The organism is Bacillus sp. FSL L8-0358, from assembly GCF_038593095.1.
In the GTDB taxonomy this organism is placed as follows: Bacteria; Bacillota; Bacilli; order Bacillales; family Bacillaceae; genus Bacillus; species Bacillus subtilis.
The window spans coordinates 1320350-1434040 of record NZ_CP151962.1; the positions used below are offsets into that span (position 1 = coordinate 1320350).

The window sequence follows — 113691 nt, forward strand, 5'->3', positions numbered from 1 at the left end:
ATACGGTGTACCCCGCTGGATCGGCAATATTGTCAATTTATACGGAGCCCGAAAAGCAGAAGAGCTCAATTTTATGTATTTTAAGCAGGGGCGTCACGTCCCCGCTGCGATTACAGTGGAAAACGGGATGCTGTCTGAAGCTTCTTACCGGGAGCTGCAGGAATACATGAATGATCTTGAAGGCGTGGAAAACGCCCATAAATTTCTCCTGATCGAAGCGGAAGGAATCGCAAAAGAAAAGGATCTCCACGGAGGCGAGGATATTACGCCGGTTTCCGTGGAAATCAAATCCTTGGCGGAAATTCTCCAAAACGACGCCTTGTTTCTTGAATACGATGAAAAAAGCAGAAATAAGCTGCGTTCAGCGTTCCGTCTCCCGCCGCTGTATACAGGCGAGGCCCAGGAATACAACCGGGCGACAGCTGATACTGCTAGAAAAATTACGGAGGAGCAGGTCTTTCAGCCGGAGCGAAAAACGCTCGTGAATAAACTGAACACACTGCTTTTGCCGGAGCTGAATATCCATGACGTCAGGCTGACATTAAAAGGACCGGACTTTCGTGATCCGCTTGAGATTGCGAAGGTGCTCGGTCCTTTTATTACAGCAGGAGCGGTCTCGCCGAATGATTTACGCGACCTTGCCGGACGGGTGCTTGGCAAAACACTGGAGGAGTGGCCGGAGGACATTTATAAACGGCCTGCAGGACAGGATGCGGAAAAGACAAACCTGACTGCGCTCATGCAGGAGTTGAAAGAAAGCATCGAAGACATCAAAACGTCCTGAAGGGAGGTGAATCAAGCAGGTGGCGCGAGAATTAAGAAATGCCAAAATCAGCTTTGTCAGTTATGTGGACAAGGCGGCTAACCAGACAGAATTTTTCTTTACGAAGTCAGCCGAACCTCCGTCATTTGAAAAAAAGGTTCGGCTGTTTACAAAAAGTGAGCAGGATGAACAAAAGCTCGTGTACGGAATCGTGTATGAGCCTGATGTTCCTGATGCCCACGGCGATTTTATGACCGCCGATGAAATTGAAAAAGCGGCGCACGGTTTTCTCGCGGAGGCACGGGAGATTGATATCAATCACAGCTTTGAGGGTGGAACCGGCGTCGTGGTCGAGTCCTATGTGGCGCCCGATGATTTTATGATCGGGTCAAAGCGGATTACAAAGGGCTCATGGGTGCTCGTAACAAGAGCGTCTGACGAGGTATGGGAACAGATTAAGGCTGGAATTATCACCGGCTACAGCATGGCGGGCACTGCAGATGTGTATGAAGAAGAACCGGTCGAAAAAGCAGGGTTCTTCAGTGTATTCAAGCAAATGCTTGCTGACAAAACAGGGAAGGAGACTGAAGAAATGAGAAAAGAAGACATGAGAGAATCATTCGAGCATGCGCTTTACCCTCTGCTCAAACGGCTTGAGCGGATTGAAAAAAACACAGACACGGAGGAAAAGCCGGAGCAGACGGGGGATGACGAGCGTCTGAAAAAGCTCGTTGAAGACATGCTTGCCCCGCTGATCGAACGCATCGAGGCTTTGGAAAAAGCGCGAGGCGCGTCTAAGCAGACATCGGACGATACGGGCGGCAATACAGAGCAAGTCAAAAAATCAATCTGGAGCGGACTGCTGTAAAACCAGTCAAGGAGGAGGAAATCAATTGAGAAATCAAGAGATCATTCGGAAAGCGGAAATGTCGCTTTCTGCTTTAAAAAGCGGCGGGCTTATGAACCCTGCGCAAGCATCGGCTTTTATCCGCATGGTGCAAAACACGCCGACCATTTTCAGTGAATCCCGCGTCATTCAAATGGAAAATGACTCGCAAAAATTTGAGAAAATCGGCTTCGGCCAGCGTATTCTGCGGGCTGCGCAAGAAGGAAAAGCACTGTCAAACGACGAGCTGACAGTTCCAACGACAAGCACGGTCCAGCTGAACACGAAGGAAGTCATTGCGGAAATTAACATTACGTATGACACACTTGAAAACAATATTGAAAAAGACGGCCTGCAGCAGACAATCATGCAAATTTTAGCAGAGCGCGCAGCCGTTGATATTGAAGAGCTGATCGTTAACGGCGATACAGCATCAGCTGATCCGTATCTGGCACAGCTGGACGGCATCCGTAAACAGGCAGTTTCCCATATCGTTGACATGAACGGTGAAGAACTGTCCAGAGCGACATTCAAGAAAGGCTTAAAGGCAGTTCCGCCGAAATATTTGCGCATCCCTCAGGAATTCAGATTCTATACGTCTCACGGCTTAGAAGTTGAATGGAAGGACCGCGTGGCAGACCGCCAGACAAACCTTGGGGACCAGGCTGTTCAGGGCGGCTTGTCAACAGCATTCGGCGTACCGGTCAAAGGGGTATCCAATATTCAGCCGTACACAGTCGGTGAGGGAGACGCGCAATATGACGCTTCTGATATCATTCTCACACATCCGAAAAATATCATTCTCGGCTTCTCCCGCAATATCCGAATTGAAGTCGACAAAGACATCCGCTCCCGTAAATTCATTATTGTCTTAACGGCCAAGCTGGACAGCAAGTTCGAGGAAGAGGATGCCTGCGCGAAATTAATTAACGTAAAAGAATAATAGAAACGAGGTGGTCAGCTCATGCTCATTGAACCGACTGACGTAGCCTCCTATTCGGTCTATGATCGGGTGAAAAACAGGCCGGAAGAGCTGCTGGCGCAGGATATCATCGAGGCGGAAGCAGAAGCGGCTCTCATCACGGGCCACCGCTTTGAAGACAGCTTGTATGATCCGCTGCCCGGTAAGGTGAAGTTGGCTTTAGTAAAGCTTGCCCAGTATTTTGCGCTTGTCAACAGCGATGAATCTGCCTCATCAAGCTATCAGTCTGAGAAAATGGGGGATTATTCCTACACGGTTTCCGGAGAAGGCGGGATTCAGCGGCCTGAGGTGTATCATTTGCTCGAAGAGTTTATCAAGCCGGGCTACGTCCCTGAATCCTCCAGACTGAAGGTGAGATCTTTATGAGCTACAAGCAGATGCTCATTCACCGTTGCGATATTTATCATGAAGCAGCGCAAGCGCCGTCTGCAGGCCGATTTGGGATTCCGGCAGACAGGCTGCAGCCGGTGATTTCATATCCGGATACACCCGATGAACAAGATGTCCCTTGTTATTTTACCGAAAAAACGCAGCAGCTGATTCAGGAGAAGCCGGATCAAACTGTATATCATAGCTTTCTTGTCCATTTTCCGTTGTCAGCGGACATCCGCGTGAACGATAAAATCATTTGGGAGAATCATAAATATATACTAAAGCTGCCGAAAAGGATCAGACATCATCATTGGGAGGTCGTCGCAGTCAGGGATGAAAGCCTATGAAAATAGCGGGATTGAAACAGCTGAACACGGCATTAAAAGAAGCGGCTTCAGGCGGTTTTTCCAGACAGGCGTCCCGGTGGCTTGAGGAGTGCGGCCAAGATTTTCTGGAGATCGTCCAATCTGAATTCATCAGCACACAAACGATTGATACAGAAAAACTGCTCAGTTCCTTTGAGAAAGGCGCAGAGGACAATCTCTGGATTGTGCAAAGCGGCGGGCTTTCGCTTGAGGTGGGGACACAGCTTGATTACGCCTCATTTCTTAATGACGGCCATTGGACGTCAAAACAAGATGTGAGATGGGTGCCGGGGCGTTTTCAAGGCTCACGGTTTATTTATGATCCAGCGGCTTCAACGGGAATGGCGCTCAAGAGAAAATGGATACCGGGCACGGGCTACTGGGATCATGCACTGCTTTTATATGAACAGCTGTTTGAAAAATCGCTGGAAAGCAAACTGCGCCAGTGGCTGAAGAAGCTGTAAAGGAGGAGCAGGATGAACAGTGAAACAGGATCGATCATGGCGTTTTTGTACAGCCGGTGGTCTGTTCCCATTTATGAACGCGAGCTTCCTGATCGCTTTCAGGTGCCGTCGTTATACGTCCCGCCACCATCTGTTTTCGAGGAAACAGATACGGTTTCCACATTTAAAAAAACCTACAGTCTCAATGTAAAACTGTTTCATCTGGACTCCGTTCAGGCGCTGGATGAAGCGGACAGGCTCGCGGATGCCATCAGAGAAGCGAGAAATATGATTCCGCTGCTGAGTGAATCCGGCGAGAAGACGGGGGATATGGTTCGCATCTCCCAAATCGAGACAAGGGTAGGAGACAGAGGCGAGGCGGCCATGGTGATCAGGTGGAGCAGCCGATATTATTATCACAAAACAGAACAGCCTGTCTTACAGGATATCGACATGAACAGCGGGGTGAAATAAACGGTGAAGGACAAACAACAGAAGAAGGCTGTACATACAAAGAGCCGGGAAGCTCTATTTGATACAGCGGATTTGATTAAGCACGCGAAGGAACTGTTCGGCGTTAAGCCGGATATTCTTCAGGGGGCTTTATTTGGCGTGGATCAACCACGTATGACGAAATCAGAAGCCAACCAATTGATTCAAACATTTCTAACCAAGGAGGTCATGTCATCATGAATGGCGGAACATTTACAACAGGCAAAGAAAAAGAACGTGCAGGCATTTATTTTAACTTTAAAACGACGGCACAGGAGCGGGTATCACTCAGTGAACGGGGAACAGTCGCACTTCCGGTCGCATCAAGCTGGGGCGAAGCGAAAACGTTCGTCTCCATTTCCAGCGTTGAAGACCTAAACAAAAAAGTGGGCCTCAGCATTGATGACCCGTCTTTATTGCTGCTGCGTGAAGCGAAGAAAAATGCGAAAACGGTATTGATGTACCGACTAACCGAAGGTGTCCGAGCGTCTGCTGATATTGCTGAAGGCGTCAAAGCAACTGCAGTATATGGCGGAACAAAAGGAAATGACATTATCATCCGCATCAATCAAAATGTGCTGGATGCTAATTCTTTCGATGTGACAACATATATGGACGAATCAGAGGTTGATAAACAGACTGTCAAAAAGGCTGAAGAATTAACAGCTAACGGCTATGTCACTTTTACCGGAACAGGCGATCTTTCTTCAACGATTCCTCTCACTGGATCAGAAGGAGACACTGCAGCTGAGACGCTGAATGCATCCGCGGGCATCCGTTTATCCGGCGGTACGGATAAAGCCCCTGTCAACTCCGACTATACAGATTTCTTAGCCGCGGCTGAAACGGAGAGCTTTGATGTGATTGCGCTGCCTGTTGCAGAAGGTGACCAGTTGAAGGCGACGTTTGCTGCTTTCATTAAACGCCTGCGCGACGGCCAAGGACAAAAAGTGCAAGGCGTCACAGCCAATTATGCCGGTGATTATGAAGGCATCATCAACGTAACTGAGGGTGTGCTGCTTGAAGATGGCACGGAAGTTACACCGGACAAAGCAACAGCTTGGGTAGCCGGAGCGAGTGCAGGAGCAACCTTTAACCAATCACTTACATTTGTAGAGTACGAAGGCGCAGTTGATGTGTTACACCGCCTTGACCACGATACGATTGTTGAACGTTTGGGTAAAGGTGAATTTTTATTTACATTCGACGCCCGCGATAAATCCGTCAGCGTAGAAAAGGACATTAACTCACTCGTGACGTTCACAGCTGAGAAAAACAAGAAATTTGCAAAGAACAAAATCGTTCGTGTCCTGGATGCTGTGAATAATGATTTAACACGCGAGCTGAAAGCCTTAATTAAATCAAGAAAAGGCACCGGAAGCGATATCCCGGCATCTGAAGACGGACTGCAGTATGTAAAAACGATGATCACGCAATACATGACAACGCTTCAGGATGCAGGCGGCATCACTGGCTTTGATTCCGATGAAGATATCACAATTTCAATGAATGAAGATCGTGACGGCTTCTTGATTGACCTGGCTGTTCAGCCTGTCGACGCAGCAGAAAAATTCTACTTTAATGTGGAGGTAAACTAATATGGCATTAAAAGCACAAAACACAATCTCAGGAAAAGAAGGCCGCTTATTTCTCGATGGTGAGGAAATGGCGCACATCAAAACATTCGAAGCAAACGTTGAGAAAAACAAATCTGAAGTCAACATTATGGGCCGCCGCATGACAGGCCATAAGACAACAGGGGCAAATGGAACAGGGACCGCAACGTTCTATAAAGTTACATCAAAATTCGTGCTATTGATGATGGACTATGTCAAAAAAGGCAGCGACCCTTATTTCACGCTCCAAGCTGTGCTGGATGATCAATCCTCCGGCCGGGGCACAGAGCGAGTCACGCTGTACGACGTCAACTTTGACTCTGCCAAAATTGCAAGCCTTGATGTCGATTCAGAAGCGTTAGAGGAAGAAGTTCCATTTACATTCGAAGACTTCGACGTCCCTGAAAAGCTATCTGACACGTTTTAATCAAAGCTGAATCAGCCCATACGCAGACCTTTCTCAGAAAGGTCTGTTTTTTAAAGATGAAACCAAACAATAGACAAGGGAGTTTTTTACATGAGCGAGAAGAACGAAAACGTATATGATCTTTCCTTTTTTATGCCGGGAAAAACAATTGAAGCTGAGGAAATCAAAGTGCCGATCTCAAAGCGTTTTGTTGATAAAAAAGGGAATGTCATTCCGTTTATTTTAAAACCAATTACTACTGAACGTATTGATGAATTAGAGAAAGAAAACACCACATTTAAAAATGTGAAAGGCCGCGGCCGTGTCAAAGATTTAGACTCTCAGCGCTTTTATGCGAGAATTGCCATCGAATCTACTATTTATCCTGATTTTCGTTCAAAAGATTTAAGGGAAGCATACAAAACTGCGGATCCGGTAGAAGTTGCCAAACGTGTATTATCTGTTGGGGGAGAGTATGCGAACTGGCTGAATAAAGCAATTGAAATCAATGGTTTTGAAGATGATCTTGAAGATCTAGAAGAAGAAGCAAAAAACTAGTAAAGGATGGCGATAAGGAAGCTGTGTATTTGTACTATGCAATGCATGAGCTTCATTACTCGCCATCCCAACTTCTTGAATTATATGAAGCACCAAAACATTTTAAAGCTCTTTTATTTGGGTTGATAGGTTATAAGCTAGATCTATTAGAAAAAGAATCAAGGAGAGGAGGGAACTAATATCGCAAAATTAACAGCCCGTTTTGATCTCGAAGACAAGGTATCTAATAAACTAAAACGGATACATAAAGGATTCCAAGAGGTCGAAAAAAAAGTCAAAACCATTAATCGGCAAATCAAAATCAGTATCAGAGCGGAAGATCAGGCATTTTACCGGCTGAGAAAAATAAACGACTATATCATTTTGAAATTCGCGAAATCGCTTGAAATTAAAGTTGTACTTGATGACCAAGTCACTTCAAAGCTTGATGCAATTGAAAGAAAACTTAAACGGCTGCCGAAAGAAACGAAGCTGACTGTCTCTTTGGTAGACCGGACAGCAGCTGCGTATAAAAAAATAAAGAAGATGCTTTCTAATCAAAAGCTATCATTCCTTTTGATTCCAGATGACAAGGTTACTTCTACAGTTAAAAGGATTATCGGTTATATTAAGAAAAATTTGAAAAACGGATACACAGTAAAACTAAAGGTCATCGATGAAATCACCAAAACAGTTAATCGATTAACAGCCCTTCTAAGGAAATTTGAAAAAACCTATTATGTAAAAGTGGTTGTTAAGACAAAAATATCAGACAAAATCAATAAAAAAGAAAGCCCGATTAACAAAGAAACTTCTAAGAAAGAATCAGACAAATCCTCAGATAAAGGCTCTGATAAAAACTCAGATCAAAAACCTGGATGGGTCGGAAAAATAAAAGGCTGGCTGAAGGATTGGTGGACAAAATCAGCTTGGCCTTGGATTAAAGATACACTCAATGAAATAGGCAAAGCTTTTTTGGATCGTTTCAAAGAGAGATTGATAGAAAAGCTGAAAAATGACGTGTTTGATAAGATCATTGATAAAATTCTAGGACCACAAAAAAAGGACGATTCTGGTGAAAATTCTGACACGGATAAAAAAGTCCTTAACCGTAATACAGGAGGAAATTGTTGCTGCGACTGCTGTGAAGGCGGCGATGTCAGTCCAGGCACTAAAAATAAAAAAACCTATAGAAAAAAGAAAAGTCCCACAAAGGTTCCAAACAGAACACTCAAGGTTCCTGGAGAGGTGATAAGAAGACGCCAGAGCGGCATACCTGCTGAAAGTGCACCTAGGACCTCGGGTTCCAAGTTAAAGAACTGGCTTGGAGGGTTAAAATCGCTAGGGAAAGATTCATCCAAACTAGGTAAAGCGTTCAGAGGAATGGGAAAGGCTGTTCCATACGTAGGATCTGCTTTAGCAGTGTTTGATTTAGCTGGAATCAATAAAGATAATGCTGGCGAAAAGGTTGGTTCAATTGGAGGACGTATTGCCGGAGCGGAAGCTGGTGCAACAGCCGGAGCGGAAGCTGGTGCAACGATTGGATCTTTCGTTGGTCCGGAAGGTACAGCAATCGGCGGGGCAATCGGCGGAATTGGCGGCGGATTAGTAGGCGGAATCGGCGGCGAAGAAGCAGGTAAGAACATTGGTAAGATGTTTGATACTTCTAAGTTAAAGGAGAGCATAAGCAATTCACTATTTAACAAAGAGTGGTGGAGTGGAAAATGGAACTCCATTTCTGATACTGCCAATGGGGCTATTACTTGGATTGAAGATACATGGAGTAAAGTTTCAACTTGGTTTGACCAGTATGTGTTTACACCTATTTATAATGTTGCTGTACCTGTAATTAATTTTATAGTAGGATTGTTTGCCTATGCATGGGATGGCATATTGGCAGTATGGAACATTGTCTACCCGTGGTTTAAGGATAACGTGTGGGATCCAATAAGCGGAGCAGTTACTAATGTTGCTACAACGATATGGACTGGGTTGTGCAACGCCTGGACGGTTATTTCAGGCATATGGTCTACTGTTTCAACATGGTTTATGGACAATGTGTGGAATCCTGTAAGTGAAGCCGTAACCACTGCGGCAACATGGATTTGGAGTAAGATCAATGATGCATGGACAATTATTTCCAATATTTGGACAGGGGTATCGAATTGGTTTTATGATAATGTATGGAACCCAATCGTCAAAAAAGTAGAAGATATTAAAACTTCAATAAAAGAAAAATTCGATGATGCAAGGAAATTTTTTGAGGATGCATGGGATGGAATTGAAACTTGGTTTAATGAACATGTGAAAGATCCATTGGTTAAAGTATCAGAGAAAATTGCTGAGAAATTTCAATGGCTATTCGATTTAAAAGATTCAGTTGGTGGTTTCGTTGCAAAAGTAATACACAGGGGGGAAGAAGTTACTCACCTCAAGAAAAAACCAAGCAAAAAGGATTCGAAAGAGAAAAAAACTAGTTCCAAACCAACTACTAATAACATTTTTGCTCAATCTCCATCAAATAATAATATGACTGTTTTTCAACAAGCACTAGATCAGAACGCCACAGGCGGCTACATCACCAAACCAACCATCTCTTGGATCGGTGAAGCCGGCAAGGAATTCGTTATCCCGGTTGATAACAACCGAGGCCGGGGGAAGATGCTTCTTTCACAAGCGGCGTCTAAGCTGGGTATGCAAGTTGTAGACGACATGGGCGCAGCTTCGTCTTCTGGCGGAAGTCCAGGATCTGTTTCAGGAGGAGCAGCTGTCAGTCCTCTATCAGGCTCAGCCTCCCCAGTAATGAACACTGCAAATCTTACAGGCCAAGCGTCCACACTCGGACAGCAATTTTCAGAAGGCTTTGGTAAAGGCATCAGCGATCAGTCGGTCAAAATGGAAGACTGGAAAAAGAAAAACATCAATACGCCATTTACACAAATGATTTCTGCTTCACCAAATTACGGTAAACAAATGGTAAGCGGGTATGCCAAGGGCCAAAACGGTACAGCAACCGGAACGGACGGCTTTTTGCAATCAAAAGTTAAAACGCCGTATCAAGCCACTGTGAACAAATCGTCTTCATGGGGCACAGGAACGGTCAAAGGCTTTGCGCAAGGACAAAGCTCAACCCAAACAGGGACTGCACAGTATGTGAGTACACATGTTGACAAACCGTTCCTGCGTTCAAAAGACACATCGAACAGCTGGGGCTCCGGTTTGATCGGAAACTTTGTGACAGGCATGAATTCTAAATCCAGTGAAGTAAAACAAGCAGCAAAGGATATGGCCAAGAGAGTGGAGCAGGCTTTCCGTGAGGAGCTAGATATTCATTCACCTTCCCGTGTCATGATGAGCTTGGGGCGTTTTGCTTCTATTGGTGTTGTCAAAGGCCTTGGCTCAGTAGATGTAAAGAAATTTGCTGAAAAACAAGCCGGATCACTGGCGGCTGCCTATTCCGGAATGGGAGCCATGGGCGGGAACGTAAAACAATGGATTATGGCTGCTCTCATGGCCACCAAGACACCGGTGAGCTGGCTTCCGGGACTCATGACGATTGCGCAGCATGAATCCGGAGGCAATCCGAATGCAATTAACTTGTGGGACAGCAACGCAAAAGCGGGGCATCCGTCACAAGGGCTGATGCAGACCATCCCAAGCACCTTTAATGACCATAAAGCACCGGGGATGGGTAACATTAAAAATCCGATTCACAACGCAGCTGCTGCGATCGGCTACATTAAAAGCAGATATGGATCAATCAACAATGTGCCGGGTATTAAAAGCTTGAATCATGGCGGACCGTATGTTGGTTACGCAAACGGCGGGCTGATTACAAAAGAACAAATTGCCCGTGTCGGAGAAGGAAACAAGCGGGAATGGATCATTCCGGAGGAGCGAGGCATCCGCGGCCGCTACCTCCTTCAGAGAGCCGCGCAAGCTCTTGGTATGGAAGTGACAGATCCGTCTCAATCCCAGCAGTCTGAGCTTTCTTCAGGACAAGTTTCCGCTGTTACTTCAGCTAGCCAGCCAACCGCAACGGTTTCCGGATCAAAAGAGATTTATATTCAATTTAACGGAGACCAGCACTTCCATAATGGACAGGACGCTGAAACCCTTGCAGCGAAAATCAAGCAGGCACTTATAGACGAACTGCAAAAGGATATCAATATTGGAACGAAGGGAGTCGTTGCATTTGACTAAATCCGTATATGAATTTTGGATTTCACAAGGGAAGGACAAGCTGCGGCTCCCCGTTCTTCCCGACCAGCTGAATATTTCAAATACGGTTCAGAATGAGACGGTTAAAGTAGCCAAGTTCGGTGACCTTACATTTATTGACGAACAAGGAGCGAAAGAAATTTCGTTCTCTTCGTTTTTCCCGAAGAAATACAGCCCAATAGCTGAATATCAAACCTTCCCGTCGCCGGAAAATGCGATATCAAAAATTGAGAAATGGATGAATGCCAAAAAACCGGTCCAGTTTTTGATTACGGGAACTAAAGTGAATTTAACATGCAGCATTGAAGGTTTTTCCTATAGCGAAGGCCAGCAGGATATAGGTGATCGCACCTTTGATATTCAATTAAAAGAATACAAAACCGCTTCCCCGCGGAAAATCAAGCAGAAGAAAAAAACAAAGGCAAAACGTCCGTCGAAGGCTGCGCCGAAGACGTACACAGTGAAAAAGGGAGACACGCTATGGGACATTGCAGGCAGATTTTACGGGAACAGCACTCAATGGCGCAAAATTTGGAACGCCAATAAAACAGCAATGATCAAACGAAGCAAACGGAACATCAGGCAGCCGGGCCACTGGATTTTTCCCGGCCAAAAATTAAAGATACCGCAATGAAACAGGTGATGTATGATGATAGAACTGTTCGTCATTAAAGACACAGAGTGGCTTGAGCTGGTTGCAGAAAGCGTATCGCTTGAGGGCCATCGTTATCAGGCGCCGCGCTCCATTGAAGCGACCATCGTCACCAAACAGGGCGACCAGACGTATTACAGTGTCTCAGAAGGAGATACGGTCTTGTTTAAATGGAAGGGGAAAGAGCTTTTTCGGGGCATTGTTTTTGCAAGAACCCCGGACGAGCATACGCTTGCCTTCAGCGCTTATGACATGCTTCAGTACCTGGTCAAAAACCAGGATATGTACGTGTTTTTCAATCAGCGGGCCGACCAGATCATCAGAAGGATTGCTAGTGACTTCCAGATACCGACAACCTCGATCGCAAACACAGGCCATACGATCAAAAGTCTTGTCATTAAAAATGATACGACATTGTATGACATCATATTAAAAGCGCTGAAACAGACGAAAAGCCAGACAGGACGACATTACCAGCTGTATTCGGAAAAAGGAAAGCTCGGTCTGCGCGCTTGGCCAGATCCGTCAGAAGTATGGGTGCTTGAAACGGGCGTCAATATCACGGGCTACCAATACAGCACTTCTATAAACGACACTGCTACTCGGGTGGTGCTTCGCCGGCAGAAGGACAATAAGACATATAAAGCCTCTGCCAAGGACAGTTCAGGCTTAAATAAATACGGTGTGCTTCAATATACGGAAACGGTCACAGATGACATCAACCAGGCACAGCTTCAGCAGCGGGCAGATGTACGCCTTGCTGAAAAAAAGGGCGTGAAAAAAGAACTGAAAAATATTCAGGCAGTGGGCATCCCGGAAGTGCAGAGCGGCTTGCCCGTCTATATTTCGATTCCGGAGGCCGGCATCAAGAAAACCTATTGGGTAGATACGGACCGGCATGAATTTAAAGGAACGAAACATACGATGACGATCGATGTTGTGGAAAAGAATACGATGCCGGAAGGAGTTTCCTGATGAGATTAAGTGAGGCTATAAAACATTTGGCAGTCGGCGCAGTTGACGCTGAGTCTCCGGTAGAACTGCTCCCGGCTGAAGTCGTTTCGGTTTCTCCTGTGGAAATCAAATTAAAAGAAAACAGCAAACTGATCATACCGGCTGACGCCATCATTATCCCAAAACGGATGCAGTCCGGAGGAGACGATGCACTCGAACCGGGGGATCGCCTCATGACCGCGGCTCTGACTGGCGGGCAATCGTTTTTTATTTTAGATAAGGTATAGACAAAACCGCTTCAATACGAAGGGGTTTTTATTTAGCATGTAAAAAGGAGTGGGCATCATGGCCCTGACACCAGAAGTGGAGTTTGAGGATTTTGAAGATGAGAGCGAAGTCATTGAAACCTCGCAAACGTACAAAATAGATTTTGAAAACGGAAGAATTACGAATGAGCTGATTACAGGGCTTGAAGCGATCAGGCAGTTCGTGTATATCGCCTTACAGACAGAACGCTATGCGTATTCCATATACAGCCATAATGTCGGAAACGAGCTTCAGGACGTGCTGACAGATCATGAGACGACTGATGCCTATAAAAAGATGGAGATCCCGAGACTGATAGAAGAGGCGCTGGTTTATGATGACCGGATATCGGCTGTAACAGATTTTGAGATTGAAAAACAAGGCGACGCGTTTCATGTGTCCTTCGTGGTGGAGACGGATGAAGGAACGCTTGAGATTGAGGAGGTGATTGGCGAAGATGTTTGAAGATCAGACTTTTGAAGCGATTATGGAGCGTATGCTGAACAGCATTTCCGCAGATATTGACACAAGAGAAGGCAGCGTCATTTATAATGCGTTAGCCCCGGCGGCGGCCGAGCTTGCGAAGTCTTATATATGGATGGATACTGTGCTTGAGCTAGTTTTTTCTGATACCGCACAAGGCGAATTTTTAGACAGGCGTGCAGCGGAAGCGGGAATTGAAAGAACTGCCGCGACAAAGGCTGTCAGAGCGGGAGAGTTTACGTCTGGAGTAACCATTCCTGTCGGCTCCCGTTTCTACGTGGATAATCTTTATTTTCAATATACGGCAGACGGGACGCTCATCTGTGAAACACCTGGTGAAGCGGGAAATGCCAATCTGACCGGACGCAATTTACTATCATTGGATACCATTCCCGGTTTAGAAACGGCCATTGTCAAAGAAATCCTGATTCCGGGACGCGAGGAAGAAGGAGATGACAGCTTGCGGGAACGGTATTTTACAAGGGTTCGGCGTGAGGCCGTCAGTGCCAATAAAATGCATTATAAGGAGTGGGCTGAAGAAGTGGACGGTGTGGGGAAGGCAAAGATCTTCCCGCTTTGGAACGGTGAAGGCACGGTCAAAATTGTCGTCACGAATGCAAATCTTGAGCCCGCTTCTCAAATTTTAATTCAAAAAGTGAAAGATTATATCGACCCTGAACCAGGACAGGGAGAGGGACAGGCGCCAATCGGAGCCGTTGTCACAGTGGAAAGCGCGGTCTGGAAAGAAGTTGAGATTTCTGCCGAAGTGCTGCCTGAGATCAATCACTCAATTGATGAAGTGAAGTCAGAAATTGAGGAAGGCGTTTTAAATCTCTTTAAGAAAATGGCGTTTGAAGATAACGTCATCCGCCTTTCTCAAATTAACAATATCGTCTATAATTCACCATCAGTCAGTGACTACTCCAATATTCAAATCAACGGCACGTCTGAAAATCTGGTGCTGAGCGACGTGGAAATTCCTAAGCTTGGGCAGGTGAAGATCATTGAGCAAACAAGATGACATGACAGCGTATCTGCCTCCGTTTCTCACCAGCCTTAAAGAAATGGCCGAGCTGCTGAAAGCGGAAGCGCCTGAGTTTGATAAACAAAATGACAGCATATTTGATCTGACGGATCAGTTATTCGTACCGACGGCGACATGGGGGCTCAGCCGCTGGGAAAAGATTTTAAACGTACCGCGGGAATCAGGCGACACTGATGAGATCAGACGATTGCGGCTCATTTCCAAAATGTCGAACATCCCGCCCATCACATACAGGGCCATTGAGCAGGCGGTAAACCGTTTCTTGAAAAACCCGTCTGCACAGGTCCGCCTGCTTCCCGGCGAATACCGATTTAACGTCGATATCAATGTTGATGACCTCCAGCACATGAATGAGCTGATCGAAGCGATAGAAAACATGAAACCCGCTCATTTGGCGTATACGCTCAGAGGAGGATTGAATGAGACGCTGCAAATCAAAGATACAGTCATCCTGAATCACCGCAGATACCGAACAGCCAGTGAGCTCAAGGTCGGTTATTCTGTCACTCTTAACAACAATGAGGTGGTCTTAACTTGATTTCAACCATATACAGAGAACGCACAGCGGCTGATCTAAAAAGCAGAATCGATCACGTGCTGCTCAACGGCCAAAAAACAGAAATAGTAGAGCTCGCCATTGACGGTGCGACCGTCACCGTTCTGACAAAACGTGAGGAAGACATCAAGCATATCGAAATGGTACAAATTTTTGACGAGCTGGGCAATGTGATCACAGAGAGAAAGACTGACCTGGACGTTAGCGAAAACAGAACACTCGATTTCAGATTTACTTTTGAGGTGGTGTAAACATGGCATACGAAGAAAAAACAGACTGGCTTCCGGACGACCCCATCAACGAAGATGACGTCAATCGCTGGGAAAAAGGCATAAAAGACGCCCACACCGACCTGGCCGCCCACAAAAACGACATGAACAACCCCCACAACACAACAAAGGCGCAAATCGGGCTGGGGAATGTGGATAATGTGCAGCAGGCGGCGAAGAAGGATTTTGACAAGCATGAGCAAGATCAGGTGCGGCATGTTACATCGACAGAGCGTGAAAACTGGAACGCAAAAGAAACTCCAGGTGAAGCTCAAAATAAGGCAGATCAAGCCGAAGCCAACGCAAAAGCCTATACAGATAGTTTTGCTGCACGAAGAGATAATCCTAACCAAGTAACAAAAGCACAAGTTGGACTTGGGAATGTCGAAAATGTGAAACAAGCCTCACAAGCAGATTTTGATGCTCATTTAAGCAATACTAAAGTTCATGTATCTGAAGGTGAGAGAAACAAATGGAATGCCGCACAACTAATTAAACTTACTGGAGATGACGGTAAAAGAATACAACTCCAAGACGGTACCGATATTCTCACACTATCCTCTGGATTTTATTATGCAGTTGGTAAATCAGTTGTAAACAATCCGGTGGAAGGAGATTCAGCTTGGTATAACTACGATATTATAGAAGGCGGTTCAGGAAGGAAAACAATAGTAGCTTACCAAAGTTGGGGAAGCATGATGTGGATTGGAATGGTTCACACTGATGGAGAATTTAGAGGATGGAAACAAATTGCAACAACAGATTTTATAGATAGAGTTCAATCAGAATTAGATATTCATAAAAATGATAAAACTAATCCACATTCAGTTACTAAACAACAAGTGGGTCTCGGAAATGTTGAGAATGTTAAGCAGGAGACACCTGATGGTGCGCAAAAAAAAGCTGATACTGCTTTGAACCAATCAAAAGATTATACTAACAGCACGGCCTTTATTACTAGACCATTAAATTCAATAACCGATGCAAATGATTTAAATCTTCCGCCTGGCACTTATCGTTTAGACACTAATTACATGAATGCAAATCCAGTATTGCAAAATCAATTTCCGCTAAATGATAACAGAACAGGTTTATTAATTATCTACCCTTCTGCAAATAAATGGGCTACACGTCAAGATTGGTTTAGCATCTCTACGAAAACACTTTATACAAGGGTAGCTGTTAATGGTACTGATTATACTAATTGGTATATATTAGAAACATCGGAAGGTTCACAAAGTAAAGCAGATAAAGCTTTAGCTGATGCTAAAAACTATGTTGACTCTAATTATACGAATAATAAATTAACAGTTCTTACAGGATCCAATGCAATTCAAGACGCTAGAACAAGCGGCAATGAGTATCCAGCTGGGCTGACTTTTATGGATATAGGAGCAAATAATACAACAGGATACCCGCTTACCTATGGAATTGTAAAAAATGAAAAACACAGTAATTATAGATTTTCTCAATACTTTTATGGAACTGGAAATGAATCTAGCTCCTATTTTACTAACACAGGTTCTTGGATCCGCCATTGGTGGGCAGATTCAGGATGGACGGCTTGGCAGAAAATTTCAGGATTTGCTCACGCAAATATTGGTACTACTGGAAAACAGTTGTTAATAAAAGGCGAGTCTCAAAAAGTTAATTACAATAGGAAAATAAAAGACAGCCATAATTGCTTCGACCCTACAAACAACCGTTTTATTGTACCAAATGACGGAATGTATTTAGTCAATGCTGGTATATATATAGAAAATTATCTAGAATATGCAAACTATGAAACATCTATATATGTAAATGGGAGTAGATATAAAAACATTGCGCATTATAGAATAAGCCCTTCGAATCCCGAAGATAATACGAACATTAATATAGGTATATATGGTGCAGCAACAGTATCTGTCAACAAGGGAGACTATATTGAGATTTATTTATATGTCGGATATAACGGGCAGACACAACGCTATATCACAGATAGTTTAGGCTGGTATAACTATTTTGATATAACAGAAATTGGCGGCCGAAATTATCCTGCACGGTAGGAGGTGCAATAATGATATTATACGACGCAATCATGTACAAATACCCTGACGCTGTGCCAAGAAAGGATTTTGAACTGAGGAATGACGGCAATGGTTCTTACATTGAAAAATGGAACCTGCGCTCGCCCATCCCAACACAAAAAGAACTCGAAACCTGGTGGGAGGAGCTGCAAAAAAATCCGCCGTATGAGCCGCCTGATCAAGTAGAGCTTCTCGCTCAGGAGTTGTCGCAGGAAAAGCTAGCACGCAAGCAGCTTGAAGAGCTGAACAAAACTTTGGGAAGCGAGCTGGCAGATATAAAGCTTTCAATACTTTCTTTGAAAGGGGATTATGCCGAATGAATTATTGGGTGCTTGCCCTCTATTATGAGTGGGCGACAACGGATATGGTGAAGCAGGCCTTAGCATATCAAGACTGTTCAATTGAGGATCTGGCAGAGGGTGTGAACAAAAAGCTGATCACAGCTGACCAGTATAAAGAAATTACCGGTAAAGCCATGTAAGGCTTTTTTATTTTGCCTGTTTTTAGATCAAAGGAGGATGAAGATGGTGAAGTATCAATATGAATTTCCTCTCGATAGGACTGGAAAAGCCGGCGCTGTAAAGCCCTATCGAGGAGGAAAAAATGATTTTGTGACACCTGTTTCGAATTTGTCAGGCGTAGCGGAGATTTTAACAAATGCTGCCTTAAAGGCGACTGAGGCATACAGTCAGCTCGGGCAGGACAGGCTTGGCGCAGTTCTGATTTCGAAAGTGAAGGGCTGGGCGTATGCAGATCGTGAAGGGACGCTCTTTATAGAAGAAAGCGACAACAACAATGTTTGGACAACGACAGCAGCAGTTAATGTCGCAGCAGGTGTCCTGACAGCGACGGACTGGGTATACCTTTCTAAACGCTATTACCGCTTCCGTTATGTGAACGGGAATCTTCAGCAATCTGAGTTTGTATTATACCAATCAGTCGGTGCGGGTGAGATGGATGTGCGTGTCAATGGAAAAACGCCTTTACAGATTGACTTTGCGGATAATCAAACACACGATGGACGGCTGAAAGTCGAGGCTCGCAAAACATTTGACTTTGTCTTTCATGAAAATGCAGAGTCCGCCGGCGAGGGTGCTTCTTTACCTGTTGACGGCGCCGCGCATTTACTCGTTGAAGTATATGGCACAGCGGAAATGAGCGAAGTCAAATTTTGGGGCAAATCGGTGTCAGGACAGAAACTGCCGATCAGAGGCGTGAAAACTGATGATGCCACCTCTGCTTTGAGTACATTAGGAAAAGCTGAGGCATGGGCCTTTGATATTAAAGGGTTTAAGGAGATCATCATGGAGATTATCAGTATCACCGGCGGTACTCTTTCGGTAAAAGGGACCGCGGTTTCATAACAGTCTCGGCCCTCGGAAGGGAGGTGATCTGCATGTGAAGGAGGAGTGAGAGATGCAGCAAGAGGCAGATGTGAATGTGTTTCAGCAGGATTTAGCAGACATGAAAGGCGAGCACAAAGCACTTGAGCAGAGGGTTTCCGCATTAGAACGCGTGTCTGACCGGCAAGACCAGCAAATCATGACGCTGAACGAAAAATTAAACAAAATTGAAGAAAACACCACGTGGATTAAACGCACCATCACAGGTGCCATCATTACAGCAGTGTCTACAGGCATCATTGGCGGAGCCATCGCCATTATGTACAGCCTTCTGCAGCATTAAAGGGGGATTTTATGAACACGTTTGACAAGGGCACGGTCATCAGGACGGTGCTTCTTTTAATTGCTTTAATCAACCAGACCATGCTGATACTCGGCAAATCACCATTGGACATTCAGGAGGAGCAGGTCAATCAGCTCGCTGACGCTCTTTATTCAGCCGGTTCCATCGCATTTACAATTGGAACGACACTTGCCGCTTGGTTTAAAAACAACTACGTAACAGAAAAAGGGAAAAAACAGCGCGACTTGTTAAGGGACAATAATCTGACGAAATAAGGAGAGATGAAAATGGTTAACATTATTCAAGACTTTATTCCGGTTGGCGCAAATAACCGTCCAGGCTACGCAATGACGCCGCTTTACATTACGGTGCACAATACAGCGAATACCGCAGTAGGAGCAGATGCTGCAGCGCATGCCCGCTATTTGAAAAATCCTGATACGACGACAAGCTGGCATTTTACAGTTGATGATACAGAAATTTATCAGCATCTGCCTTTAAATGAAAACGGCTGGCATGCGGGAGACGGAAATGGCAGCGGCAACCGGGCTTCTATCGGAATTGAAATTTGCGAAAATGCCGACGGCGATTTTGCAAAAGCAACAGCAAATGCCCAGTGGCTCATCAAAACATTAATGGCTGAACAAAATATCAGTCTCGCCAATGTCGTCCCTCATAAGTATTGGTCAGGAAAGGAATGTCCGCGAAAATTGTTAGATACGTGGGATTCGTTCAAAGCAGGAATTGGGGGAGGCGGCAGCCAAACTTACGTCGTGAAACAGGGCGACACACTTACATCCATAGCGAGAGCATTTGGTGTTACGGTTGCTCAGCTGCAAGAGTGGAACAATATCGAAGACCCGAATCTTATTCGCGTTGGTCAAGTATTAATTGTAAGTGCTCCATCGTCCGCTGAAGAACCCGAGCTCTATCCGCTCCCTGATGGTATCATTCAATTGACAACACCTTATACCTCAGGAGAACACGTCTTTCAGGTGCAACGAGCACTTGCGGCTCTGTATTTTTACCCTGATAAAGGCGCTGTTAACAACGGAATTGACGGCGTTTACGGACCGAAAACAGCTGACGCAGTTGCCCGTTTTCAGTCTGTTAACGGTCTAACTGCTGACGGTATCTACGGTCCTCCGACTAGGGAGAAAATCCGTGCCTTATTAGTTAAGTAGAAAGAAAACATTGACATCTTCAGCTAGTAAAACCATACTGAATATGACGAATTTTGTATTTATGGGTGGTCTTACTGTGCAAAAAGATATTAAATTAAATAATGTCAAAGGTGTATTGATATTTCTGGTTGTATTTGCCCATTTGCTGGGTGTTAGTAAAAGCGGGCTGGAAAATATGATTGAATTCATTTATTCATTCCATATGCCTGCTTTTATTTTTTTAAATGGTTATTTTTCCAAAAGGCCATCAATCAAAAAAGTTATTAATCTCATTCTGTTATATGTTATTTTTCAAACCTTTTACTGTGTGTACCGTTACTACGCAGGTAACTTTTCTGTGATTCAATTTACTTACGGAAGACCGCATACTCATTTGTGGTATATTGTCAGTCTCTGCAGCTGGTATGCATTAGCTATCTTTCTCAAGAAAATAAACGGCAGAAATGTCATAAAATCGACATTGTTGATTATATTACTGGTTGCAAGCTTTTTTTCCAGGTTTTACGCAGATGAGATAATAGAATTTATCAAAATATACTATAGTAATATGCATACACAAACGCTTTCTATATTAAGGACTTTTGTTTTTCTTCCATTTTTCTTGGCTGGTTTTTATTGTTCAAGAGATCTGATGAGTAAAATATATTGTTCATTAGACAAATTTAAGTTTAAATTGTTTTCCACTTTAGCTGTCTCTGCATTGATATTCATCATATTAGACTTTCATCATGATAAATTTGATCAGCTGTTTTTTGGTTTTCTTGGCTATCAAAAATTCCATATAGAGAATCACAGTTATACTGCTATTGTATTCTTTCATTATTCCTTAGCTGTGTTAGGCATTTTCTTATTATTAAATGCAGTTGGTGCTGAAAAAAACAAATTAACCCAATGGGGAGAACACTCACTAGCGATCTTTTTATTTCATATGATCTTTGTCTTCCCGTTATTTACGCATAACAGCTGGTTAAATGAGCAAAACCCTGATACTCGATTAGTATTATGTTTTACGATGGCATTAGGTGTAACGTCTATTTTGGGATCGCGAGCATTTAACCGAATTGTGAAATATATAATCCAGCCAATGAAGTATTTAGAAATCATGTACGCAAGGCTTTTTAATGAAACAGATAAAAATGATGAATATAAAAAGCGACATATTGTTTAATTGTCGCTTTTTTTTGTTCGTTTTTTTAGCTGTTTCATTACCATGGCACTGCGCTCCCTCACCCGAAGCGAGTACCCGGAAAGCCCAAACCTTCCGTAATCAACAAACTTCACACGCCTCACCAATTTTTTCACTGTATCACCTGACATTATCCTCTGTTTGTATTTATTATATGTAACCCTTTAAGAAAAGGAATAAGGACAAGAGCTGTTTTCCCTTGTCCTTTTAGTGTGATCATGCTTTTTTTCGTTTATACTCGTCAATCAGCCGTTCGTTTTCTTTGAAGATTCTTGCTGTATGCGGACTGACTTGATAGCTTGCGACACTGGTGGTTGAACGTTTTTTCAGGATTTTAAACGGCTTCGCCGCTCTGGGCTCGCATCTGTTTTGAAACGCACGTTCCATTATCCTTCACCTTCCTCCTCAATTGGCAGCACCAAATCATATATGCTCGTTAATGACGTAAATAGCAAATAATCAAATTCCGTGACAATGCTGTCAGACGTCAGCTTGATGACATAGTTCTGTGTCTCGATGGTAAAAGGGATGAGAACCACTTTTCCGTATTGGTCGTAATAAACATCCTTTCGATCGAGCCGTGTTTGTACATCTGCCGGATCATCCATATGCTCGGTTAACCGGTCTTTATCAGCCTGTGTCGAATAGTGGCAAAGAGAAGCCGTTAAGTTCATTTTATCAGCATAGGTTTTCAGCAGCTTATCAATACCTTCAGCATAAGCATCTATACTTCCATAATAAACATGGATCGGTTCGTTTTTCAATAGGTATTGGTATGTTTTCAGCCGATTGAGATACATGTGGAGCATTTCGTTGTTTTCTTCAAGAATTTCTCTTGTGTCTGTTTCAAGCTCGCTGCCGGCCAGTTTTTTGACGTATGCACTTAAGAAGATAAAAGCATCGATCAAAGCAAAACTGACTGCGACAATGAGATACCGTTCCCAGTGGGTAAATAGGGAAGTGGGCTCATATGTCCAGTATACCATAGCGCCCAGAACAAACAGCAAATACCAAGTTTTCCGGATGGCGGAGATTTTTTCTTTGACCTTCGCTTCGAAACGCCACGTGGCATACACGTATAACCCCAGTCCGGCCACGATGCACCAGACCATGATCTGAAAGAATAAAACCATATTCGAATCCCTCACATCTGAAATAGGTTCTGCTTATTGTATTCGAGAGATCCGGATGGTTTTCCTGTTCCATCAAAAAAACCGCTCCTTTGACAGAAGCGGTGTGACATTAAAATATCATATTTAAAATAAAGTAGGCGATGGCACCAAGTGTCGCTGAAATCGGAAGCGTGATGACCCATGTAATGAGCATTCGCTTGGCCGTACCCCAGTTTACGCCTTTTACCCGGTGTGATGCACCGACGCCAAGAATTGATGAAGAAATGACGTGGGTTGTACTGACCGGCAAATGAATAAACGTGGCGCCGAAAATAATGGCTGCTCCGGTTAAGTCAGCGGAAACACCGTTTACCGGGCGGATTTTCATGATCTTTCCGCCAACGGTTTTGATGATTTTCCAGCCGCCGATTGATGTTCCGAGACCCATGGCTGTCGCGCAGGCGAATTGCACCCAGGTAGGAATATCATTAGCAGAAGTATGTAAATTCGCTGTGATGAGAGCCATTGTGATAATTCCCATTGCTTTTTGCGCATCGTTTGTTCCGTGTGTATACGATTGCAGGGCAGCTGTTACAATCTGCACTCTGCGGAATTGCTTATTCGTTTTCGCCAAGTTGCTGTCTTTGAAAATCAGCTTAACGATGCTATATAGAATAAAACCAAGGACAAAGGCAATAATTGGTGATAGGATCAGTGCTTCAATGATTTTAATGAAGCCCTTATAGTTTAACGCTGCAAATCCGGCTGCCGCAATGGCTGCACCGGCAATAGCCCCGATGATGGCATGGGATGAGCTGCTTGGGATACCGTAGTACCATGTGATAAGGTTCCAGGCAATTGCAGCGAGTAGCGCAGCCAAAATGACAACAGAGCCATTTTCCAGCGTATAAGGATCTACGATGTCTTTCGTAATGGTTTTGGCAACACCTGTAAACGTCATTGCTCCGACAAAGTTCATCACAGCCGCCAATATAATGGCATGGCGCGGTTTCAACGCTTTTGTTGATACCGAAGTCGCAATTGCGTTTGCCGTATCATGAAACCCGTTGATGAAGTCAAACGCCAGAGCACAAATGACTATTAGTATCGTTAATATTAATAGAATATCCATTTTTACCCCTCGTTACGCGTTTTTCATAATGATGGTTTCAAGATTATTGGCAACACTTTGACAAGAGTCGGCGATTTCTTCAAGCGTTTCGTAAATTTCACGATATTGAATGACTTTGATTGGGTCTGTTTCATTTCCGAAAAGATTCTTTAATGATTTTCTGTGCAAGTTGTCACAGCTGTGCTCATACTCTTTAATTTTGATTGCGTGAGGCTGAATATCCTTTAAGCGATTTTCTGCCAGCAGCTCGATCGTAATCAAAATCTCTTTCGCACATTCTCTGATGTATCCGCTGAATTTATCGATATGCTCGTCTGATGAAGTAATTGAGAAAATCTCCATCATGGCAGAGAAATGTTCGATTCCGTCAAGCACATCATCCAAGCTGTTTGTCAGCTGAAGGATATCTTCGCGCTCAATAGGAGTGATGAACGCTTTGTTAAGCTCTTTAATCATGACATGAACATGATTGTCACCTTTTGTTTCATATTCCTTTAACGTATCTGCAAATTCTTTAAGCGTCGTTTGGTTAGTGACCTTAAAATTCACAAAATATTCTGCAGTTTCGTCTATGTTCTTTGCAATTTCTGTTAAAAGGAGTGAGAACTTATCTTTTTTTCTTCTTATCATTAAAAACCCTCCATAGTTTGAATGAACAATGCACACATCAAATTATTATATAGCCTTTTGTCGAAAAAAAACAGGTAAAGTCGAAAAAAACGTATCTTGACTTTTTTGATAAATCGTGTCTCCTTATTTTGACCTACTTCGCTTTAAAAAAACGACCCAAGTTTGCAAAAACTTTCTGCTTAACGTAAAAAGTATATCAAAAGTTGTGTTTTTCCTGTCAACTTTTATCTTCTGTTTCACCAAAAAACGGTTCCCTAAACAAGGGAACCGTTTTATCAGCTTGCTTTTCGTTTTTTCATCCCGTAATAAACAGGCAGTCCGGCAAGGCCGATGAGAATGGATAATCCGCAGCTCATTGTATCTGTAATGAGTGTGCTGCCTAACACAAAGAAGGAGCCCGCGATTGCCAGAATTGGCATAAATGGATAAAGCGGAACACTGTAGGCGCGCTTTTCTCCCTTTGCTCGCTTGCGGAGAATAAACACTGCAAAAAAGGCCATCACATAAAAAATGTAGATCATGAAAATAGAGATTTCTGAGAGCTTATCAGGGTTGCTGATCAGCATCATAATCAAAGCCAAAGCAATTTGAAAAGAAATCGCAATCCATGGTGTACGGAACGACGGGTGTACATGTGACAGTTTTTCAGCAAATGGAAGCTGTTTGCGTTCCGCCATCGCAAATGAAACACGCGGGAAAGAAAGCACCTTTCCATTTAAGCACCCAAAGATGCTGACGATAATCCCGACACTGATCAGCTTTCCGCCAATTGAACCGAACAGCATGGTTGCAGCGGTGCTTGTCGCATTTTCACCAAGCGTGACAATTTCGTTCGCTGACAGGATGTGAAGCAATGCAAAATTAATGAAAATATAGATCGCCGTTACAATTAATAATCCGCCCGTCATAGCGCGTGGCAGCAGCTTTTCGGGATTTTTCATTTCTCCGCCGAGAGCGGCAAGGAGAATCCAACCGTCATAAGCAAACAATGTAGCTAAAATAGCCGCCCCGAAGTTCATATCGGAAATGCTTTCGTTTACTGCTGTGAAGATGTGCTGATCGCCTTTCCAAAGGCCAAAGATGATGATGCAGGCAATCGGAATCAGTTTTCCAATCGTTGTCAGCGTTTGGACAAAACCGCCGTATTTTGTACCGATAATATTAATGACGCATAAAAAGAGAACTGCTATAATTCCAATGACTTTTGATAGTCCAGATCCCCAGCCGAAAAGATTCGCCATTAAAGATCCAAAATATAAACCCAGCGCGCCAATAATCGCCGGGCCGTAAATAATAATCTGCACCCAGCCGCACAAAAATCCCCAAAACTCGCCGTACACTTCTTCAAGGTACGTATAAAGACCGCCGGTTTTTGGAATCTGCGTTCCGATTTCCGCGATTGTCAAACCGCCCGCCAGTGTTAAAATACCGCCTAACAGCCAGGCGAAAAGCGCCGTTTTTGAATCACCTGAATAAGCAAGCACAGCGCCGGGCTTCATAAAAACACCAGAACCGATAATGGTTCCGATGACAAGAGTAAGGGCAAACAAGAGGCCTATCTCTTTTTTTAAACCGTTGTCTTCAGTATGCATGTCCTTAACCTCCTATGATGTTGAAGCTTCATGTTGAAGAATCTATTTTTTCATATTGTAAACCCTATTTTAGAAAAGTGAAATAAAATAAATTTTCTGATTTTCGAAATTTGCTTTGTGTACAGCAGATAAAACTGTGGAAATACCTGTTTTAACGATCTATAAACGAATAAACTTCATGATTTTTATTTGTAAAGTTCGTGTTTTCTGCGTTGGGATTTTAGCCGGTACGGAGGGGAGGTGAGAATTCAGAGAATGAACGAACCTTCGGTGAAGCTGATATGTTGACTTTCTCATGCGAATAAAATACTTTGTTATTAGAACAATAAATATACAACTATGATATAATATCTCGAAATCGAGATAAAATAACCTGGAGGGACAGCATATGAAAGTCAACGGCATACACCACGTGTCGGCATTAACAGCCGACGCACAAAAAAACTTAGATTTCTATAAAAAAGTATTAGGATTAAAGCTCGTCAAAAAATCCGTCAACCAGGATGAACCGACAATGTATCATCTGTTCTACGGAGATGAAGTGGCAAATCCGGGAACTGAGCTGACGTTTTTCGAGATTCCGCGCATTGCGCCGTTTCATGCGGGAACAAACAGCATTTCTTCTATTGGTTTGCGCGTTCCAAGCACAGAAGCTCTGCATTACTGGAAAGAACGTTTTGAAGAGCATCAGGTGGCGCACAGCGGCATTGCCAAAAGAGCCGGACGTGACATATTGGCATTCCAAGATCATGAAGGACAGCGCCTTGTGCTGACTGCTGATGAGAAAGGCAAAGGATATGGTCTGCCTGTTAAACAAAGCGGCATTCCGGAAGAGTTTTCGTTTCGCGGGTTAGGGCCGGTTGAACTGACTGTGCCATACGCTGAATCAACCTTACACGTATTGACGAATATTCTTGGATTTACAGAAATCAGCCGTGAAGCAGTCGAAGGGCAAGGAACCGCCGTTATTTTGGAATCTGGAGAAGGCGGTGCGGCAACGGAAATCCATTTAATAGAAAGAAACGATCTTCCGCGAGAGCGCCAAGGCAAAGGAAGTGTTCACCATGTCGCGTTTCGGGTAAGAGATGAAGAAGAACTTGCCGGGTGGCACCAGATCATCAGCCGGGAAGGCTATAGCAATTCCGGCATCGTTGAACGCTACTACTTCAAGGCGCTGTATTTCAGAGAGCCGAACGGCATCTTGTTCGAGTTATCAACAGACGGACCAGGCTTTATGGTTGATGAAAACCTTGATGAGCTTGGCCAAACGATTGCTCTTCCGCCGTACCTTGAGCATCGAAGAGCTGAAATTGAAGCGAAACTAAAACCGATTCAATAAATTTGAATTCATTTGCCTTCCGGCGCCGCCGGAAGGCTTTTTTTATTACCATAATTAATTTTGACCTAAACAGCATGCCTTATTAGGGAGGAAATATCAGATGCTGATTGGGAGAAATGGCTTAAAACCCTTTGCGTATATGGACGATTGGTATGAAATGGACTCGGCAAAAATATTGTCTTTGTTTATTAATAGTTTATTCATATTTGCTTGTTACACTATTTCAAAGTTAGACAAAAAGGAGTGAAAAACACGTGGAAAAGAAAAAACGCGAGCTGGATATTTTCCTCATCCTCATTTTGCTCGCATCTGCATTCTTAAATATCTATAACATTTGGAAGGACGACACGGTGAATCCTTATTACACCGCGGCAGTTACAAGTATGATGCAAAGCTTTCATAATTTCTTTTATGCTTCGTTCGATGCTGCCGGCTTTATAACAGTTGATAAACCGCCTGTTACATACCAAATCCAAACGATCAGTGCACTGATATTCGGTATGCACGGGTGGAGTGTCATTCTCCCTCAAGCATTGGCAGGTGTAGGTTCAGTACTTCTTATGTACTTGCTGATTAAGCCGACATTCGGAAAAACGGCGGCGCGCATTGCCTCATTTATTATGGCATGTACGCCGATTGCTGTAGCTGTAGCACGTACAAACAATGTTGATGCATTACTGGTATTTTTCTTATTGCTGGCTACTTGGCTTCTCTTTAAAGCCATCAAAAAAGGAAAGCTGATCTGGCTGTTAGCAGCGTTTTTCGTTGTTGGAGTAGGTTTCAATACAAAAATGCTACAGGCTTACATGATTTTACCGGCCTTCCTATTGTTCTATTTGATTGCGGCAAATGCCGCGATGAAGAAAAAAATCATTTCGCTGGTAAGTGCTTTAGCTGTATTGGCAGCCGTTTCGTTATCATGGCCGCTCATTGTTGACAATATCCCTGCAAGCAAGCGGCCTTATATCGGAAGCAGCCAGACCAACTCTGTTTTGGAATTGGCTTTCGGATATAACGGGATTCAGCGGCTGACAGGCCAAAATTCCGGCGGCCAGGGCGGATCAAACGGAGACGCTTCAAAAGAAATGTCTTCTTCCGATAACAGTTCATCGCAAACTCAAGCACCGCCTAATCAGTCATCAGCATCAGGCAGCAGCTCATCAAGCGATGATAAATCATCAAATGGCAATATGGCGGCGCCTCCATCCAATGGTCAAATGCCTAGCGGCGGTCAAGAAGGCCCTCCAAGCGGAGGAGATGGCGGCCAAGGCGGACCTGGCAGAGACGGAGGGAAAGGCGGTACAGGAACCGGTTCAAAAATGCAATCAGGTTCAGGAATGTTCGGGACGGGAACACCTGGTCCGCTGCGGCTTTTCCAACAAGAGTTATCTGATCAAATCAGCTGGCTTCTGCCATTTGCGATTTTTGGAATTGCAGGCTTACTGATCGCTGGCGCGAGAGAAAGAAGAAGATTATCTATAGAGCAGAAGGAAACGGTGTTCTGGGTTGCGTGGCTTGTACCGATTGCCGGATTCTTCAGTGTCGCAGAATTTTTCCATCATTATTATCTCATTATGCTGGCACCGCCGATTGCGGCTCTTGTCGGTGCGGGATGGGTTGCCCTTGTTCATCTGTATCGCAATCAGACAGGCTGGAAATCATGGCTTCTGCCGGCAGCGATTATTGCGACAACTGGATTTGAATTGTTCATTCTCAGAAACTACAACGATCAAATCGGAGCAGGATGGAGCATCGGTGTAGGGGTTATCGGCGCGTTATCTGCAATTGCTCTGCTTCTGTTCAAACAGCGCCAACAACCGATCAGTTATTATGTATCACTTGCAGCTCTTCTTGCATTGCTGGTGATGCCGATTTATTGGGCAAGCACACCGCTTCTGTACGGAGGCAACAGCTCACAGCCTGAAACAGGGCCTCAGCTCGCATCAATGAGCGGAAAAGGCATGGGAATGTCTGATGCGACTGTAAATGAAAAACTGATCAAATATCTAGAGGAAAATAACTCCGGAACTGAATACCTATTCGCCACAACCGACTCGAACACAGCGGCGCCATATATTATTAAAACGAAAAAAGCTGTTATGACAATTGGCGGATTCAGCGGTTCTGACCCGGCGATTACGCTGACTCAATTTAAAAAGCTTGTAAAAGAAGGAAAAGTGAAATACTTCTTAGCTTCTGGAATGAGAAGAGGCGGAAACAATGACATTATTGAATGGGTTCAGAAAAACGGGAAAGAAGTGTCTTCAGATAAATGGCAATCAAGCTCTGATCAACAATCATCATCTGATCAGAAAACAGAAAATACTGATTCAGCTGATACATCAAGCAACAGCAAGTCTTCAGGCGAAAACGGCCAAATGGGCGTCGGACCTGGCGGAATGAATCAGTCAGCTACATTATACGAACTAAATGCTGATGAATAGGAGGAAAAAACATGAGCAGACATATTCAATATTCAATTGTTGTACCTGTGTATAACGAAGAGCTTGTCATTCATGAAACCTATCAGCGCTTAAAAGAGGTCATGGATCAAACGAAGGAAAACTACGAGCTGCTTTTTGTCAACGATGGGAGCAAAGATCACAGTATTGAGATTTTAAGAGAGCACAGCCTAATCGATCCGAGAGTGAAAATCATTGATTTTTCAAGGAACTTTGGGCACCAGATCGCCATTACAGCGGGAATGGATTATGCGCAGGGGAATGCAATCGTCGTCATTGACGCCGATTTGCAGGACCCTCCTGAATTGATTTTAGAGATGATTGAAAAGTGGAAGGAAGGCTATGAGGTCGTGTACGCCGTGCGAACAAAACGAAAAGGGGAAACCTTTTTCAAGAAACAAACTGCGGCTATGTTTTACCGGCTCCTCAGCAGCATGACAGATATTGATATCCCGATTGATACGGGGGATTTCCGCCTCATGGACAGAAAAGTCTGTGATGAAATGAAGAGATTAAAAGAAAAAAATCCTTTTGTCAGAGGGCTCGTCAGCTGGGTGGGCTTCAAACAGACAGCGGTCGAGTACGTACGTGATGAAAGGCTCGCCGGAGAAACAAAGTACCCGCTGAAGAAAATGCTGAAGCTGTCAATGGATGGCATCACGACATTTTCACACAAACCGCTGAAGCTGGCAAGCTATGCGGGGATGTTAATGTCAGGTGCAGGATTTCTGTATATGTTTATCGTGCTGTATCTAAAGCTATTCACAGACAGCACCATTACCGGCTGGTCATCACTTATTGTGATCCAGCTCCTGTTCAGCGGCATCGTCCTTCTGATTCTAGGGATGATCGGCGAATATATCGGCAGAATCTACGATGAAGCTAAAGACAGGCCGCTTTACATCGTTCAGAAATCATATGGAATTGAAAATAAAAGACTCTATAGAGACCAGCATATGTCATAACCTGAAACCCCTGTCCGTTAGAGACAGGGGTTTTTATTCTCCAGTAATCAAAGTAAAAGAAGCTGATAGATTTATGGGAAGAAGGGATTGAGAACTTGCACTGCGGTTCAGGCATGCTGAAATAAAAACGGCAAAGCCTAAAAGCTTTCGTCTTAGGCTTTGCTGCATGTCAGCTGTTATATTGAGGGGCTTTTAAGAAACGCATGATCACAGCCGTACCAGTGATGTTTAATAAAATACTGGCACCCAGTGTAATTTCCCATGCCAATGTCGATTCAGAAAGGAGCAAGCTTAGCACAGAAAAGCTAATCCTGCCCAGATCATGCTCAAGCCTACGGTTTTCATGTTTATATCTCTTTCTCAAACATGCATCTGATTAGAATGATGTCAGTCTGAATGATATACAGATGTCTCAGTAGAAAGTTTCATAGAGCAACAGGTCTTTTGTCTAATAAAAAGCCTCAGGCCTTTTGCGGCCTGAGGCGATATTTCTTAAGAAGTGGTTTCTTCTTTTTGATCGAGTTTGATTTTTTTTGTCATTTCTTTGCCGTTTCTGAGAATTTTTACTTCAACGGTATCACCGATGTTTGCGTCTTTATATAAGATATTGCGCAATTCACTGCCTGTATCGATTTCTTTGCCCTTCAGGCTGATGATAATATCCTCCGCTTTCAACCCAGCCTTTTCAGCAGGAGAGCCTGAAGCGACCTCGCGGATGTACACGCCCTTATTCAGCTGGCTGCCGAACAGGCCGAGTGTGCCTTCTTGGTAGTTTTGCGGCACTTGTTCTAAATCAAGCATGCTGACACCGATATACGGACGTTCAATTTGTCCTTTAGACAGCAATTCTTCTGCAATCGGTTTTACGTCATTGCTTGGAATGGCAAATCCGATGCCCTCTACATCATCCTCACTGATTTTCATACTGTTAATGCCGACAATTTTGCCGTCTGTATTTAACAACGGACCGCCGCTGTTACCTGGGTTAATCGCGGCGTCAGTTTGAATCACGTTAATGCTTGTTTGACCGGCTGATGTTGACATCGAAACCGTTCTGTCCACGCCGCTTACAATCCCCTGTGTTACTGTGCGGGACAGGTCTTTTCCGAGCGGATCTCCAATCGCAATGACGGTCTCGCCAGTTCTGAGATCAGATGAATCGCCGAAGCTTGCCACTTTTGTTACGTGGTCATCACTGATTTGGAGAACCGCTAAATCTGTTAACGAATCACTGCCTACGAGCTTTGCTGTCACCGCAGTGCCGTCATATAAAGATACCTTCAGTGAAGATGCTCCTTCTACAACGTGGTTATTTGTAATGATATAAGCCTTGCCGTTCTCTTTTTTGAAAATGACACCCGATCCTGAACCGCTTTCTGTATCTTCGCTGGAATCAGAGCTGGAACCGGATGAGTCAGAGCCGAACAAAGAGCTGTTTGACTGAGCCTGAAGATTTGTGATGCCGACAATTGCCGGTGAAAGGTCTTCCACCATATCTGAGATTTTAGAAGAATCTTCATTTTTGAATGCAGATGAGCTGCTTGAGCTTGATGAGCTTTTGCTAGATTCAGAGGACGTGCTTTTAGCTGTAACAGATTGCGTTTGCTGTTGGCTGGATGACTGTTTTACAGTGTCCTGAGAATCATGGTCGCCAAGCGGTGTAAACGTGTAAATCCCAAGGGCGATACTGCCGCCGATCACTCCGCCAAGCAGCGGTCTGAACCATCCGAACCCTCGTTTTTTCTTCTCCTGATCATGCATGACATTGCGGGCTGAGTAGGAGGTGCTCTGATCGTTCTCTTTCGCTAGAAAGACCTCATTCTCATTTCCTTCCGTTCTGTTTTCGTCACGATTGTTATCCATCATGTTCACTCCGTTTCTCTATTCTCACTAATTTCTATTTGATTATGATAGTTTTATGACTTGAGTTTATCATAAACAAAAACTGTGGGATAAAAATGAAAAGATTATGGGAAATTGTGAAAAAGGGCGGAAAACGGTACACTCTTTATTGTATATGAAAGGACTGAGTCGATGGAACAGATTGGATTGATTGGATATGGCAGCATGGCGGATATGATCGCCAGACAGCTGTTGAAACATGAACAAATAAAAGAGAATGAGCTATTTATTGAGACGAGAACGAAGGGGGAGCGGCTGCGGGCACTCATGTCAGATTATCCAAACGTATCGGCTGATCCGTTGGAGAATTGGGCAAATACGTGCCAATTGATTTTGATATGCGTCCCGCCGCTCCATGTCATCGAAACAATGCGCCGTCTGCACCCGTATGTGAACAGAAATACTCACATCGTATCCATAGCTGCCGGTGTGCCGCTGCGTCTTTTGGAGGCAGAAACAGAAGCGGGTATCTCACGTGTTATTCCTGCCATTACGTCCGAAGCAGAAGCTGGCATCTCACTTGTCGTTCACAGTGAAGCACTGGCTGCGGAGAAGAAAGAGCATCTGAATGAATTGTTATCGGTTTTCAGCCGTGTACGAGAAATCAAAGAATCGAATTTAGATGCGGCCAGCAATTTAACGAGCTCGGCACCGGGATTCATAGCGGCAATCTTTGAAGAGCTGGCACTGTCTGCCGTCAGAAACAGCAGCCTGTCCAAAGAAGAAGCCTTTGATTTTCTGATTCATTCGCTATACGGAACTGGCAAGCTGCTGATCGAAAAAAATATGTCTTTCGAGGAGACGCTGGAACGTGTCGCAACCAAAGGCGGAATAACGGGAGAGGGAGCTGAGGTGATACGTGCCTCTGTGCCGGACGTTTTTGATGAGGTGTTTGAAAGAACCCTGAAAAAATATGAACTGCTTACAGAACTGGTTGGTAAACAGACATGAATCCTTGAAAAAGGATTCTTTTTTTATCACTGAGTGGTTGAGATTTTCCCCAGTTATATTGCATTTTTCCTCTTTTTTTAATATAATCTGTTAGAATATTCATAATTTAGTAAAAAAGGAGGAGCGTTATGAAATTGTACATGTCAGTAGATATGGAAGGTATTTCGGGTCTTCCGGACGATACCTTTGTGGATTCCGGCAAGCGGAATTATGAACGCGGACGGCTTATCATGACTGAAGAAGCCAACTACTGTATTGCTGAAGCATTTAACAGCGGGTGTACCGAGGTGCTGGTCAATGACAGTCATTCGAAGATGAATAATCTGATGGTTGAAAAGCTTCACCCTGAAGCAGACTTGATTTCTGGTGACGTCAAACCATTTTCAATGGTGGAGGGACTGGATGATACGTTTACAGGCGCTTTGTTTCTCGGTTATCATGCGAGAGCCTCGACTCCCGGTGTCATGTCACACAGCATGATTTTCGGCGTCCGTCATTTTTACATAAACGATCGGCCTGTCGGTGAGCTTGGATTAAATGCATACGTTGCCGGATATTATGATGTCCCGGTATTAATGGTAGCCGGGGATGACCGGGCGGCGAAGGAAGCAGAAGAGCTTATCCCGAACGTGACGACAGCCGCAGTCAAACAAACCATTTCAAGATCCGCAGTGAAGTGCTTGTCCCCTGCGAAAGCCGGACGGCTGTTGACAGAAAAAACCGCGTTTGCCCTGCAAAACAAGGACAAAGTCAAGCCGCTCACACCGCCTGACAGGCCAGTTCTGAGCATTGAATTCGCCAATTATGGCCAAGCAGAATGGGCGAATCTGATGCCGGGAACGGAAATCAAGACGGGAACTACAACCGTTCAATTTCAGGCGAAGGACATGCTTGAAGCCTATCAGGCGATGCTTGTCATGACTGAGCTTGCGATGCGGACATCATTCTGCTAAAGGGGTGTTTTAGGCTTTGGCGCGATACATGATAAAGCGTTTTTGGGCAATGGCAGCTACGATTTTGGTGATTACCACCCTGACTTTTGTTCTCATGAAGGTCATTCCTGGATCTCCTTTTAACGAGGAGAGAGGCACAAATGAAGCCGTTCAAAAAAATCTCGAAGCCTACTATCACTTAGACGATCCTCTCATTTTCCAATACATTTTCTACTTAAAATCCATCATTACATTCGATTTAGGACCTTCAATTAAAAAACCGTCGGACAGTGTAAATGATATGCTGGAACGCGGATTTCCCGTTTCCTTTGAGCTTGGGATGACAGCGATTGTCATTGCTGTGATTTCTGGGCTGGTGCTGGGCGTAATCGCTGCACTCCGCCGCAATGGCTTTTTGGACTACGCCGCGATGAGTCTTGCAGTACTCGGCATCTCCATCCCGAATTTTATTCTGGCAACATTGCTCATTCAGCAATTTGCTGTCAATCTCAAACTATTTCCTGCTGCCACATGGACGAGCCCGATTCATATGGTGCTTCCGACCGCAGCGCTTGCTGTAGGGCCAATGGCGATCATTGCCAGGCTGACACGGTCGAGCATGGTCGAAGTTCTGACACAGGATTATATCCGCACAGCAAAAGCAAAAGGGCTTTCTCCGTTCAAAATTATTGTAAAACACGCACTCAGAAATGCACTCATGCCCGTCATTACCGTCCTGGGCACACTCGTCGCCAGCATCTTAACAGGAAGTTTTGTCATTGAAAAAATCTTTGCCATTCCGGGAATGGGAAAATATTTTGTTGAAAGCATTAATCAGCGGGACTATCCCGTGATTATGGGAACGACCGTTTTTTACAGCGTCATTCTGATTATCATGCTGTTTTTGGTCGATTTGGCCTACGGTCTCTTAGACCCGCGCATTAAACTGCATAAGAAAGGGTGAAGCGTGTGAATCTCCCTGTACAAACGGATGAACGCCAGCCAGAACAGCACAATCAGGTGCCTGATGAGTGGTTTGTCTCGAATCAGGAAAAAAATCGGGAAGCCGATTCGGTCAAGCGGCCGAGTTTGTCATACACGCAGGATGCCTGGAGGAGGCTGAAGAAAAATAAATTAGCGATGGCCGGACTCTTTATTCTTTTATTTCTTTTTGTCATGGCAGTTATCGGGCCCTTTTTATCGCCCCATAGTGTCGTACGCCAATCGCTGACAGAACAAAATCTTCCGCCCTCAGCCGATCATTGGTTCGGCACCGATGAACTCGGCCGGGATGTGTTTACCCGAACATGGTATGGCGCGAGAATTTCGTTGTTTGTCGGCGTGATGGCAGCACTGATTGATTTTTTGATCGGTGTCATTTACGGAGGCGTTGCCGGCTATAAAGGCGGCAGGATTGACAGCATTATGATGCGGATTATCGAAGTGCTGTACGGACTGCCGTACCTGCTTGTTGTCATTTTGCTGATGGTGCTCATGGGACCGGGACTGGGCACTATTATTGTGGCGCTGACTGTGACCGGGTGGGTCGGCATGGCGAGAATTGTAAGAGGCCAGGTGCTTCAGATTAAAAATTATGAATATGTACTCGCCTCGAAAACCTTTGGCGCGAAAACCTTTCGCATCATCCGGAAGAATTTGCTGCCGAATACTATGGGAGCGATCATCGTACAAATGACATTAACCGTACCTGCCGCTATATTCGCAGAATCATTTTTAAGCTTTCTCGGCCTCGGCATACAGGCTCCGTTTGCAAGTTGGGGCGTGATGGCGAATGACGGCCTGCCTACGATTTTGTCTGGGCATTGGTGGCGCCTGTTTTTTCCGGCCTTTTTCATATCTCTGACGATGTACGCGTTTAATGTGCTGGGGGACGGATTGCAGGATGCGCTTGACCCTAAGCTGAGGAGGTAGCTGTATGGAAAAAGTTCTGTCAGTCAAAAATCTGCACGTGTCTTTTACGACTTACGGCGGGACGGTTCAGGCGGTCAGAGGGGTGAGCTTTGATTTGCATAAAGGAGAAACCTTTGCGATCGTCGGCGAATCCGGCTGCGGCAAAAGCGTTACCTCCCAAAGCATCATGGGCCTGCTTCCGCCTTATTCGGCGAAGGTGACAGAAGGAAGCATTCTATTTAAAAACAAAGACCTTTGCCGTCTCTCTGACAAAGAAATGAGAAGTATAAGGGGAGCCGACATTTCTATGATTTTTCAAGACCCGATGACGGCGTTAAACCCTACGCTGACTGTCGGCGACCAGCTGGGGGAAGCGCTATTGCGCCACAAAAAAATGAGCAAAAAAGCGGCACGGAAAGAGGTGCTTTCCATGCTGTCATTGGTTGGTATTCCAGATCCCGAAGAGCGCCTAAAGCAATATCCCCACCAATTCAGCGGCGGCATGAGACAGCGGATTGTCATTGCGATGGCGCTGATTTGCGAGCCTGACATCTTAATTGCGGATGAACCGACCACCGCCCTGGATGTAACCATTCAGGCCCAGATTTTAGAGCTGTTTAAAGAGATTCAGAGAAAAACGAATGTGTCTGTCATTCTGATTACACATGATTTAGGGGTCGTTGCCCAGGTAGCTGACAGAGTCGCAGTCATGTATGCCGGGAAAATGGCGGAAATCGGCAAGAGAAAAGATATTTTTTATCAGCCGCAGCACCCTTATACAAAAGGACTGCTGGGTTCTGTCCCGCGGCTGGATTTAGATGGCGCGGAGCTGATCCCGATCGACGGAACGCCGCCGGATTTATTTTCGCCTCCGCCGGGCTGCCCGTTTGCCGCCCGCTGTCCGAACAGGATGGTTGTGTGTGACAGGGTGTACCCGGGCCAGACGATCAGATCTGACTCGCACACCGTCAACTGCTGGCTGCAGGATCAACGAGCAGAGCATGCGGTGCTGTCAGGAGATGCGAAGGATTGAACATGAAAAGGGGGAAGAGGATGAAACGAGTGAAAAAGCTATGGGGCATGGGTCTTGCATTAGGACTTTCGTTTGCGCTGATGGGGTGCACAGCAAATGAACAGGCCGGAAAAGAAGGCAGTCATGATAAGGCAAAAACCAGTGGAGAAAAGGTGCTGTATGTAAATAATGAAAATGAACCGACTTCATTCGATCCGCCGATCGGCTTTAATAATGTGTCATGGCAGCCGTTAAATAACATCATGGAGGGGCTGACGCGTCTTGGCAAAGATCATGAGCCCGAGCCGGCAATGGCGGAGAAGTGGTCTGTTTCGAAAGATAATAAAACCTACACATTTACGATTCGGGAAAATGCGAAATGGACAAACGGAGATCCTGTAACAGCCGGAGACTTCGAATACGCGTGGAAGCGGATGCTTGATCCGAAAAAAGGCGCTTCATCGGCATTCCTAGGTTATTTTATTGAAGGCGGCGAAGCATATAACAGCGGGAAAGGGAAAAAAGACGATGTGAAGGTGACAGCAAAGGATGATCGAACCCTTGAAGTTACACTGGAAGCACCGCAAAAATATTTTCTGAGCGTTGTGTCCAATCCTGCGTATTTTCCGGTAAATGAAAAGGTCGATAAAGACAATCCGAAGTGGTTTGCTGAGGCGGATACATTTGTCGGAAACGGCCCGTTTAAGCTGACGGAATGGAAGCATGATGACAGCATCACAATGGAGAAAAGCGACACGTATTGGGATAAAGATACAGTGAAGCTTGATAAGGTGAAATGGGCGATGGTCAGTGACAGAAATACAGATTACCAGATGTTTCAATCAGGGGAACTTGATACCGCTTATGTCCCTGCTGAGCTGAGTGATCAGCTGCTTGATCAGGATAACGTCAATATTGTTGACCAGGCGGGTCTCTATTTCTATCGATTTAATGTCAACATGGAGCCGTTTCAAAATGAAAACATCAGAAAAGCCTTTGCGATGGCTGTGGATCAAGAGGAAATTGTAAAGTATGTCACGAAAAATAATGAAAAACCGGCGCGTGCCTTTGTATCGCCTGGGTTTACGCAGCCTGACGGCAAAGATTTCCGTGAAGCAGGCGGAGACCTGATCAAGCCTAACGAAAGCAAAGCGAAGCAGCTGCTCGAAAAGGGCATGAAGGAAGAAAACTATAATAAGCTTCCTGCGATCACGCTTACTTACAGCACAAAGCCGGAGCATAAAAAGATTGCCGAAGCTATTCAGCAAAAATTGAAAAATAGCCTTGGAGTCGATGTAAAGCTGGCCAATATGGAATGGAACGTATTTTTAGAGGATCAAAAAGCGCTGAAATTCCAATTCTCTCAAAGCTCATTTTTGCCTGATTACGCGGACCCTATCAGTTTTCTGGAAGCCTTTCAAACGGGAAATTCGATGAACCGCACAGGCTGGGCCAATAAAGAATACGATCAGCTGATCAAACAGGCGAAAAATGAAGCCGATGAAAAAACACGGTTCTCTCTTATGCATCAAGCTGAAAAGCTGCTCATCAATGAAGCGCCGATCATTCCGGTTTATTTTTATAATCAGGTTCACCTGCAAAATGAACAAGTAAAGGGAATTGTCCGTCACCCTGTCGGCTATATCGATTTAAAATGGGCAGATAAAAACTGATGGCGGTGATTGAGGAAATACTGCTTCTTTATGCGAAGGAGCGGTATTTTTTCTCTTTCTTGCACGTATACGTAGGGTGCAGAGCAAATGAAAGGAGTGTTTTCGTTGAATTACAAGCCGAAAGCGCTGAAAAAGGGTGATACAGTCGGAGTGATCGCGCCCGCAAGTCCGCCGGATCCAAAAAAGCTTGACACCGCGCTTTTATTTTTAGAAGAGCTCGGTCTTCAGGTAAAGCTGGGCAAGGCGCTGAAAAACCAGCACGGCTATTTAGCGGGACAGGATGATGAGCGGCTGGCGGATCTCCATGAGATGTTCAGAGACGAGGAGGTAAAAGCGGTGTTGTGCGCATGCGGGGGTTTTGGGACAGGACGTATCGCCGCCGGCATTGATTTCAGCTTGATCCGCAAACACCCTAAAATTTTTTGGGGATACAGCGATATTACGTTTTTACATACTGCCATTCATCAAAACACAGGTCTTGTCACCTTCCATGGCCCGATGCTCAGCTCGGATATTGGCCTTGATGACGTTCACCCGCTGACAAAAGCGTCATATAAGCAGCTCTTCCAGGAGACGGAATTCACCTATACAGAAGAGCTTTCTCCGCTGACCGCGCTTGTTCCCGGCAAAGCGGAAGGCGAGCTTGTCGGGGGAAATCTGTCTTTGCTGACGTCTACACTCGGCACACCATTTGAAATTGATACGAGAGGAAAGCTTCTGTTTATTGAAGATATTGATGAGGAGCCTTATCAAATCGACCGGATGCTGAATCAGCTGAAAATGGCGGGGAAGCTGACGGACGCGGCGGGAATTCTAGTTTGTGATTTTCACAATTGTGTCCCGGTGAAGCGAGAGAAGTCTCTCTCGCTTGAGCAGGTGCTGGAAGACTATATTATTTCTGCGGGCAGGCCTGCTCTGAGAGGATTTAAAATCGGCCACTGCTCGCCAAGTATCGCCGTTCCGATCGGTGCGAAAGCTGCTATGAATACAGCAGAAAAAACAGTCGTAATAGAGGCGGGCGTTTCAGAAGGGGCGCTGAAGACATGAAAATCATTCGAATCGAAACAAGCCGAATCGCCGTTCCACTGACAAAGCCGTTTAAAACCGCGCTTCGCACTGTGTATACGGCTGAATCAGTCATAGTAAGGATTACTTATGACAGCGGTGCAGTCGGATGGGGAGAAGCGCCGCCGACGGTCGTGATTACAGGAGACAGCATGGATAGCATTGAAAGTGCCATTCACCATGTGTTGAAACCGGCATTGCTTGGAAAAAGCCTGTCCGGCTGTGAGGCCATTCTGCACGACATCCAGCATCTTCTTACAGGAAATATGAGCGCGAAGGCTGCTGTAGAGATGGCGCTATACGACGGCTGGGCGCAGATGTGCGGGCTGCCGCTTTATCAAATGCTTGGCGGATACCGAGATACGCTGGAAACAGACTATACCGTCAGTGTCAACTCACCTGAAGAGATGGCAGCTGATGCCGAAAATTATCTCAAACAAGGCTTTCAAACGCTCAAAATAAAGGTCGGAAAAGATGATATTGCAACAGATATCGCCCGTATCCAGGAAATCAGAAAACGTGTCGGATCAGCTGTGAAACTGCGTTTAGACGCTAATCAGGGGTGGACGCCGAAGGAAGCGGTAACTGCCATTCGGAAAATGGAGGATGCGGGTCTAGGCATTGAGCTTGTCGAGCAGCCTGTCCATAAAGATGATCTCGCTGGGCTTAAAAAGGTGACAGATGCAACAGATACGCCGATTATGGCTGATGAAAGTGTTTTTACACCGCGCCAGGCGTTCGAAGTTCTGCAAACCCGGAGCGCAGACTTGATCAATATTAAATTGATGAAAGCGGGCGGCATCAGCGGAGCAGAGAAAATTAATGCCATGGCGGAGGCCTGCGGGGTGGAGTGTATGGTCGGCAGCATGATCGAAACGAAGCTGGGCATTACGGCCGCGGCGCATTTTGCGGCAAGCAAGAGAAACATCACACGCTTTGATTTTGACGCGCCGCTGATGCTGAAAACAGATGTATTCAAAGGCGGCATAACATATAGCGGCAGCACGATTTCGATGCCTGGCAAACCGGGTCTCGGAATCACCGGGGCTGCGCTTTTGAAAGGGGAAAAAGAGCAATGATGCACACTGTCATATCAGCAGTGGCCAACATCTGGACAGCGCCTGATTCACCGCGTCCGTCTGATCAATTCATGCTTCAACCGACTGTAATGATCAGAGACTGGCTGAAGCGCATGACGTATGATGAACGGCTTAGATTATGTACAGACAATGTAATCCAAACTCAGGTTCTCTTTGGCGAAAAGGTACTTGTGACAGCGGAACAGGGGGAATGGGTTTCTGTGATCGTGCCTAGCCAGCCATCCCGAAAGGATCCACGCGGATACCCAGGCTGGATGAAAAAGAACCAGCTGGAAAAAACAAAGCCCATCCATACACAACACGATGTGATGATCAGCAAACCTGCTGCCTTTTTGTACAGAAGCAATGGGGAAAAGGAGATCGAATTAAGCTTTTTGACGGTTCTCCCCTTCATTGCAAAAGAAAACGGATATTTTAAGGTTTCGACTGTTTTGGGAGAAAGGTTTGTGAAGCAAAGTGATGCAGTGCCTGTCAGCGAACAGAAAGGGACTGCTGAAGACATCATTCAAACGGGAGCTTTTTTTCTCGGACTTCCCTACCTATGGGGAGGAATCAGCGGGTTTGGGTTTGATTGCTCCGGTTTTATGTACAGTATATTTAAGGCGAATGGATACAGCATCCCCCGTGATGCGGGAGATCAGGCTAAGGCGGGGGAGGATGTCCCGCTTGATGATATGAAGGCTGGTGATCTGCTGTTTTTTGCTTATGAGGAAGGAAAAGGAGCGATTCATCACGTCGGTCTCTCCGTTGGCGGCGGGAAAATGCTGCATTCTCCAAAGACAGGGAAGTCAATCGAAATCCTCACATTAAAAGAGACAATCTATGAAAAAGAATTATGTGCGGTGCGCCGCTGTTTTTCAGAATAAGGAGGGAGACAAATGAGGCGACTGCCTTTGTTAGAGGTCAGCCAGCTGAAAATGCATTTTGACGCAGGGAAAAAGCGGACAGTCAAAGCCGTCGACGGGGTCACCTTTCAGATTCATGAAGGAGAAACGTTCGGGCTAGTCGGGGAATCAGGGTGCGGGAAATCAACCTTGGGGAGAGTGCTGATGCGCCTTTATCAGCCGACAGAAGGAAGCGTGACATACCGCGGCACAAATCTTCATGCACTGAGTGAAAAAGAGCAGTTTGCCTTCAACCGCAAACTGCAGATGATTTTTCAGGATCCTTATGCTTCATTGAACCCGCGCATGACCGTTCGAGAAATCATTTTGGAGCCGATGGAGATTCACAATCTCTACAATACCCATAAAGCGCGGCTTCTCGTCGTAGACGAGCTGCTTGAGGCAGTTGGGCTTCATCCCGATTTTGGCAGCCGTTATCCGCATGAATTCAGCGGCGGGCAAAGGCAAAGAATCGGGATTGCGAGAGCACTGTCGCTGAATCCTGAATTTATCGTGGCGGACGAACCGATTTCTGCTCTTGATGTCTCAGTTCAAGCGCAGGTGGTCAACCTGCTGAAGCGGCTTCAAAAAGAGAAAGGGCTTACGTTTTTATTCATTGCCCATGATCTTTCGATGGTGAAGCATATCAGTGACAGGATCGGTGTTATGTACTTAGGACACATGATGGAAATTACAGAGAGCGGCACCTTGTATCGTGAACCGCTCCATCCCTATACAAAGGCGCTTTTGTCCTCGATTCCGATTCCAGATCCTGAATTGGAGGACAAGCGTGAGCGTATTCTCTTGAAAGGAGAGCTGCCGAGCCCGGTCAATCCGCCAAGCGGCTGCGTGTTTCGGACCCGCTGTCCGGAGGCGATGCCTGAATGTGGGGAATCTCGTCCCCAGCTTCAAGAAATCGAACCCGGCCGTTTTGTCGCTTGCCATTTGTATCGAAATGCTGAAACGAAGGAAAAAGTGAGATAAATAAAAAGAGTGGCTCCTTTTTACTAGAGCCACTCCATTTGTTTATAGTTGATGTAAAAACTTTACACAAACCGGGTAAGGGACAGAAACCGTTGATGGGAGGAGTGTCAATCGGCCGGTTTCTTTGTCTCTTTCAAACAAGACGAGGTTGCCTGTTTCTTCATTTGAAGCAACGAGGAACCCTTCCGTTGGGTCAAATACAAAGTCACGAGGCCAGTTGCCTTCAGTCGACACTCTTTCTACGAAAGCCAGCTCTCCTGAATATTGATTCACTTCAAATACGGCGATACTGTCATGGCCGCGGTTTGCGACATAAACAAAACGTCCGTCCTCTGTGACATGAATTGCGCTTCCCTGGCTGTTATCTGTAAAATCATCAGGGATGGCAGAAACGACTTGGATTTCTCTAAATTCGCCGGCTGTCGGGTTGTATTCAAGCGCAATCACTTCATTGCTTAATTCTGTCATGACATAAGCGTATTTTTCTTTCGGATGAAAAGCGATATGGCGAGGTCCTGCACCGGGGGCGAAGGAATGGCTTCCGGATTCAGTCAATACGCCGTCTTTCAGCTTATAGGTGTAGAGCTTATCTATACCTAAATCAACCGCTACCACATAATTGTGTTCAGGTGTGAACCCCGCGTAGTGTGTATGCGGTTTTTCTTGTCTTTCGTGCGGCCCTTTTCCTGTGTGAGCGGCCTCTGAAACAGGTGATTGCAAGCTGCCGTCTTCCTGAACCGGAAAAACGTGTACCTTCCCGCTGTGATAATTGGCAGTCAGGACGAATTGATTTTGATCATCAACGCTTACGTGGCATGGCGAAGGGCCATCAATTAACTGATGATTCAGAAATGTCAATTCGCCGCTGTTTTTATCGATTTGATAGGCAGCAACTCCGCCTTGGCCGTCTGCTTTTTCGATGGAATAAAGGATGGTGTTGTTTTTATTCGGCGCCACATATGTCGGGTTGCCCAGCTTAGCGGCCAGCTTTGGCTCGCTGAGTGCTTTTTTCTCAGTATCAAGCTCAAATGAATAAATTCCTTCGCTTCCGCCTTTTGTATATGTTCCCACATATCCTATGTATTTTGTCATGCGATTTCCCCCTTAAAAATGATGTCACCTCTATATTAACGTATCTTGATAAAATAAGCTGTTCAAAACATGAAAAAGGGGAAGTTTCTTCAATCGCCTCGAATCAGCGGCATTGTGCAGCACCTGAAGGAGCCGCCTGATTTAATAATTTCTGACAGGTCAATTTCGATAATGTGATAGCCTCTTTTCGATAGCTGTTGATTGACATGGCGGTTGCCAGGGAGACTGATGATCGTTTTTTTTCCGATTGAAAGGACGTTGGTGCCAAGCGTAAATTGTTCGTCCTCGGGCACCTCAATAAGATCATAACGTTTCGCCAGCATATCGGCTGCCGTTGGCTCAATGGCCTGTGGATAAATTAACGCTTCGCTTTCAGATACAATGTTAAATACGCAGTCCAAATGCAAAAATTTTTCATGAAGCTTCACTGGAACGATCGTATATTCAGAAAGTGCCTCTTCCAGCTGGCCGATAGCTGAAATGTCGGTGCGCTGGCTGATTCCGACATAGACAATGTCATCATCGATAATGACGTCTCCGCCTTCAATACTCGTATCAAGCATACGGGTGTAAGAGATACCTTGGCTGTGAAAAAAATCTTTTATAACGGCTTCTTCTCCTTGGCGAATCGGTTCAGTCATGCTCGACAGGAAGGCTTTCTCTCCGATGACAAATCCTATGTCCCTAGTAAAAACCTGTTCCGGGAGTCCGTCGCGAACGGGCAAAAGGACGACCTCAACGTTATGTGACCTAAGTGCCTCCACTAAGCGGCTGTGCTGGTCGTTGGCGGTTTTTACATGAATATTGTCATCTTCAAAATGTTTTTGTGTTTCGTTTATAACATCTTTTATGGTCATGTGCTCAGGTTTGCATAAGATCACTTTCTGAAGTGTGCCGTATTCCGTTCGGCATACTGTTTTGTGCTGAGATTTCGGGATGGATACGTCCATTTGTTTTTCCTCCTAAAGTGTGAAGAATACATTTATTATTCCCTCATCATGAAAATCATTAAACCATTTTAAATTTTAGACAAATGGAAGAGAATATTGTTTAATAGGAGAATATAAGTGCATTTAGCTAAAAGATCAGACATCAAAGGGGAGAAAGGTATGGAAACACCGGAAACAAGATTTTGTAAAGAGTCAAAGGTTGTAAAAACCAGCAGGGTGTTCCCGCTTGACACGAACAACCATAATACGCTGTTTGGCGGAAAATTAATGAGCTACATCGATGACATTGCCTCTATTTCCGCGGCGCGCCATTGCAGACGTGAAACCGTAACGGCTTCAATGGATTCTGTAGATTTTTTAAAGCCGATCGGGCAAAAGGATTCTGTCTGCCTGGAGTCCTATGTGACATGGGTCGGCACATCTTCTATGGAAGTATTTGTGAAAGTTATTAAGGAGCATTTGATGACTGGCGAACGGGAACTCGCTGCCACATCCTTTTTGACATTTGTCGCATTAGATTCAAATGGCAAGCCGGTGCCTGTACCGAGAGTTGTACCGGAAACAGAAGAAGAAATCATGCTGCATAATACAGCAGTACAGCGCGCTAATGAACGAAAGAACCGCAAGAAACACAGCCAGGCGCTTGCAAATGCGCTCGGAACTGATAAGCCTTGGTGAACGCTAAACCCAAAACATAAGTTGTTTTGGGGTTTTTTTGTACTTTTCAATGGTGATTATTACAATGGTTAGTCCGTTTTTGCTAGGGGATTCTATAAAAAAGCAACAAATGTCATGTTAAATTGATAATTTTGTGACAACTTTATTAAAGATTCATTTTAGATATATCTTTTATTCGTAAGATCATGTATTTTAAAGATATATTCTGAATACATCTTTTCGAAAGGATTGTTTATAAAATGTTAGATAACAAAACAATCGAAATTATTAAAAGCACTGTACCCGTATTGCAACAGCATGGAGAAACAATCACTGGCCATTTTTACGATCGGATGTTTCAAGACCATCCAGAGCTTTTGAACATTTTTAATCAAACAAACCAAAAGAAAAAAACACAGCGAACTGCACTGGCAAATGCCGTTATTGCAGCTGCGGCAAACATTGACCAATTAGGAAACATCATTCCGGTTGTCAAACAAATCGGCCACAAGCACCGCAGTATCGGAATTAAGCCTGAGCACTACCCAATCGTCGGTAAATATTTGCTGATTGCCATTAAAGATGTATTGGGAGACGTTGCAACCCCTGACATTATGCAGGCATGGGAAAAAGCGTACGGAGTCATTGCTGACGCGTTCATCGGAATTGAAAAAGACATGTATGAACAGGCGGAAGAGCAAGCCGGCGGCTGGAAGGAGTATAAGCCATTCGTTATCGCAAAAAAAGAACGGGAAAGCAAAGAAATTACATCCTTCTATTTGAAACCGGAAGACGGCAAGCCGTTACCTGAATTCCAAGCAGGGCAATATATCAGCATCAAAGTGCGGATTCCTGATTCTGAATATACGCATATCCGCCAGTACAGCCTGTCTGATATGCCGGGAAAAGACTATTATCGAATCTCAGTGAAGAAAGACGGTGTCGTGTCTTCCTACTTACACGATGGGCTGCAGGAGGGAGATTCAATAGAGATCAGCGCACCGGCAGGGGACTTTGTTTTAGATCCTGCATCACAAAAAGATCTCGTTTTGATCAGTGCCGGAGTTGGTATTACACCAATGATCAGCATGCTGAAAACATCTGTTTCCAAACAGCCTGAACGGCAAATTCTGTTCATTCATGCGGCGAAAAACAGTGAATATCATGCATTGCGCCATGAAGTAGAAGAAGCAGCAAAACATTCTGCTGTTAAAACAGCATTTGTGTATCGCGAGCCGACAGAGGAAGACCATGCAGGTGATCTTCAATTTCATGAAGGGCAGATTGATCAGCAATTTCTCAAAGAACTGATTGCCAACACAGATGCGGATTACTATATTTGCGGTTCACCGTCGTTTATTACGGCAATGCATAAGCTTGTATCAGAGCTCGGATCAGCGCCGGAGTCTATCCATTACGAGCTATTCGGCCCGCAATTAAGTTTGGCGCAGTCCGTTTGAACACATACATGAAACTCTTCTCCTTTTTAGAGAAGAGTTTTTTATTGAGATATAAGAAGGTAGACAAGCGCCGGTTTCTACATCCGGACAATCACAGACCCGCCGCCATTTGTGCATACACGGTTTTGCTGTTCTTGCATTGTTCTCAGCAATTCATTGTTTACCTCAATCGCTCTAATTAGTTGCTCCATCCTTAGCTCCAAATCGGCCAGCCTGTCGATTGTTTGCTGCTGGTAGCCCTCGGGTTGGGGAGCCAATGGCAGATCAAAGGGCCAAAGGGTATTCGACTTCTGATTTTTCATATTGCGTATTGCACCTCCAATCGGTGTCACTTTCTATTATGTTATGTTCAGGCGATGTGCACGTTCGCCTATTTAGACCCTGATGCATAGAGGGCCTGCCACGGGGCACAATAGGCTCAATATAACCAGCGGATGGAGGTAAGATCGGTGTTATGGATGATATGGGTATTTTTACTGAAGCCAGTTATCGTATTTTCGATTGCGTATATTTTGTTTCGGCTTGCCGGTAAAAAAGCTGTGTCACAAATGAACAATTTTGATCTGCTTTTGACCTTCGCAATCGGAACCATTATCAGTGAGCCGATCCTTACATCCAAGCTGCCGATGTCTATTTATTATGCGGGTGCTTTTTTGGTGCTTTATCTTATCATGAGCAAGCTCTCTTTATCTAATAAATGGCGATGGCTCCTGGTCGTGAGCCCGACTGTCCTAATCCGAAACGGGGATATTGATGAACGCGGCCTTCGTAAAGAAAGGCTGACTGTTAATGAACTGCTCGGAAAGCTGAGGGAAAAGGGCTATGCCGACCCGGCTGACATTGATCTTGCTATCATTGAAGAAACGGGAGAAGTAAGCGTCATCCCGAAAGAGGAAGCGAGAGCGGTGCAGGTGCGGGATTTGAATATGGAAGCTGAACGGAACTTTATCCCGATTCCGCTCATACTGGATGGCGAAATCCTTGATCATAATTTGAAATATCTCCAAAAAAACCGATCCTGGCTGTTTGAGAAGCTTGAGGAAAAAGGGTACAGCCCTAAATTGCTGTCTTCGATCACCCTAGGCACGATGAATGCGCGAGGTGATATATCCCTTGATTTAAATACCTCTAATGATCCGCAGCATGATCCTTACTTATATAAACCGGGAAATAACAATTAAGATGGCTCTCTCTTGTAATGAGGGCTTTTTTCTTTTTTAAAGGAAATTTTTGTTTGGTGTCAAATGTACCTAGTTAGGAGGGGAACTGAACATGAAGGACTTATCCATACGAAACGACATGGCGCCAACGGTCAGTCTGCTGTATTCCGCAGTGGAAGAAAACAGTCTCCGTCTGGCTTCTATCGTAAGCCATATGACACACAGTGAACTTTACTATAAGGGGCGCTGCCAAACAAAAAACAGCACGGCTCAGCTTTTGCACCATATCACAAATGTTGATATCAGATGGGTCTGGCGTATCAAGGAAAATCGGATACCGGACCATATTGAACAGGCATACGGCCCGATGACAGATAAAAGCGGACGGCTGCCTGAACCGTTGAATCAGCCAGACTTAGATGAACTCCTGAAAAGACATCAGCATGTAGTAGACGAGCTGAAATCGGTATGCTTCACTTTAACTGAACATGCTTTGAACCAGCCGCTTTCCTTCGAAGGTGACACCGCGACGATACGATGGGGAATTTGGCATATGGCAGATCATAACCGCTATCATCAGGCACATATTGAAGCTCTCAAAAAAGAATGGAAGCAGGATGTGGCGAAGTATGAACGCTAAAACGAAGCTTGTGACCGATCGAATTCGTTTGCGCTGTATGGAAGATCGGGATCAAGCCACTTTGTTTGGGCTGCTTTTTAATGATCCTGACGTCATGAGATATTATTCCGGTTTAAAAGATAAGAGGCAAACCTGCGAGTGGGTCAATTGGAACCAACGAAATGAAAAAGGGTACGGCGTTAGTCTGTGGATCGCCGAAGATAAGCGGACAGGGGCGTTTTTGGGGCAATGCGGCATCGTTCCCCAGCAGATCGAAAATCAAACCGTAATGGAAATTGGCTATATGTTTGCCCGCCGCCATTGGGGGAACGGCTATGCGCAAGAAGCGGCTCGGGCCTGTCTGGACTATGGTTTTAACGAGCGGCAGTTCGGCAAAATGGCGGCTTTGATTGACCCGGGTAATAAAGCGTCCATACGGGTAGCGGAGAAAATCGGCATGCATTACAGCAAAACGATCAGAAAATGGAATAAACCGATCGCGGTATATGAAAGAAAATCTTACAATTGAAAGATAGAGCTGAGTTTAGTATGATGATATCATGTAAAGTTTTCTAGGGTTCCGCATGTCAATTGACATGGACTGGTCCGAGAGAAAACACATACGCGTAAATAGAAGCGCGTATGCACACGGAGGGAAAAAAGCCCGGGAGAGTCAATCTCATGTGAGACGACTGTCCGGGGTTTTTTTGTTTTCGGAGAATCTTATAAGATAGAAAGGAATGACTCAAAATGAAATGGGGATTGGTCGTGCTTGCCGCTGTTTTCGAGGTTGTTTGGGTGATAGGCTTAAAGCACGCTGACTCAGCCTTAACATGGAGCGGCACTGCCATCGGCATCATATTCAGCTTTTATCTTCTAATAAAAGCAACTCACAGTCTGCCTGTTGGTACCGTATATGCCGTCTTTACCGGACTCGGCACAGCGGGAACAATACTTAGTGAAATTGTTCTGTTTCATGAACCGGTTGGATGGCCGAAGCTATTGTTAATTGGCGTGCTCTTAATCGGTGTAATCGGATTGAAGCTTGTGACACAGGATGAGACAGAGGAAAAAGGAGGCGAGGCATAATGCTGCACTGGATCAGTTTATTGTGCGCGGGCTGTTTAGAAATGGCCGGCGTGGCCCTTATGAATCAATATGCGAAAGAAAAAAGCGTGAAATGGGTGCTGTTGATCATTGTTGGTTTTGCCGCTTCGTTTTCCTTGCTGTCGTACGCAATGGAAACCATTCCGATGGGAACGGCTTACGCGGTCTGGACAGGGATTGGCACCGCCGGCGGGGCGCTTGTCGGCATCCTCTTTTACAAGGAGCAGAAAGACGCCAAACGGATCTTCTTTATCGCGTTGATTTTATGCTCAGCGGTTGGTTTAAAAATTCTGTCATAAATTGATTTTTATCAAATCTTCAGTATAATGGATAAATAGTTTAGACTTACAAAGATAAGAGGGATTATTCATGAAATCATATATGACTCAGCGGTTGGACGAATACCGTGACGGAAATGAGGATAAAGGGCGGCTCTTGGTCAGCTGCCCCGATCAGCCGGGTATCGTCTCTGCCGTTTCCGCGTTTTTATTTGAACACGGTGCCAATATTATAGAATCAAATCAATATACGACAGACCCTGAAGGCGGCCGGTTTTTCCTGAGAATCGAATTCGACTGCGCGGGCATTCGTGAGAAAAAAGCATCTCTTCAGGCGGCGTTTGCCTCTGTTGCGGAAAAATTCGACATGACATGGAGCTTAACTTTGGCAAGCGAACTGAAGCGTGTCGCTATTTTCGTTTCAAAGGAGCTCCACTGCCTGCATGAGCTGATTTGGGAATGGCAAACCGGCAACCTGATGGCGGAGATCGCTGTTGTCATCAGTAACCATGAGGAAGCGAGAGAGCTGGTTGAGCGCCTGAACATTCCATTCCACTATATGAAAGCGAACAAAGACATCAGAGCGGAAGTCGAAAAGAAGCAGCTTGAACTGCTGGAGCAGTACGATGTTGATGTCATCGTGCTCGCACGCTATATGCAGATTCTAACTCCTGATTTTGTTTCGGCTCATCCGAATCGCATCATCAATATCCACCATTCATTCCTGCCTGCTTTTATCGGTGCGAATCCGTACAAACGGGCTTACGAGCGCGGCGTGAAACTGATCGGTGCGACATCTCACTATGTGACAAACGATCTTGATGAAGGGCCGATCATTGAACAGGATATTGAGCGCGTGGACCACCGTGATAATACGGAAGCGCTGAAAAACATCGGAAGAACAATTGAACGCAGCGTGCTTGCCCGTGCTGTGAAATGGCATTTGGAAGACCGTGTCATCGTTCATGAAAATAAAACAATCGTCTTTAACTAGACTGCAAGAGGCCCGCGCAATGCGGGCTATTTTTGATGACAAAAAACCTTGACAAGTGTCTTTTTTCTTTGCATAATATAAAAAAATCATTGAGCGTTGAAGAGGATTAGTAAGCAGACCTTTCTGTGACAGAGAGCAAAATGAATCGCTGAAACATTTTGCCGCATGAAACCTGCCGAACCTGCCTTGGAGTCCTAGGGGGAAAACCTAGGCGCATAACCTGGCGTTACAGGAGAGCGGAGCGTGCACAAGCGCGTTCAATCAAGGTGGTACCACGGAAACCCATTTCGTCCTTATGAATCAGGATGAAATGGGTTTTTTTATTGTAGAAGAGCCGCGGAGGAGAATAAATGAAAAAACAAAGAATAGTAGTGAAAATAGGAAGCAGTTCGCTCACGAATAGCAAAGGAAGCATTGATGAGGCAAAAATCAGAGAGCATGTTCAGGCGATTTCCGTGTTAAAAAAAGCGGGGCATGAAATGATTCTGATTACCTCGGGTGCCGTAGCAGCGGGGTTTTCCAGCCTCGGTTATCCGTCCCGTCCCGTTACCATCAAAGGAAAACAGGCGGCGGCCGCGGTCGGACAAACACTGTTAATGCAGCAATATATGAATCAATTTAAACAATACTCACTGACTCCGGGACAAATCCTTTTAACGAGAAATGATTTTTCGAAAAGAGAACGGTACCGAAACGCGTATGCTACGATAATGGAATTATTGGAACGCGGCGTCATTCCGATTATCAACGAGAACGATTCTACATCTGTTGAAGAATTGACATTCGGAGATAATGATATGCTTTCTGCGTTAGTCAGCGGATTAATTCACGCGGACCAGCTCATGATTCTCACCGACATCAACGGACTATATGATGCCAATCCGAATGAAAATCCTGAGGCGAAACGATTTGATTATTTGCCGGAGATCACGCCTGAATTGCTTGGATATGCAGGTTCAGCCGGATCAAAGGTCGGCACCGGCGGAATGAAATCAAAGCTGTTAGCCGCACAAACCGCGCTGTCTCTGGGAGTGAAAGTATTCATTGGAACAGGCAGCGGAGAGCAAAAACTTGCGGATATTTTGGACGGCAGGGGAGACGGCACTTATATCGGAGACAAAGAACTATCTTCGGTTAACAACACAAGGCAGTGGATTCAGTTCCACTCGCCGATATCGGGAGAAATTATCATTGATGCGGGTGCCGAAGAGGCGATGATCCATAATGGAAGCAGTCTTTTGCCCGCTGGCGTTGTGGGTGTGAACGGGAGCTTTCCGAAAGGGGCGGTTGTGGAAGTCAGGGGACCGGGCGGCGTGATCGGCAAAGGCCAAACTCATTACTCCTCTGAGGAGATTATGGAGGCCAAAGGCAAACGCAGTGACGAACTTGATTTTGAGAAAACGTTTGAGGTTATTCATAGGAATGACTGGGTCAATGTAAAAGACTAGGAGGCGGAAAAATGAGTGAAGTTTCTGTAAAAGCGAAGCTGGCGAAAGAAGCAGCAGCCGAAATGATCATGAAAACAACAGCCGAGAAGGATGAGGCGCTCAGCCTCATTGCAAACGGACTCCGTAAAGAACTGGATTTTCTCTTGGCGGAGAATGCAAAAGACATTGAGAACGGAAAAGAGAATGGTTTAACACCGGACATCATTGACCGTCTCACACTGGATGAGAAACGGATACGCGATATCGCGGACGCGGTGGAGCTCTTAATCGACTTAGCGGACCCAATCGGCGATTCTCTTGAAACGATTGAAAAAGAAAACGGCCTGTTTATTGAAAAAGTCCGTGTGCCGCTCGGTGTCGTAGGAATGATTTATGAGGCGAGGCCAAACGTCACAGTTGATGCGGCTACCCTTTGCCTGAAGACAGGGAACGCGGTTGTGCTGCGGGGGAGCTCCTCAGCCATCCACAGCAACAAAGCGCTCGTCAGTGTCATTCACAGAGCACTTGAGCAATCAGAGCTTCCGATTCACGCTGTGCAGCTGATTGAGGATACGAGCAGAGAGACAGCAAAAGAGCTCTTTACGTTAAATGATGGCTTAGACGTATTGATTCCGCGCGGAGGCAAGAAACTGATTGATCTCGTTGTGAGAGAATCAACAGTTCCTGTATTAGAAACGGGAGCAGGAAACTGCCACATATTCATTGACGAAACAGCCAAACCGCAAATGGCAGAAAAGGTTGTCGTAAATGCCAAAACGCAGCGCCCTTCCGTATGCAACGCGATTGAATCATTGCTGATTCACAAGGCTTGGGCAAGACAGCACGGGAAAGAATTGCTGAACCAGCTGGAAAACGCGGGAGTTGAAATTCGCGGTGATGAATTGGTATGTGAACTTCATCCTTCAAGCAAACAAGCATCAAAAGAAGATTGGGAAACCGAATTTTTAGCGCCTGTCCTCAGCGTAAAGACGGTTGAAAACGTCCAAGAAGCTGTGAAGCATATCCAACAATACGGCACCAATCATTCTGAAGCGATTTTAACTGAAAATGACAAAAACGCGGCATATTTTCAAACGGCTGTCGATGCTGCCGCTGTCTATCATAACGCGTCAACCCGCTTTACCGACGGCTTTGAATTCGGCTACGGAGCCGAAATCGGCATCAGCACGCAAAAGCTTCATGCAAGAGGACCGATGGGGCTTCCTGCACTGACTTCTACAAAATACATCATTAAAGGAACTGGGCAAATCCGTGAATAGCGGGGCAATGTTCAATGAAAAAGCTAATCTCGTAACGAGATTAGCTTTTTTTTATACGAGAAAAATTGACATACCAAATTTAATTGTGTACAATTTAATTGTATAAAATATATTGGGGGAATGAAAAATGAGTCAGCCATTATTTACAGCAACTGTTTCAGCGGTAGGAGGAAGAGAAGGAAAGGTCATTTCATCAGACCGCGTTCTTGAGCTTGATGTCGCAATGCCGGGGACACCGAGAGCCAAGAAATTAGAAAAAGCGACAAATCCAGAGCAGCTGTTTGCAGCAGGTTATGCAGCTTGCTTTGACAGCGCCCTGCAGCTTGTCGCAAGAACAGAACGGGTAAAAGTAGAGACAGAGGTTACGGCGAATGTAAGCCTGTTAAAGGATGAAGCAGACCAGGGCTATAAGCTGGGTGTGACGCTGCAAGTAAAAGGAGAAGGAGTCAGTGCATCAGAATTGGAGGCGCTTGTGAAAAAAGCGCACGGCGTCTGCCCGTATTCAAAAGCAACCTCCGGAAATATTGATGTGACACTTGAAGTTGCTGAATAAATAAAAAGAGGATGCCTGTACAAGGCATCCTCAATTTTTTTGATGAAGTGTTTCCAGCAATGTATATAGAGCGGATTTTAACTGTTTGAGATCCTCCCCAGACTGCTTTGAGAGCCCCAGAATTGTCTCTGGAATATCAACCGCTTTTTCTTTTAATAACGCTCCGTCCTCTGTCAGGCTGATCAACACAGACCGCTCATCCTCTTCAGATCTTTTTCTCGTAATCAAACCCTGTTGTTCCATTCGTTTAAGCATCGGAGTGAGCGTCCCTGAATCTAAATACAGCTGTTCGCCCATTTTTTTGACAGTAAGCGTTTCATGTTCCCATAACAATAGCAAAGCCAAATATTGAGGGTATGTTATATTCAGCTTATCAAGCAGCGGCTTGTATTGCTTTGTCATTTCCCGCGAACTCGCATATAGCAAAAAACAAAGCTGATTCTCCAATTTCATATGATCAAATTTATTTTCCATTTTGTTCACCAACTCTTTTTTGTCATTCGATTCTATTGTATCTGAAAAACCTCACTTTTCCTATTCTCGGCAAACTTAGCATGTTTAAAAAGATCAGAAAGGGAAATATAACAACTAGATACAAATAAGGAGGTTGGGAAATATGTCACTATTTACAGCAAAAGTAACCGCGCGAGGCGGACGGGCAGGACATATTACATCAGATGACGGTGTTCTTGATTTTGATATTGTCATGCCAAATGCCAAAAAAGAAGGACAAACCGGCACAAATCCGGAACAGCTCTTTGCGGCAGGGTATGCTGCATGCTTCGGCGGCGCGCTCGAACACGTAGCCAAAGAGCAGAATATCGAAATTGATTCGGAGATTGAAGGGCAGGTCAGCCTCATGAAGGATGAGAGCGACGGCGGGTTTAAAATTGGTGTCACACTTGTTGTGAACACGAAAGATTTAGATCGGGAAAAGGCACAAGAGCTTGTCAACGCCGCTCATGAATTCTGTCCTTACTCAAAGGCAACCAGAGGAAATGTTGATGTAAAACTAGAATTAAAATAATGACCGGCATCCTGAGGGTTCTCAGGATGTTTTTTTGTGTCGGAGCGGGTGTGATCTTTTCGAGGTCTGAGACATTTCTTATAAATGGATTCAGACTTATATCCATTATGAATTGACGCGGAACGGGGTAGGAGTGGGCACAGATTATTGATAAAACGTCAGATAAGCGATCACAGCGTTTAAAGCCTGCAAAAGTTACAGATGAAGGGGGCGGCTGGCTCGGTGTCTGCCAAGCTGAATTCCGGCTCGTATGATTGCTGTTTTGTATTTGCACAGGGCATAGCGCTACTTGGAGAAATAACTAGGACCAGGCCGCACATGCCTGATCCTTTTAATATTCTTTCTTATTGGCGAAGTTTCGCCATGCTTGAAACGGGGATAAATGCTCTGTTAGTGTCACTTGATAAAAGGGGATCGTTCTTTCTTCGGCAGGTTTATCAATTTCTTTATAAATGAATGAATCATCAAACCCGGCTTTGGCAGCGTCTGTGTGCTCAGCTGCATAGAAAACGGCTTTAGGCCGGGCCCAGTAGATGGCGCCCAAGCACATTGGGCATGGTTCACAGCTCGTATACAAAATGCAGTCATCAAGCTGGTATGCTCCTAGCACCTTACAGGCTTTTCGAATAGCTGTGACTTCCGCGTGGGCAGTCGGATCATTGCTTGTTGTGACGTTGTTCTGTCCCTCTGCAATAATGGCTCCGTCTTTCACGATAACGGCTCCAAAAGGCCCGCCGATTCCTGCATTCACTCCTTCACATGCGAGAGTGACAGCCCGTTTTAAGAACGTTTCATGATTCATCCCAATCCCTCCTGTCAATAGAGTGTTATTAGTATAGCCGAAAAAAGGGCAAAGAACATTCTCAAAAAAGTGTAAAATAAACAAAGTTTTTGGGGGATTTGCTAAGATAAGAGGAGAAAAGAGGAGGGGTAATCATGCTGCATTTATATATTGCCAGACACGGACAGACCCAATGGAACGTAGAAAAACGGATGCAGGGCTGGATGGATTCTGATTTAACAGAACTTGGGCTGTACAATGCCCGTGCTCTTGGGGAGCGTCTGAAGGATATTGAATTGAATCAGGTATACATCAGCCCGAGCAAGCGGACAGAAGAGACAGCAAAAACCGCACTAGGGTCTCGCAGGCTCCCGCTGGTGATAGATCATATGTTCAGAGAAATGTCACTGGGCTCATGGGAAGGGAAAAAACAAGAGGATATTGAAAGGGACGAACCAGATCTTTTTCATGCTTATTTTCATTATCCCGAAGCTTATCGCCAGCAGGGATGTGAAACGTTTTTCGACTTTGAAAACCGGGTAAGGCTAGCTCTCCAAACGATTTTAGACAGCCATTCTTCCGGTAATGTTCTCTTGGTTACCCATTCTGTCTTTATATTAATGCTGTTAAATATCATAAAGGGAAGACGCGTTAATGACATATGGAATTCTGCTTACATACATGATACATCATTGAGCCTTGTGGAATTTGATGAAAATGGAACAGCCGAAATAATAATAGAAGGGGACGGGAAGCATCGGAAACCGATTTCCGCTTTCTAATAGAAAAAACCATCTGCCAAATGCAGATGGTTTTTTCAAATTATACTAGCTGTGTCTGCTGTGCTCTTGCCTGTTTTGCAGCTTCAACCATGTTTTTCAATGCTGCAACCGTTTCTTCCTGCTGTCTTGTTTTCAATCCGCAGTCTGGATTTACCCAGAAGCGGTCAGTCGGACAGACGGCAAGCGCATCAACGATAATATTGTACATTTCTTCAGTTGACGGCACACGAGGGCTGTGAATGTCATATACACCAAGGCCAAGCCCTTTCAAATACGGGTGGTTTTTTAAGTAATCTAAAAATCCTCCGTGGCTTCTGCTATGTTCGATTGTAATCACATCGGCATCAAGATCATTGATTGTATCAACGATATCTTCGAAGTTGCTGTAACACATATGTGTATGAATTTGTGTCTCGTTTTTCACGGAAGAAGTGGTTAATCTGAATGCTTCTGCCGCCCAAGTCAAATACTCATCCCAATCGCGGGTTTTCAATGGAAGGCCTTCACGCAGTGCTGGTTCATCGACTTGAATGATTTGAATGCCTGCGTCTTCAAGCGCTTTAACTTCTTTGCGAAGGGCAAGCCCGATTTGGAAGGCGATTTCTTTCCGCGAGATGTCGTTTCGAGGGAAAGACCAGTTTAAGATTGTAACCGGGCCCGTCAACATTCCTTTCACATGCTTGGAAGTCAATGACTGTGCATAGACTGTGTCTTTCACTGTCATCGGTTCAATAAATTCAACATCTCCGTAAATGACTGGCGGGCGGACACAGCGTGAGCCGTATGATTGAACCCAGGCATATTTAGTGAAGGCGAAACCGGCCAGCTTTTCACCGAAGTATTCGACCATGTCTGTCCGTTCAAATTCGCCGTGAACAAGGACATCAAGCTCCAATTCTTCCTGAATATCAATCCATCTTTTTGTTTCCGCATTGATAAAGTTTTGATATTGTTCATCGGACCACTCAGCTTTCCGCCATTTTTGGCGCGCGCTCCGCACTTCAGCAGACTGCGGGAAGCTTCCGATCGTTGTCGTCGGCAAAAGCGGAAGGCTGAGAGATTCATTTTGCAGGGCTAAACGTTCTTCAAACGGAATCGGGCGCTTGAAGTCTTTATCAGTTAATTGCTCAAGCTCTTTCTTTTGTTCAGAATTGGCGCCTGTTGCAAACTGTTTAAGCGCCTGGATATCAGCCTTAGCCTGCTGAATCTCTTCGCTGATCGCCGCTTTTCCTGATACTAAACCTTCTTTCAAAGCTGTCAGCTCGGCCAGCTTTTCTTTTGCGTAGGATAATCCGTTCAATAGGTCTTTTTCCAAATGCTCATCAGGGTGTTTCGCTACTGGAACATGCAACAGGCTGCTGGAAGGCTGAATCCACAGTTCATCAACTTTTGCAATGCTGAGAATATCAAGAACGGCATCGAGACGCTCTTCAAGGTCCGCTTTCCAAATGTTGCGTCCGTCGATAACGCCGGCTGCCAGCACTTTGTCTGTCGGAAAGCCATGTGTTTTAAGCTGTTCCAGGTTTCTGCCTTTGTCGTGAACGAAATCAAGGCCAATTCCCTGAACCGGGTAAGAGATCAGCTCTTCATAAGCATCAACAGAATCAAAATACGTCTGCAAAAGCACATTCAAGGATGAAAGCTCACTTGTAATGCTTTCAAATAATTCTTTTGCACCGCGGACATCTTCACTAGAGGCGGTAACGAGCGCCGGCTCATCGATTTGAACCCATTTTACGCCTTCTTCTTCAAGCTCTTTCAAAAGCTGTACATATAATGGCACAAGGCGTTTTTGGATCGCTTTTGCTTCAGACGGTTCATAGCCTTTAGCAAGCGTAACGAACGTATAAGGGCCGACAATCACAGGCTTTGTTTCCACACCGTATTCCTGTTTGATCCGGCGATAATCTTCGAGTTGTTTGTTTCTTATCAGACGGAACTCAATGCTCTCGTCATATTCCGGAACGATGTAATGGTAATTTGTATTAAACCATTTTGTCATTTCACTAGATACGGCGTCTTTGATTCCGCGGGCGATAGCGAAGTATGTATCGGTAGCGTCAGTCAAATGTCTGAAACGTTTCGGGATCCAGTTGAAGCTGACTGCTGTGTCGAGTACATGGTCATACTGTGTGAAATCAGAAACAGGCACAACATCAATCTGCTGGTCAATTTGTGTTTTTACTGCGGATAAAAATAGTTCGTCGATTTGCTTCAAAAACGTATCTTTATCAGTACTGCCTTTCCAATACGCTTCAAGTGCTTTTTTCCATTCCCGGTTCAGTCCGATTCTCGGAAATCCTAAATTCGATGTTTTGATGGTTGTCATTGTTTCTCCTCCTTTATATGTAAAACACTCTCTTTCACCCGCGGATACAGGCTGCTAAGAGGTTTTCTCACAACAAAAAGCCTCTTTCCCATGAGAGAAAGAGGCTTTTCTGCGTAAAACACTGCCTCTCTCATCTCTCAGACACAATCTGATGGAATTAGCACCGTGCCTTATGAGACATCAGTCTCGGCGCGAAAAGCAGTGCGCCCCATTTCACAATGGTATTACGGTCGGTTGCTGTTGGGGTCAAAAGGCCAATCCCTCGCCCAACTCTCGATAAGAGAAAATGTTATTAATTTTTTGAAAAGTTGAATCATTTGTTGGTAATCTTAACAGTAATTCAAATTCATTGTCAACATAGAATTTGAAATTTTTATTTACATGATGTGGTGTATATTATATAAGAAAAATAATCTTATAGGGTCAACAAATGTGATTGCTCTGCTTTTTCTGCGAGCTCATCAGGAGCTGTTAAATACAGGAATCCATTTCCTGCCAGCGTTTTTGCAATATCAAGAGGAAGTGTCCTGCGGATTAGCTGTGCGAAAACCTCAGATTCAGAAAGCTTTCTTTGAAATGATTCTTCTTCATAGCTTTTGATTAAAGCAAGCGCACCGCTGACATGAGGGGCAGCCATTGAAGTGCCGGTCAGCTTACCGTACTTCTTGTTGGGAAGGGTGGATAAGATGTTTTCTCCTGGTGCCACAAGGTCAATCTCTTTATTCGCGTTAGAAAATTCTGATAATTCTCGCGCTACAGAAACAGATCCAACTGCAATCACTTCATTATAAGCTGCGGGGTAGGAAAGCTCTTCTGTGCGTTCGTCGCCGTCACCTTCATTTCCCGCTGCACAAACGACAAGCACTCCGTTTTTCACTGCGTTTTTCACTGCTTCTTTTAGCTCTGGCACATCGCTTGGCCCTCCAAGGGACATTGAGATGATGTCGACTTTCTGTTCCACCGCGTAGTTGATGCCGTTAATTATCCATTCGTATTGTCCGCTGCCGTTCTCGCCGCCAAGAACCTTCACAATCAATAGGCTTGCCTCAGGCGCGACTCCGGCAATGCCTCCGTTTGAATCATTAGCTGCAATTGTTCCGGCGACGTGTGTGCCGTGTCCGTTGTAGTCGGAAATCGCATCTTCCTTGCCGCCGTCGTCATCCGTGAAGTTCTTTCCGCCGATGATTTGATTTTTTAAATCAGGGTGGCTTGTGTCGCAGCCCGTGTCTAATACAGCAACTTTAATATTTTTGCCTTTTACCCCTTTTGCCCACATTTCTGGCGCCTTAATCACTTTAATGCCCTCAGGAAGCTCGTTTACATCCATGATCTGCTCATTCGTCACATACGGGATCAAGCGGATTTCACCATTCATAAAAAAGCCCTCCTTTTTTATGCTTGCAAGTGGATTCAAGGGTGTTGCCTCATATTATATGAAAAAAGCAAGCGCTCGGACAGAGCCATTTGAAGCATTTTGAAAAAAAAGGATACACACCAAAGAATTAGTAATCTTCAAAATATTGGATGGCTTCGGCATGTATGACTGGGATTCAACTGTAAGTCAAGTTATAATAGTGTTGGGGAAAGGAGCAGTGTCATGAAACTGAATGAAAAATTATATGCATTTTTTTCAGAGCATGTGGAACAAATGGCCGAGGAATGGATTGAAACGATGGAGGAAAGTGATCCGAATTCGCTTTACGCCCTACATAATGCAACAGTAACTGAAGAATTGAAAGAGCAGGACAGAGAATTTTACCGGCATCTGAATTACATGTATGTTTTACCGGAAAAACAATTTCTCGAAGAGTTTCAAGAGTGGGTCATTGAGCTGACCAACGATCAAAAACATCTCGACACACCGGTTCAGTATGTCATTCGGGAGTTTATGAGAAACAGGAGATTATATACGAAGTATTTTGAGAAGTTTGCAGAAGAAAATGAGTCAGCGTTTGAACAGGGAGAGAAGCAAAAATGGGCAGATTTGATTGTAAAAGTATTTGATTTCACCATTTATACATTCGTTGATCACGCTGAAATGAATGCCAAGCAGCAATTAAACGCCCAAAGAGAAATGATATTGGAATTAAGCTCACCTGTCATTACCCTGAGCAAATCAACAGCTCTGCTGCCGCTTGTCGGTGACATTGATACCGAACGGGCGAAGTTTATTCTGGAAAACACGCTTCAAGCTTGTGCGAAAAGACGCGTGGAGCATCTGTTAATCGATCTGTCAGGTGTTGTGGTAGTGGATACGATGGTGGCGCACCAGATTTTTAAATTGATTGAGGCGCTCAATCTGATCGGTGTCCGGTCAACCCTGTCAGGAATCAGGCCTGAAATTGCGCAAACCGCTGTACAGCTGGGAATTGACTTTTCGAATATTACCATTAAAACCAACCTTGCCCAAGCATTAAATTATCATCAATAAGAAAAAATCCGCTATCGTCGATAGCGGATTTTTTATGAGGCAAAACAGAAAGATACGAGAAAAGATCCTGCGAATAACAAGAGAACGAGGCAAAAGAACAGCCAGTCGCGCCGGTTCACGCTCAATGTCCTGTAATATGTCCGGTTTCTGCTTCCTGTAAAACCTTTCGATTCCATCGCAAGCGCTGTCCGTTCCGCTTTTCTGATGGCGCTTGCCAATAGCGGTATGGTATATCGTTTTAACGCACTGATTTTATTAATGATGCCGCTCTCCGCCGCTCCTCCTCTGATTTTATGAGCCTGCTGAATCAGCTGGACCTCATCCTTTAACAGCGGAAGAAAGCGAAAGCCTGCAATGACACCGTACGCGAGCTTTGGTGAGAGCCTGCACTGCTGGACAAGGCTCAGCATAAATAAAATCGGATCGGTTGTAAAAACAAACATCATCGATAAGGCGGAAAAGCATAAAATACGAAACCCGAGAGAGATGCCGACAGACACATTATCGCTGTTAATGGAGATAGGGCCTGCTTGAAACAAAAAATTATCCGGTGTTGTCGGCACCTTTCCAAAAACTGCGGCTGTCCACACGCACCCGAATGCTAAAATCAAAAACGGAATCGTAAACAACAACCATTTTTTCAATGGGATTCTGGCCGCCAGTAAAACGCCCGCAACGATGATGATATAAAAACATGCCGGAGTGTAAGGGTTGTAAATAAACGACAGCATGACGACACAACAAAAAACCGCCGCCGCTTTCACAGTCGGATTAATGAGATGTAACGGCTGCTTCATCACGCACCTCCTCTTGATATGCCATCCATTCATATAGAAGGGGAAGGGTGAGCTTTGCTTTTTGGACAAGCCCTGTTTCTTGAGAAAACAACTGCTCTGGAGATCCGTCAAAGGCCAGGCCCGTATCGTGAAGCACAAGCACGCTGTCAGCATACGAAGAGACTAGCTCCATATCGTGTGTAATCATAAGGACAGCAGTTCCCTCTGCCTTGATACGTTGAATCATTTCCATGCATTCAGCCGCCGTGCGGGCATCCTGGCCAAAGGTTGGTTCGTCTAATAATAGAACCTTTACGTCATGCATGAGCATAGTAGCAACGCTCAGTCGCCGTTTTTGCCCTTGGCTGATCGCAAACGGATGATGATCAGCCAAATGCGCAAGACCAAAACGCTGCAGCAGGTGTTGCGCTTTTTTCTCAGTTTCAGCATTTGCTTTCTGGCCGAACAGAAGCTCGTCATACACCGTATCGGTGACGAATTGATGCTCAGGGTTTTGAAAAACAAATCCCATCCGTTTACGCAATTCTTTTTCTTTATATTTCTGCAGCGGCTGGTCATTAAGAAGGATTTTGCCGCTTTGCGGTTTCATGAGACGGGCCAAAACTGATAGGAGCGTCGATTTTCCAGTTCCGTTCGGACCGACAAGCGCCGTTAAAGAACCTTCGCGCAACGAAAAGCTGATGTCTTTGAAAATCGCCTGCGGTCCTCTCGCGAACGAAAGGCTGCTGACTTCAAGCACACTCTCCCCAGAAGGGGCTTTCTTCTTTTTGGCATGCCCGGCAGGAATAGGCTCTTTGAACAGCATCTCTTTTGATAAAGTAAACGGCATACTCAGCTTTTCCTGCAGATGACAGACCTTTGGAATGGCGATGCCCAATTTCTTTAGTGTCTCCGCTTCATGCTGAAATAGATTTTTCGTCAGGCCATCCAGCGCCTTTTTGCCTGATTTGTCGAGCACGATCGTTCTCTCAATCCAAGGCGCCCATTCATCAAGCTGGTGCTCAATGACGAGGAGGCTGAAACCTTTTTCCCGCTGAAGATCTTTCATCAGATGAACGAACTCCCGCGCTGAGAAAGGGTCTAAAAGAGAGGTCGGCTCATCTAAAATAATAAGCTCAGGCTCCATCGCCAAAATACAGGCGAGAGCCACTTTCTGCTTTTGTCCTCCTGAAAGGGTTGAGATCGTTTTTTCTTTTAAATGGGTAATGCGTAATTTTTCTAATACGGCGTTGATTTTCTCTGTCATTTCTTCTTTTGGAATTTGCAGATTTTCCAGTCCGAACGCAATTTCGTCCTCCACCGTCAGCATACAGAACTGCTGATCAGGATCCTGAAAAACGACCCCGGCATGCTGAGCAATCGTTTCGGAGGTTTCAGCATCTGTGACCGGCTTTTGAAATAGAAAGACATGTCCGGACTGAATGCCGTCGCAAGCCTCCGGATATAGACCGTTTAAACAAAGGGCGAGCGAGCTTTTACCGCATCCGCTCGGTCCTAATAATAAAACACATTCTCCTTTTTGAAGCTCAAACGAAATGTCTTGAAAAACCGGTTTCTCGTCTTCTTCATAAGAGAAGCTGAGCTGCTCAACCGTCAGAAGCTCATCAAAGGCTTGCATGTTCTGACGCCCGCTTCCGTTTCTTTTTCAGTTCCTTTCCGAGTGCCATTCCGTTTAACACACCTGTAAAAGCGAGAGAGTCGCTGACAGCTTTTCCGAGAAGTCCCGCCAAAAGCGCGCCGGAAATGAGGCGGATCACAAGCATAATGAGCAGATAACCTGGTGAATAGGCTGCATAGCCAGAAACAAAGAGATCATAGATAAAGCTGGCTACTGAAGACCCCATACCGGCCAGCATAAGGACAGGGAGAGAGTATGCTTTCCAGCGTGTTGCAAGAAATACAGCCTCAGCCCCGAGCCCTTGAACAATGCCAATGACGATGACCATCGGGCCAGACGGATTTCCCAGCAGGCACTCAACGAGAGCAGCAATGATTTCAGAAACGAGCGCCGCACCCGGTTTTCGAATCATGTACGCGGCGATCACCGAAACGATAAACCAAATGCCGTAAATCGGTTCATAGGCGATTGGCCCAAACATACCTGCAAGCACGTTTCCGAAATGTGTAAATAATAAATAAACAACGGCAAATACGATACTGATAACGGACATGATGACAATTTCTTTTACTTTCCAGCTTTTCATGTTATCCCTGCTTTCTGTTTTTTCTTGATGGACTGTTAGCCGAAAGATTCACAGTCATGGTGATGTGGTTTGTTTGCTGCTCAGCCAAGCGGAAAACGGCTTCCAATGTGCTGAATACGTCATGCGCATCCCCGTCAAGCTCGCTCGCGTAATGGACACCCTGTACGAAAGTGCCTTGGGCTTTTGCAATGTCGACAGCCTTCATAATCAATCCCATATAATCCGGCTCGTTCATTGGATAAAGGGCAAATTGGCACGGCGCTTCCGCCTTCAAGCCTTGGACAGCATCTTCGTTGACACGCTTATCACCTTTGGAAAGATATGTATCCCCCTGTGTGTCACCCGGGCATCCAATGGAAAACGTGCCGTTCATGACGATGTGTTGTTCGCTGTTTGCTGCATGAAGGTAAATGGCTTTTGCAGCATCGAATACATGATCAATCGATCCGCGTAACACCGTGCTGATATGGTCGGTTTTCGTCCATACCTTGGATGTATCTGTTTTTTTCAGCGCAGACTTGATCACACTGATAAAATCATCCGTCATCGGATATAAAGAGAAGCGAAAACCGGCGATTCTGCTTGTACCGCAAATATGCTCCATTTCTCCGACCTCCTTTTTTTTGATAAAATAAAAAACTGCATATCCTAAGGGAATATGCAGTCATAGATCGATTAAGCGCACAAAAAAATACACCATTCGGTCAACCTGCACTTCCCCACGCTGGTATTATCCAGATCGGGTCATAAGGGATCAAAGCGCGTTTCTTCCGCGCTTTATCTCAGCCAAAACAGCACCCCTAGTGCTTTCCGTATACAATTTTTTATTTTGACATCATAATAGATGATAAGAATCATTTTGTAAACAACGAAATCATTTTTTTCATATAGGGACGGGAGAGGATGATCAAATTTGGAAAAAGGACACATATTAATTGTGGAAGATGAAGAAAAAATCGCCAGGGTTCTTCAGCTTGAATTGGAATATGAAGGATACAGTGTCACCATCAAACACAATGGCACAGAAGGTCTGGATGCGGCATTGGAAGGCGGGTATTCCTTGGTGCTTCTTGATGTCATGCTTCCGGGGCTTAGCGGACTGGAAGTGCTGCGCCGCTTGAGAAAAACGGATCCGCAGACACCGGTCATATTATTAACGGCGCGAGACAGTATTCCTGATAAGGTAACAGGTCTGGATATCGGTGCGAATGACTATGTCACCAAGCCGTTTGAAATCGAGGAATTGCTTGCGAGAATCAGGGCGGCGCTGCGACAAAATGGAACAAAAACGGAAGATATCGGCACCTTTCTTACATATGACGATTTGCGGGTGAACGAAAAAACCCGTGAAGTGAGACGCGGAGACAAAGAGGTGGAATTAACGCCGCGGGAATTTGATTTACTCGTCTATATGCTAAAGCATCCGCAGCAAGTGCTGACACGGGAGCAAATTCTAAGCTCGGTATGGGGATTTGATTATATCGGTGATACAAATGTCGTGGACGTCTACATAAGATACATCAGAAAAAAACTGGACTATCCTTACGAAAAACAGCTGATCCATACGATTCGCGGGGTCGGCTATGCCATTAAGGGGTAAACGATGAAGCTGAAGACCAAGATTCATCTATACACATCAATATCACTGTTGATTTTATTAATTTTGGTTCATACCGCAGTATATCTCATTTTTTCGTCTGCGCTGACATCAAAGGATGCGGCCCGGCTTGCTGATGAGACGGATAACATTGCCGAAGCGCTGCGTGCCGCTGAAACAGAAGGAGTGGCTTTGCAGGATATGCTGCAGGCCTATCTTCCGGCAAATGGCATGGTGCGTGTAGTGAATGGTGATCAAAAAGCCGTTATGACGATCACAAAAGAAAAAGCCTATAAAGATTTTCCTCTCTCTTTTCATAGCGGAGAAACGGCAGATGTGAGGAAACATGACGGCAAGCTGTTTGCCGAGGCTGCTGTTCCGGTGATTTGGACCGATGGACAAGTGGTTTCTCTTCAGCTGGTTGAAAGACTGGAGAACACAGAAGAGAGTCTGTTTCTGTTGAAAATCATCTTAATCGCTGCAAGTGCTGCTGTATGCATTGCTTCTTTTTTTGCCGGCAGCTTGCTAGCCCGCCGAATCATCAATCCGATCAGACGATTAATGATCACAATGAAAGACATACAGCGAGACAAAGAATTTAAAACGATTTCTTTAGAAGGACAGTCCAACGATGAATTGTATCAAATGGGGCTGACATTTAATGAAATGGCAATGATGCTGAAGGAGCACTATGATAAACAGCAGCAATTTGTTCAAGATGCTTCACACGAATTGAAAACCCCGCTCACCATTATAGAAAGCTACAGCAGCCTGATGAAGCGGTGGGGGGCAAAAAAGCCGGAGGTGCTTGAGGAGTCGATAGAAGCCATTCACTCAGAAGCGGTGCATATGAAAAAACTGACCAATCAGCTTTTGGCGCTGGCCAAAAGCCATCAAGGACTCGAGCTTGATCTGAAAACAATCGATCTGATTGAAGCGACGCGCGCGGTTATGCAAACGCTCCAGTCCGTTTATCAGCGTGACATATTGCTTGAAACAGATAAAGAGAGCCTGCTTGTAAAGGCTGATGAAGAACGCATCAAGCAGCTGTTGACCATTTTGCTTGATAATGCAATCAAGTATAGTGAAAAGCCTATTGAGATGTCAGCCGGAACGAGGAATGGACGGCCGTTTCTATCAGTGAGGGATGAAGGCATCGGAATACCTGATGAGCATATCCCGCATTTGTTCGAACGGTTCTACCGGGCAGATGAGGCACGAAACAGAAAAACAGGCGGAACGGGTTTAGGCCTTTCCATTGCCAAGCAAATCGCTGATGAGCATGGCATTGAGCTGTCTGTCAAAAGCAAGCCGGGACAAGGAACAGCTGTCACCATGCAATTCAGCGAACAGAATGGGGGAGGCCGATGACGAAAACAATAAAAACAGTATTTTTTGCTGCAGCAGCCATTTTAGTTGTCATCATCTGTACGTTTCTCATCATTCGGCAAACCCATGAGAACATACTGTCAAAGGAGACTGTCGTAAAAAAAGTCGAAGCCTCCTATGAAGGCAAGGTCACGAAAGCAAAACAATCAAAGGATAAAAAAACATATGATATAACCCTTGAAAATCCAAAGGGAACTTACTTTGTAAAAGCAGATGCAATATCGGCTGACATTCTTTCAATGAATAGAGTAAAAGCAGTGAATCCATCTGCCATGACAGAAAAAGAAGCTGAGCATCTTGCGCTTGAGCGGGTGCCGGGAACGATCAAAAAACAAACACGGCAAAGTCAAGTTGCCACTTATACCATACAAAAAGAAGACGGGAAAACATACGAAGTAAAGGTAGACATGCAGGCAAAAACAGTCTTGTCTGCCGATCAAATCAGCAGCAAAGATCAACAAAAAACGCCGATTACGAAAAAAGAAGCCAAAACAATTGCAGAGCGAAAAACGGGCGGAACAGCGGATGACGTAGATCTCGAAGAAAGTGAGGGCACTCTCATCTTTGAAGTGGACGTTGATCTTCCTGATGATAAGGAAGCGACAGTGAAAATCAATGCCTACACAGGAAAGGTAGCTAACATTGTGTATGAAGACTGACGTTTTCTCATCAAATTCTCATCTTGCTCTCGTTTTCCTTTCATGTTGAGTGTGTAAACTGTACTCATACAAAACAAAGGAGGACTCACAAATGCTCAAGAAAAAATGGATGGTTGGTCTTTTAGCAGGGTGCCTAGCGGCCGGAGGATTCAGCTACAACGCGTTTGCCACAGAAAACAATGAAAACAGACAGGCTTCTTCTAAGACGGATGCACTCACTGAACAAGAAGCAGAAGCAATTGCTAAAACAGTTGTTGACGGCACAGTAGAAGACATTGACAGAGACCTTTACAACGGCAAAGAAGTCTATGAAGTGGAGATTGAAAAAGAAGGTGAAGACTACGACGTATATGTAGATATTCATACAAAACAAGCGCTTAATGACCCGTTAAAGGAGAAAGCAGAACAAGTCGCCATAACCAAAGAAGAAGCTGAAGAAATTGCTTTAAAGCAAACAGGTGGAACCGTAACAGAAAGTAAGCTTGACGAAGATGACGGTGCTTACATCTATGAAATGGAAATCCAAACGAAACAAGGAACTGAGACAGAATTTGAAATTTCCGCAAAAGATGGACGCATTATCAAACAGGAGATAGATGACTAATCAAAACCCCCGCTGCAGCGGGGGTTTTTCATGATAAGAAACCTTCTTTTGGACAATCTAAGTAGAAAAGGAGGCGAAACGCATGGAAAAGAAAGAGGAGCAATACATCAATCAGGCTGAATATGTCCCTCATCCGACGAAGGAAGGAGAGTACGCCTTATTTCTTCATGAAACGTATCATTTGCTTTCTGAAGATGACGAGACACAAACAACAGAATAAGGGCTTAGGCCCTTGTTTTGTTCCGTAATTGTGATGTAAGCGCATTTATTACTTTTTTGAGTTGACACAGCTTGTTTTTTTCTGTAATCTCAGTGTGTCAATTCAATTAGGAACTTCGTTAGGTGAGGCTCCTGTATGGAGATACGCTGCTGCCCAAAAATGTCCAAAGACGCCAATGGGTCAACAGAAATCATCGACATAAGGTGATTTTTAATGCAGCTGGATGCTTGTCCTATGCCATACAGTGCTAAAGCTCTACGATTGAAGGCGCCCGCACGCTTTTTTTGCCGTGCTTCTTTCACCTTCAATCCCGAAGGCTTTTTTTATGCCTTTAAAACGAAACCAATCAAAGGAGGTGCGGAGTATGGATTCTCCCCATTCGAGTCAATCTGAAGAAGTACCCATATACTATGACAGCAAGACAATTGATTACACGATGAGGAGACGAACAGCCGCACCTTCTGGCGAGGCCGGCACGTCTCCGTAGAGGAGGTACGAGTCCCGATGGTTCAAAACATGACCTATGACGAACTCATTTTACGCATCATTATTTTACTGCGAGACGGGAAAATCAGGGATTTCAGAAGTGTTATTGATGAGCTTCAGCCCTATGACATGGCATTTATTTTTAAAGAAATGCCGGAAAAACACCGCGCCCGCTATTTATCTTATTTAACTGTAGACGATATCACTGATATGATCGGGGAGCTGGAACGCGAATTTCAGCTTGTCGTCTTAAATAAAGTCGGAAAAACAAAAGCAACACTAGCGATGAACAAAATGGACAACGATGACCTCGCTCAATTGCTTGAAGAAATGGATGAAGAACTGAAGGAACAGCTTTTGTCCAGCATGGAAGCGTCAGAGTCAAAAGCTGTACAGCTCTTGATGAATTATCCAGCTGATTCAGCGGGACGCATGATGACAAACCGGTATGTGTGGATTCCTCAGCATTACACGGTAAAAGACGCGGTCGTCAAACTGAAAAGCTTCGCTGAAATAGCTGAATCGATCAACTACTTATATGTTATTAATGAAAGCAAACAGCTGGTTGGGGTTCTTTCCTACCGCGATTTGATTCTGGGTGAACCTGAAGAAAAGGTGCAAGATTTAATGTTTACCCGCGTCATATCAGCAGATGCTCTTCAGGACCAGGAAGAAGTTGCCCGCCTGATTGAACGTTACGATTTTTTGGCAATACCGGTTGTAGAAGAAAACAACGTGCTTGTCGGCATTGTGACGGTCGATGATATTATCGACGTCGTTATTCGGGAAGCTGATGAGGATTACGAAAAATTTGCAGCTTCCGGTAAAGACATCACCTTTGACACAAAAGCTTACGTGGCGGCATACCGGCGCCTGCCATGGCTGATTTTACTCTTGTTTATCGGACTGATTTCAGGAAGCATTATCAGCTATTTTGAAGACGCGCTGAAGCAGGTTGTCGCGCTTGCGTTTTTCATGCCGATGGTGTCAGGGATGACAGGAAATACGGGAACACAATCTCTCGCGGTTGTCATCAGAGGTTTGTCTAAAGAAGAAATGAACAAAAAAACGATTGTGCGCCTGATCTTCCGGGAGTTCAGAACAAGTATTTTTATCGGAGCGGTTTGTTCTGTGCTGATTGCGATTGTCTCCATCATATGGCAGGGGAATGCGCTTTTGGGATTTGTTGTCGCCTCTTCACTGTTCTTAACCTTAATCATCGGCACGATGTCAGGAACGATTATCCCTATTATTTTGCACAAACTGAAAGTAGACCCGGCGATTGCTTCTGGACCGCTGATTACAACGTTAAACGATATTTTATCTTTATTAATCTACTTTGGCATTGCCACTGCATTCATTCACTCATTATAAACGTAAAAAGTCCGTCTCAACTGCGAGCCGGACTTTTATTATTTAACGATTTTTGTACCGAAAGTGAGCATTAAGCTGCCCCTCCAGCATTTTTTTCCGCACTTGCGGATCGTTTTTTAACATCTGTTCTTTTTTGCGCATATCCTTTAAAATCTCTGCCGTCTGTACGCCGTCTTCACGCTTATTGGCGATATCCATCAGCCGCTCCACATCGGCAAAGGAGTATTTTCTTGTCCCCCTTGAAGAACGCTGCGGGTAAATGAGCTTTCGTTCCTCATAATACCTGATCTGTCTTACGGACAATCCTGTCAATTCACTCACAATTCCGATTGAAATCACTTTTTTGTCTTTATAAGAATGATCTTCTGTGGTCATTTTTCCACCCCTGGATGTCTTTTGATAATAGTATATAAAAAACAAAGAGAAAAAACCTGACGCTTGTCATATTTTCTAACATCAAATAGAAGATTTTTGAAAAAATACGGAAGAAAAATTAACAAGAATAATGCGTAACACCCAAGCGCGTTTTATCCTTTATGTAACAAACAAACGAGGAGGAAGGATAATCATGGAGGAAGAAAAAGCGGTCTCACTGGCAAAAGAAATTATAGAGTTGGATATCAAGCGTGATGAAATGCTGGAGACGTTTATGCAGCTTGCCGGAGAACAGGCTTTTCAATTATTAAGATCGGTTCAAAACGGACAATACCGAAAATCTTCGTAAACATAAATTCTTTACATTAGATTCATACCACGTTCATTTAAAAAGAGTATCTTTTGTATAGGATACCTCAAAATGAAGGAGGACGCTATGAGTAATTTATTGAAATCCGCTTTAGAAAAAGAACGAAGCCATTATTCTGAAAAACTCTATCAGATAGGGGTTTATAATAAAGAGGTCATGAACAAAATGACGATTTCTGAGCTTCGGAAAGAATACGCTTATTTCTTTCGAAGCATTACAAATCATAAAAATTATCCTTATACAAGATAATGTATAAGGATTTTTTTGCTTTTAGAAGGAATTTCTCGAATTATAGCGAATACGTATAGTAAGGGACTGAACTCTTATTATATGTAAGGGTTTTCATTATTTTTTTATAAAAATCCTATATACGAGGTAGATATGATGAGATTATCGTTTAACGAAGAAGAAGTTGAGCGTGCGATGAATTTGTACAGAGTTTTTGCAAGGGCTTTCAAAAGTGTGTCCGAACATAGTATCCGTGATAGCAAAGAGCACGGTTTTAATCCCACTGAATTTGCTGTACTGGAGCTCCTGTACACAAGAGGCCCGCAAAAATTACAGCAAATTGGGTCGAGACTTCTGCTTGTAAGCGGAAACGTCACATATGTTATTGACAAACTAGAAAGAAACGGGTTTTTAGTAAGGGAGCAGGACCCGAAAGATAAACGCTCTGTTTACGCACATTTAACTGACAAGGGAAATGAGTATTTGGATAAAATTTATCCGATTCATGCACTGCGTATTGCGAGAGCGTTTTCAGGCCTTTCGCCTGATGAACAGGACCAGCTGATCGTCCTGCTCAAGAAAGCAGGCATACACAGCCAGCATTTGCTGTTTCGTTAACTATTCTACACTCTCTATTTCAGGAGAGTGTTTTTTTGTTTCCATATGATTCTTTTTAAAACATCTTCAATCTTCCTATCAGACATTTCGCCAAGGTATCCATTGACGTGCTTTTTATACTCCTTCATCTGTTCGTTCGATTGAAAAAATGCCGCGATATACTCTTCTGCTTTCTTCATGTCCCAGTTTCTCATATCTGTGACGAGCTTCCTTCCATGTAGAAGGTTTAAATTCATTTCCTCCTGTCCCGGCAGTGCATGATAAATAAATACCGGAAGCCGTTTCTGTAAGCATTCACTGATGGTCACGCCTCCGGGTTTAGTCATGATGCCTGTCGCCTGTTCGTACAAACGGTTCATCTCAGCTTTGCTGTGAAGGTAAGGAATCGCCTCAATCAAGGGGTGGTGTAAACTTTTGACATAGGAGTAGAGCTTTTCGTTTCTGCCGCATAATATTTTGTATAAGATCTTTCCGCCTGGCGACAGTTTCTGCACCCATTTTAAAACTCCACCGACCCCCATACTGCCCCCAGTGATGATGATGGTATATGGCGGGTGGTGCTGCAAGGTATCTGCTGATTCCATTTCAAAATTTCGGTGAACTGGAATACCGGTCAAGTATATGTTGTTCTGATCGATCCCCTCTGATATTAGCTGCTTCTTTACTTCCGTGCTCGGAACAAAATGGTAATCAATGTTCTTCCGTCCCCATAATTGATTCACGAAAAAATCAGTGTATACATTCACAACCGTCAGATTCGGATATTCAGGCTTTAGTCGGTTCAGCAGATAAGAAGGCAGCGCATGTGTGCAGAAGGCGATATCAGGCTGTTTTTCTTGGAGAATGTGCCTCATTTGCTGTGTGAACAGCCATTCGTACATGAAATAGCGTTTGTCATGCTGAAATTCTCCGCAGGCGAGGAGCCTGTAAATGCCGCTGTACGTTTTCGGGAAATATTGAATCCATTTTAAATAAGCCACGGAGGACAATTTTTCTAACCGGCTATACGCATGTGAAAAGATATCAATCTTTTCAGCTGCCAGCCCTTGAGACTCTAATTCAGCCTGCAATGCATCAGCCACATGATGATGGCCGGTGGAAATGCTTAAAAAAGGAAAAATGAGAATGTTTTTCATGACAGTCCTCCTAAAAAAATATGGCAACTATATTTTGAGGAGAACGTTCACAAAATATAAGGGTGTTTTTGATCATAAGGAAGGTGAAAAGATGAAAACCTGTTTCCTTTCCATTTGGAGAATGGTTGATCCGATTTATTTCTTTTTTTCAAGGCTAAGCTTGATTGACAACGATCAAAAAAGCGTTTTTCGAGTCAGGCTGACGAAGTATAAAGGACATCATGTCGTGCTGAGCGATGGAACGCATATTAGAAAAAATGATGTGCTCGTTAAAATTCATCTGCACAATATTAAGCTGATAAGAGAACTGCAAAGCATTGAGAGCGCAGTCAGAAAAGGAATCATTATTTATCAGAAAGTATATCAATCGATGCCGCTTCTTCTTGACTATATCAACAATCATAAAAAAAGCGAGAAAATCAAAGGAATCATTGGGATTACAATGCTTGACAAAGGTGTGGAAAGGCTCGGCTTTGATGTGATCACCCCGGTGAATCCTTGTTACAGATTCTTTAAAAAAATGTCCCATGTGCCGATTTTATATTTGACTTCAAAGCCTGTGAGCTTGCGGCATTTACCGAATTCATCCTATTTGTTTATCTCAAAAGAAAAGCTGCAGAAAACCTATCAAAAAAAAGACTGATGCCTCGGTCAGCACAGTCTTTTTTGATTAAATCTGATGAAATGTTACTTCAGGGCGGCTTCCGACACGGATATTTACGCCGGTTTGTCCCAAGCCCTCGCTGATATAAAATGGTTTATCGTGATGATAATGAAGGCCTTTAATCATGTTCATTCGCACGAGCTTTCCCATTTTCACCAAATGATACGGTTTTGGCCAGTGGATTTGCCCGCCGTGAAAATGCCCTGACAGCAGGTAATCATAGTGAACATCTTTCATATCCAGAATAATATTTGGGTCATGTGTTAAGACAAGATGATAGCCATTTTCCAGACCTTGATAAGAGCCGGTGATATTACTTCGATTCGTACTGTAATCATCAATGCCGATAATATTGACTGGCCCTGCAGCCGTCTCGATTCGAACATGTTCATTTTGCAGCGTGATACAGCCGTTTTCCTCTAAAACTCGCTTCAATCTCCGAAAGTCTTCTTCTTTCAATACATAATCGTGGTTACCGAACACCGCGTACATTCCATATGCAGGCTTTAGCTTTTGCAAGGCGTTCAAGTAACCTGCCAGCTTCGGAATATTACGTTTCCGATCAAGAAAATCCCCGGTAAGAGCAATGATGTCCACAGGCTGATCTTTTGTTAAATGATACAGCTCCTCAGGTGAGACTGAAATGTTTTCCAAGTGAAGATCTGATAAATGAAGGATATTTAATTTTTTTCTGGCTGGAAGGCCGTCTTTTTGGTCGATTGAAATGGTGTTGACTTTCACATCTTTTGTATTGCGGTTCGCTTTATATAGAAATGGCACAAATACGAGTATGGCCAATGAAAGTAAGATTGTAAACAAAATATATCCCCTCCCTCCTATCAGTATAGTAAGTGATCAAGCCCTATGGATAGCGGGAATTAATGGGTAGAGACAGGTTGAAAAACGGATTGTCATATGATGAATGATTTGGAAGGGAAAAGGGATAATAAATTTTGACACATGAGGCAGAACATGCCGACGGAGTCAGAATAACAAATGGATGTGTAAGCAATGTTACGGTTGATGAGACAACAAAAAAAAGAAACATATTATCTCTGGATCGCATTATTTCTTCTTTTATTGTATGTATCCCCGCTTTTTATTTTAAAGGAAGATGCCCATATCCGGGTCCACGATAATTTAGATTCCAACATCGCTTGGTACAAGGTTCTGGCCGATAGCGGCGAAATCGTCGGCAAGGTTGACGCTGCCATTCCGCAAATCATTAACGGGCTGCCCCGGGATGCCTTTGGCACCGAGTGGAGCGGAATTGTTTGGCTCCATGCTTTCTTTTCTTCCATGACCGCCTATGCAATAAGCCAGACGGTTACAAGAGTTGTCGCTTTTTTTGGAATGTATGTGCTGCTGAAGAAACATATAATCCCGGAACCAAAAGCGGCTTTCATCCGAATTGGCGTATCGCTTGCATTTGCCTTAACACCTTTCTGGCCTTCGGGAATGCTGAGTACGCTTGGGTATCCTTTGGCACTGTGGGCTTTTTTAAATATCCGAAAAGGGGATAGCTCATGGAGAGAGTGGCTGACGCTGGGCTTGCTTCCTCTATACTCAAGCTTTGTTCTAGGCTTCTTCTTTTTCCTGGCAGGGATGGCGTGTTTTTGGCTGTATGATGCCATTACAAAAAGAAGATGGAATTTGATGTTCTTAGGCAGTATTGCATTTATGACGAGTATCTATCTTTTCGTTGAATATCGGCTTGTCTATTCGATGCTCTTTGAACACGCACCGATGCATCGTATCGAATTTATCTCATCCAGGCATGATGTTTGGCATTCTCTTCGGCTATCCGTAAAAAACTTTGTCTATGGCCATAATCATGTGATGACCGTTCATACCGTTGTCATCCTCCCGATCCTGCTGGTCGTATTTGCTGCTCTGCTGTTCAAACGAAATCGGACAAAGCCAGAAAATGTTTATCTGTTTTTATGTGTGCTTAATTATGGATTGTCATTATGGTATGCGTTTTGGTTCAACAAAATTTGGGCTGTTCCAAAGCAGAAATTTGCCTTTTTAGCAGAATTTAATTTTGCCCGTTTTCATTTTCTTCGGCCGCTTGTTATATACGTGAGCTTTGCGCTTGCTTTATATCTCATTTGGCGGATGGGGAAAGGATGGCAATGGCTTGTGTACGCCGCAGTCGCTGCACAGCTAATGGTGTTGGCGCCTTTTAATGAAGAATATACGTATGGCGTTCATTACAACGCGCCGACATTCAAGGAGTTTTATGCATCGGAGCAATTCAAAGAGATTAAGGAATATATCGGACGTCCGCAAGATTCGTACAGGGTGGCGAGCATCGGACTGCATCCGTCTATCGCCCAATATAACGGGTTTTATACGTTAGATACGTATAACAATCTGTATCCGCTCTCATATAAATATGAATTTAGGAAAATCATCGAAAAAGAGCTGGAAAAAAATTCTCGGCTGAAACAATACTTTGATGAATGGGGCAGCCGCTGCTACCTTTTTGTCGATGAACTCGGTAAACGATATGATTTCAAAAAGAACTCGAAGAAAACGATCAACAACCTTCAATTAAATACAGATGTATTTAAAAAAATGGGCGGCCGGTACATTTTTTCTTCAGTTCCGATCATGAATGCTGAACAAAACCATCTCGCGCTCGTAAAGACGTTTGACCATAAAGATTCCGCCTGGCGCATTTATTTATATGAAACAAGATAAGGAGGATATCGATTGAAACAGTCACAGCCAGTATTAACCATCGTCGTCCCGTGTTTCAATGAAGAGGAAGTGTTTCAAGAAACAAGCCGTCAGCTGACAGAGGTTGTAGATGATTTAATTGAAGAAAAATTAATTGCTGAAGACAGTAAAATTCTGTTTGTCGATGATGGCAGCAAAGACCGCACTTGGGCTTTGATTGCTATGGAGAGCATAAGAAACAAGAAGGTTACCGGCTTAAAATTAGCCTGCAATGTCGGCCACCAAAAAGCGCTTTTAGCCGGACTCCATAAAGCGAAGAATAGGTCAGACTGCGTCATTTCGATCGATGCTGATCTTCAGGACGACATCTCTGTGATCCGGGATTTTATGCTGAAATATCATGAGGGCTGCGAGATCGTTTACGGTGTACGCCAGAGCAGAAAAACCGATACCTTTTTCAAGCGCACGACCGCGTTAGGGTTTTATCGTCTCATGAATAAGCTTGGGATTAAATTAATTTATAATCATGCTGATTTTCGTTTAATGAATAAAAGGTCCCTTGAAGAGCTTGAGCGTTATCCGGAAGCGAATCTGTTTTTAAGAGGTATTGTCCCTATGATCGGCTTTAAATCGGCCGAAGTTTTGTATGACCGCAAGGAACGCTTTGCCGGCAAAACGAAATATCCGCTGAAAAAGATGCTATCCTTCGCTTTTAACGGGATTACTTCATTCAGTGTCGCACCAATTCGATTCTTTACGCTTTTAGGGTTTGTTTTGTTTTTCCTCAGCGCTGTGGCAGGGGTTGGCGCGTTTATTCAAAAGATGCTCGGACATACGAATGCAGGCTGGGCGTCTCTCATCATATCCATTTGGTTTTTGGGCGGGCTGCAATTGATGGGAATTGGAATCATCGGAGAGTATATTGGAACGATTTTTTCTGAAGTGAAAAGACGGCCGAAATACGCGATTGATATTGATTTGTATAATGAGCAGCTGAGCCCGCTTCAGCGCCAGGAAAAAGAGCGGTTAGATAAAAAGTACAGTTAAACACGGAAAGAGCTGACTCCATTAGTCAGCTCTTTTTCTTCAACTGATGTAAAATAGCGCTAAGCGGTTCGTCTTGCGGGTTGCGGTAAAAATCAAAAAATGGGCAGCCCTGCTTCTTAATTCGATCGATGACCGTATCAATTGTAAACACAGCGGGTGTTAAAGATGATTGCACCTCATGCCAGTAGAGCGGGGCTGCGACAGTCCCAAGCTCATTTCCTCTCGTCGAATAGGGACAGATAATCGTTTTTCCTTCTGCATGCTGCAAATAATCAAGATACAATTTGCCGTGTCTGTTTTTAATCAAGCGTTCAGTGGTAAATAGCTCGGGAAATGCATTGGTGCAGTACTCTGCGATCAGCTGCGTAAATTGGCGTGTTTCTTCATACGTAAATGCCTCGGGAGACAAGGGAATATAAAGCTGGATGCCTTTGTTGCCGGACAGCTTCGGATACGATGTGATGCCAAAGGAATCCAACAGCCGCTTCAGTTCATTTGCGGCCTGCACGGCCATAAGAAAGTCATCTCGCGAAGGCGGGTCTAAATCAATGACAATCTCAGCCGGACGCCTGCTTTTAATGGTTTGAAAAGGAACGTGAAACTCCAAAGCAAGCTGGTTGCAAAGCCATAGCAATGTAGACATATCCTCACAGACAATATGTTCATGGCTTCCATCATAGAAAGATTGAACAAAATCCGGCGCATAGTCCGGCTTGTTTTTTTGGAAAAATGATTCGCTCCTAGATCCATGCGGATAGCGGATGACGGTGACAGCCCGGTTTTTCAGAAAAGGGAGCAGGTAGTCACTGACTTCAATCATATACTGAATAAAATCTTCTTTTGTTTTTTTATTCTTTTCAAATATGATTTTATCCAGGCTTGTGAACTGCAGCTTTGGGTGAACCGGTTTGGAGTGTCGTATGACTTGCGCATACGTGCATTCGGTCCAGTCCATTTGGAATTCGAAACCGACAAACGATACCTCTCTTAATGTGCCTTGGAGAATTGTTAAGTATTGAACAGCTGCACAAATCGAAGGTTCAAGCGTAAATCCGCCTGAGGGTGTTTGATGTCCGTGCTGTTCCATAATCTCGCGTATAGCGCTTTTTTCCTCATCGCGCATTCCGTGCGAAACAGAGGCAATCGGTGTCATTATTCCGTTTTTTAATACTGATACCGTCAGAAACCCGTTGTTAGGGTTGAACCCTGTTATGCAAACATAAGCTTGTTTAAAGTTTTTATATTTGAGCCAATCGGACGACCGCTTCTTTTCAAGCCATTTGCTGTTTGTTTTCTTCGCTACAATTCCTTCTCCGTCATATTTTATTACCATCTCCCAGAGTTGATCAAAATGATCATAACAGGGAATGGATTGAATGGTTTCTTTTGCGTAAGGATCTGGAGATGCAGAAAGCTTTGCTGCGGATATGAGTTCACGCAGCGATTTTTTGCGGTCCAAATACGAAAGAAGCGTTACATCTTCTCCGCTTCGCTCTAACAAATCAAAGGCGAGAAAGCAGCACGGCCGCGCGTTTGCCGATTCCTGAATCTTGTCTGGCCTTTTCAAACGCCCCCGCACTTGAAGGTGTTCAAAATCTGCACGACAAGGATTCACCAAACATACGATTTCACCATCAAGTGTCAGCGGAAGCTCTTTTTCCATGTGCTGAAAGGCAGTTTTGGCGAATTGTGTGATTTCAGGGAAGGTGCTGCTGAGCTCCACACCATTTCTGCTGGTTAAGGTCACACCTGAAGAATGGATGCGGAGAATACAGCGGTACCCATCATATTTTACTTCGTAACGCCATTCTGCTCCGATTGGCGGTGACGAAGTTAGGACCGGCTGCATGGTAAACGCCATGGGCTATGACGTGCCGGAGGCTTTTTTTCTAGTTGTTTTTTGTTTTTTATCTCCGGCTCCTTTCGGTTCAGCGGCTTGTGCAGGTGTGGCAGCCGGTGTCTCCCGGTTCGGCCTTCTGGTTCTGTCAATGCTGGCTTGCAGAGCGCTTACCAGGTCAATGACATCTTCACGAGGTGGCGCTTTATCAGGAGTGACGGCCGTTTCTTTATTTTCTAGCTTGTCGTTGACTCTTTGCAGCAGCGCCTGTCGGTACGTGTCTTCATATTTCTCAGGCTCAAACTCAGCAGTCAGTTGATCTATTAATGTGATAGCGGTTTGCAGTTCCTTATCGTTTACATTCGATTGATCAGGTACACCTGGGACATGAGCGGCGCTTCTGACCTCATCGGGATAATGGATAGACTCCATGACGATACAATTTTCATACACACGGAGAATCGCCAGCTGCTGCTTTGACCTGATTGTCATATTGGCGATACCGATCTTTCCGGTTGAGCGCAGCGCCTCACGCAGCAGGGTATAGGCCTTCGTCCCATTATCCCCGGGGCCGACAAAGTAGGAGCGGTTAAAATAAATCGGATCAATTTCCTGGAGCTGAACAAAGTCAACAATCTCAACCGCTTTCTCCTCATGCTCCTGTTTTAAGCTTTTTAAATCTTCGTCCGTCAGCACTACATATTTCCCTTTTACATATTCATATCCCTTCACAATTTCATCAGGACTAAGAGTTTTTTCGCAATTTGTGCAAACTTTCTCGTATTTGATTGGTGCGTGATCCTCTTTATGGAGGCTGCGCAGTTTAATATCTTTATCTTCTGTGGCCGCATATAGCTTGATGGGGATGTTTACTAATCCAAAGCTGATCGATCCCTTCCACATTGTATGCATATCGATAAACCCCTTTTTTTCTTTAGTGTGAAGAGAAGGAGTACGATTCATGTGTAGTAACTTATGGGTGAAAAAAAGCCGGCGCACTTATTGCGACGGCTGTTCAGTAATGAATTGTTCGAGCTGTTCCGGAGGTATTGGCCTGCTGAAAAAGAAGCCCTGCAAATGGTCGCAGCCTTTTTCAAAAAGAAGCTGCTTTTGAGCTGCATTTTCCACACCTTCGGCAATCACCTGCAAAGACAGCTGATGCCCCATGGCAATAATAGCTCCGGTAATTTGCTCTGATTTAGGATGGGTCTGAATATCGTCAATAAATGATTTGTCAATCTTCAGCCTGTGAATCGGGAAGTCCTTCAAATAGCTAAGAGAGCTGTGACCAGTACCGAAATCGTCAATACTGATTCTGATTCCTAATTCTGTTAGGGATGACAAAACCTTTTTGGAGTGATCGAGATTGTCCATTGTCATGCTTTCCGTCACCTCCACTTCAAGAAGCTGCGGAGGAAGCTGGTATTTATTAAGCGTATCCTTGATGAGGGGAATCAGATCTTTAGATTGGAACTGTCTGGCGGAAATATTAATGGCGACAGAAAGATCATAGCCTTTGTCATGCCAAATCCTTGCCTGCTTGCATGCTTCATCTATAATCCACTTTCCGATATCAATAATAAGTCCCGTTTCTTCTGCAACACCGATGAATTCTCCGGGCGGACGCAGCTGCCCGTCTGGTGTCACAAGGCGTATCAGTGCTTCTGCTCCTGTCATTTTTTGTTTTTTCACACTGAATTGCGGCTGATAATGCAAGACAAATCTATCGTTTTCGATTGCTTCTCTGAGTACCATCTCTTGGTTAAGCTTGACGGTTTCTTTGTTGCCGATTGAAAAAGAATAGTATCTGTATTTGCTTTTGTTTCGTTCTTTAGCCGCATACATCGCCATATCAGCCTTTTTCATCAATTCAAGGCCATCCGTCCCGTCTTTTGGAGATATCGCAATCCCGATACTGACAGATGTGACAAGGGTATGATCTTGAATTTTGAAAGGTTTTTTGAATTTTTGGATAATTTTTCTTGCTAAAACATCTGCTTCGCCTGTTCCTGTATTGGCGTCTGTTAATATAATAATAAATTCATCACCGCCAAGACGGGCAATAAATCCGTTATCAGGGACTACAGATGACAGGCGTTTAGCTGCAAACTGAAGCAGTTGATCACCGACATTATGCCCTAATGCATCGTTAATCACTTTAAACCGGTTTAAGTCGAGAAAGAATACAACGGTGTTATAATGCAAGGAATGCTCGCGATTCAGCACCTTTGTTAGATGAGAGATGGCATGCCTTCTGTTAGGTAAGTCTGTAAGCGAATCATAATGAGCCATTCTATGGATTTCTTTTTCTGCTTTGTACTGCTTCGTCATGTCTTTGCAAATGACATAAATGCTGTCTAGTTCCTGATTGACCTCAACAGGTATAAGCGTAATATTTAAGTGAAACTGGCCTTTTTCAGTGATAAGATCGCTATCGCTGTTCATCGCTTGTTTATCTTTTTTAACTTGCTCAAAAAGGCGCTTAATCTTCTGTGATGTGTAATTCCTCCAGTCATGCATGCTGAAGCCAAATTTGCTGATCATTTCCTCACCAGCGTGATTGGAAGATATTATGTCTCCTTCTAATGATAAAATAAAGATTGCATCAATATTGTGGACGATTAAAGACTGAAATCGCTGTTCGTTATCCTTTATGCGTTCGCTCTGTTTAATAAACTTTCGATCTGCATGGGAACTGAATAACAATAACGTTTGTATACAAAAAATAATTAAAGTAACAAAAATTGACCAATGAAACGTTTGTACCTCCATAGGGCTTCCGGGCGGAGCCATGTCCTTATGGAAAGTTGCCGCAAGCATCCCTGTGTAGTGCATGCCCGAAATCCCAATACCCATTACAATTGAACTGATGACTTTATAGAATATAAGATGCTCAGAATGTTTTTTCACGGCCAAGTCAAAGAATATTTTTAACGAGACGAAAGAGGCTGCAATCGCAATGATAATTGAAACTGTAAATAAAATCGGTTCGTAAATAATCATTACCCGGGAAATGGCAGACATTCCGATATAGTGCATAGAAGCAATAGATGCGCCAAGCACAACTGATCCGGTAAGCAGTCTGTAATATGTAAGAATGTGCCGGCTGACAAAATATAATGACACAAATGATCCCGAAACAGATGCGCCAATGGCTGCCATTAAAGGCATGAATTCATATTCCATCGGCATTTCCATATGGACGGCCATCATCCCTACAAAATGCATTGACCAAATACCGAATCCCATAATAAGTGAGCCGCCGATCAGCCAAATTTTACTTTTTAAGCCTGTATTGATGGTGACTTTCCTGGAAAGTTCAAGGGAAATATACGAGGCGGTACAGGCAATTAGAATAGATAAACATATGAGCGTCGTATTATATGTAGCGTGTATTTCCAAATGGAGATTCCCCCCGTATCGTGTGTTCCAGTCTTGTTGACTCTCTTTATTATCGGCTGCTTAACCGCAGAGTTTCAGCCTTCAAAACGATAGAAATACGAGGGAGATCTATTTTTAGTTCAACTGACCGTGAAAAATGTGTTAAAATCATCTTGACGTTTTCCGAAAAAACAAAAATGTATGATACATAAACATGAAACAAGGGAGTTGGCGGCTATCGAAGAGCTGGTTATGTCATGGATAGAAGCATTTAAAAGCTTATCTTATTTTGGAATATTTCTAGCGCTCAGTATTGAGTTTATCCCGGCCGAAGTCGTTTTGCCGCTTGCGGGCTATTGGGTATCTAAAGGCGATATGACACTTGCCGGCGTTGTTTTGGCAGGATCGCTTGGGGGAGTGGCCGGTCCGCTTACGCTGTATTGGATAGGCCGGTACGGAGGAAGGCCGTTTCTTGAACGTTTTGGAAAGTATCTCTTTATTAAACCTGAAGCGCTTGATAAATCAGATAAATTTTTCAAAAAACATGGGGGCTTTGTCGCGTTCAGCGGGCGTTTCTTGCCTGGCATCAGGACATTGATTTCCATACCGTGCGGAATTGCAAAAATGAATGTTTGGGTGTTTTCGCTTTATACATTCATTGCTATGCTTCCGATTACATTTGTATATGTTTATCTCGGTGTGAAGCTCGGTGAAAATTGGAAGGAAGTCGGCTCTATTCTTGATCAATACATGCTTCCGATCGGGATAGCGATTTTGGCACTGTTCCTGCTCTACTTACTGTTGAAAAAGAGGAAGAAACGCACGCATTCCGAACAATTATCTGTATTTTTAAAAAATAAACGTTGACAAATCATTGCGCTGCGCATATCATTGACGTATAAAATCATATTTCTTGAAATCCCAAAGGGGAGTAGCGTCCGGAATGTATTCCGGAAACAAAGTCGTCATTTCATGGATTGTATCCATCGGCTTTGTTGGCATGCCTGAATTCATGTCTAGCAAGACCTTTGCCTTATGTCGGCAAAGGTCTTTTTTGCATGGTCCGGCCGGCATAAGATCGGATGAAGAGAAAGAAAACAACTTTTTTGGGAGGGTATCATTTATGGATGCAGCATTATTATTAGAGTATGGTTGGGTTCTTCTCGTCTTGATCGGGCTGGAAGGGATTTTAGCCGCCGATAACGCGCTGGTTATGGCGGTAATGGTAAAACATTTGCCGGAGGAAAAAAGAAAAAAAGCGTTATTTTATGGATTAGCAGGGGCTTTTGTTCTGCGATTTGGCTCTTTATTCGCCATTTCATTTTTGGTCAACGTATGGCAGGTTCAAGCGATTGGCGCGATCTATTTGCTGTATATCTCAGCAAGCCACTTATTGAAAAGATATGTATTTAAGAAAGAAGACACACATAAAGAGACAAAGCAAAGCGGTTTTTGGCCGACTGTTTTAAAAGTTGAACTGGCAGATATCGCGTTTGCTGTTGATTCCATCTTAGCAGCAGTAGCGCTGGCGGTTACGCTTCCTGGGACATCACTCCCGAAGATCGGCGGACTTGACGGAGGACAATTTCTCGTCATTTTGGCCGGCGGTATCATCGGACTGGTGATTATGCGGTTTGCGGCTTCCATGTTTGTGAAGTTATTAAAGGAACGTCCAAGCCTAGAAACAGCAGCCTTTGTGATTGTCGGCTGGGTCGGAGTGAAGCTTGCTTTATATACGCTTGCCCATCGCGACATAGCGGTTGTTTCTGAGCACTTTATTCATTCTGGAATATGGAAGCTGATATTCTGGGGTGTCTTAGCAGCAATCGCGGTTTGCGGCTGGTTTATGTCAGGTGGGAAAAAACAGCCGGAGGGCGCACAAAACGAACAAAAAAACAGCACCCGTGAACGGGCGTAATCTGAAAGACTCTGCTTAAAAGCAGAGTCTTTTTGTGTTTGAAGCGTTTTCATAAGCGAAATAAAATAACATTTTTATAACATCTTTGTTACAAAAAACACGCATAAAACCCCCTTAATTCTTTAGAAAGGCACGAAATCATGTATAGGACGTCAGAATGGTTTGTCATAATTGAGACATTGGAAATCAATATTTCTTTTTCTCCTTTGCGAATCCCTATCAAATTAGCTATCATTAATGAGTAGTTATAGGGAGGAACTGAGGTGAAACCAGTGCTTAGCCTTTTGTTTAAATTGGGAAAAAAGAAGCAAACACTTGAAAAAGCTGTTGAGAGTATACAAAAAGGCAATAAAGATCTGCAAAATGAATTAATACAGCAATATAAGCCATTTATCGCAAAGACGGTTTCATCCGTTTGTAAACGATATATAGATGAAAAAGACGATGAGTTCAGTATTGGACTGATCGCGTTTAATGAAGCTATAGAAAAATATTCACCTGAAAAAGGAAATTCTCTGCTCGCATTTGCTGAGCTTATTATAAAAAGAAAAGTCATTGATTACATTAGAAAAGAAGCCAGAAGCGCACAAAATATAAATATTGATTTACAGGAAGGAGACGATCAGGAGTCATCACAAAGCCTGATTGAAGCCGAGCTTTCCATAGATGAATACCGCCGTCAGATTGAACAGGAGCAGAGGCGGGAGGAAATCCTCTATTTTCAAAAGCAGCTCAAGGATTATGGTTTATCGTTTAAAGAACTGCTTGAAAATTCTCCAAAGCACACGGATGCAAGACAAAACGCCATAAAGGTGGCAATGACGCTTGTTGAACATGAAGAATTGGCCGCTATCCTGTATACAAAGAAGCAGCTTCCAGTCAAACAGCTTGAACAGCTTGTCTCTGTAAGCCGAAAAACGATTGAGAGAAACAGAAAATATATTATTGCGATGTGTATTATCATTACGGGTGATTATATTTATTTAAAAGATTATCTTAAAGGGGTGCTGCACTCATGAGAAGAGGGATTATAGTAGAGAAAAATAAAAAATTCGTCACGTTGCTGACCCCTGACGGACAATTTTTAAAAGCCAAAAATGATCGACACAGCTATGAAATCGGAGAAGAAATCATGCTTCCGAGTGAAACACGCATGGGCAGAAGGGCCAGCTTTTTTGATTTTTTTAAACTGCGCCCTTTCAAAATGGGGATTTTTACGATGACTGCTATTATGCTTTTTATATTTATAGTTCTCCCCGTTTTTTCTAATAATAAGGCCTATGCGTATATGACAATCGATATCAATCCAAGCGTCGAAATGGCGTTAAACAGCGATTATGAAGTGATTGAACTGACGCCTCTAAACGATGAGGGACAGAAAGTCGTGAATGATATAGATGATTGGGAGAAGACTGATTTTAAAAAGGTGATTGACGATATTATAACCGACTGCAGTGAACACGGGTATGTAAAGAAATCGAAAGAAATATTGATTTCCACTGTTTATGAAAACACAGAAGACAATACATATAAAAAGGCTGTGAAAAAACAGCTGAATGATGTGACTGAAAAATATAAAACGACATACCGCATGGAATCTCTCGAGTCAGATATGCAAACGAGGGAAAAAGCGAAGAAAGAAGGCGTCTCAACAGGCAGCTACATCAAATCAAATGAAAAGAATGACAATAAAGATTTAAAAGATGACTCCAGCAAACCATCCGGGGAAGAGAATCAAAAGAATGATGAAAATGTGGATGAAAACACCGATCAAACTGACACCCAGGACAGCAAGCAAGGAGATAATGAACAGCTGAATGATGCGGATTCCGGAGACCAGAAAGAAGATAAAGCGGATGACCAGATTGATGATAGTGACAAAGATAAAAAAATAAAGGAATCAGATGAAAACACAGATACCGAAAAAGATGGGGACCATGAGCAAACCCCAATACAAGATCCTCAAGATAAAGGAAATGAAAATAACGGCGCTGACAAGGGCCAAAGCCAATATCACAGGGACTGGAACAATGGTGAACAAGGCAAGAACCGTTCTTCGTTCAGAAGGGATAACGCTTCAGACCGACGTAATCCAAACAGCTACAGCAGTGATAATAATTCAGCTCAAAATGAAGATTCGCCGAGTGCCCCCGGCGAATAAAGACCTGAATTTAATTAGTTGTGCCATTTAATTGTGATTGTGCTTGCTGTACCAGCCGCTTTGTCATTTCTCCGCCTACAGAGCCGTTAGCGCGTGCGACTGTATCAGAACCAAGGTTCACACCGAATTCTTGAGCCACTTCGAGTTTAAATTGGTCTAGTGCCTGCTCCACCCCTGGAACAACGAGTTTATTTCTGCTCGCCATCTTTTTCATCTCCTTTTTCGATAAAGAAATTCTTAACGCATATTTAGTTTGAAATATACGGGGTTTATTTATGCTGGCAATTGTTGTGGAGAAAAATAAAACCCCGGCCTCTGAGCCGGGGTGACGCAGACTATAGAATGTCTGCTGTCATTTTATGTGCGGTTGCCTGAATATGGAATGTCAAAATGGAGAGGACTGTAATGGCGATAATCTGTCTGATTTTAAGCCATTGGCCGTCATTCAGTTCTTCAAAACGGTGACGGAGACGCTCTGTCTCCTGTTCGGCGATCTCCTGCAGATTTGATTCTTTCATAGAAGGAGTATCTTGGTGATGGATGGCATCAAGCACATATGCGCAGCTTTCATAATAAGCAATCGGGCTGATGACATCATCAGATCTGTCTGAGATTGTGTTAAAGGCCACTTTTAAAATAGCCCGTATGTGTTCAAAGTCATAAATGGATTTTAAATCACGTACAATTAAAAGAATAACTGCCTGTTCAACTGAGTATTTTTTGCCCAGCTCAGGGTGTCCGATCAGATCCTTGATATCACGCTTTACCCAGTTTTGAATCGCGGTTGACTTTAACGAAGTCAGCTCGCACAAGTTGCCAAGCTCTACGATTTCATTTGTAGAAAGACCGTATTCTTTTTTCTGTTTTTTTCGTTCATATCTTGTAAGAAATTCAGGAATTTCTAGATGATTGGCTGCTTTTTCTGCTGACATATTCGCTGATTGGACGAGAATGTCGAGCGGGCTATGTTCTCCTTGTCCTTTTAGGGAATAGAGCAGCCGCACCATATCGGTTCGAGAGAGTTTAAAAATGTTCATTGTTCACCTCGTTAAACAATTTGACGCGGATATAGGTCTATGTATAAATTCAAAGTTCAAGCGTCAGCAAATTACATTAACATCATACGTCGAATTCCTTGCATTTTCAAATGGATGTTTTATAATTTAAATATACGGGTTCTTTTGAACTTAAAATAACGGAGGTTGTTATGGCGAAAAGAATTTTTCTGTTTATTCTAACGAATATTTTGGTGCTTACAACAATCGGGATCGTTTTGTCTGTTTTAAGCTCTGTTACAGGAGTCGGGACGTACTTTACAGCTGATGGCGGTATCGATCCAATGGCGCTTCTTGTGTTCAGTTTAGTTGTTGGATTTGTCGGTTCCTTTACATCTCTTGCGATGTCCAGATGGATGGCAAAGACGATGATGGGCGTCAGAGTGCTGAATCCGAAAAAACACTCGCTCAGCTTTGAGGAACAGCAATTGGTTGATCGTGTTCACAGATTAAGCCGCTCTGCCGGTTTAACGAAAATGCCGGAAGTCGGGATTTACCGTTCACCTGAAGTAAACGCGTTTGCGACTGGACCGTCAAAACGCCGTTCACTTGTCGCAGTATCGTCAGGGCTGCTGGAGCAGATGGATGACGCGGCGGTTGAAGGTGTGCTTGCCCACGAGGTCGCGCATATCACAAATGGTGATATGGTAACAATGACGCTTTTACAAGGTATCGTTAATACTTTTGTCGTCTTTTTATCGCGTATCGCCGCTTGGATAGCAAGCCGTTTTGTCAAAGAAGATCTAGCGCCGATCGTTCATTTTATTGCAATGATTATTTTTCAGATTGTCTTTTCGATACTTGGCAGCCTGGTTGTGTTTGCGTATTCACGCCATCGTGAATTCCATGCTGACAGGGGAGGAGCGGATCTTGCCGGCAAGGATAAGATGATTCATGCGCTTCGGACGCTTAAAAGCTATTCTTCCCGGATTATGGAAGACGATCAGACAGCTGTCCAAACGTTAAAGATTAATGGCAAGAAGCGCTCTTCACTTTTCTCTACTCACCCTGATTTAGATGAGCGAATCAGACGGCTGGAAGCTAAATAATACAAACACATTGTTCCTCTGAGAGAATTCTCAGAGGTTTTTTATTTTATCCATTGACTAAAATCATAAAAAAATAAGCAAGTTAAGAAAATGTTTCGTAAAAGCCTTTAAAAATGGACCTAATATCTTTAGAATAATTACCGTACTTAAAAAGAGAGGCAGAAGGATTTTACATGAGATTAAAGTTTGGAAAATTGATACAGGCCTTGTCACCGGCCCAGCTGATCGCATTATATTATTTTCTTGCAGTTACTGTGGCCGTTATATTGCTGAGTTTGCCGGCGGCCCATAAACCGGGGGCGGATTGGACGTTTATTGATGCGCTTTTTACAGCTGTCAGTTCAGTCAGCGTAACGGGGCTGACGGTAGTTGATACAGCTGATACATTCAGCACAATAGGCATTTTTATATTAGCATTTGTTCTGCAATTTGGCGGAATCGGAATTATGACGCTCGGAACGTTCATTTGGCTGATCATGGGAAAACGAATCGGGCTGAAAGAACGGAAGCTGATTATGGTTGATCAAAACCAATCCCAGTTTTCAGGAATTGTCAATCTGATGAAGCAGGTACTGTTTCTGATCTTGTGGATTGAATTTTTTGGCGGGCTGATTCTCGGCACATATTTCTTAACCTACTATGACTCCTATCAGGAAGCCTATTTACACGGATTTTTTGCCAGTATCAGTGCAACGACAAACGGCGGATTTGATATTACCGGTAATTCGATGATTCCATTTCGCCACGATTACTTTGTGCAGTTTATTACAATGCTTTTAATTATATTTGGAGCGATTGGATTTCCCGTGCTTGTTGAAGTAAAGGATTTCCTGTTTTCAAAGCATCGGCGTTATCCATTTACGCTTTTTACAAAGATCACGACGATTACGTTCGGCTCACTTGTCTTGTTTGGAGCCATTGGCATCTTTGCCCTGGAAGCAAACCATGCGTTCGCAGGAAAATCATGGCATGATATTTTGTTTTTGTCCCTGTTTCAATCAACGGCAACCCGAAGCGGAGGGCTGGCAACAATCGATATCAGCCAATTATCAGATTCCACACTCTTTTTTATTTGTGCGCTGATGTTTATTGGAGCGTCGCCAAGCTCAGTCGGGGGAGGCATACGGACAACGACTTTTGCTTTGAACCTTCTTGCGCTGTTTCATTTTGCCCGCGGCAATAAGGCCGTAAAGGTATTCAAACGGGAGCTTCACCCTGCTGACTTGATGAAGTCGCTTGTTGTCACGATGATGGCGATCCTGCTCGTTTTTGGCGCGACGCTCATTCTGACCATTACAGAAAAACATTCCCTGCTGGAGCTTTTGTTTGAAGTGTGCTCGGCATTCGGTACAACCGGTCTGTCGCTTGGAATTACGGCAGATTTGAGCAGTGTTGGAAAATGTGTCATTATGATTGTCATGTTTATCGGGCGAATCGGCATCCTGACCTTCCTGTATCTGATCGGAAGAAAGGAAATTGAAGCGAATTATCACTATCCGAAGGAAAGAGTGATTATCGGATAGGCTAAACACCGCATACTTTGCGGTGTTTTTTGATTGCCAAAAAAAAGATGTGTGCCTCCTGTTCAGTTGGAGAACCTAACTTCGACAGGTGCAATTTACGCTCCTGTATCTTAAAATGTCTGAAAACTGGCGAGGAGGATTCGTATGAAGCGTAAAGCTGAAGTGAATGAAGCCATTAAAAATAACAATACACCTACCGAGAGCATGGACCCCAATTCATATAAGACACAATATCATGATGACCCCAATTTTAGAGGGGCAAACCGCAATTCCAAACAGGGCCAGCAGGGAGGCATGTAATTGTGAAGAAAAACCGTCATAGCAAAGACATGCAAAATCATAAAAAGCCTATGAATAAAAAGGTGCTGGAGGAAGAGTTCTCAAGTGAACTTGGGGATTACAATGCCGGAAAGATCATCGAAACGCTGGAAATCACCAAGCCTGAAAAGAAAAAAGAAAAAAACAAAAATAAAAAACAACAATAAAAAAGACCTCTTAGGCGGCGTCCGCCTAAGAGGTGCTTTTCTATTTTAAATAAGCATTTTTGCCCGTTCCTCTGACAAATTGCAATAAGCTGGTCATCCTCAGCTCAATGAAGGGCTGAGCGACTGTCTTAACAAAGTTGCTGGAGAGGACTGATGTCAGGGCTGCTGTTAAAAGCAAGAGGATCACTAAGCTTTGATAGTCAGTAAGCCAATCCTCAAGCCCGACCTGCCGTAATGTTTTAATAATAAACCCGTGAAGCAGATAAACGTAAAATGTCCGGGTTCCCCATCTGGTAAAGAAATACCGTTTTTGCGGAACAAGCGCTAAAAAGCTGAAGGTTGCCCCAAAGGCGAGTACATACCAGCCGATTCGGGATAGTCCGCTTACCAGGGTAACGTCTCCAAATGAAGAATACGGTTTTGAACCAAACAGAAAAGAATAGTCAAAATCAATGCCCCAGCAGATGATGAATACTGCGGCAAGCACTCCGAGCGCAATTTGTTTGCCGCGTTTTGATCTCAATAAATCAAAATGATGTTTATTTAAATAAAAACCGACAAGGAACATCGGTAAGAATACGAATGTCCGTGACAAGCTCAGCGTGCTGCTGACAAAGTCCAGATAACCGATCAGCACGGCGATTCCGCAGCTGACAAACAGCGCCCACTGCTTTGAAAGCTTTGAAAAAGGATATAGGAGCAGGTTCCAAAAGAATAAGCTTACAAGAAACCATAACGACCATTGCGGATCAATCGGGTTCACATTTGCCATGCTTTCATCTTGCATAATGTAATAAAAGACGGAATAAATGATTTGGAAAATCAAATACGGAATAATCAGCTTGACCGCCAGCTTTTTTACATATCCCGCCCGTTTAAAGCCTTTCGCGAAATAACCGGATACAAGAATAAATGCAGGCATATGGAATGTGTAAATGAACTTGTAGAGGTAGAGCATAAAATGATTATCATTAATAAAGGAACGAAGGATATGACCGAATACAACAAGGAATATCAATAAAAATTTTGCGTTATCGAAATAACTGTCCCGCGATTTACTCATAGCATCACCTTCTCTTTCATCAGTCACTAAGAGATTATTCCCTGCTGGTACATATTTTAAAATAAAAGATGAAAAAGGAATCTAAAAAAATGCTGATTGTTAGGTCGATGTAAAGTGACGGTAAGGATCGTAGAAAATGTCTTCGTAATGTAATGGCGCTGAAATTTTCTGAAATTTATAGGGCAAATGAAGGAAGTTCCCGCATTTTGTAGAAATATTGAGGGATAGGTTTTGAAGAAGGAGTGTACATGCATGGAAACTCTTGGTGTCCAGACAAACTCGGAGCTGCGAGAGGAACTGAATCGCCTCAAAGAAGAAAACGCGCGACTGAAAAAGGAATTGAATCAGCATCAAGTGATTGTCAACAATACGCTCGATGCTATTTTTATTTGTGATAACGAAATGCGGATTGTTCAGGCAAATGAAGCAACAGAAAGGATGCTTCAAGTTGACTCGGAAGATTTGAAAAAGCGTTCTGTTTTGGATTTTTTGTTTTCAATCCCAAAGGATGAACTGAATCTTTCCGTAAAGAAGTTTTTTAAAAAAGGCTTTCTGTGGAAGGAGGTTCCGATCAGGCTTGATTGCGGGGCAACAAAATACATAGAGTTTCTGGCCAAAAGAGGCATTGGTGAGGATTTCTTTTTTGTTGTCATGAGGGACATATCTTCTAAGAAGATTCTCGAGCGGGAATTCTCTATGAATGAACAGCTTTTTAAGGACTTGTTTGACAGAGCAGTTGACGGAATCGTCCTGTTTGATAAAGATGGCGGTTTTATTGATGCCAATTTGTCCTTTTGTAAAAGCTTTGAAATCAATCATAATGAGCTGTCTCATTTATCTTTGTATGAGTTCATAGACAACGGCTCACGAAAAGATTTCGACAATATCTGGAAGGCGCTCAACCGCAAGGGAAAAGCGAAGGGGGAGCTGCCTGTCAAGCTTCGTTCAGGAGTTCAAAAACTATTTGAATTCACGATTACATCAAACATCATCAGCGGTTTTTATATGTCCATTATGAGGGATATCACAGAGAAGCGGTCTATGGAGCTGCAGCTCTTTAAAAGTGAGGAGCGCTTCAGAGAAATCTTTGAAAATGCAATGGACGCCATCATCATCTGGTCGAATGACGGAAGAATCGTAAAAGCGAATCAATCAGCCTGTAAAATTTTTGAGCTGCCGATGAATTTGCTGTTGAAAAGAAAGCTGTGTGATTTTCTCGTTGACTCGCAGCAGAAATACAGCATAACGAAAAGGAAATACGCAAAATACGGAGAGATCAGAGAAGAGCTGCTGTTTCAAATGGGGAACGGGCAATTCAAAGAGCTTGAATTTACTTCAAAACGGACAATCCTTGAAAATCAGCATTTGACGATCTTAAGAAATGTAAGCGACAGAAAGCGGATGGAAAAGGAGCTTCGGGAAAGCGAGCTTAAATTCAGAAAAGTGTTCAACGGCTCAATGGACGGCAATGTATTGTTCGACAATCAATACAGGATCATCGACGCCAACCCGTTAGCAAGCCATATTTTGGGACTGTCACATGAAGAGATAAAACAGCACAGCCTGTTAGATATTATTTCTGCTTATGAAATAGAAAATCTGGCATCACCGGCAAGGCAGATTAATTTTGATGAAATGGACAACGAAATTCCATTTTTGCTGAGCAGCGGTGATAACAGAAAACTCGAATTCTCTTTTAAACGGAATATTATTCAAAATATGAACTTGGCTATCTTTAAAGACGTAACAGAGCGAAAAGAATTGGAGGAACGCCTGCGCAAATCAGATACCCTTCATGTTGTCGGCGAACTCGCAGCCGGCATTGCTCATGAAATCAGAAATCCGATGACTGCTCTTAAAGGCTTCATTCAGCTTCTGAAAGGGAGTGTCGAGGGAGACTACGCCCTTTACTTCAACGTGATCACCTCAGAACTAAAGCGCATCGAATCCATCATCACCGAATTCTTGATTTTAGCCAAGCCCCAGGCCATTATGTATGAGGAAAAACATGTTACCCAAATTATGAGGGACACGATAGACCTTCTAAATGCGCAAGCCAATCTCAGCAATGTACAAATGCAACTTGATTTAATTGACGACATTCCCCCGATTTACTGTGAACCGAATCAGCTGAAACAGGTTTTTATCAATATATTAAAAAACGCCATCGAAGTGATGCCTGACGGCGGAAATATTTTTGTAACGATAAAGGCATTGGATCCAGATCATGTTCTTATCTCCTTAAAAGACGAGGGAATCGGAATGACAGAAGATAAATTAAAGCGACTTGGTGAACCGTTTTATACGACAAAGGAACGGGGAACTGGACTTGGGCTTATGGTAAGCTATAAAATTATTGAAGAACATCAAGGCGAGATTATGGTGGAAAGTGAAGAAGGGAAGGGCACCGTTTTCCATATTACGCTTCCTGTCAGACAGAATGCTGAAGAAAGAAGGAATGATGAATGAACTACTATACGACAGCCGAAACGCCGCTCGGTGAACTTATCATTGCCGAAGAGGAGGGCCTGATCACTCGTCTATTTCTCAGTCAGGAAGATTGGGTGGATTGGAAAGAAACGGTTCAGAATACTGAGCACAAGGAAACACCTAATCTTGCAGAAGCGAAACAACAGCTTCAAGAATATTTCGCAGGCGAAAGAAAGACATTCTCCCTGCCGCTCAGCCAAAAGGGCACTCCTTTTCAGCAAAAAGTGTGGCAGGCGCTGGAGAGGATTCCATATGGTGAATCCCGAAGCTATGCGGATATTGCCGCTGCGGTCGGCAGTCCGAAAGCGGTGCGGGCTGTCGGACAGGCTAATAAACGTAACGACCTGCCGATTTTTATCCCGTGCCACAGAGTGATCGGCAAAAACAGTGCGTTAACAGGATACGCCGGAAGCAAAACCGAGATCAAAGCATTTTTGCTAAACATCGAGCGAATCTCCTATAAAGAAAAATAAAACATATGGCACGTTCCCTTTTTTTCACGGCCGACATATCATTTTATTAAGTTAAAAAAGTTGGTCTGATGAAAAAGGAGGACAAAGCAATTGAAGCCGAGCCGCTCTGAGAAACTTGCCGTTTTTGCCGAACTGTTTGTGAAACTGCATATCTTATCAAGCGCTCAAAAAGATGAAATCATCAATGTTAACAAAAAGAAACAAAAAAACCGCTGACTCGGCTCCAAATGAGCAAAGTCCAGCGGTTTTTTAATGCACCTTTTCTCCTCTAAACAGCTGTTCAATCTCTTCTTCATAGTTTCCGGTCATAATCCCTTTTTCTGTGATGATTCCTGAAATGAGATCATGAGGTGTAATGTCGAAAGCGGGATTAAAGACAGGCACATTGGATGGAGCGGTCCGAACTCCGGAAATCTGCCTGACTTCTTCGGGATCCCGTTCCTCTATCGGGATATCAGCGCCGCATTTGACCTTTGTATCAAATGTAGATAAAGGTGCGGCGACAAAAAACGGAATATCAAAGGCGTTTGCTAAAATAGCAAGACCGTATGTGCCGATTTTATTTGCCGTATCACCATTCTTTGCAATTCGGTCGGCTCCGACGATAACAGCGGAAATTTGTTTTTCCTTCATCGTATGGGCGGCCATGCTGTCTGTGATCAGAGTGACATCAATGCCCCCCTGCATCAGCTCCCAAGCAGTAAGGCGTGAACCTTGCAGGACAGGCCTTGTTTCACAGGCATAAATGTGCAATCCCAAATCTTTTTGTTTGGCCAAGTAAAACGGAGCTAGCGCCGTTCCATAGCGGCTTGTCGCGATTGAGCCGGCATTGCAGATTGTCATGATCCTGTCGCCTTTTTTGAAAAGCTGCAGGGCGTTTTGGCCGATCAACCGGCACGTTTCCTCATCCTCGACCTGAATCTGAATGGCTTCATGGACAAGGTTTGTTTTTGCTTCATTTACGGAAATCGCGTTTTCGACCGAATGACTCAGTCTCTCAAGCGCCCATGACAAATTAATGGCGGTAGGCCGTGAGCTGTTTAAATATTGTTTGATGTCTTCCAGTCTGCGGCGGAATTCCGTGACATTATCTGTTTCAATGTTTTTGGCAGCAAGCGCTAGTCCGAAGGCAGCCGTAATGCCGATCGCCGGAGCGCCCCTTACTTTGAGCGTGACAATCGCATCAAATACATCCTCTTTCGTCGTCAGCTCTAAATATTCCGTCTCATCAGGAAGCTTTTGCTGATTTAAAATGGTAATAGCTGTTTCTTTCCATTCAACAGAACGTGGAACAGCAAATGAATGGGTCATGAATGGATCATTCCTTTACAAGTAACTTAAATAATTCAATAACATCTGTTATCGTTTTGAATTCCGAACGTTTTTCGATAAAGGCTGTGCCGGTTTCGAGCGCCAGGCGTTTTCTGCCGATTCGTTTATCAAACGGCACGATCGTATCCAGGTCAGCTACATGGGCAAGGCCGATCGTGCGTCGTATCAGCTCACAGCCCGCAAATCCGATTGCTTCTTCAAAAATATGGCTGAGCGTATCAGTGAGGTAACCGTCGATGTTGGCGTAAACATCCAGACTGTCCTTCTGCCAGGCTTCACTAAACGTCTCTTCAAACGTTTCCCAGACCTGGTTGACATGTTCATATAACGGCTCTCTGTCAGCCCCGTCACGGCTGAGTGCGTTCAAAAATAAGTTGGCGATAAATTGCCCTACATCAAAGCCGATCGGTCCGTAAAAAGCAAACTCAGGATCAATCACCTTTGTTTCGTGTTCACTTGCGAAAATGCTTCCTGTATGCAAATCACCATGAATCAACGTTTCTGCAGACGTTAAAAATGACTTTTTCAGCTTAGCGGCTTCGATTTTAACGCTGTCATTATTCCAAAGCTTTTCGACAAAAGGACGGAGCTCTTCTTCAAAATCATTTGTGTCATGGTCGAAGAAAGGATCTGTAAAAACAAGTCTTTCCGTAATGTCGCATAGCTCTGGATTTGTAAACTGTTTAACAAGCTGTTTTTTCACCTTAGGTTCAAGCGCGTAATCTGATGAGTAGAAAAGTGTTTTTCCTAAAAATTCACCGATGTGCTGTGACAGATGAGGATAGTTTTCACCCTCAATGAGTCCTTTTCTTGCGATCTTGAGGTGAGAGAGATCCTCCATGACGGTAACCGCCATTTCCGTATCAGAATAAAACACTCTTGGAACCAGGTGAGGCACATGCTCGCCCTGACGGATGAGAGCGCTGCTTTCGATTCTTGCACGGTCGATTGTCAGCGGCCAGCTTTCTCCCACCACTTTTGCATACGGAACCGCCTGTTTAATGATCAATGCCCTGTCATGTTCTTGATCATAAATATGAAAAACGTAATTTAAGTTGCCGTCTCCGATCTCCTGGCATGTCAGCGTGCTTTTGCTTGGAAAAAGGCCAAGCTTCACCGCCAACGCCACAGCGGAGCTTTCATTTAACGTTTCGTATAAAGGTGTTTTTGTGACTCCCATCATCATAACCTCCAATTATGTAATCACTTAATATGTGGCCGTAAAAAAGCCTCCTTCTCAGAGAGAAGGAGGCTTAACATCTATGTCCGCCTCTCTTATCTCTCAGATCAGATCTGAATGGAATTAGCACCGTGCCTTAAGAGACTAGCGTCTCGGCGCGAAAAAGATGCGCCCCATTTCACAATGGAATTACGGTCGGTTGCTGTTGGGGTCAAAAGGCCAAATCCCTCGCCCAACTCTCGATAAGAGAATATATTCACTTGTTTGACAATTCTAATTTATCAGTTGATGAACATGGTAACAGGTAATTTAGTTAGTTGTCAATATATTTTTTAATATAAATCTTTTCTGATATCATCGAAAACAGGAATGCTCTCCCGAACTTCTGCGCTTTCTTGAAGGTCAATTTCCGCTCGGACTATGCCTTCTTCCCGGCCGCCTTCAGCAAGTACACGCCCCCATGGATCAATAATCAGACTATGACCTGCAAATTCATTATCCGGATTTGAACCGGTACAATTGCAGGCTGCGACAAAGCATTGGTTTTCAATGGCCCGCGCAATAAGCAGGCTTTTCCAATGATCAAGGCGGGGAAGAGGCCATTCCGCAGAAATAAACAGCACGTTGGCGCCTTTTGTCGTATGTTTTCTGATCCATTCCGGAAAACGGATATCGTAACAGATCAATCCTGAGCTTTTGACGCCGTCAAGCTCAAAGTATCCGTCTTCGGAACCGGCTGATAAATACAGATGCTCATCCATCAGCTGAAAAAGATGGGCTTTTCTGTACTCTTTAATGATTTGCCCTTCCTTATCCGCGATGTACATTGTATTATAAACATCAGAATTCTCCCTGACAGCGACCGATCCGGCGACAATATGAACACCATGTTTTTTTGCCGTTTTCTTCAGCCAGCTCTGAGCGGAGCGGCCGTCTTCGTCAGCGAGTTCATCAAGATTGGCCAGATCATATCCGGTCGTCCATAATTCAGGCAGAACAAGAACATCAGCATGTTTGCTTTCTTTTTCGATGAAAAATTCAGCTTTTTTTATATTTTCCGAAGGTTTTCCGTATGAAATATCAAATTGAAGACAAGATATCGTCCATTTCATCTTTTTAACACCCCAAATTTTTCTTTACTTTTTTCATTTAACCATATATGATGATGGACTATCATTTCAAGATTTTTTTAGAAGGTGAGAATAGATGAAATTTGAACAGTCTCATGTATTGAAGGAATTGCCTAAACAATTCTTCGCTTCTCTGGTGCAGAAAGTGAACCGAAAGCTCGCAGAAGGACATGACGTAATCAATCTAGGACAGGGAAATCCAGATCAGCCGACTCCTGAACATATTGTCGAGGAGATGAAACGAGCTGTTGCTGATCCTGAGAATCATAAATATTCGTCTTTTCGCGGCTCATACCGTCTGAAGTCAGCGGCTGCTGCATTTTACAAAAGAGAATACGGCATTGATCTGGATCCGGAAACCGAAGTCGCTGTATTATTCGGCGGAAAAGCCGGTCTAGTCGAGCTCCCGCAATGCTTGTTGAATCCCGGTGATACGATTTTGGTTCCCGATCCGGGTTATCCTGATTACTGGTCGGGTGTCACACTTGCAAAAGCGAAGATGGAAATGATGCCGCTCGTAAAGGACAGGGCGTTTCTCCCTGATTACAGCAGCATAGCCGCTGAAGCAAGGGAACAGGCGAAATTGATGTATTTAAATTATCCGAATAATCCGACCGGAGCTGTTGCTACTTCCGAGTTCTTTGAAGATACCGTGCGTTTTGCGACTGAAAACGGAATCTGCGTCGTTCACGATTTTGCTTACGGCGCTGTAGGATTTGACGGCTGCAAGCCTTTAAGCTTTTTGCAGACTGAAGGTGCGAAGGATATCGGAATTGAAATTTACACGCTGTCAAAAACGTATAACATGGCAGGATGGCGGGTTGGCTTTGCCGTCGGAAACGCTTCGGTCATTGAAGCGATCAATCTTTATCAAGACCATATGTTTGTCAGTCTTTTCAGAGCGACTCAGGAGGCTGCAGCAGAGGCACTGTTAGCCGATCAGACGTGTGTGGCAGAGCAAAATGCCAGATATGAGAGCAGGAGAAACGCTTGGATCACGGCATGCCGGGAAATCGGCTGGGATGTAACAGCTCCTGCAGGTTCTTTTTTTGCATGGCTGCCTGTGCCTGAAGGCTATACTTCTGAGCAGTTCTCAGATCTTTTGCTGGAAAAAGCGAATGTGGCGGTTGCGGCTGGAAACGGCTTCGGTAAATATGGCGAGGGCTACGTCAGAGTCGGACTTTTAACAAGTGAAGAAAGACTTAAGGAAGCCGCTTATCGAATTGGCAAACTGAACCTGTTTACCCAAAAAAGCATTGACAAGACCTTATAACGATGGGATAATTCAAAATAATTTATAAAATCTATATTTTCTTATCAAGAGCAGGCAGAGGGACGAGCCCGATGAAGCCCGGCAACCGACTTATAAAGCACGGTGCTAATTCTTGCAGCTAGCGGCTGAGAGATAAGATTCGGACGAGAAACGAAACCTCTTTAGACGCGATTGCAGTTTGAAGAGGTTTTTTGATATGGATGAAAATGAAAGGAGCTCTGGCATGAGTGAGTTATTAGCGACATATCTCCTGACCGAACCGGGAGCCGATACAGAGAAGAAAGCAGAACAAATCGCAACAGGATTGACAGTAGGCTCCTGGACTGATCTGCCCCTTGTAAAACAGGAGCAAATGCAAAAGCACAAGGGGCGGGTGATAAAAGTTGAGGAGAGAGAGGGAACTGCTGCATCAGAAAAACAAGCGGTCATCACAATTGCCTATCCTGAAATCAATTTCTCTCAGGATATTCCGGCTTTGCTGACAACAGTGTTTGGCAAGCTGTCGCTGGACGGAAAAATCAAATTAATCGATCTTCACTTCTCTGAAGCATTTAAGCGTGCACTGCCGGGACCGAAGTTTGGCGTATACGGCATTCGGAAGCTGCTGGGAGAGTTTGAGAGACCGCTGTTAATGAGCATATTTAAAGGCGTAATCGGAAGGGACCTGAGTGATATTAAAGAACAGCTCCGGCAGCAGGCGCTTGGCGGAGTTGACTTGATTAAAGACGATGAAATTTTCTTTGAGACAGGTCTAGCACCTTTTGAAACAAGAATTGCAGAAGGAAAACAAATATTGAAAGAAACGTATGAGCAGACCGGACATAAAACGCTGTATGCGGTGAATTTGACCGGACGTACGGCTGATCTGAAAGACAAAGCGAGACGCGCCGCCGAGCTGGGAGCGGATGCGCTTTTGTTTAATGTCTTCGCTTACGGCTTGGACGTTATGCAAGGCCTTGCGGAAGATCCTGAAATCCCAGTTCCGATTATGGCGCATCCAGCAGTCAGCGGGGCGTTTACGTCTTCTCCGTTTTACGGTTTTTCTCACGCTCTTTTACTCGGAAAATTAAACCGATATTGCGGTGCTGACTTCAGCCTCTTTCCGTCTTCATATGGTTCGGTTGCGCTTCCAAGAGCGGACGCACTGGCGATTCATGAAGAATGTGTGAGAGAGGATGCTTTTAACCAAACATTTGCGGTTCCGTCAGCAGGCATTCATCCCGGCATGGTTCCGCTATTAATGCGTGATTTCGGCATAGACCACATTATTAATGCCGGAGGAGGCGTACATGGACATCCGAACGGTGCCCAAGGCGGGGGGCGAGCCTTCAGAGCCATTATTGATGCAGTCCTAGAGGCCCAGCCGATTGATGAAAAAGCCGAACAATGCAAGGATCTTAAGCTTGCGCTAGATAAATGGGGAAAGGTTGAAGCCGTATGACGACTCGAAAACCTTTTATTATTTGTGATTTTGACGGAACCATCACGATGAACGACAACATTATAAATATCATGAAAACATTTGCTCCCCCAGAGTGGGTGGCATTAAAAGACGGCGTACTTTCCAAAACGCTGTCGATCAAGGAAGGTGTCGGGCAGATGTTCGGCCTTCTGCCCAGCCGTTTAAAAGAAGAGATTACAAGTTTTGTATTGGAAGATGCAAAAATCAGGGAAGGCTTTCGGGAATTTGTAGCATTTATCAATGAGCACGAGATTCCGTTTTATGTCATAAGCGGTGGAATGGACTTTTTTGTATATCCTTTGCTTGAAGGCATTGTGGAGAAAGACCGCATTTATTGCAACCATGCTTCATTTGACAATGACTATATCCATATTGACTGGCCTCATTCCTGCAAGGGCACATGCAGCAATCAATGCGGGTGCTGTAAGCCGTCGGTCATCCATGAACTTTCTGAACCGAATCAATATATCATCATGATCGGTGATTCGGTTACAGATGTGGAGGCAGCAAAGCTGTCTGACCTATGCTTTGCAAGGGATTATTTATTAAACGAATGCCGGGAGCAAAACCTCAATCATCTTCCGTATCAAGATTTTTATGAGATCAGAAAGGAAATTGAGAATGTAAAGGAGGTACAGGAATGGCTGCAAAACAAGAACGCTGGCGAGAGCTCGCTGAAGTAAAACGGGAATTGGCAGAGAGAGATTGGTTTCCGGCGACTAGCGGCAACCTGTCAATTAAGGTTACAGATGAGCCTTTAACATTTCTCGTCACTGCAAGCGGAAAAGATAAACGCAAAGAGACGGTTGAAGATTTTCTGCTGGTCGACCAAAACGGAGAGCCTGCTGAAAGCGGGCATTCTCTGAAACCGTCAGCAGAAACGCTTTTGCATACACATTTGTACAATAAAACCAATGCCGGATGCTGCCTGCATGTCCATACGGTAAACAATAATGTGATTTCAGAGTTATACGGAGACCAAAAGAAAATCACATTCAAAGGCCAGGAAATTATAAAAGCACTCGGCTTGTGGGAAGAGAACGCAGAAGTGACCATTCCGATTATAGAAAATCCGGCACATATCCCGACGCTTGCGGCACTGTTTGCGGAAGAGATTTCAGAAGATTCAGGAGCTGTTCTGATCCGAAATCATGGTATTACGGCTTGGGGGAGAACAGCATTTGAGGCAAAAAGAGTGCTTGAAGCGTATGAATTTTTGTTCAGCTACCATTTGAAATTGAAAACACTCCAGCATCAGCTGGTTAAATAAAAGGAGGAATTGAAATGGCTACAATTCAAATTCATGATGAGGCAAATACAACGATTGAAAATCAAGAGGAAGTAGCAAGCTTTCTGGACAGTCAAGAGGTTATTTATGAGCAATGGGATATCACGAAGCTTCCGGAACATCTTTCAGAGAAGTATGACCTGACAGAAGAAGAAAAACAGCAAATTCTTGATACCTTTGAAACTGAAATTAAAGATATCTCAACCCGCCGCGGCTATAAAGCACAGGATGTTATTTCATTGTCAGACAGCAATCCGAAACTTGATGAACTGCTTGAAAACTTTAAAAGAGAGCATCACCATACAGACGATGAGGTTCGTTTTATTGTAAGCGGACACGGTATTTTTGTCATTCAAGGCAAGGACGGCACGTTTTTTGATGTCCGTTTAAACCCTGGAGATTTAATCTCTGTGCCTGAGAATATCCGCCATTACTTCACGCTTCAGGAGGACCGCAAAGTTGTCGCGGTGAGAATTTTTGTCACAACTGAAGGCTGGGTTCCTATTTATGAAAAAGACAGCGTGAATCAATAAGCATGAGAAAGCCCCGTTCATCGAACGGGGCTTTTTATATTTATTGCAAACGCCACTTTTCATACTGTGACAGTTCTTTTTTAATCAGTGTCCAAATCAAACCTAAAACAGCTGCATCGTCAATGAACCCAAGACCGAGGATTACGTCTGGAATGATATCGAGCGGCATGACGATATACAGAATTGCGGCAGTTAACAGCAAAAGTGTTTTAGCCTGTGAACGAGGGTAGTCGCCATTTCGCCAATCGCGAAGCATCTGAAAAAAAGTAGTGATGTGCTGAATACATTTTTTTCGGTTTTTCCTTTTCAAAATTGCTTTTCCGCCTGCCGCTCCGAGCATAATTGCATTCTTTTTCTTCATTGGGCATACCTCCTGCCTGGCGGCGTGTTTAAGATATTCTTCACCTGGGTATTGTTCTTCTAATCCTATCAATATATCTATTATACCTGAAAAATTAACTTATTTAATGAAAATATGTTTACAAATAAAGTATAATCTGTAATAATGCACAATAACCCAATCAAACTTGTTTCCTATTTCTTAGCGGCGAGGGGTGAAGTGAATGGGCGGTTCTTCTGAACAAGAAAGATTGTTGGTGTCTATTGATGAAAAAAGAAAGTTAATGATAGATGCCGCTAGAAAGCAGGGATTTACAGGGCATGACACGATCAGGCACAGTCAGGAGCTGGATTGTTTAATAAATGAATATCACCAGCTTATGCAAGAAAACGAACATTCCCAAGGGATTCAAGGCCTTGTAAAGAAATTAGGCTTGTGGCCCCGCAGAGATGTTATGCCAGCATATGATGCAAATAAATAGCGGCCTATCAGATGCATATATAAAGAGAGAGCTTTTCGGAAGCGCTCTTTTTTTCTGGGAAAAATTCATATGAAAGAGGGAACTAATGAAAGAACTGGCGATTCTCATTACCGAAATGGTCAATCAATTTCATGATGCTTTTATTTCCTTATGCGGAATATTTGGCATTGATTTAACTGACAAAGAAATGCATTTTTGGGTGATCGGCATTTTTGGCATATTCTTTTTCGGCGTCACTCACGCTGTGTTTACATGGCTTTCTAAATGGAGTATGACAGCCTTGTCCTTTATCTATACCGTTACAGTCATCATTGTCATCGTATTTGCGATTGAGATTCAGCAAAAGGTGACGGGGAGAGGGAATATGGAGTTTTTAGATGCCACGGAAGGTATAAAGGGTTTTTTAGTGTTTTTTATGTTTTTTTTGCTTTTGAAAATGCTGTTGGGTTTCATCAAAATCCTTTTTTTTGGCAGACCAGAAAGCAAATCGAATGGCAATGCCCGGTCACGAAGATAAAAAACCCTCCTGACATGGTCAGGGGGGCTATGAAGCGGATACGGGGAGGGTGATTGTCACCTCTGTGCCTCTTCGCACTTCACTTTCAATATGAATAGAGCCTCCGTACATCAGCACGATCCGTTTACAAACGACAAGGCCGAGACCGGTTCCTTTTTCTTTAGAAGTAACAAAGGGGAGGAAGATGTGATCCAGCATTTCCTGAGAAATCCCTTCACCGTTATCCACAACTTTGATTATGGCTTTTTTATCTAAAGCTCCCAGGGAGATCGTCAGTTTGCCTCCTTCAGGCATTGACTCGAGGCCATTTTTTGCTACATTTAAAATCACTTGTTTAATATGATCTTTTGTACATTTTACGAGTAAGGGCTGCTCGGTTAAATACTGTAATTCGACTTCAACATTGTATAGATTGCCCTCAGAATAAATGATCGGCATAATTTCTCCGATAATGTCCTGAAGTGAGTTCAGCTCCCATTTTTCAGCTGTCGGCTTGCCGAGAACAAGAAACTCACTCACTATTTGATTGATGCGCTTTATCTCCTGTTCGATAATGGAGAAGTAAAGCTGATCTTCCTCACCTTTATATTTCTTTTGTAACAGCTGAATAAAGCCGCTTATCCCGGTGAGGGGATTACGGATTTCATGGGCTGTGCTGGCAGCAAGCGTCCCGATCAGCTCTAATTTTTGCGCCTCATTTTCTGAGCGCTCCAGCTGGGTCTGCCGCTTCAGCAAATAATACAGCACGAGAATAAATAGGATATTCAGCAGAACAATAATACATGAAAGCGGAAGCACTAGGCTTTTCGTCAGTTCTTCTATTGTGACCGGGTTCGGATAGACTTTCATATTCCAGCTGATATCATCCAGATATCCGCTGACAGGTTTCTGATCCTCTGCATGAGAGGCTTGTCCGCTCGCAAAAATCATTTTCCCGTCTTGGTTCACAACTTCAATATAAACATCAGGGCTCAGTAAGTTAATGAGATTTTTTAAATAATCAATTTGAATTGCTGCGACAAGATAATCTGTCACATTACGTTTTGAGTCCAAAACAGGCACACAAATTGTGAAAATTGGCTGACCAGTAATTCTGCTCGAATAACTATCTGAAATGACTGTCTTTTTAGTTTCCTTTGCTTTTGTAAAAAAAGATCTGTCAGCCAGGTTTACTTTCGTTTTTAATTCGGTTGTGCTTGCGGTGACGTCTCCTTTGGCATTGAGAAAATAGAGACCGGAAAATCTCGGCTCTGAATCAAAGGTCTTTTCCAAAATTGACTGCATTTTCTTTATATCAACCGGTCTGTCGATGGCGATGGACAAGGAGGTCATTCTCGCCATTGTTTCTCCGATTAAATAATTGATTTTGTTGCGGTGAAGGTTTAGCAGGACACTTGCTTCTTGTTTATGTTCTGCAGCTATTGTATCTTTTTCTTTTTCATATACGAAAAAGCTGATGACGATTGCCGGAATCACGACCAGTATGATATAAAGTTTGACTCTCCCGCAGGCGCCTTTTAGTATTTTCAATTTGCATCGCTCCAACATACACCTGATTAGAGGTATTATATCATTGTTTCTTCTTCTTTAATAAGAAAAAATAACCAAAAAAATTAGAAAAAGGTGTTGGCAAGCTTACATTTTAAAAAAGAAGAGAAATATTGGAAAGATTTTTATTGACATTTTGGTCTTTGTTTATTAATGTTTCTCTGTAACGGTTTCTAAAAGGATGATTGAGACATGACAGAAAAATCACTGAAGTTATTTATCGTGCTGTCGCGCGCGTATCGGTCTATTAACGATCATATGAATAAGCATATTCATAAGCATGGGCTGAATCCGACTGAATTTGCTGTGCTAGAGCTTTTGTACCATAAAGGCGATCAGCCGCTGCAGCAGATAGGAGATAAAATTCTCTTGGCTAGCGGGAGCATCACATACGTTGTAGATAAGCTGGAGCAAAAAGAACTTCTCATTCGGAAAGCGTCTCCTACAGACAGAAGAGTGACATTTGCGCAAATTACTGAAAAAGGCATCGGTCTTTTGAACGATATTTTCCCTGATCACGCTGCTGAAATTGATGAAATGATCAGCGTATTAAGCGAAGAAGAGGTAGAGATGTGCACCGAAATGTTAAAAAGAGTAGGATTAAACGCAAAACAGTTTCATAATAAGTAAAAAAAGGAAGCCTGATATGTCACAAGGCTTCCTTTTTTGCTATTTTTCATTTGTTTCCGCTGCGCCTCTCGGCAAAATGAGAACTTCAACCCGCCGGTTTTTGCTTCGGCCTTCCGCAGTTTTATTGGAAGCCACCGGTTTATACTCGCCATAACCCTTGGCGCTGAACACTTTTGCATCGAGCTTGGGGTTTTCAATCAGGAGCCCCATAAAGTTTACCGCTCTCATGACGCTTAAATGCCAGTTTGATTGGAATTCAGAATTTTTAATTGGCATATTATCAGTATGTCCGCTGATAATGATATTTCTTGGCGGGTTAATCACAAGAAGATTTGAAATTTCTTTTGCAAGCGGCACATCTTCCTTACGGATGGTCGCTTTTCCAGAATCAAAGAAGATGCTGTCTTTAATCGTAATCAGAAGGCCTTCACTAGTCATCTTCGTCTCCAGCTGATGTTCCAGCTTTTTATCTTTGATGAACTTTTCCACCTGGCTCTTCACGTTTTCAAGTTCTTCTTGATCAGCTGCTTTTTCTTTTTCTTTCTTGTTTTTCTCTTTCTCTTCTTTTTCCTTTTTCACTTCATCGATGCCGTCTGACTCGTTTTCAGGAGGAGTGACACTGGAGTAGTCCAGTACACCGGTGCCGCCTGTAAAAACTTCATTAAATGATTTTGAGAGCATTTGAAACTTAGCTGCGTCAATCGAGCTGCTCGCATACAGCACAATAAACAATGCCAGGAGAAGAGTAAGGATGTCGGCGTAAGGAACGAGCCATGATTCATCAACGTGCTCGTCCTCATGCTTCTTCTTCTTTTTTCTCGCCATTTTGCGCCTCTCCTTGTTCTGCAAATTTCAAGCGGTCCTTCGCAGGAAGATACATTAAAAGCTTTTGTTCGATGACTTTCGGTGCCTGTCCTTCTAAAACGGATAAAACACCTTCAATCATGACCTCACGCAGTTTTACTTCTTGTTTTGATTTTCGTTTTAATTTATTTGCGAAAGGATGCCATAACACATACCCTGTAAAGATACCGAGAAGTGTGGCAACAAAGGCGGCACTGATGGCGTGTCCAAGCTCATCTGTGTTATCCATATGAGAGAGAGCGGCAATCAGCCCGATTACAGCACCGAGTACTCCAAGTGTCGGGGCGTACGTTCCCGCTTGTGTAAAAATAGCGGCTCCGGCTTGGTGCCTGTCCTCCATTGCTTCGACTTCCTCTGTCATAATATCTCTTATAAATTCCGCGCTTTGCCCGTCAACAGCCATGCTGAGCCCGTTTTTCAAGAAAGCATCATCTACATCCTCAATGCTTGCTTCTAAAGCAAGCAGACCTTCGCGGCGTGCAAGCTGAGCCCATTCAGAGAACATAGGAATGAGTTCTTCTATTGTGAGCTGTTTATTTTCCTTAAATAACACTCGAAACAGCGCAGGCACTTTTTTAATTTCTTTTGTTGGGAACGCAATAACGACTGCTGAGATTGTCCCGGCGATAATAATTAAAATGGCAGCGGGGTTTGCAAGGGCGCTGAAACTGACGCCTTTCAGAACCATCCCGACGCTCAATGCCACAAAAGCAAGAATAATACCGATTAACGAAGTTTTATCCATAGTTTTCACCAAATCCTTTTTTACTAGCTTGTCTATGGTTAATATCGGTTTTGGTGCCCGGAACTTTAGGGACATTGTGAATTTGTTCATGAAATATTCAAGGAAGAGGCATAGAAGGGAGAAATAAACAAAAACGGGCTCTCCAAAATTGAAAAGCCCGGGGATCTACTGAAATTGGCAGCTTGCTTGCAAGCTGTCCTTCAGATGGTATTCATATAATAGTAGAAATACATATTCACTGTATATAAACATGTTCCATCCCTCCTTAAAAAAAGTGTAAAGGATGAAGGGAAGTAGCGCTTCAGGGGAAGGGACGGTATTTTCTAAGTCAAGAGTATGAAAGCATAAAAAAAGCGGCTTCCTAAAAGGAAACCGCTGATTGTTATTTCGCTCGCACTTTGATTTTATCATCTTCTAAAATCACGTGAAAACTTGTGATCTCGCCATTATCAAGCAGCAGATCGGTCATTTCATCCTCAACCCATTCTTGGATGGTTCTTCTAAGCGGACGTGCACCGAATGAAGGGTGATAGCCCAGCTCAGCGATTTTTTCTTTCGCTTCATCTGTCACATTCAAGCTGATGCCCCGTTCAGCCAATGTTTCTTCAAGTTCTCCAAGAAGAAGGCTGACGATTTTGACAAGATGTTCTTTTTCCAATGAGCGGAACTCAATAATGCTGTCAAAACGGTTGAGAAACTCAGGTTTAAAGAACATGCTCAGTGAATCAATCAATGTTTGTTCTTCGATGACACTGTCATCTGATTGGAAACCGACTTTCGTTTGTTTCTCACCAGCACCCGCATTACTTGTCATGATGATCACAGTGTCTTTGAAGCTTACGGTTCTGCCTTGGCTGTCTGTCAGACGGCCATCCTCCATAATTTGCAGGAACATATGCTGAACGTCTGGGTGTGCTTTTTCAATCTCATCCAGCAACACAATGCTGTAAGGATTGCGGCGCACTTTCTCAGTTAATTGTCCAGCTTCCTCATGGCCGACATATCCAGGCGGTGAACCGATAATTTTAGATACGGCGTGTTTCTCCATGTATTCGCTCATATCGAGTCGGATAATAGCGTCTTTTGTCCCGAATAATTCATCTGCCAGTGTTTTAGAAAGCTCTGTTTTCCCTACGCCGGTAGGACCGACGAAGAGGAAGGAGCCGACTGGTCTGTTTTTGGATTTTAATCCGGCGCGGCTTCGTCTTACCGCTTTTGCCACTTTTTGAACAGCGGCTTCTTGTCCGATCACGCGTTCATGAAGTTTTGCTTCAAGCTCTTTCATTTTCGTTTGTTCGTCTGCCTGCAGTTTGCCGACAGGGATGCCTGTTTTTTGTTCAACAATTTCCTGAATGTGCTCAGCTTCCACAGTGACAGCGGTATGAGCGGAGGAGCTGTTCAGTTTTTTCTCCAATGCGAGTTCTTCATCACGGAGTTTTGCCGCCAGTTCGTAATTTTCTTCTTCCAGGGCTTTTGTTTTTTCGGCTTCAATTGCAGTTAAGCGTTCAGCGGCATCCTCATCATTCAATTCATCAATTAACAGGTTGGCTTTTGAACCTGCTTCATCTAATAAATCAATTGCTTTATCCGGCAGGTGTCTGTCCTGAATGTAGCGGGAAGATAAAGTGACACACGCTTTGATTGCTTCATCACTGAATGTTACGCCATGGTACGCCTCGTATTTGTCTTTAATCCCTTGCAGAATGAGGATAGCCTGTTCAATTGAAGGCTCCTGCACCATGACAGGCTGAAAACGTCTTTCCAGTGCGGCATCTTTTTCGATTTGGCGATATTCTTTCAGTGTTGTCGCGCCAATGACTTGCAGTTCGCCTCTGGCTAGGGCCGGTTTGAGAATGTTGCCGGCGTCCATTGATCCTTCTGCAGAGCCTGCGCCGACGAGAAGGTGAATTTCATCAATGAACAGAATGACATTTTTTCGTTCCTTCAACTCAGTGATGAGCTGTTTCATTCTCTCCTCAAATTGGCCTCTGATCCCTGTGTTTGCAACAAGGGATGCAACATCAAGCAAATACAGCTCTTTGTTTTTCAGTTTGTTTGGAACATCACCTTCAGCAATTTTTAAAGCGAGCCCTTCAGCGATGGCAGTTTTCCCTACACCCGGCTCACCAATAAGAACCGGATTGTTTTTGTTCCGGCGGTTTAGAATTTCGATCACTCGCGCCACTTCATCATCACGGCCGATGACGGGGTCAATGAGACCGGCTTTTGCACCGTTTGTAATATTTTGAGCCAGCTCATCAAGCAACCCTTTTTTTCCGCTTTGTTTTGCTGCGCTCTGTTCTTTCGGCTGGAATGCCTGTTCAAACGGAAATCCGAAAGATTGAGGACCCATACTCATTGAAGGTTTACGGGTCAGTTCGTTATAGCAAGTTTCACAAAGAACCATCTGTTTATGAACGGAATTTATTTGCATGTTAAGGCGAATCGTCGCCTCGTTTTGATGACAATGTTGACAACGCATTTGCCAAAACCTCCTTAATAATTTGATCTTCTTTGACCAATGAAAGTGAATAAAAAGGTCTATTGTATTTGACCTTCTTTGACTATTAGTATACGGCAAACTTAACGGCATTCAAACCAATATGCTCAAAGCAGACTGAACATTTGACTATCTTTGACTAATTGATTTTTAAAAAAGGCCGGTTTGTTTGACCAACTTTGATTAATAGTATACTCTGACTATCTTTGACTTTCAAGTCTTATGCACAAAAAATTTTTGATTTGTTACAAAGTAAAACATGTTTTCTTCGTCTTTTCAAGGAACTTGTCTCATAGGTTATAAAAAGGCATATATGGACAAAACTGCGGTTCGTTCGGAGGGAAGAAATGGAACAATCAAAAGGGTCTGCAAGTCAGCTTGCTTTTGTGTATGTCGGCACAGTAGTCGGAGCTGGATTTGCGACTGGGAGGGAAATTGTTGAGTTTTTTCTGAAGTTCGGCTGGTTCGGTTTATTCGGCATTCTCGTCAGCGGCGGAATGTTTACGTTACTGGGGGCCAAGCTGATGATCATTTCAAAGCGAATCAATGCCAAGTCATATCAAGAAATGAACATATTTTTGTTCGGGGCGACGGCTGGGCGGATTATCAATGTATTTATGCTGTTTGTTCTCCTTGGAGTTACATCTGTTATGCTTTCAGGGGCAGGGGCGCTTTTTGAGGAACAGCTGGGGATGTCCGCTCAGATTGGGATGCTCATTACAATCGGTCTGAGTTTAATTGTGATGACTAGAGGAGTAAAAGGCATTTTCGGTGTCAATGTGTTTGTTGTTCCTCTCTTAATCATCTTTTCAATGATTGTGGTGGCCGACTCTTTTATATTCAGCGAATCACGAAACGCAGCTCAGTGGGTCTGGCCGCATCGCTGGGATTGGCTGTTATCAGCTGTTTCTTACGGGGCTTTGAATTTATCGCTTGCCCAAGCGGTTTTGGTTCCGCTGGCGAATGAAATGTCATCGGAGAAAGTGATAAAAAAAGGCGCTTTAATCGGAGGCACGATGCTGACGATTGTGCTGTCCGCGAGTTTTCTGTCTTTGTCGACTCTTCCGGATGTATTTTTGTATGATATACCGATGGCGCAAGTGGTTTATCTCTTTGCACGATCTGTCCATTTGATTTATTTACTCATTATTTTCGGAGAAGTGTTCACATCAGTTATCGGTAATCTATATGGATTAGAAAAACAAGTGCAAAGCTTTCTTCCAGTGAAAAGCAAATATATCTTTGCGGCCATTATGATCACGGCTTATATTACGAGCCAAATAGGGTACGGCAGGCTTATTTCAACAATTTATCCCTTGTTTGGCTATGTGAGCCTGGCCTTCATAGGCGCTTTGCTTTGCAAAAAAGCTCCTCGGCGGCGCAGTTTATAAATATATATAATGAAGCGAACCGTCACTATAGAGCGATAATTGATCTAGGAACCGGGACTGACTTTTTTATTGTCAAGAAAAACAACATTATGGTAAGATAGCAGAAGTGAAATAATTGAAGAAAATCCGTGCGATATGCGGGAGAGGTTCTAGCTACACCCTCTATAAAAAACTAAGGACGAGCTGTATCCTTGGATACGGCCTTTTTTATGTTTTTCTAGAGCACCTTCCGAAAGAAGGTGTTTTTTTGCGTGAATTAGCTGTAGCGATGTCTCTCGCCGGCGTTTTTATTGCGGAGAAGGAGAGGAATCATGAAAAAAGAAAAAGCAATTGTCGTATTTAGCGGCGGCCAAGACAGCACAACATGCTTACTGTGGGCCTTAAAAGAATTCGAAGAAGTCGAAACGGTGACTTTTCATTATAATCAGCGACATTCGCAGGAAATTGAAGTGGCAAAATCCATTGCGGAAAAGCTTGGTGTGAAAAATCATTTGCTTGATATGTCACTTTTAAATCAGCTTGCACCGAATGCCCTGACTAGAA

At 43.9% G+C, this 113691-nt stretch carries 126 protein-coding genes, 1 pseudogene and 7 riboswitches (2 of these 134 only partly in view); of the genes and pseudogenes, 91 read left to right on the top strand and 36 right to left on the bottom strand.

All coding sequences use genetic code 11. The features are described 5' to 3' along the window. The 28 genes from NYE49_RS06885 to NYE49_RS07020 form a co-directional block, all read left to right on the top strand. On the top strand, positions 1 to 784 hold the 3' portion of the coding sequence (locus NYE49_RS06885; protein ID WP_047182485.1) for a phage portal protein. 704 nt of this gene lie to the left of the window's left edge; only the last 784 of its 1488 coding nucleotides appear in the window; its start codon lies off the left edge, out of view; its stop codon occupies positions 782 to 784. A 19-nt stretch (positions 785 to 803) separates the two neighbouring features. Beyond that, positions 804 to 1631, top strand: a complete 828-nt coding sequence (locus NYE49_RS06890) for an XkdF-like putative serine protease domain-containing protein (RefSeq protein WP_047182486.1) — start codon at positions 804 to 806, stop codon at positions 1629 to 1631. Positions 1632 to 1656: 25 nt separating this feature from the next. Continuing rightward, on the top strand, positions 1657 to 2592 hold the full coding sequence (locus tag NYE49_RS06895) for a phage major capsid protein (RefSeq protein ID WP_003232690.1): 936 nt from the start codon (positions 1657 to 1659) through the stop codon (positions 2590 to 2592). A gap of 21 nt (positions 2593 to 2613) precedes the next feature. Then, positions 2614 to 2997, top strand: a complete 384-nt coding sequence (locus NYE49_RS06900) for a DUF3199 family protein (protein WP_021479474.1) — start codon at positions 2614 to 2616, stop codon at positions 2995 to 2997. Next, positions 2994 to 3350 carry a YqbH/XkdH family protein gene (locus NYE49_RS06905; RefSeq protein WP_003232682.1) on the top strand — a complete coding sequence of 119 codons (357 nt, stop codon included), beginning with the start codon at positions 2994 to 2996 and terminating at the stop codon, positions 3348 to 3350. The genes NYE49_RS06900 and NYE49_RS06905 overlap by 4 nt, the downstream gene beginning before the upstream one ends. Further along, the gene (locus NYE49_RS06910; protein ID WP_047182487.1) at positions 3347 to 3832 is read left to right on the top strand and encodes an HK97 gp10 family phage protein; all 486 of its coding nucleotides are present in this window, start codon (positions 3347 to 3349) and stop codon (positions 3830 to 3832) included. The genes NYE49_RS06905 and NYE49_RS06910 overlap by 4 nt, the downstream gene beginning before the upstream one ends. A 12-nt stretch (positions 3833 to 3844) precedes the next feature. After that, complete coding sequence (locus tag NYE49_RS06915; protein WP_015483126.1) at positions 3845 to 4285, top strand: hypothetical protein; 441 nt, start codon at positions 3845 to 3847, stop codon at positions 4283 to 4285. Positions 4286 to 4288: 3 nt separating this feature from the next. Next, positions 4289 to 4504 carry a hypothetical protein gene (locus NYE49_RS06920; RefSeq protein ID WP_015383435.1) on the top strand — a complete coding sequence of 72 codons (216 nt, stop codon included), beginning with the start codon at positions 4289 to 4291 and terminating at the stop codon, positions 4502 to 4504. Next, a complete protein-coding gene (locus tag NYE49_RS06925) occupies positions 4501 to 5901 on the top strand; it encodes a phage tail sheath family protein (protein ID WP_342410979.1) in 1401 nt (466 codons plus the stop codon). Before NYE49_RS06920 ends, NYE49_RS06925 begins: the two co-directional genes overlap by 4 nt. Position 5902: 1 nt before the next feature. Further along, the gene (locus tag NYE49_RS06930; RefSeq protein ID WP_003232677.1) at positions 5903 to 6346 is read left to right on the top strand and encodes a phage tail tube protein; all 444 of its coding nucleotides are present in this window, start codon (positions 5903 to 5905) and stop codon (positions 6344 to 6346) included. 90 nt (positions 6347 to 6436) lie between these two features. Beyond that, on the top strand, positions 6437 to 6883 hold the full coding sequence (locus NYE49_RS06935) for a phage-like element PBSX protein XkdN (RefSeq protein WP_003232676.1): 447 nt from the start codon (positions 6437 to 6439) through the stop codon (positions 6881 to 6883). A 29-nt stretch (positions 6884 to 6912) separates the two neighbouring features. Next, positions 6913 to 7062 (top strand): hypothetical protein, encoded by a 150-nt coding sequence (locus NYE49_RS06940; protein WP_003239113.1) that lies wholly within the window; start codon positions 6913 to 6915, stop codon positions 7060 to 7062. A gap of 1 nt (position 7063) precedes the next feature. Then, positions 7064 to 11065, top strand: a complete 4002-nt coding sequence (locus tag NYE49_RS06945) for a transglycosylase SLT domain-containing protein (protein WP_342411019.1) — start codon at positions 7064 to 7066, stop codon at positions 11063 to 11065. Further along, positions 11058 to 11717, top strand: coding sequence for a LysM peptidoglycan-binding domain-containing protein (locus tag NYE49_RS06950; protein ID WP_015383438.1), 660 nt, complete (start codon positions 11058 to 11060; stop codon positions 11715 to 11717). The genes NYE49_RS06945 and NYE49_RS06950 overlap by 8 nt, the downstream gene beginning before the upstream one ends. Positions 11718 to 11732: 15 nt before the next feature. Next, a complete protein-coding gene (locus tag NYE49_RS06955; protein WP_015483129.1) occupies positions 11733 to 12710 on the top strand; it encodes a hypothetical protein in 978 nt (325 codons plus the stop codon). Continuing rightward, positions 12710 to 12976 carry a DUF2577 family protein gene (locus NYE49_RS06960; protein ID WP_015383440.1) on the top strand — a complete coding sequence of 89 codons (267 nt, stop codon included), beginning with the start codon at positions 12710 to 12712 and terminating at the stop codon, positions 12974 to 12976. Before NYE49_RS06955 ends, NYE49_RS06960 begins: the two co-directional genes overlap by 1 nt. Before the next feature lie 58 nt (positions 12977 to 13034). After that, on the top strand, positions 13035 to 13460 hold the full coding sequence (locus NYE49_RS06965; protein WP_015483130.1) for a DUF2634 domain-containing protein: 426 nt from the start codon (positions 13035 to 13037) through the stop codon (positions 13458 to 13460). Next, on the top strand, positions 13453 to 14499 hold the full coding sequence (locus NYE49_RS06970; RefSeq protein WP_047182489.1) for a baseplate J/gp47 family protein: 1047 nt from the start codon (positions 13453 to 13455) through the stop codon (positions 14497 to 14499). Before NYE49_RS06965 ends, NYE49_RS06970 begins: the two co-directional genes overlap by 8 nt. Continuing rightward, a complete protein-coding gene (locus tag NYE49_RS06975) occupies positions 14483 to 15061 on the top strand; it encodes a YmfQ family protein (protein ID WP_015483131.1) in 579 nt (192 codons plus the stop codon). The genes NYE49_RS06970 and NYE49_RS06975 overlap by 17 nt, the downstream gene beginning before the upstream one ends. After that, the gene (locus NYE49_RS06980) at positions 15058 to 15330 is read left to right on the top strand and encodes a hypothetical protein (RefSeq protein ID WP_047182490.1); all 273 of its coding nucleotides are present in this window, start codon (positions 15058 to 15060) and stop codon (positions 15328 to 15330) included. The genes NYE49_RS06975 and NYE49_RS06980 overlap by 4 nt, the downstream gene beginning before the upstream one ends. A gap of 2 nt (positions 15331 to 15332) precedes the next feature. Next, a complete protein-coding gene (locus NYE49_RS06985; protein ID WP_047182491.1) occupies positions 15333 to 17396 on the top strand; it encodes a hypothetical protein in 2064 nt (687 codons plus the stop codon). Positions 17397 to 17407: 11 nt separating this feature from the next. Then, a complete protein-coding gene (locus tag NYE49_RS06990; protein ID WP_047182492.1) occupies positions 17408 to 17737 on the top strand; it encodes an XkdW family protein in 330 nt (109 codons plus the stop codon). After that, entirely contained in the window at positions 17734 to 17898 is a 165-nt protein-coding gene (locus tag NYE49_RS06995) for an XkdX family protein (RefSeq protein ID WP_047182493.1), read from the top strand. Before NYE49_RS06990 ends, NYE49_RS06995 begins: the two co-directional genes overlap by 4 nt. 43 nt (positions 17899 to 17941) lie before the next feature. After that, positions 17942 to 18781, top strand: a complete 840-nt coding sequence (xepA, locus tag NYE49_RS07000; RefSeq protein ID WP_047182494.1) for a phage-like element PBSX protein XepA — start codon at positions 17942 to 17944, stop codon at positions 18779 to 18781. A gap of 52 nt (positions 18782 to 18833) precedes the next feature. Continuing rightward, positions 18834 to 19103, top strand: coding sequence for a hemolysin XhlA family protein (locus NYE49_RS07005; protein WP_003232655.1), 270 nt, complete (start codon positions 18834 to 18836; stop codon positions 19101 to 19103). Between the two features lie 11 nt (positions 19104 to 19114). Next, positions 19115 to 19378 (top strand): phage holin, encoded by a 264-nt coding sequence (locus NYE49_RS07010; RefSeq protein ID WP_015483133.1) that lies wholly within the window; start codon positions 19115 to 19117, stop codon positions 19376 to 19378. A 12-nt stretch (positions 19379 to 19390) separates the two neighbouring features. Beyond that, positions 19391 to 20287, top strand: coding sequence for an N-acetylmuramoyl-L-alanine amidase (locus NYE49_RS07015; protein WP_047182495.1), 897 nt, complete (start codon positions 19391 to 19393; stop codon positions 20285 to 20287). 76 nt (positions 20288 to 20363) lie between these two features. Beyond that, complete coding sequence (locus NYE49_RS07020) at positions 20364 to 21455, top strand: acyltransferase family protein (RefSeq protein ID WP_047182496.1); 1092 nt, start codon at positions 20364 to 20366, stop codon at positions 21453 to 21455. Here NYE49_RS07020 and spoIISC read toward each other — a convergent pair. From spoIISC to steT, 6 genes are all read right to left on the bottom strand, one after another. Further along, positions 21452 to 21604, bottom strand: coding sequence for a three component toxin-antitoxin-antitoxin system antitoxin SpoIISC (gene spoIISC, locus NYE49_RS07025; protein WP_131228329.1), 153 nt, complete (start codon positions 21602 to 21604; stop codon positions 21452 to 21454). The genes NYE49_RS07020 and spoIISC overlap by 4 nt on opposite strands. An 85-nt stretch (positions 21605 to 21689) precedes the next feature. Further along, positions 21690 to 21860: a three component toxin-antitoxin-antitoxin system antitoxin SpoIISB gene (gene spoIISB, locus NYE49_RS07030; protein ID WP_003232646.1), complete on the bottom strand. Its 171-nt coding sequence runs from the start codon at positions 21858 to 21860 to the stop codon at positions 21690 to 21692. Beyond that, on the bottom strand, positions 21860 to 22606 hold the full coding sequence (spoIISA, locus tag NYE49_RS07035) for a toxin-antitoxin-antitoxin system toxin SpoIISA (RefSeq protein ID WP_047182497.1): 747 nt from the start codon (positions 22604 to 22606) through the stop codon (positions 21860 to 21862). Before spoIISA ends, spoIISB begins: the two co-directional genes overlap by 1 nt. 109 nt (positions 22607 to 22715) lie before the next feature. Beyond that, a complete protein-coding gene (locus NYE49_RS07040; protein WP_003232642.1) occupies positions 22716 to 23717 on the bottom strand; it encodes an inorganic phosphate transporter in 1002 nt (333 codons plus the stop codon). Between the two features lie 12 nt (positions 23718 to 23729). Beyond that, positions 23730 to 24347 carry a DUF47 domain-containing protein gene (locus NYE49_RS07045; RefSeq protein WP_003218470.1) on the bottom strand — a complete coding sequence of 206 codons (618 nt, stop codon included), beginning with the start codon at positions 24345 to 24347 and terminating at the stop codon, positions 23730 to 23732. 275 nt (positions 24348 to 24622) lie between these two features. After that, positions 24623 to 25939: a serine/threonine exchanger gene (steT, locus tag NYE49_RS07050; RefSeq protein WP_041850924.1), complete on the bottom strand. Its 1317-nt coding sequence runs from the start codon at positions 25937 to 25939 to the stop codon at positions 24623 to 24625. A gap of 388 nt (positions 25940 to 26327) precedes the next feature. On the opposite strand from steT, the gene NYE49_RS07055 reads away from it, so the two are divergent. The 4 genes from NYE49_RS07055 to NYE49_RS07070 all read left to right on the top strand — a co-directional run bounded on the left by NYE49_RS07055 (position 26328) and on the right by NYE49_RS07070 (position 30705). Next, on the top strand, positions 26328 to 27278 hold the full coding sequence (locus NYE49_RS07055; RefSeq protein WP_047182498.1) for a ring-cleaving dioxygenase: 951 nt from the start codon (positions 26328 to 26330) through the stop codon (positions 27276 to 27278). A 100-nt stretch (positions 27279 to 27378) separates the two neighbouring features. Beyond that, on the top strand, positions 27379 to 27525 hold the full coding sequence (locus NYE49_RS07060) for a hypothetical protein (protein WP_019258173.1): 147 nt from the start codon (positions 27379 to 27381) through the stop codon (positions 27523 to 27525). Between the two features lie 7 nt (positions 27526 to 27532). Next, positions 27533 to 29722: a glycosyltransferase family 39 protein gene (locus NYE49_RS07065; RefSeq protein ID WP_047182499.1), complete on the top strand. Its 2190-nt coding sequence runs from the start codon at positions 27533 to 27535 to the stop codon at positions 29720 to 29722. 11 nt (positions 29723 to 29733) lie between these two features. Next, positions 29734 to 30705 (top strand): glycosyltransferase family 2 protein, encoded by a 972-nt coding sequence (locus NYE49_RS07070; RefSeq protein WP_047182500.1) that lies wholly within the window; start codon positions 29734 to 29736, stop codon positions 30703 to 30705. Between the two features lie 169 nt (positions 30706 to 30874). Here the strand turns inward: NYE49_RS07070 and NYE49_RS07075 are convergent, their stop codons facing one another. Together NYE49_RS07075 and htrA are read right to left on the bottom strand one after the other, a co-directional pair. Then, positions 30875 to 31003: a hypothetical protein gene (locus tag NYE49_RS07075; protein ID WP_268550183.1), complete on the bottom strand. Its 129-nt coding sequence runs from the start codon at positions 31001 to 31003 to the stop codon at positions 30875 to 30877. A gap of 194 nt (positions 31004 to 31197) precedes the next feature. Further along, on the bottom strand, positions 31198 to 32568 hold the full coding sequence (gene htrA, locus NYE49_RS07080) for a serine protease HtrA (RefSeq protein ID WP_047182501.1): 1371 nt from the start codon (positions 32566 to 32568) through the stop codon (positions 31198 to 31200). Between the two features lie 171 nt (positions 32569 to 32739). Here htrA and proG point away from each other — a divergent pair, with 171 nt between their 5' ends. From proG to NYE49_RS07130, 10 genes are all read left to right on the top strand, one after another. Next, positions 32740 to 33558 (top strand): pyrroline-5-carboxylate reductase ProG, encoded by an 819-nt coding sequence (gene proG, locus NYE49_RS07085; protein WP_015483138.1) that lies wholly within the window; start codon positions 32740 to 32742, stop codon positions 33556 to 33558. Between the two features lie 128 nt (positions 33559 to 33686). Then, entirely contained in the window at positions 33687 to 34511 is an 825-nt protein-coding gene (dppA, locus tag NYE49_RS07090; RefSeq protein ID WP_014479576.1) for a D-aminopeptidase DppA, read from the top strand. Between the two features lie 16 nt (positions 34512 to 34527). Beyond that, positions 34528 to 35454, top strand: coding sequence for a dipeptide ABC transporter permease DppB (dppB, locus tag NYE49_RS07095; protein WP_047182502.1), 927 nt, complete (start codon positions 34528 to 34530; stop codon positions 35452 to 35454). A 5-nt stretch (positions 35455 to 35459) separates the two neighbouring features. After that, on the top strand, positions 35460 to 36422 hold the full coding sequence (gene dppC, locus NYE49_RS07100; protein WP_014476568.1) for a dipeptide ABC transporter permease DppC: 963 nt from the start codon (positions 35460 to 35462) through the stop codon (positions 36420 to 36422). Positions 36423 to 36426: 4 nt separating this feature from the next. Further along, positions 36427 to 37434 carry a dipeptide ABC transporter ATP-binding subunit DppD gene (gene dppD / locus NYE49_RS07105; RefSeq protein WP_047182503.1) on the top strand — a complete coding sequence of 336 codons (1008 nt, stop codon included), beginning with the start codon at positions 36427 to 36429 and terminating at the stop codon, positions 37432 to 37434. 2 nt (positions 37435 to 37436) lie between these two features. Next, complete coding sequence (gene dppE, locus NYE49_RS07110) at positions 37437 to 39086, top strand: dipeptide ABC transporter substrate-binding protein DppE (protein ID WP_080344265.1); 1650 nt, start codon at positions 37437 to 37439, stop codon at positions 39084 to 39086. Between the two features lie 87 nt (positions 39087 to 39173). Beyond that, positions 39174 to 40133: an LD-carboxypeptidase gene (locus NYE49_RS07115; RefSeq protein WP_047182505.1), complete on the top strand. Its 960-nt coding sequence runs from the start codon at positions 39174 to 39176 to the stop codon at positions 40131 to 40133. Further along, positions 40130 to 41230, top strand: coding sequence for an L-Ala-D/L-Glu epimerase (gene ykfB / locus NYE49_RS07120; RefSeq protein WP_047182506.1), 1101 nt, complete (start codon positions 40130 to 40132; stop codon positions 41228 to 41230). Before NYE49_RS07115 ends, ykfB begins: the two co-directional genes overlap by 4 nt. Next, on the top strand, positions 41227 to 42117 hold the full coding sequence (gene eepC / locus NYE49_RS07125) for a gamma-D-glutamyl-L-lysine dipeptidyl-peptidase (RefSeq protein WP_047182507.1): 891 nt from the start codon (positions 41227 to 41229) through the stop codon (positions 42115 to 42117). Before ykfB ends, eepC begins: the two co-directional genes overlap by 4 nt. A 12-nt stretch (positions 42118 to 42129) precedes the next feature. Then, positions 42130 to 43119 (top strand): oligopeptide/dipeptide ABC transporter ATP-binding protein, encoded by a 990-nt coding sequence (locus NYE49_RS07130; RefSeq protein ID WP_015483140.1) that lies wholly within the window; start codon positions 42130 to 42132, stop codon positions 43117 to 43119. 42 nt (positions 43120 to 43161) lie between these two features. On the opposite strand, the gene pgl is transcribed toward NYE49_RS07130, so the two are convergent. Together pgl and NYE49_RS07140 are read right to left on the bottom strand one after the other, a co-directional pair. Next, positions 43162 to 44211 carry a 6-phosphogluconolactonase gene (gene pgl, locus NYE49_RS07135; protein WP_015383463.1) on the bottom strand — a complete coding sequence of 350 codons (1050 nt, stop codon included), beginning with the start codon at positions 44209 to 44211 and terminating at the stop codon, positions 43162 to 43164. A gap of 89 nt (positions 44212 to 44300) precedes the next feature. Beyond that, a complete protein-coding gene (locus NYE49_RS07140; RefSeq protein WP_015383464.1) occupies positions 44301 to 45161 on the bottom strand; it encodes a dimethylarginine dimethylaminohydrolase family protein in 861 nt (286 codons plus the stop codon). A gap of 159 nt (positions 45162 to 45320) precedes the next feature. Here NYE49_RS07140 and NYE49_RS07145 point away from each other — a divergent pair, with 159 nt between their 5' ends. Beyond that, entirely contained in the window at positions 45321 to 45839 is a 519-nt protein-coding gene (locus NYE49_RS07145; protein WP_003232595.1) for an acyl-CoA thioesterase, read from the top strand. Between the two features lie 239 nt (positions 45840 to 46078). After that, the gene (hmpA, locus tag NYE49_RS07150; protein WP_047182508.1) at positions 46079 to 47278 is read left to right on the top strand and encodes an NO-inducible flavohemoprotein; all 1200 of its coding nucleotides are present in this window, start codon (positions 46079 to 46081) and stop codon (positions 47276 to 47278) included. A 77-nt stretch (positions 47279 to 47355) separates the two neighbouring features. Here the strand turns inward: hmpA and NYE49_RS07155 are convergent, their stop codons facing one another. Next, on the bottom strand, positions 47356 to 47580 hold the full coding sequence (locus NYE49_RS07155; RefSeq protein WP_047182509.1) for a hypothetical protein: 225 nt from the start codon (positions 47578 to 47580) through the stop codon (positions 47356 to 47358). 147 nt (positions 47581 to 47727) lie between these two features. Between NYE49_RS07155 and NYE49_RS07160 the strand changes: the two genes are divergently transcribed. The 9 genes from NYE49_RS07160 to NYE49_RS07200 all read left to right on the top strand — a co-directional run bounded on the left by NYE49_RS07160 (position 47728) and on the right by NYE49_RS07200 (position 54696). Beyond that, entirely contained in the window at positions 47728 to 48459 is a 732-nt protein-coding gene (locus NYE49_RS07160; protein ID WP_017695102.1) for a DUF421 domain-containing protein, read from the top strand. Positions 48460 to 48550: 91 nt separating this feature from the next. Further along, positions 48551 to 49078: a DinB family protein gene (locus tag NYE49_RS07165; protein ID WP_174616623.1), complete on the top strand. Its 528-nt coding sequence runs from the start codon at positions 48551 to 48553 to the stop codon at positions 49076 to 49078. Beyond that, entirely contained in the window at positions 49068 to 49586 is a 519-nt protein-coding gene (locus NYE49_RS07170; protein ID WP_047182511.1) for a GNAT family N-acetyltransferase, read from the top strand. Before NYE49_RS07165 ends, NYE49_RS07170 begins: the two co-directional genes overlap by 11 nt. A gap of 32 nt (positions 49587 to 49618) precedes the next feature. Next, positions 49619 to 49730, top strand: a riboswitch (guanidine-I (ykkC/yxkD leader). A 77-nt stretch (positions 49731 to 49807) separates the two neighbouring features. After that, on the top strand, positions 49808 to 50146 hold the full coding sequence (gene ykkC, locus NYE49_RS07175; protein WP_047182512.1) for a multidrug efflux SMR transporter subunit YkkC: 339 nt from the start codon (positions 49808 to 49810) through the stop codon (positions 50144 to 50146). Continuing rightward, a complete protein-coding gene (gene ykkD / locus NYE49_RS07180; RefSeq protein WP_014476583.1) occupies positions 50146 to 50463 on the top strand; it encodes a multidrug efflux SMR transporter subunit YkkD in 318 nt (105 codons plus the stop codon). Before ykkC ends, ykkD begins: the two co-directional genes overlap by 1 nt. A gap of 70 nt (positions 50464 to 50533) precedes the next feature. After that, the gene (gene purU, locus NYE49_RS07185; RefSeq protein ID WP_047182513.1) at positions 50534 to 51436 is read left to right on the top strand and encodes a formyltetrahydrofolate deformylase; all 903 of its coding nucleotides are present in this window, start codon (positions 50534 to 50536) and stop codon (positions 51434 to 51436) included. 350 nt (positions 51437 to 51786) lie between these two features. Then, positions 51787 to 52884, top strand: coding sequence for a glutamate 5-kinase (gene proB / locus NYE49_RS07190; RefSeq protein ID WP_014479591.1), 1098 nt, complete (start codon positions 51787 to 51789; stop codon positions 52882 to 52884). Between the two features lie 11 nt (positions 52885 to 52895). Next, entirely contained in the window at positions 52896 to 54143 is a 1248-nt protein-coding gene (gene proA / locus NYE49_RS07195) for a glutamate-5-semialdehyde dehydrogenase (protein WP_342410981.1), read from the top strand. Between the two features lie 127 nt (positions 54144 to 54270). Further along, entirely contained in the window at positions 54271 to 54696 is a 426-nt protein-coding gene (locus NYE49_RS07200; protein WP_003232574.1) for an organic hydroperoxide resistance protein, read from the top strand. Positions 54697 to 54726: 30 nt separating this feature from the next. Here the strand turns inward: NYE49_RS07200 and ohrR are convergent, their stop codons facing one another. After that, entirely contained in the window at positions 54727 to 55170 is a 444-nt protein-coding gene (gene ohrR / locus NYE49_RS07205; protein ID WP_014476587.1) for an organic hydroperoxide resistance transcriptional regulator OhrR, read from the bottom strand. Between the two features lie 142 nt (positions 55171 to 55312). Between ohrR and NYE49_RS07210 the strand changes: the two genes are divergently transcribed. Next, entirely contained in the window at positions 55313 to 55723 is a 411-nt protein-coding gene (locus tag NYE49_RS07210) for an organic hydroperoxide resistance protein (protein WP_015383474.1), read from the top strand. Positions 55724 to 55866: 143 nt separating this feature from the next. After that, positions 55867 to 56006 (top strand): annotated as a pseudogene (locus tag NYE49_RS07215) (hypothetical protein). A 48-nt stretch (positions 56007 to 56054) separates the two neighbouring features. Here the strand turns inward: NYE49_RS07215 and guaD are convergent. Next, entirely contained in the window at positions 56055 to 56525 is a 471-nt protein-coding gene (gene guaD / locus NYE49_RS07220) for a guanine deaminase (RefSeq protein WP_041333812.1), read from the bottom strand. Between the two features lie 134 nt (positions 56526 to 56659). Here guaD and NYE49_RS07225 point away from each other — a divergent pair, with 134 nt between their 5' ends. Then, positions 56660 to 57286 (top strand): histidine phosphatase family protein, encoded by a 627-nt coding sequence (locus NYE49_RS07225; RefSeq protein ID WP_047182514.1) that lies wholly within the window; start codon positions 56660 to 56662, stop codon positions 57284 to 57286. Between the two features lie 40 nt (positions 57287 to 57326). Here NYE49_RS07225 and metE read toward each other — a convergent pair whose 3' ends face one another. After that, entirely contained in the window at positions 57327 to 59615 is a 2289-nt protein-coding gene (metE, locus tag NYE49_RS07230) for a 5-methyltetrahydropteroyltriglutamate--homocysteine S-methyltransferase (RefSeq protein WP_342410982.1), read from the bottom strand. Between the two features lie 127 nt (positions 59616 to 59742). Next, positions 59743 to 59898: riboswitch (SAM riboswitch) on the bottom strand. Positions 59899 to 60030: 132 nt separating this feature from the next. Then, positions 60031 to 60990 (bottom strand): serine protease Isp, encoded by a 960-nt coding sequence (gene isp, locus NYE49_RS07235; RefSeq protein ID WP_003232562.1) that lies wholly within the window; start codon positions 60988 to 60990, stop codon positions 60031 to 60033. A 222-nt stretch (positions 60991 to 61212) separates the two neighbouring features. Between isp and rsbRB the strand changes: the two genes are divergently transcribed. After that, positions 61213 to 62046 carry an RsbT co-antagonist RsbRB gene (rsbRB, locus tag NYE49_RS07240; protein WP_047182517.1) on the top strand — a complete coding sequence of 278 codons (834 nt, stop codon included), beginning with the start codon at positions 61213 to 61215 and terminating at the stop codon, positions 62044 to 62046. Between the two features lie 32 nt (positions 62047 to 62078). On the opposite strand, the gene thiX is transcribed toward rsbRB, so the two are convergent. Genes thiX through thiU form a run of 4 tightly spaced genes read right to left on the bottom strand, consistent with a single transcriptional unit; the run spans position 62079 to position 65651 of the window. Continuing rightward, positions 62079 to 62843 (bottom strand): HMP/thiamine ABC transporter permease ThiX, encoded by a 765-nt coding sequence (gene thiX / locus NYE49_RS07245; protein WP_047182518.1) that lies wholly within the window; start codon positions 62841 to 62843, stop codon positions 62079 to 62081. Further along, positions 62818 to 64461, bottom strand: a complete 1644-nt coding sequence (locus tag NYE49_RS07250; protein WP_015483147.1) for an ABC transporter ATP-binding protein — start codon at positions 64459 to 64461, stop codon at positions 62818 to 62820. The genes thiX and NYE49_RS07250 overlap by 26 nt, the downstream gene beginning before the upstream one ends. Then, on the bottom strand, positions 64448 to 65047 hold the full coding sequence (locus NYE49_RS07255) for an ECF transporter S component (protein WP_015383481.1): 600 nt from the start codon (positions 65045 to 65047) through the stop codon (positions 64448 to 64450). Before NYE49_RS07255 ends, NYE49_RS07250 begins: the two co-directional genes overlap by 14 nt. 1 nt (position 65048) lies before the next feature. Next, positions 65049 to 65651 (bottom strand): HMP/thiamine ABC transporter substrate-binding protein ThiU, encoded by a 603-nt coding sequence (gene thiU, locus NYE49_RS07260; protein WP_015383482.1) that lies wholly within the window; start codon positions 65649 to 65651, stop codon positions 65049 to 65051. A 95-nt stretch (positions 65652 to 65746) separates the two neighbouring features. Then, a riboswitch (TPP riboswitch) is annotated at positions 65747 to 65859 on the bottom strand. Between the two features lie 101 nt (positions 65860 to 65960). Between thiU and ykoG the strand changes: the two genes are divergently transcribed. The 7 genes from ykoG to mgtE all read left to right on the top strand — a co-directional run bounded on the left by ykoG (position 65961) and on the right by mgtE (position 71376). Beyond that, positions 65961 to 66647, top strand: a complete 687-nt coding sequence (gene ykoG / locus NYE49_RS07265; RefSeq protein WP_047182520.1) for a two-component system response regulator YkoG — start codon at positions 65961 to 65963, stop codon at positions 66645 to 66647. Between the two features lie 3 nt (positions 66648 to 66650). Next, complete coding sequence (ykoH, locus tag NYE49_RS07270) at positions 66651 to 68015, top strand: two-component system sensor histidine kinase YkoH (RefSeq protein WP_015383484.1); 1365 nt, start codon at positions 66651 to 66653, stop codon at positions 68013 to 68015. Next, positions 68012 to 68692: a PepSY domain-containing protein gene (locus tag NYE49_RS07275; protein WP_047182521.1), complete on the top strand. Its 681-nt coding sequence runs from the start codon at positions 68012 to 68014 to the stop codon at positions 68690 to 68692. Before ykoH ends, NYE49_RS07275 begins: the two co-directional genes overlap by 4 nt. A 91-nt stretch (positions 68693 to 68783) precedes the next feature. After that, positions 68784 to 69296, top strand: a complete 513-nt coding sequence (locus tag NYE49_RS07280; RefSeq protein ID WP_003232544.1) for a PepSY domain-containing protein — start codon at positions 68784 to 68786, stop codon at positions 69294 to 69296. A gap of 82 nt (positions 69297 to 69378) precedes the next feature. Further along, the gene (locus NYE49_RS07285; protein WP_003218541.1) at positions 69379 to 69516 is read left to right on the top strand and encodes a transcriptional regulator SplA domain-containing protein; all 138 of its coding nucleotides are present in this window, start codon (positions 69379 to 69381) and stop codon (positions 69514 to 69516) included. 107 nt (positions 69517 to 69623) lie between these two features. Then, a riboswitch (M-box (ykoK) riboswitch) is annotated at positions 69624 to 69789 on the top strand. A gap of 91 nt (positions 69790 to 69880) precedes the next feature. Continuing rightward, positions 69881 to 70003 carry a hypothetical protein gene (locus NYE49_RS07290; protein WP_009967087.1) on the top strand — a complete coding sequence of 41 codons (123 nt, stop codon included), beginning with the start codon at positions 69881 to 69883 and terminating at the stop codon, positions 70001 to 70003. 17 nt (positions 70004 to 70020) lie between these two features. Then, positions 70021 to 71376, top strand: coding sequence for a magnesium transporter (gene mgtE, locus NYE49_RS07295; RefSeq protein ID WP_003232543.1), 1356 nt, complete (start codon positions 70021 to 70023; stop codon positions 71374 to 71376). 42 nt (positions 71377 to 71418) lie between these two features. Here the strand turns inward: mgtE and tnrA are convergent, their stop codons facing one another. Then, on the bottom strand, positions 71419 to 71751 hold the full coding sequence (tnrA, locus tag NYE49_RS07300; protein WP_003232541.1) for a MerR family transcriptional regulator TnrA: 333 nt from the start codon (positions 71749 to 71751) through the stop codon (positions 71419 to 71421). 193 nt (positions 71752 to 71944) lie between these two features. Between tnrA and NYE49_RS07305 the strand changes: the two genes are divergently transcribed. The 3 genes from NYE49_RS07305 (at position 71945) to NYE49_RS07315 (ending at position 72967) form a co-directional block, all read left to right on the top strand. Next, positions 71945 to 72100, top strand: a complete 156-nt coding sequence (locus NYE49_RS07305; protein WP_003232538.1) for a hypothetical protein — start codon at positions 71945 to 71947, stop codon at positions 72098 to 72100. Between the two features lie 87 nt (positions 72101 to 72187). Beyond that, a complete protein-coding gene (gene ykoL / locus NYE49_RS07310; RefSeq protein ID WP_015252233.1) occupies positions 72188 to 72370 on the top strand; it encodes a stress response protein YkoL in 183 nt (60 codons plus the stop codon). Between the two features lie 132 nt (positions 72371 to 72502). Then, positions 72503 to 72967 carry a MarR family transcriptional regulator gene (locus NYE49_RS07315; RefSeq protein ID WP_003232536.1) on the top strand — a complete coding sequence of 155 codons (465 nt, stop codon included), beginning with the start codon at positions 72503 to 72505 and terminating at the stop codon, positions 72965 to 72967. A 14-nt stretch (positions 72968 to 72981) separates the two neighbouring features. Here the strand turns inward: NYE49_RS07315 and NYE49_RS07320 are convergent, their stop codons facing one another. After that, positions 72982 to 74103, bottom strand: coding sequence for a glycosyltransferase (locus NYE49_RS07320; RefSeq protein WP_123373473.1), 1122 nt, complete (start codon positions 74101 to 74103; stop codon positions 72982 to 72984). A 91-nt stretch (positions 74104 to 74194) separates the two neighbouring features. Here NYE49_RS07320 and NYE49_RS07325 point away from each other — a divergent pair, with 91 nt between their 5' ends. Next, positions 74195 to 74746 carry a hypothetical protein gene (locus NYE49_RS07325; protein ID WP_047183557.1) on the top strand — a complete coding sequence of 184 codons (552 nt, stop codon included), beginning with the start codon at positions 74195 to 74197 and terminating at the stop codon, positions 74744 to 74746. A gap of 27 nt (positions 74747 to 74773) precedes the next feature. Here NYE49_RS07325 and NYE49_RS07330 read toward each other — a convergent pair whose 3' ends face one another. After that, positions 74774 to 75586, bottom strand: a complete 813-nt coding sequence (locus NYE49_RS07330; RefSeq protein WP_047182523.1) for a metallophosphoesterase — start codon at positions 75584 to 75586, stop codon at positions 74774 to 74776. A 192-nt stretch (positions 75587 to 75778) separates the two neighbouring features. On the opposite strand from NYE49_RS07330, the gene NYE49_RS07335 reads away from it, so the two are divergent. Both NYE49_RS07335 and NYE49_RS07340 read left to right on the top strand, forming a co-directional pair. Continuing rightward, on the top strand, positions 75779 to 77473 hold the full coding sequence (locus NYE49_RS07335) for a DUF6044 family protein (RefSeq protein ID WP_047182524.1): 1695 nt from the start codon (positions 75779 to 75781) through the stop codon (positions 77471 to 77473). Between the two features lie 12 nt (positions 77474 to 77485). Continuing rightward, positions 77486 to 78499, top strand: coding sequence for a glycosyltransferase family 2 protein (locus tag NYE49_RS07340; protein ID WP_015483153.1), 1014 nt, complete (start codon positions 77486 to 77488; stop codon positions 78497 to 78499). 25 nt (positions 78500 to 78524) lie between these two features. On the opposite strand, the gene NYE49_RS07345 is transcribed toward NYE49_RS07340, so the two are convergent. From NYE49_RS07345 to NYE49_RS07355, 3 genes are read right to left on the bottom strand one after another with little or no spacing between them, the layout of a single operon-like run. After that, a complete protein-coding gene (locus NYE49_RS07345) occupies positions 78525 to 80360 on the bottom strand; it encodes a DNA ligase D (RefSeq protein WP_047182525.1) in 1836 nt (611 codons plus the stop codon). A gap of 3 nt (positions 80361 to 80363) precedes the next feature. Beyond that, positions 80364 to 81299, bottom strand: a complete 936-nt coding sequence (locus NYE49_RS07350; protein WP_080344191.1) for a Ku protein — start codon at positions 81297 to 81299, stop codon at positions 80364 to 80366. A 36-nt stretch (positions 81300 to 81335) separates the two neighbouring features. Next, positions 81336 to 83738 (bottom strand): EAL domain-containing protein, encoded by a 2403-nt coding sequence (locus tag NYE49_RS07355; RefSeq protein ID WP_047182527.1) that lies wholly within the window; start codon positions 83736 to 83738, stop codon positions 81336 to 81338. 180 nt (positions 83739 to 83918) lie between these two features. Here NYE49_RS07355 and NYE49_RS07360 point away from each other — a divergent pair, with 180 nt between their 5' ends. The 4 genes from NYE49_RS07360 to rsgI all read left to right on the top strand — a co-directional run bounded on the left by NYE49_RS07360 (position 83919) and on the right by rsgI (position 87796). Then, on the top strand, positions 83919 to 84584 hold the full coding sequence (locus NYE49_RS07360; protein ID WP_047182528.1) for a DedA family protein: 666 nt from the start codon (positions 83919 to 83921) through the stop codon (positions 84582 to 84584). Positions 84585 to 84660: 76 nt separating this feature from the next. Beyond that, on the top strand, positions 84661 to 85635 hold the full coding sequence (locus NYE49_RS07365; RefSeq protein WP_076457783.1) for a TerC family protein: 975 nt from the start codon (positions 84661 to 84663) through the stop codon (positions 85633 to 85635). A 263-nt stretch (positions 85636 to 85898) separates the two neighbouring features. Next, positions 85899 to 86654, top strand: coding sequence for an RNA polymerase sigma factor SigI (gene sigI / locus NYE49_RS07370; protein WP_003245855.1), 756 nt, complete (start codon positions 85899 to 85901; stop codon positions 86652 to 86654). After that, the gene (rsgI, locus tag NYE49_RS07375) at positions 86651 to 87796 is read left to right on the top strand and encodes an anti-sigma-I factor RsgI (protein ID WP_047182529.1); all 1146 of its coding nucleotides are present in this window, start codon (positions 86651 to 86653) and stop codon (positions 87794 to 87796) included. Before sigI ends, rsgI begins: the two co-directional genes overlap by 4 nt. 10 nt (positions 87797 to 87806) lie before the next feature. Here rsgI and sspD read toward each other — a convergent pair whose 3' ends face one another. Both sspD and htpK read right to left on the bottom strand, forming a co-directional pair. Then, entirely contained in the window at positions 87807 to 88001 is a 195-nt protein-coding gene (sspD, locus tag NYE49_RS07380; protein ID WP_342410983.1) for an acid-soluble spore protein SspD, read from the bottom strand. 130 nt (positions 88002 to 88131) lie between these two features. After that, on the bottom strand, positions 88132 to 88833 hold the full coding sequence (gene htpK, locus NYE49_RS07385) for a transcriptional regulator HtpK (RefSeq protein WP_021479421.1): 702 nt from the start codon (positions 88831 to 88833) through the stop codon (positions 88132 to 88134). Between the two features lie 170 nt (positions 88834 to 89003). Here htpK and htpX point away from each other — a divergent pair, with 170 nt between their 5' ends. From htpX to NYE49_RS07405, 4 genes are all read left to right on the top strand, one after another. Continuing rightward, on the top strand, positions 89004 to 89900 hold the full coding sequence (gene htpX / locus NYE49_RS07390) for a protease HtpX (RefSeq protein WP_047182530.1): 897 nt from the start codon (positions 89004 to 89006) through the stop codon (positions 89898 to 89900). A gap of 173 nt (positions 89901 to 90073) precedes the next feature. After that, complete coding sequence (gene ktrD, locus NYE49_RS07395; RefSeq protein WP_003244672.1) at positions 90074 to 91423, top strand: Ktr system potassium transporter KtrD; 1350 nt, start codon at positions 90074 to 90076, stop codon at positions 91421 to 91423. A 144-nt stretch (positions 91424 to 91567) separates the two neighbouring features. Next, positions 91568 to 91723 carry a hypothetical protein gene (locus tag NYE49_RS07400; RefSeq protein ID WP_003232510.1) on the top strand — a complete coding sequence of 52 codons (156 nt, stop codon included), beginning with the start codon at positions 91568 to 91570 and terminating at the stop codon, positions 91721 to 91723. Positions 91724 to 91725: 2 nt separating this feature from the next. Then, positions 91726 to 91908: a hypothetical protein gene (locus tag NYE49_RS07405; RefSeq protein ID WP_047182531.1), complete on the top strand. Its 183-nt coding sequence runs from the start codon at positions 91726 to 91728 to the stop codon at positions 91906 to 91908. 40 nt (positions 91909 to 91948) lie between these two features. Here NYE49_RS07405 and NYE49_RS07410 read toward each other — a convergent pair whose 3' ends face one another. After that, positions 91949 to 92971, bottom strand: a complete 1023-nt coding sequence (locus NYE49_RS07410) for an acyltransferase family protein (RefSeq protein ID WP_015483159.1) — start codon at positions 92969 to 92971, stop codon at positions 91949 to 91951. A 252-nt stretch (positions 92972 to 93223) separates the two neighbouring features. On the opposite strand from NYE49_RS07410, the gene kinE reads away from it, so the two are divergent. The 3 genes from kinE (at position 93224) to NYE49_RS07425 (ending at position 96150) form a co-directional block, all read left to right on the top strand. After that, entirely contained in the window at positions 93224 to 95440 is a 2217-nt protein-coding gene (kinE, locus tag NYE49_RS07415) for a sporulation two-component system sensor histidine kinase KinE (protein ID WP_047182532.1), read from the top strand. After that, the gene (gene ogt, locus NYE49_RS07420) at positions 95437 to 95934 is read left to right on the top strand and encodes a methylated-DNA--protein-cysteine methyltransferase (RefSeq protein WP_015383502.1); all 498 of its coding nucleotides are present in this window, start codon (positions 95437 to 95439) and stop codon (positions 95932 to 95934) included. Before kinE ends, ogt begins: the two co-directional genes overlap by 4 nt. 90 nt (positions 95935 to 96024) lie before the next feature. Continuing rightward, entirely contained in the window at positions 96025 to 96150 is a 126-nt protein-coding gene (locus tag NYE49_RS07425; protein WP_003232500.1) for a hypothetical protein, read from the top strand. Positions 96151 to 96183: 33 nt separating this feature from the next. Here the strand turns inward: NYE49_RS07425 and mtnA are convergent, their stop codons facing one another. The 3 genes from mtnA to NYE49_RS07440 all read right to left on the bottom strand — a co-directional run bounded on the left by mtnA (position 96184) and on the right by NYE49_RS07440 (position 99558). Then, positions 96184 to 97245 (bottom strand): S-methyl-5-thioribose-1-phosphate isomerase, encoded by a 1062-nt coding sequence (gene mtnA, locus NYE49_RS07430; protein WP_021479417.1) that lies wholly within the window; start codon positions 97243 to 97245, stop codon positions 96184 to 96186. Between the two features lie 7 nt (positions 97246 to 97252). After that, positions 97253 to 98446, bottom strand: coding sequence for an S-methyl-5-thioribose kinase (mtnK, locus tag NYE49_RS07435; protein WP_003244973.1), 1194 nt, complete (start codon positions 98444 to 98446; stop codon positions 97253 to 97255). 92 nt (positions 98447 to 98538) lie between these two features. Further along, positions 98539 to 98695, bottom strand: a riboswitch (SAM riboswitch). Positions 98696 to 98778: 83 nt separating this feature from the next. Then, the gene (locus NYE49_RS07440) at positions 98779 to 99558 is read right to left on the bottom strand and encodes a carbon-nitrogen family hydrolase (protein WP_047182533.1); all 780 of its coding nucleotides are present in this window, start codon (positions 99556 to 99558) and stop codon (positions 98779 to 98781) included. 94 nt (positions 99559 to 99652) lie between these two features. Here NYE49_RS07440 and mtnE point away from each other — a divergent pair, with 94 nt between their 5' ends. The 5 genes from mtnE to mtnD all read left to right on the top strand — a co-directional run bounded on the left by mtnE (position 99653) and on the right by mtnD (position 104132). Further along, complete coding sequence (gene mtnE, locus NYE49_RS07445; protein ID WP_015383505.1) at positions 99653 to 100849, top strand: methionine-glutamine aminotransferase; 1197 nt, start codon at positions 99653 to 99655, stop codon at positions 100847 to 100849. Positions 100850 to 100887: 38 nt separating this feature from the next. Continuing rightward, positions 100888 to 100988: riboswitch (SAM riboswitch) on the top strand. 84 nt (positions 100989 to 101072) lie between these two features. Beyond that, positions 101073 to 102290, top strand: coding sequence for a 2,3-diketo-5-methylthiopentyl-1-phosphate enolase (gene mtnW / locus NYE49_RS07450; protein WP_342410984.1), 1218 nt, complete (start codon positions 101073 to 101075; stop codon positions 102288 to 102290). Next, on the top strand, positions 102287 to 102994 hold the full coding sequence (mtnX, locus tag NYE49_RS07455; protein ID WP_015383507.1) for a 2-hydroxy-3-keto-5-methylthiopentenyl-1-phosphate phosphatase: 708 nt from the start codon (positions 102287 to 102289) through the stop codon (positions 102992 to 102994). The genes mtnW and mtnX overlap by 4 nt, the downstream gene beginning before the upstream one ends. Continuing rightward, entirely contained in the window at positions 102952 to 103581 is a 630-nt protein-coding gene (locus NYE49_RS07460) for a methylthioribulose 1-phosphate dehydratase (protein ID WP_015483162.1), read from the top strand. Before mtnX ends, NYE49_RS07460 begins: the two co-directional genes overlap by 43 nt. 14 nt (positions 103582 to 103595) lie before the next feature. After that, positions 103596 to 104132, top strand: a complete 537-nt coding sequence (gene mtnD, locus NYE49_RS07465) for an acireductone dioxygenase (RefSeq protein ID WP_015383508.1) — start codon at positions 103596 to 103598, stop codon at positions 104130 to 104132. A gap of 40 nt (positions 104133 to 104172) precedes the next feature. On the opposite strand, the gene NYE49_RS07470 is transcribed toward mtnD, so the two are convergent. Further along, on the bottom strand, positions 104173 to 104493 hold the full coding sequence (locus NYE49_RS07470) for a YkvA family protein (protein WP_015483163.1): 321 nt from the start codon (positions 104491 to 104493) through the stop codon (positions 104173 to 104175). A gap of 202 nt (positions 104494 to 104695) precedes the next feature. Here NYE49_RS07470 and spo0E point away from each other — a divergent pair, with 202 nt between their 5' ends. Both spo0E and NYE49_RS07480 read left to right on the top strand, forming a co-directional pair. Continuing rightward, on the top strand, positions 104696 to 104953 hold the full coding sequence (spo0E, locus tag NYE49_RS07475; protein WP_003218598.1) for an aspartyl-phosphate phosphatase Spo0E: 258 nt from the start codon (positions 104696 to 104698) through the stop codon (positions 104951 to 104953). Positions 104954 to 105038: 85 nt separating this feature from the next. Beyond that, positions 105039 to 105470, top strand: coding sequence for a hypothetical protein (locus tag NYE49_RS07480; protein WP_047182534.1), 432 nt, complete (start codon positions 105039 to 105041; stop codon positions 105468 to 105470). A 27-nt stretch (positions 105471 to 105497) separates the two neighbouring features. Here NYE49_RS07480 and kinD read toward each other — a convergent pair whose 3' ends face one another. Beyond that, positions 105498 to 107018, bottom strand: a complete 1521-nt coding sequence (gene kinD, locus NYE49_RS07485) for a sporulation kinase KinD (protein ID WP_072557174.1) — start codon at positions 107016 to 107018, stop codon at positions 105498 to 105500. A 192-nt stretch (positions 107019 to 107210) separates the two neighbouring features. Between kinD and mhqR the strand changes: the two genes are divergently transcribed. Then, entirely contained in the window at positions 107211 to 107648 is a 438-nt protein-coding gene (gene mhqR / locus NYE49_RS07490; protein WP_003232475.1) for a MarR family transcriptional regulator MhqR, read from the top strand. Between the two features lie 39 nt (positions 107649 to 107687). Here the strand turns inward: mhqR and motB are convergent, their stop codons facing one another. The 3 genes from motB to clpE all read right to left on the bottom strand — a co-directional run bounded on the left by motB (position 107688) and on the right by clpE (position 111739). After that, positions 107688 to 108473, bottom strand: coding sequence for a flagellar motor protein MotB (gene motB / locus NYE49_RS07495; protein ID WP_003232473.1), 786 nt, complete (start codon positions 108471 to 108473; stop codon positions 107688 to 107690). Continuing rightward, positions 108445 to 109257, bottom strand: a complete 813-nt coding sequence (gene motA, locus NYE49_RS07500) for a flagellar motor stator protein MotA (RefSeq protein ID WP_003238984.1) — start codon at positions 109255 to 109257, stop codon at positions 108445 to 108447. The genes motB and motA overlap by 29 nt, the downstream gene beginning before the upstream one ends. Positions 109258 to 109639: 382 nt before the next feature. Beyond that, on the bottom strand, positions 109640 to 111739 hold the full coding sequence (clpE, locus tag NYE49_RS07505; RefSeq protein WP_047182535.1) for an ATP-dependent protease ATP-binding subunit ClpE: 2100 nt from the start codon (positions 111737 to 111739) through the stop codon (positions 109640 to 109642). A 365-nt stretch (positions 111740 to 112104) separates the two neighbouring features. On the opposite strand from clpE, the gene NYE49_RS07510 reads away from it, so the two are divergent. Both NYE49_RS07510 and queC read left to right on the top strand, forming a co-directional pair. After that, positions 112105 to 113148, top strand: a complete 1044-nt coding sequence (locus NYE49_RS07510) for a transporter (protein ID WP_015383514.1) — start codon at positions 112105 to 112107, stop codon at positions 113146 to 113148. A gap of 137 nt (positions 113149 to 113285) precedes the next feature. After that, positions 113286 to 113330, top strand: a riboswitch (PreQ1 riboswitch). A 129-nt stretch (positions 113331 to 113459) separates the two neighbouring features. Continuing rightward, a protein-coding gene (gene queC / locus NYE49_RS07515; RefSeq protein ID WP_069837470.1) for a 7-cyano-7-deazaguanine synthase QueC crosses the window boundary here: on the top strand, positions 113460 to 113691 show its 5' portion. The gene runs 428 nt beyond the window's last position; 232 of the gene's 660 nt are visible here — the first part of the coding sequence; it begins with the start codon at positions 113460 to 113462; the stop codon falls past the right edge of the window.

Coding starts and splice junctions, on each gene's coding strand:
- mtnX (WP_015383507.1), top strand. CDS start 102,287: ATGACGACTCGAAAACCTTTTATTATTTGTGATTTTGACGGAACCATC.
- NYE49_RS07250 (WP_015483147.1), bottom strand. CDS start 64,461: ATGCAAGCCTTTGATGAGCTTCTGACGGTTGAGCAGCTCAGCTTCTCT.
- NYE49_RS07285 (WP_003218541.1), top strand. CDS start 69,379: ATGGAAAAGAAAGAGGAGCAATACATCAATCAGGCTGAATATGTCCCT.
- NYE49_RS06960 (WP_015383440.1), top strand. CDS start 12,710: ATGAGATTAAGTGAGGCTATAAAACATTTGGCAGTCGGCGCAGTTGAC.
- NYE49_RS07345 (WP_047182525.1), bottom strand. CDS start 80,360: ATGGCGTTTACCATGCAGCCGGTCCTAACTTCGTCACCGCCAATCGGA.
- rsgI (WP_047182529.1), top strand. CDS start 86,651: ATGAGAAGAGGGATTATAGTAGAGAAAAATAAAAAATTCGTCACGTTG.
- NYE49_RS06930 (WP_003232677.1), top strand. CDS start 5,903: ATGGCATTAAAAGCACAAAACACAATCTCAGGAAAAGAAGGCCGCTTA.
- NYE49_RS07070 (WP_047182500.1), top strand. CDS start 29,734: ATGAGCAGACATATTCAATATTCAATTGTTGTACCTGTGTATAACGAA.
- NYE49_RS07400 (WP_003232510.1), top strand. CDS start 91,568: ATGAAGCGTAAAGCTGAAGTGAATGAAGCCATTAAAAATAACAATACA.
- motB (WP_003232473.1), bottom strand. CDS start 108,473: ATGGCGAGAAAAAAGAAGAAGAAGCATGAGGACGAGCACGTTGATGAA.
- isp (WP_003232562.1), bottom strand. CDS start 60,990: ATGAATGGTGAAATCCGCTTGATCCCGTATGTGACGAATGAGCAGATC.
- NYE49_RS07410 (WP_015483159.1), bottom strand. CDS start 92,971: ATGAGTAAATCGCGGGACAGTTATTTCGATAACGCAAAATTTTTATTG.
- NYE49_RS07365 (WP_076457783.1), top strand. CDS start 84,661: ATGTATTCCGGAAACAAAGTCGTCATTTCATGGATTGTATCCATCGGC.
- NYE49_RS07440 (WP_047182533.1), bottom strand. CDS start 99,558: ATGAAATGGACGATATCTTGTCTTCAATTTGATATTTCATACGGAAAA.
- dppD (WP_047182503.1), top strand. CDS start 36,427: ATGGAAAAAGTTCTGTCAGTCAAAAATCTGCACGTGTCTTTTACGACT.
- proG (WP_015483138.1), top strand. CDS start 32,740: ATGGAACAGATTGGATTGATTGGATATGGCAGCATGGCGGATATGATC.
- proB (WP_014479591.1), top strand. CDS start 51,787: ATGAAAAAACAAAGAATAGTAGTGAAAATAGGAAGCAGTTCGCTCACG.
- NYE49_RS07155 (WP_047182509.1), bottom strand. CDS start 47,580: ATGAAAAATCAGAAGTCGAATACCCTTTGGCCCTTTGATCTGCCATTG.
- htpK (WP_021479421.1), bottom strand. CDS start 88,833: ATGAACATTTTTAAACTCTCTCGAACCGATATGGTGCGGCTGCTCTAT.
- NYE49_RS06905 (WP_003232682.1), top strand. CDS start 2,994: ATGAGCTACAAGCAGATGCTCATTCACCGTTGCGATATTTATCATGAA.
- NYE49_RS07480 (WP_047182534.1), top strand. CDS start 105,039: ATGAAAGAACTGGCGATTCTCATTACCGAAATGGTCAATCAATTTCAT.
- NYE49_RS06910 (WP_047182487.1), top strand. CDS start 3,347: ATGAAAATAGCGGGATTGAAACAGCTGAACACGGCATTAAAAGAAGCG.
- NYE49_RS06955 (WP_015483129.1), top strand. CDS start 11,733: ATGATAGAACTGTTCGTCATTAAAGACACAGAGTGGCTTGAGCTGGTT.
- NYE49_RS07015 (WP_047182495.1), top strand. CDS start 19,391: ATGGTTAACATTATTCAAGACTTTATTCCGGTTGGCGCAAATAACCGT.
- thiU (WP_015383482.1), bottom strand. CDS start 65,651: ATGGAGCATATTTGCGGTACAAGCAGAATCGCCGGTTTTCGCTTCTCT.
- kinE (WP_047182532.1), top strand. CDS start 93,224: ATGGAAACTCTTGGTGTCCAGACAAACTCGGAGCTGCGAGAGGAACTG.
- htpX (WP_047182530.1), top strand. CDS start 89,004: ATGGCGAAAAGAATTTTTCTGTTTATTCTAACGAATATTTTGGTGCTT.
- NYE49_RS07335 (WP_047182524.1), top strand. CDS start 75,779: ATGTTACGGTTGATGAGACAACAAAAAAAAGAAACATATTATCTCTGG.
- NYE49_RS07360 (WP_047182528.1), top strand. CDS start 83,919: ATGATACATAAACATGAAACAAGGGAGTTGGCGGCTATCGAAGAGCTG.
- motA (WP_003238984.1), bottom strand. CDS start 109,257: ATGGATAAAACTTCGTTAATCGGTATTATTCTTGCTTTTGTGGCATTG.
- kinD (WP_072557174.1), bottom strand. CDS start 107,018: ATGTTGGAGCGATGCAAATTGAAAATACTAAAAGGCGCCTGCGGGAGA.
- NYE49_RS07255 (WP_015383481.1), bottom strand. CDS start 65,047: ATGAAAAGCTGGAAAGTAAAAGAAATTGTCATCATGTCCGTTATCAGT.
- NYE49_RS07165 (WP_174616623.1), top strand. CDS start 48,551: ATGAAGGACTTATCCATACGAAACGACATGGCGCCAACGGTCAGTCTG.
- NYE49_RS07275 (WP_047182521.1), top strand. CDS start 68,012: ATGACGAAAACAATAAAAACAGTATTTTTTGCTGCAGCAGCCATTTTA.
- guaD (WP_041333812.1), bottom strand. CDS start 56,525: ATGAATCATGAAACGTTCTTAAAACGGGCTGTCACTCTCGCATGTGAA.
- spo0E (WP_003218598.1), top strand. CDS start 104,696: ATGGGCGGTTCTTCTGAACAAGAAAGATTGTTGGTGTCTATTGATGAA.
- NYE49_RS07130 (WP_015483140.1), top strand. CDS start 42,130: ATGAGGCGACTGCCTTTGTTAGAGGTCAGCCAGCTGAAAATGCATTTT.
- NYE49_RS07170 (WP_047182511.1), top strand. CDS start 49,068: ATGAACGCTAAAACGAAGCTTGTGACCGATCGAATTCGTTTGCGCTGT.
- NYE49_RS07010 (WP_015483133.1), top strand. CDS start 19,115: ATGAACACGTTTGACAAGGGCACGGTCATCAGGACGGTGCTTCTTTTA.
- mtnE (WP_015383505.1), top strand. CDS start 99,653: ATGAAATTTGAACAGTCTCATGTATTGAAGGAATTGCCTAAACAATTC.
- NYE49_RS07145 (WP_003232595.1), top strand. CDS start 45,321: ATGGAAACACCGGAAACAAGATTTTGTAAAGAGTCAAAGGTTGTAAAA.
- mtnD (WP_015383508.1), top strand. CDS start 103,596: ATGGCTACAATTCAAATTCATGATGAGGCAAATACAACGATTGAAAAT.
- mtnK (WP_003244973.1), bottom strand. CDS start 98,446: ATGGGAGTCACAAAAACACCTTTATACGAAACGTTAAATGAAAGCTCC.
- thiX (WP_047182518.1), bottom strand. CDS start 62,843: ATGAAGCAGCCGTTACATCTCATTAATCCGACTGTGAAAGCGGCGGCG.
- NYE49_RS06995 (WP_047182493.1), top strand. CDS start 17,734: ATGAATTATTGGGTGCTTGCCCTCTATTATGAGTGGGCGACAACGGAT.
- NYE49_RS07320 (WP_123373473.1), bottom strand. CDS start 74,103: ATGAAAAACATTCTCATTTTTCCTTTTTTAAGCATTTCCACCGGCCAT.
- xepA (WP_047182494.1), top strand. CDS start 17,942: ATGGTGAAGTATCAATATGAATTTCCTCTCGATAGGACTGGAAAAGCC.
- NYE49_RS07140 (WP_015383464.1), bottom strand. CDS start 45,161: ATGGACGTATCCATCCCGAAATCTCAGCACAAAACAGTATGCCGAACG.
- ykoL (WP_015252233.1), top strand. CDS start 72,188: ATGAGTAATTTATTGAAATCCGCTTTAGAAAAAGAACGAAGCCATTAT.
- ykoH (WP_015383484.1), top strand. CDS start 66,651: ATGAAGCTGAAGACCAAGATTCATCTATACACATCAATATCACTGTTG.
- ktrD (WP_003244672.1), top strand. CDS start 90,074: ATGAGATTAAAGTTTGGAAAATTGATACAGGCCTTGTCACCGGCCCAG.
- NYE49_RS06900 (WP_021479474.1), top strand. CDS start 2,614: ATGCTCATTGAACCGACTGACGTAGCCTCCTATTCGGTCTATGATCGG.
- NYE49_RS06990 (WP_047182492.1), top strand. CDS start 17,408: ATGATATTATACGACGCAATCATGTACAAATACCCTGACGCTGTGCCA.
- NYE49_RS07460 (WP_015483162.1), top strand. CDS start 102,952: ATGGCTGCAAAACAAGAACGCTGGCGAGAGCTCGCTGAAGTAAAACGG.
- NYE49_RS07290 (WP_009967087.1), top strand. CDS start 69,881: ATGGATTCTCCCCATTCGAGTCAATCTGAAGAAGTACCCATATACTAT.
- NYE49_RS07315 (WP_003232536.1), top strand. CDS start 72,503: ATGATGAGATTATCGTTTAACGAAGAAGAAGTTGAGCGTGCGATGAAT.
- clpE (WP_047182535.1), bottom strand. CDS start 111,739: ATGCGTTGTCAACATTGTCATCAAAACGAGGCGACGATTCGCCTTAAC.
- eepC (WP_047182507.1), top strand. CDS start 41,227: ATGATGCACACTGTCATATCAGCAGTGGCCAACATCTGGACAGCGCCT.
- mtnW (WP_342410984.1), top strand. CDS start 101,073: ATGAGTGAGTTATTAGCGACATATCTCCTGACCGAACCGGGAGCCGAT.
- hmpA (WP_047182508.1), top strand. CDS start 46,079: ATGTTAGATAACAAAACAATCGAAATTATTAAAAGCACTGTACCCGTA.
- metE (WP_342410982.1), bottom strand. CDS start 59,615: ATGACAACCATCAAAACATCGAATTTAGGATTTCCGAGAATCGGACTG.
- NYE49_RS06935 (WP_003232676.1), top strand. CDS start 6,437: ATGAGCGAGAAGAACGAAAACGTATATGATCTTTCCTTTTTTATGCCG.
- NYE49_RS07210 (WP_015383474.1), top strand. CDS start 55,313: ATGTCACTATTTACAGCAAAAGTAACCGCGCGAGGCGGACGGGCAGGA.
- dppA (WP_014479576.1), top strand. CDS start 33,687: ATGAAATTGTACATGTCAGTAGATATGGAAGGTATTTCGGGTCTTCCG.
- htrA (WP_047182501.1), bottom strand. CDS start 32,568: ATGGATAACAATCGTGACGAAAACAGAACGGAAGGAAATGAGAATGAG.
- NYE49_RS07225 (WP_047182514.1), top strand. CDS start 56,660: ATGCTGCATTTATATATTGCCAGACACGGACAGACCCAATGGAACGTA.
- NYE49_RS07305 (WP_003232538.1), top strand. CDS start 71,945: ATGGAGGAAGAAAAAGCGGTCTCACTGGCAAAAGAAATTATAGAGTTG.
- NYE49_RS07350 (WP_080344191.1), bottom strand. CDS start 81,299: ATGAATCGTACTCCTTCTCTTCACACTAAAGAAAAAAAGGGGTTTATC.
- rsbRB (WP_047182517.1), top strand. CDS start 61,213: ATGAAACTGAATGAAAAATTATATGCATTTTTTTCAGAGCATGTGGAA.
- ogt (WP_015383502.1), top strand. CDS start 95,437: ATGAACTACTATACGACAGCCGAAACGCCGCTCGGTGAACTTATCATT.
- NYE49_RS07060 (WP_019258173.1), top strand. CDS start 27,379: ATGCTGATTGGGAGAAATGGCTTAAAACCCTTTGCGTATATGGACGAT.
- NYE49_RS07280 (WP_003232544.1), top strand. CDS start 68,784: ATGCTCAAGAAAAAATGGATGGTTGGTCTTTTAGCAGGGTGCCTAGCG.
- NYE49_RS07005 (WP_003232655.1), top strand. CDS start 18,834: ATGCAGCAAGAGGCAGATGTGAATGTGTTTCAGCAGGATTTAGCAGAC.
- NYE49_RS06985 (WP_047182491.1), top strand. CDS start 15,333: ATGGCATACGAAGAAAAAACAGACTGGCTTCCGGACGACCCCATCAAC.
- ykfB (WP_047182506.1), top strand. CDS start 40,130: ATGAAAATCATTCGAATCGAAACAAGCCGAATCGCCGTTCCACTGACA.
- dppE (WP_080344265.1), top strand. CDS start 37,437: ATGAAAAGGGGGAAGAGGATGAAACGAGTGAAAAAGCTATGGGGCATG.
- ykkD (WP_014476583.1), top strand. CDS start 50,146: ATGCTGCACTGGATCAGTTTATTGTGCGCGGGCTGTTTAGAAATGGCC.
- NYE49_RS07510 (WP_015383514.1), top strand. CDS start 112,105: ATGGAACAATCAAAAGGGTCTGCAAGTCAGCTTGCTTTTGTGTATGTC.
- mgtE (WP_003232543.1), top strand. CDS start 70,021: ATGGTTCAAAACATGACCTATGACGAACTCATTTTACGCATCATTATT.
- spoIISB (WP_003232646.1), bottom strand. CDS start 21,860: ATGGAACGTGCGTTTCAAAACAGATGCGAGCCCAGAGCGGCGAAGCCG.
- NYE49_RS07325 (WP_047183557.1), top strand. CDS start 74,195: ATGAAAACCTGTTTCCTTTCCATTTGGAGAATGGTTGATCCGATTTAT.
- NYE49_RS07040 (WP_003232642.1), bottom strand. CDS start 23,717: ATGGATATTCTATTAATATTAACGATACTAATAGTCATTTGTGCTCTG.
- mtnA (WP_021479417.1), bottom strand. CDS start 97,245: ATGACCCATTCATTTGCTGTTCCACGTTCTGTTGAATGGAAAGAAACA.
- spoIISA (WP_047182497.1), bottom strand. CDS start 22,606: ATGGTTTTATTCTTTCAGATCATGGTCTGGTGCATCGTGGCCGGACTG.
- proA (WP_342410981.1), top strand. CDS start 52,896: ATGAGTGAAGTTTCTGTAAAAGCGAAGCTGGCGAAAGAAGCAGCAGCC.
- NYE49_RS07115 (WP_047182505.1), top strand. CDS start 39,174: ATGAAAGGAGTGTTTTCGTTGAATTACAAGCCGAAAGCGCTGAAAAAG.
- spoIISC (WP_131228329.1), bottom strand. CDS start 21,604: ATGTCAGGTGATACAGTGAAAAAATTGGTGAGGCGTGTGAAGTTTGTT.
- purU (WP_047182513.1), top strand. CDS start 50,534: ATGAAATCATATATGACTCAGCGGTTGGACGAATACCGTGACGGAAAT.
- mhqR (WP_003232475.1), top strand. CDS start 107,211: ATGACAGAAAAATCACTGAAGTTATTTATCGTGCTGTCGCGCGCGTAT.
- NYE49_RS06925 (WP_342410979.1), top strand. CDS start 4,501: ATGAATGGCGGAACATTTACAACAGGCAAAGAAAAAGAACGTGCAGGC.
- NYE49_RS07200 (WP_003232574.1), top strand. CDS start 54,271: ATGAGTCAGCCATTATTTACAGCAACTGTTTCAGCGGTAGGAGGAAGA.
- NYE49_RS07045 (WP_003218470.1), bottom strand. CDS start 24,347: ATGATAAGAAGAAAAAAAGATAAGTTCTCACTCCTTTTAACAGAAATT.
- NYE49_RS06965 (WP_015483130.1), top strand. CDS start 13,035: ATGGCCCTGACACCAGAAGTGGAGTTTGAGGATTTTGAAGATGAGAGC.
- ykkC (WP_047182512.1), top strand. CDS start 49,808: ATGAAATGGGGATTGGTCGTGCTTGCCGCTGTTTTCGAGGTTGTTTGG.
- NYE49_RS07470 (WP_015483163.1), bottom strand. CDS start 104,493: ATGAAGAAAAAGAATGCAATTATGCTCGGAGCGGCAGGCGGAAAAGCA.
- tnrA (WP_003232541.1), bottom strand. CDS start 71,751: ATGACCACAGAAGATCATTCTTATAAAGACAAAAAAGTGATTTCAATC.
- NYE49_RS06970 (WP_047182489.1), top strand. CDS start 13,453: ATGTTTGAAGATCAGACTTTTGAAGCGATTATGGAGCGTATGCTGAAC.
- pgl (WP_015383463.1), bottom strand. CDS start 44,211: ATGACAAAATACATAGGATATGTGGGAACATATACAAAAGGCGGAAGC.
- NYE49_RS07055 (WP_047182498.1), top strand. CDS start 26,328: ATGAAAGTCAACGGCATACACCACGTGTCGGCATTAACAGCCGACGCA.
- NYE49_RS06915 (WP_015483126.1), top strand. CDS start 3,845: ATGAACAGTGAAACAGGATCGATCATGGCGTTTTTGTACAGCCGGTGG.
- ohrR (WP_014476587.1), bottom strand. CDS start 55,170: ATGGAAAATAAATTTGATCATATGAAATTGGAGAATCAGCTTTGTTTT.
- sspD (WP_342410983.1), bottom strand. CDS start 88,001: ATGGCGAGCAGAAATAAACTCGTTGTTCCAGGGGTGGAGCAGGCACTA.
- steT (WP_041850924.1), bottom strand. CDS start 25,939: ATGCATACTGAAGACAACGGTTTAAAAAAAGAGATAGGCCTCTTGTTT.